General features: G+C 51.9%; 111 protein-coding genes, 5 tRNA genes and 2 pseudogenes (1 of these 118 cut by a window edge). 68 read left to right on the plus strand and 50 right to left on the minus strand.

Annotated features, from left to right (window positions below; genetic code table 11):
- Positions 1-1,501: the 5' portion of a bifunctional metallophosphatase/5'-nucleotidase gene (locus HV213_RS11140; RefSeq protein WP_228288624.1), read on the minus strand. The gene continues 14 nt to the left of window position 1, outside the view; the window shows 1,501 of its 1,515 coding nt (coding positions 1-1,501); the start codon lies at positions 1,499-1,501; its stop codon lies off the left edge, out of view.
- A 180-nt stretch (positions 1,502-1,681) separates the two neighbouring features.
- Here HV213_RS11140 and HV213_RS11145 point away from each other — a divergent pair, with 180 nt between their 5' ends.
- Positions 1,682-2,848, plus strand: a complete 1,167-nt coding sequence (locus HV213_RS11145) for a cytoplasmic protein (protein ID WP_181486389.1) — start codon at positions 1,682-1,684, stop codon at positions 2,846-2,848.
- Between the two features lie 353 nt (positions 2,849-3,201).
- Here the strand turns inward: HV213_RS11145 and HV213_RS11150 are convergent.
- Positions 3,202-3,277 (minus strand) — tRNA-Asn (locus HV213_RS11150).
- Positions 3,278-3,377: 100 nt separating this feature from the next.
- A complete protein-coding gene (mtfA, locus tag HV213_RS11155) occupies positions 3,378-4,178 on the minus strand; it encodes a DgsA anti-repressor MtfA (RefSeq protein ID WP_181485743.1) in 801 nt (266 codons plus the stop codon).
- Positions 4,179-4,268: 90 nt separating this feature from the next.
- On the opposite strand from mtfA, the gene HV213_RS11160 reads away from it, so the two are divergent.
- Positions 4,269-4,358, plus strand: a tRNA-Ser gene (locus HV213_RS11160).
- Positions 4,359-4,586: 228 nt separating this feature from the next.
- On the opposite strand, the gene HV213_RS11165 is transcribed toward HV213_RS11160, so the two are convergent.
- The gene (locus HV213_RS11165; protein WP_181485744.1) at positions 4,587-5,642 is read right to left on the minus strand and encodes a porin; all 1,056 of its coding nucleotides are present in this window, start codon (positions 5,640-5,642) and stop codon (positions 4,587-4,589) included.
- A gap of 640 nt (positions 5,643-6,282) precedes the next feature.
- Between HV213_RS11165 and drpB the strand changes: the two genes are divergently transcribed.
- The 4 genes from drpB to HV213_RS11185 are packed head-to-tail and all read left to right on the plus strand — an operon-like array spanning position 6,283 to position 9,268.
- Positions 6,283-6,564 carry a cell division protein DrpB gene (gene drpB, locus HV213_RS11170; RefSeq protein WP_181486390.1) on the plus strand — a complete coding sequence of 94 codons (282 nt, stop codon included), beginning with the start codon at positions 6,283-6,285 and terminating at the stop codon, positions 6,562-6,564.
- 42 nt (positions 6,565-6,606) lie between these two features.
- On the plus strand, positions 6,607-7,302 hold the full coding sequence (locus HV213_RS11175) for a phosphohydrolase (RefSeq protein ID WP_181485745.1): 696 nt from the start codon (positions 6,607-6,609) through the stop codon (positions 7,300-7,302).
- A 57-nt stretch (positions 7,303-7,359) separates the two neighbouring features.
- On the plus strand, positions 7,360-8,793 hold the full coding sequence (locus HV213_RS11180) for a DNA cytosine methyltransferase (protein ID WP_181485746.1): 1,434 nt from the start codon (positions 7,360-7,362) through the stop codon (positions 8,791-8,793).
- Complete coding sequence (locus tag HV213_RS11185) at positions 8,774-9,268, plus strand: very short patch repair endonuclease (RefSeq protein WP_181485747.1); 495 nt, start codon at positions 8,774-8,776, stop codon at positions 9,266-9,268. Before HV213_RS11180 ends, HV213_RS11185 begins: the two co-directional genes overlap by 20 nt.
- On the opposite strand, the gene yedA is transcribed toward HV213_RS11185, so the two are convergent.
- Positions 9,243-10,154 carry a drug/metabolite exporter YedA gene (gene yedA, locus HV213_RS11190; RefSeq protein ID WP_181485748.1) on the minus strand — a complete coding sequence of 304 codons (912 nt, stop codon included), beginning with the start codon at positions 10,152-10,154 and terminating at the stop codon, positions 9,243-9,245. The genes HV213_RS11185 and yedA overlap by 26 nt on opposite strands.
- A 377-nt stretch (positions 10,155-10,531) precedes the next feature.
- On the opposite strand from yedA, the gene HV213_RS11195 reads away from it, so the two are divergent.
- The 3 genes and pseudogenes from HV213_RS11195 (at position 10,532) to dgcQ (ending at position 13,475) form a co-directional block, all read left to right on the plus strand.
- Positions 10,532-11,443 (plus strand): DUF808 domain-containing protein, encoded by a 912-nt coding sequence (locus tag HV213_RS11195; protein ID WP_181485749.1) that lies wholly within the window; start codon positions 10,532-10,534, stop codon positions 11,441-11,443.
- 76 nt (positions 11,444-11,519) lie between these two features.
- Positions 11,520-11,699 carry a YodC family protein gene (locus HV213_RS11200; protein WP_110274359.1) on the plus strand — a complete coding sequence of 60 codons (180 nt, stop codon included), beginning with the start codon at positions 11,520-11,522 and terminating at the stop codon, positions 11,697-11,699.
- 107 nt (positions 11,700-11,806) lie between these two features.
- Positions 11,807-13,475: pseudogene (gene dgcQ, locus HV213_RS11205) on the plus strand (cellulose biosynthesis regulator diguanylate cyclase DgcQ).
- Positions 13,476-13,805: 330 nt separating this feature from the next.
- On the opposite strand, the gene yodD reads toward dgcQ, so the two are convergent.
- A complete protein-coding gene (yodD, locus tag HV213_RS11210; protein ID WP_112213244.1) occupies positions 13,806-14,021 on the minus strand; it encodes a YodD family peroxide/acid resistance protein in 216 nt (71 codons plus the stop codon).
- A gap of 131 nt (positions 14,022-14,152) precedes the next feature.
- On the opposite strand from yodD, the gene dsrB reads away from it, so the two are divergent.
- Complete coding sequence (dsrB, locus tag HV213_RS11215; protein ID WP_112213245.1) at positions 14,153-14,341, plus strand: protein DsrB; 189 nt, start codon at positions 14,153-14,155, stop codon at positions 14,339-14,341.
- 42 nt (positions 14,342-14,383) lie between these two features.
- Here dsrB and rcsA read toward each other — a convergent pair whose 3' ends face one another.
- Positions 14,384-15,007, minus strand: coding sequence for a transcriptional regulator RcsA (gene rcsA, locus HV213_RS11220; protein WP_181485750.1), 624 nt, complete (start codon positions 15,005-15,007; stop codon positions 14,384-14,386).
- 462 nt (positions 15,008-15,469) lie between these two features.
- Here rcsA and yedD point away from each other — a divergent pair, with 462 nt between their 5' ends.
- Positions 15,470-15,886, plus strand: a complete 417-nt coding sequence (yedD, locus tag HV213_RS11225) for a lipoprotein YedD (RefSeq protein WP_181485751.1) — start codon at positions 15,470-15,472, stop codon at positions 15,884-15,886.
- A 47-nt stretch (positions 15,887-15,933) separates the two neighbouring features.
- Here yedD and amyA read toward each other — a convergent pair whose 3' ends face one another.
- Positions 15,934-17,421 (minus strand): alpha-amylase, encoded by a 1,488-nt coding sequence (gene amyA, locus HV213_RS11230; protein WP_181485752.1) that lies wholly within the window; start codon positions 17,419-17,421, stop codon positions 15,934-15,936.
- A gap of 201 nt (positions 17,422-17,622) precedes the next feature.
- Between amyA and tcyJ the strand changes: the two genes are divergently transcribed.
- The 5 genes from tcyJ (at position 17,623) to sdiA (ending at position 21,973) form a co-directional block, all read left to right on the plus strand.
- Positions 17,623-18,423: a cystine ABC transporter substrate-binding protein gene (tcyJ, locus tag HV213_RS11235; protein WP_181485753.1), complete on the plus strand. Its 801-nt coding sequence runs from the start codon at positions 17,623-17,625 to the stop codon at positions 18,421-18,423.
- A gap of 95 nt (positions 18,424-18,518) precedes the next feature.
- A complete protein-coding gene (dcyD, locus tag HV213_RS11240; RefSeq protein WP_181485754.1) occupies positions 18,519-19,505 on the plus strand; it encodes a D-cysteine desulfhydrase in 987 nt (328 codons plus the stop codon).
- A 15-nt stretch (positions 19,506-19,520) separates the two neighbouring features.
- The gene (gene tcyL, locus HV213_RS11245) at positions 19,521-20,189 is read left to right on the plus strand and encodes a cystine ABC transporter permease (RefSeq protein WP_110274350.1); all 669 of its coding nucleotides are present in this window, start codon (positions 19,521-19,523) and stop codon (positions 20,187-20,189) included.
- Positions 20,186-20,938 (plus strand): L-cystine ABC transporter ATP-binding protein TcyN, encoded by a 753-nt coding sequence (gene tcyN, locus HV213_RS11250; RefSeq protein WP_110274349.1) that lies wholly within the window; start codon positions 20,186-20,188, stop codon positions 20,936-20,938. The genes tcyL and tcyN overlap by 4 nt, the downstream gene beginning before the upstream one ends.
- Positions 20,939-21,250: 312 nt before the next feature.
- Positions 21,251-21,973 carry a transcriptional regulator SdiA gene (gene sdiA / locus HV213_RS11255; RefSeq protein ID WP_181485755.1) on the plus strand — a complete coding sequence of 241 codons (723 nt, stop codon included), beginning with the start codon at positions 21,251-21,253 and terminating at the stop codon, positions 21,971-21,973.
- Positions 21,974-22,040: 67 nt separating this feature from the next.
- Here sdiA and HV213_RS11260 read toward each other — a convergent pair whose 3' ends face one another.
- On the minus strand, positions 22,041-22,265 hold the full coding sequence (locus HV213_RS11260) for a DUF2594 family protein (protein WP_110274347.1): 225 nt from the start codon (positions 22,263-22,265) through the stop codon (positions 22,041-22,043).
- 462 nt (positions 22,266-22,727) lie between these two features.
- Between HV213_RS11260 and uvrY the strand changes: the two genes are divergently transcribed.
- The 7 genes from uvrY to HV213_RS11295 all read left to right on the plus strand — a co-directional run bounded on the left by uvrY (position 22,728) and on the right by HV213_RS11295 (position 27,114).
- A complete protein-coding gene (gene uvrY, locus HV213_RS11265) occupies positions 22,728-23,384 on the plus strand; it encodes a UvrY/SirA/GacA family response regulator transcription factor (RefSeq protein ID WP_181485756.1) in 657 nt (218 codons plus the stop codon).
- The gene (gene uvrC, locus HV213_RS11270) at positions 23,381-25,213 is read left to right on the plus strand and encodes an excinuclease ABC subunit UvrC (protein WP_181485757.1); all 1,833 of its coding nucleotides are present in this window, start codon (positions 23,381-23,383) and stop codon (positions 25,211-25,213) included. The genes uvrY and uvrC overlap by 4 nt, the downstream gene beginning before the upstream one ends.
- 57 nt (positions 25,214-25,270) lie before the next feature.
- The gene (gene pgsA / locus HV213_RS11275) at positions 25,271-25,819 is read left to right on the plus strand and encodes a CDP-diacylglycerol--glycerol-3-phosphate 3-phosphatidyltransferase (RefSeq protein ID WP_112213254.1); all 549 of its coding nucleotides are present in this window, start codon (positions 25,271-25,273) and stop codon (positions 25,817-25,819) included.
- A 151-nt stretch (positions 25,820-25,970) separates the two neighbouring features.
- Positions 25,971-26,046, plus strand: a tRNA-Gly gene (locus HV213_RS11280).
- Positions 26,047-26,085: 39 nt separating this feature from the next.
- Positions 26,086-26,159, plus strand: a tRNA-Cys gene (locus tag HV213_RS11285).
- Positions 26,160-26,172: 13 nt separating this feature from the next.
- Positions 26,173-26,259 (plus strand) — tRNA-Leu (locus tag HV213_RS11290).
- Between the two features lie 186 nt (positions 26,260-26,445).
- Positions 26,446-27,114: a YecA/YgfB family protein gene (locus HV213_RS11295; protein ID WP_181485758.1), complete on the plus strand. Its 669-nt coding sequence runs from the start codon at positions 26,446-26,448 to the stop codon at positions 27,112-27,114.
- Positions 27,115-27,143: 29 nt separating this feature from the next.
- On the opposite strand, the gene tyrP is transcribed toward HV213_RS11295, so the two are convergent.
- The gene (gene tyrP / locus HV213_RS11300) at positions 27,144-28,355 is read right to left on the minus strand and encodes a tyrosine transporter TyrP (protein WP_181485759.1); all 1,212 of its coding nucleotides are present in this window, start codon (positions 28,353-28,355) and stop codon (positions 27,144-27,146) included.
- A gap of 194 nt (positions 28,356-28,549) precedes the next feature.
- Between tyrP and HV213_RS11305 the strand changes: the two genes are divergently transcribed.
- The gene (locus HV213_RS11305; protein ID WP_110274341.1) at positions 28,550-28,789 is read left to right on the plus strand and encodes a YecH family metal-binding protein; all 240 of its coding nucleotides are present in this window, start codon (positions 28,550-28,552) and stop codon (positions 28,787-28,789) included.
- Positions 28,790-28,825: 36 nt separating this feature from the next.
- On the opposite strand, the gene ftnA is transcribed toward HV213_RS11305, so the two are convergent.
- Entirely contained in the window at positions 28,826-29,323 is a 498-nt protein-coding gene (gene ftnA / locus HV213_RS11310; protein WP_110274389.1) for a non-heme ferritin, read from the minus strand.
- A 434-nt stretch (positions 29,324-29,757) separates the two neighbouring features.
- On the opposite strand from ftnA, the gene HV213_RS11315 reads away from it, so the two are divergent.
- Entirely contained in the window at positions 29,758-30,396 is a 639-nt protein-coding gene (locus HV213_RS11315; RefSeq protein WP_110274340.1) for an RpiB/LacA/LacB family sugar-phosphate isomerase, read from the plus strand.
- Positions 30,397-30,443: 47 nt separating this feature from the next.
- Here HV213_RS11315 and HV213_RS11320 read toward each other — a convergent pair whose 3' ends face one another.
- A complete protein-coding gene (locus HV213_RS11320) occupies positions 30,444-31,865 on the minus strand; it encodes an MFS transporter (RefSeq protein ID WP_181485760.1) in 1,422 nt (473 codons plus the stop codon).
- Positions 31,866-32,074: 209 nt separating this feature from the next.
- On the opposite strand from HV213_RS11320, the gene azuC reads away from it, so the two are divergent.
- A complete protein-coding gene (gene azuC, locus HV213_RS11325) occupies positions 32,075-32,158 on the plus strand; it encodes a stress response protein AzuC (RefSeq protein WP_004136622.1) in 84 nt (27 codons plus the stop codon).
- Positions 32,159-32,237: 79 nt separating this feature from the next.
- Positions 32,238-32,489: a DUF2766 family protein gene (locus HV213_RS11330; RefSeq protein ID WP_181485761.1), complete on the plus strand. Its 252-nt coding sequence runs from the start codon at positions 32,238-32,240 to the stop codon at positions 32,487-32,489.
- Between the two features lie 45 nt (positions 32,490-32,534).
- Here HV213_RS11330 and HV213_RS11335 read toward each other — a convergent pair whose 3' ends face one another.
- Positions 32,535-34,046 (minus strand): MFS transporter, encoded by a 1,512-nt coding sequence (locus HV213_RS11335; protein ID WP_181486391.1) that lies wholly within the window; start codon positions 34,044-34,046, stop codon positions 32,535-32,537.
- A 322-nt stretch (positions 34,047-34,368) separates the two neighbouring features.
- Entirely contained in the window at positions 34,369-34,872 is a 504-nt protein-coding gene (locus HV213_RS11340) for a non-heme ferritin-like protein (RefSeq protein WP_181485762.1), read from the minus strand.
- 546 nt (positions 34,873-35,418) lie between these two features.
- Between HV213_RS11340 and HV213_RS11345 the strand changes: the two genes are divergently transcribed.
- From HV213_RS11345 to otsA, 6 genes are all read left to right on the plus strand, one after another.
- Positions 35,419-35,976 carry a DJ-1/PfpI family protein gene (locus HV213_RS11345; protein ID WP_181485763.1) on the plus strand — a complete coding sequence of 186 codons (558 nt, stop codon included), beginning with the start codon at positions 35,419-35,421 and terminating at the stop codon, positions 35,974-35,976.
- Between the two features lie 308 nt (positions 35,977-36,284).
- Entirely contained in the window at positions 36,285-37,265 is a 981-nt protein-coding gene (locus HV213_RS11350; RefSeq protein ID WP_110274333.1) for an arabinose ABC transporter substrate-binding protein, read from the plus strand.
- 62 nt (positions 37,266-37,327) lie between these two features.
- The gene (araG, locus tag HV213_RS11355) at positions 37,328-38,842 is read left to right on the plus strand and encodes an L-arabinose ABC transporter ATP-binding protein AraG (protein WP_181485764.1); all 1,515 of its coding nucleotides are present in this window, start codon (positions 37,328-37,330) and stop codon (positions 38,840-38,842) included.
- Positions 38,843-38,856: 14 nt separating this feature from the next.
- The gene (araH, locus tag HV213_RS11360) at positions 38,857-39,837 is read left to right on the plus strand and encodes an L-arabinose ABC transporter permease AraH (protein ID WP_181486392.1); all 981 of its coding nucleotides are present in this window, start codon (positions 38,857-38,859) and stop codon (positions 39,835-39,837) included.
- A gap of 160 nt (positions 39,838-39,997) precedes the next feature.
- On the plus strand, positions 39,998-40,801 hold the full coding sequence (otsB, locus tag HV213_RS11365; protein WP_181485765.1) for a trehalose-phosphatase: 804 nt from the start codon (positions 39,998-40,000) through the stop codon (positions 40,799-40,801).
- Positions 40,776-42,200: an alpha,alpha-trehalose-phosphate synthase gene (gene otsA / locus HV213_RS11370; protein ID WP_181485766.1), complete on the plus strand. Its 1,425-nt coding sequence runs from the start codon at positions 40,776-40,778 to the stop codon at positions 42,198-42,200. Before otsB ends, otsA begins: the two co-directional genes overlap by 26 nt.
- Before the next feature lie 28 nt (positions 42,201-42,228).
- Here otsA and uspC read toward each other — a convergent pair whose 3' ends face one another.
- Positions 42,229-42,657, minus strand: a complete 429-nt coding sequence (gene uspC / locus HV213_RS11375) for a universal stress protein UspC (RefSeq protein ID WP_181485767.1) — start codon at positions 42,655-42,657, stop codon at positions 42,229-42,231.
- A gap of 352 nt (positions 42,658-43,009) precedes the next feature.
- Between uspC and HV213_RS11380 the strand changes: the two genes are divergently transcribed.
- Complete coding sequence (locus tag HV213_RS11380) at positions 43,010-44,593, plus strand: MFS transporter (protein WP_181485768.1); 1,584 nt, start codon at positions 43,010-43,012, stop codon at positions 44,591-44,593.
- A gap of 4 nt (positions 44,594-44,597) precedes the next feature.
- The gene (bglB, locus tag HV213_RS11385; protein WP_181485769.1) at positions 44,598-45,737 is read left to right on the plus strand and encodes a beta-galactosidase BglB; all 1,140 of its coding nucleotides are present in this window, start codon (positions 44,598-44,600) and stop codon (positions 45,735-45,737) included.
- An 81-nt stretch (positions 45,738-45,818) separates the two neighbouring features.
- Here bglB and argS read toward each other — a convergent pair whose 3' ends face one another.
- Positions 45,819-47,552 carry an arginine--tRNA ligase gene (gene argS, locus HV213_RS11390; protein ID WP_181485770.1) on the minus strand — a complete coding sequence of 578 codons (1,734 nt, stop codon included), beginning with the start codon at positions 47,550-47,552 and terminating at the stop codon, positions 45,819-45,821.
- Positions 47,553-47,782: 230 nt separating this feature from the next.
- On the opposite strand from argS, the gene HV213_RS11395 reads away from it, so the two are divergent.
- Entirely contained in the window at positions 47,783-48,352 is a 570-nt protein-coding gene (locus tag HV213_RS11395; RefSeq protein ID WP_181485771.1) for a VOC family protein, read from the plus strand.
- Between the two features lie 76 nt (positions 48,353-48,428).
- On the plus strand, positions 48,429-49,172 hold the full coding sequence (gene cutC / locus HV213_RS11400; protein WP_181485772.1) for a copper homeostasis protein CutC: 744 nt from the start codon (positions 48,429-48,431) through the stop codon (positions 49,170-49,172).
- 97 nt (positions 49,173-49,269) lie between these two features.
- Here cutC and cmoB read toward each other — a convergent pair whose 3' ends face one another.
- From cmoB to HV213_RS11425, 5 genes are read right to left on the minus strand one after another with little or no spacing between them, the layout of a single operon-like run.
- Complete coding sequence (cmoB, locus tag HV213_RS11405; protein WP_181485773.1) at positions 49,270-50,289, minus strand: tRNA 5-methoxyuridine(34)/uridine 5-oxyacetic acid(34) synthase CmoB; 1,020 nt, start codon at positions 50,287-50,289, stop codon at positions 49,270-49,272.
- On the minus strand, positions 50,286-51,029 hold the full coding sequence (cmoA, locus tag HV213_RS11410) for a carboxy-S-adenosyl-L-methionine synthase CmoA (protein WP_181485774.1): 744 nt from the start codon (positions 51,027-51,029) through the stop codon (positions 50,286-50,288). The genes cmoB and cmoA overlap by 4 nt, the downstream gene beginning before the upstream one ends.
- 39 nt (positions 51,030-51,068) lie before the next feature.
- Positions 51,069-51,464: an MAPEG family protein gene (locus tag HV213_RS11415; protein WP_110274320.1), complete on the minus strand. Its 396-nt coding sequence runs from the start codon at positions 51,462-51,464 to the stop codon at positions 51,069-51,071.
- Positions 51,465-51,517: 53 nt separating this feature from the next.
- Positions 51,518-52,336 (minus strand): DUF72 domain-containing protein, encoded by an 819-nt coding sequence (locus HV213_RS11420; protein WP_181485775.1) that lies wholly within the window; start codon positions 52,334-52,336, stop codon positions 51,518-51,520.
- Positions 52,333-52,899, minus strand: coding sequence for a hydrolase (locus HV213_RS11425; protein WP_181485776.1), 567 nt, complete (start codon positions 52,897-52,899; stop codon positions 52,333-52,335). Before HV213_RS11425 ends, HV213_RS11420 begins: the two co-directional genes overlap by 4 nt.
- A 268-nt stretch (positions 52,900-53,167) precedes the next feature.
- Between HV213_RS11425 and aspS the strand changes: the two genes are divergently transcribed.
- From aspS to ruvC, 4 genes are all read left to right on the plus strand, one after another.
- A complete protein-coding gene (gene aspS / locus HV213_RS11430) occupies positions 53,168-54,955 on the plus strand; it encodes an aspartate--tRNA ligase (protein WP_181485777.1) in 1,788 nt (595 codons plus the stop codon).
- 1 nt (position 54,956) lies between these two features.
- The gene (gene nudB / locus HV213_RS11435; protein WP_181485778.1) at positions 54,957-55,400 is read left to right on the plus strand and encodes a dihydroneopterin triphosphate diphosphatase; all 444 of its coding nucleotides are present in this window, start codon (positions 54,957-54,959) and stop codon (positions 55,398-55,400) included.
- A 149-nt stretch (positions 55,401-55,549) separates the two neighbouring features.
- Positions 55,550-56,290 (plus strand): YebC/PmpR family DNA-binding transcriptional regulator, encoded by a 741-nt coding sequence (locus HV213_RS11440; RefSeq protein WP_181485779.1) that lies wholly within the window; start codon positions 55,550-55,552, stop codon positions 56,288-56,290.
- A 37-nt stretch (positions 56,291-56,327) separates the two neighbouring features.
- On the plus strand, positions 56,328-56,849 hold the full coding sequence (ruvC, locus tag HV213_RS11445) for a crossover junction endodeoxyribonuclease RuvC (RefSeq protein ID WP_110274314.1): 522 nt from the start codon (positions 56,328-56,330) through the stop codon (positions 56,847-56,849).
- A 1-nt stretch (position 56,850) separates the two neighbouring features.
- On the opposite strand, the gene HV213_RS11450 is transcribed toward ruvC, so the two are convergent.
- A complete protein-coding gene (locus HV213_RS11450; RefSeq protein WP_181485781.1) occupies positions 56,851-57,453 on the minus strand; it encodes a YebB family permuted papain-like enzyme in 603 nt (200 codons plus the stop codon).
- A gap of 363 nt (positions 57,454-57,816) precedes the next feature.
- Between HV213_RS11450 and ruvA the strand changes: the two genes are divergently transcribed.
- Positions 57,817-58,428: a Holliday junction branch migration protein RuvA gene (gene ruvA / locus HV213_RS11455; protein ID WP_181485782.1), complete on the plus strand. Its 612-nt coding sequence runs from the start codon at positions 57,817-57,819 to the stop codon at positions 58,426-58,428.
- 8 nt (positions 58,429-58,436) lie between these two features.
- A complete protein-coding gene (gene ruvB, locus HV213_RS11460) occupies positions 58,437-59,447 on the plus strand; it encodes a Holliday junction branch migration DNA helicase RuvB (RefSeq protein WP_110274311.1) in 1,011 nt (336 codons plus the stop codon).
- Positions 59,448-59,594: 147 nt separating this feature from the next.
- On the opposite strand, the gene znuB is transcribed toward ruvB, so the two are convergent.
- Complete coding sequence (gene znuB, locus HV213_RS11465; RefSeq protein WP_110274310.1) at positions 59,595-60,380, minus strand: zinc ABC transporter permease subunit ZnuB; 786 nt, start codon at positions 60,378-60,380, stop codon at positions 59,595-59,597.
- Complete coding sequence (gene znuC / locus HV213_RS11470; protein WP_181485783.1) at positions 60,380-61,132, minus strand: zinc ABC transporter ATP-binding protein ZnuC; 753 nt, start codon at positions 61,130-61,132, stop codon at positions 60,380-60,382. Before znuC ends, znuB begins: the two co-directional genes overlap by 1 nt.
- Before the next feature lie 78 nt (positions 61,133-61,210).
- Between znuC and znuA the strand changes: the two genes are divergently transcribed.
- From znuA to lpxM, 3 genes are all read left to right on the plus strand, one after another.
- The gene (gene znuA, locus HV213_RS11475) at positions 61,211-62,155 is read left to right on the plus strand and encodes a zinc ABC transporter substrate-binding protein ZnuA (RefSeq protein WP_181485784.1); all 945 of its coding nucleotides are present in this window, start codon (positions 61,211-61,213) and stop codon (positions 62,153-62,155) included.
- 15 nt (positions 62,156-62,170) lie between these two features.
- On the plus strand, positions 62,171-63,493 hold the full coding sequence (mepM, locus tag HV213_RS11480) for a murein DD-endopeptidase MepM (RefSeq protein WP_181485785.1): 1,323 nt from the start codon (positions 62,171-62,173) through the stop codon (positions 63,491-63,493).
- Positions 63,494-63,610: 117 nt separating this feature from the next.
- Positions 63,611-64,585, plus strand: coding sequence for a lauroyl-Kdo(2)-lipid IV(A) myristoyltransferase (lpxM, locus tag HV213_RS11485; RefSeq protein ID WP_110274306.1), 975 nt, complete (start codon positions 63,611-63,613; stop codon positions 64,583-64,585).
- A gap of 73 nt (positions 64,586-64,658) precedes the next feature.
- On the opposite strand, the gene pyk is transcribed toward lpxM, so the two are convergent.
- A complete protein-coding gene (pyk, locus tag HV213_RS11490; protein ID WP_110274305.1) occupies positions 64,659-66,101 on the minus strand; it encodes a pyruvate kinase in 1,443 nt (480 codons plus the stop codon).
- Positions 66,102-66,226: 125 nt separating this feature from the next.
- The gene (locus HV213_RS11495; RefSeq protein WP_167492752.1) at positions 66,227-67,132 is read right to left on the minus strand and encodes a MurR/RpiR family transcriptional regulator; all 906 of its coding nucleotides are present in this window, start codon (positions 67,130-67,132) and stop codon (positions 66,227-66,229) included.
- Positions 67,133-67,451: 319 nt separating this feature from the next.
- Here HV213_RS11495 and zwf point away from each other — a divergent pair, with 319 nt between their 5' ends.
- The 3 genes from zwf to HV213_RS11510 all read left to right on the plus strand — a co-directional run bounded on the left by zwf (position 67,452) and on the right by HV213_RS11510 (position 71,639).
- The gene (gene zwf / locus HV213_RS11500) at positions 67,452-68,927 is read left to right on the plus strand and encodes a glucose-6-phosphate dehydrogenase (RefSeq protein ID WP_181485786.1); all 1,476 of its coding nucleotides are present in this window, start codon (positions 67,452-67,454) and stop codon (positions 68,925-68,927) included.
- A gap of 221 nt (positions 68,928-69,148) precedes the next feature.
- Positions 69,149-70,960, plus strand: coding sequence for a phosphogluconate dehydratase (gene edd, locus HV213_RS11505; protein ID WP_181485787.1), 1,812 nt, complete (start codon positions 69,149-69,151; stop codon positions 70,958-70,960).
- A 37-nt stretch (positions 70,961-70,997) separates the two neighbouring features.
- On the plus strand, positions 70,998-71,639 hold the full coding sequence (locus tag HV213_RS11510) for a bifunctional 4-hydroxy-2-oxoglutarate aldolase/2-dehydro-3-deoxy-phosphogluconate aldolase (protein ID WP_181485788.1): 642 nt from the start codon (positions 70,998-71,000) through the stop codon (positions 71,637-71,639).
- Positions 71,640-71,693: 54 nt separating this feature from the next.
- On the opposite strand, the gene purT is transcribed toward HV213_RS11510, so the two are convergent.
- Entirely contained in the window at positions 71,694-72,872 is a 1,179-nt protein-coding gene (gene purT / locus HV213_RS11515) for a formate-dependent phosphoribosylglycinamide formyltransferase (RefSeq protein WP_181485789.1), read from the minus strand.
- 135 nt (positions 72,873-73,007) lie between these two features.
- Between purT and HV213_RS11520 the strand changes: the two genes are divergently transcribed.
- From HV213_RS11520 to ptrB, 3 genes are all read left to right on the plus strand, one after another.
- Positions 73,008-73,364, plus strand: a complete 357-nt coding sequence (locus tag HV213_RS11520) for a YebG family protein (RefSeq protein ID WP_181485790.1) — start codon at positions 73,008-73,010, stop codon at positions 73,362-73,364.
- A gap of 164 nt (positions 73,365-73,528) precedes the next feature.
- Positions 73,529-74,221: a tellurite resistance TerB family protein gene (locus HV213_RS11525; protein ID WP_181485791.1), complete on the plus strand. Its 693-nt coding sequence runs from the start codon at positions 73,529-73,531 to the stop codon at positions 74,219-74,221.
- A gap of 119 nt (positions 74,222-74,340) precedes the next feature.
- Positions 74,341-76,401 (plus strand): oligopeptidase B, encoded by a 2,061-nt coding sequence (ptrB, locus tag HV213_RS11530; protein ID WP_181485792.1) that lies wholly within the window; start codon positions 74,341-74,343, stop codon positions 76,399-76,401.
- 6 nt (positions 76,402-76,407) lie between these two features.
- Here the strand turns inward: ptrB and exoX are convergent, their stop codons facing one another.
- Both exoX and HV213_RS11540 read right to left on the minus strand, forming a co-directional pair.
- On the minus strand, positions 76,408-77,067 hold the full coding sequence (gene exoX, locus HV213_RS11535; protein ID WP_110274296.1) for an exodeoxyribonuclease X: 660 nt from the start codon (positions 77,065-77,067) through the stop codon (positions 76,408-76,410).
- Between the two features lie 78 nt (positions 77,068-77,145).
- Positions 77,146-77,376 carry a DNA polymerase III subunit theta gene (locus HV213_RS11540; RefSeq protein WP_110274295.1) on the minus strand — a complete coding sequence of 77 codons (231 nt, stop codon included), beginning with the start codon at positions 77,374-77,376 and terminating at the stop codon, positions 77,146-77,148.
- A gap of 135 nt (positions 77,377-77,511) precedes the next feature.
- Here HV213_RS11540 and yobA point away from each other — a divergent pair, with 135 nt between their 5' ends.
- From yobA to HV213_RS11555, 3 genes are read left to right on the plus strand one after another with little or no spacing between them, the layout of a single operon-like run.
- The gene (gene yobA / locus HV213_RS11545; protein WP_181485793.1) at positions 77,512-77,886 is read left to right on the plus strand and encodes a CopC domain-containing protein YobA; all 375 of its coding nucleotides are present in this window, start codon (positions 77,512-77,514) and stop codon (positions 77,884-77,886) included.
- A gap of 4 nt (positions 77,887-77,890) precedes the next feature.
- Positions 77,891-78,760, plus strand: a complete 870-nt coding sequence (gene copD, locus HV213_RS11550; protein ID WP_181485794.1) for a copper homeostasis membrane protein CopD — start codon at positions 77,891-77,893, stop codon at positions 78,758-78,760.
- Positions 78,761-78,776: 16 nt separating this feature from the next.
- On the plus strand, positions 78,777-79,115 hold the full coding sequence (locus tag HV213_RS11555) for a YebY family protein (protein ID WP_181485795.1): 339 nt from the start codon (positions 78,777-78,779) through the stop codon (positions 79,113-79,115).
- A 385-nt stretch (positions 79,116-79,500) separates the two neighbouring features.
- Here HV213_RS11555 and HV213_RS11560 read toward each other — a convergent pair whose 3' ends face one another.
- From HV213_RS11560 to HV213_RS11590, 7 genes are all read right to left on the minus strand, one after another.
- The gene (locus HV213_RS11560; protein ID WP_228288604.1) at positions 79,501-80,454 is read right to left on the minus strand and encodes a Csu type fimbrial protein; all 954 of its coding nucleotides are present in this window, start codon (positions 80,452-80,454) and stop codon (positions 79,501-79,503) included.
- A 17-nt stretch (positions 80,455-80,471) separates the two neighbouring features.
- Positions 80,472-82,799, minus strand: coding sequence for a fimbria/pilus outer membrane usher protein (locus tag HV213_RS11565; RefSeq protein WP_181485797.1), 2,328 nt, complete (start codon positions 82,797-82,799; stop codon positions 80,472-80,474).
- A 2-nt stretch (positions 82,800-82,801) separates the two neighbouring features.
- Positions 82,802-83,566, minus strand: coding sequence for a fimbrial biogenesis chaperone (locus tag HV213_RS11570; protein ID WP_181485798.1), 765 nt, complete (start codon positions 83,564-83,566; stop codon positions 82,802-82,804).
- Positions 83,567-83,584: 18 nt separating this feature from the next.
- Positions 83,585-84,103, minus strand: a complete 519-nt coding sequence (locus HV213_RS11575) for a Csu type fimbrial protein (RefSeq protein WP_181485799.1) — start codon at positions 84,101-84,103, stop codon at positions 83,585-83,587.
- 22 nt (positions 84,104-84,125) lie between these two features.
- The gene (locus tag HV213_RS11580; RefSeq protein WP_181485800.1) at positions 84,126-84,674 is read right to left on the minus strand and encodes a Csu type fimbrial protein; all 549 of its coding nucleotides are present in this window, start codon (positions 84,672-84,674) and stop codon (positions 84,126-84,128) included.
- 758 nt (positions 84,675-85,432) lie between these two features.
- Positions 85,433-85,576, minus strand: coding sequence for an Ecr family regulatory small membrane protein (locus tag HV213_RS11585; RefSeq protein WP_142514101.1), 144 nt, complete (start codon positions 85,574-85,576; stop codon positions 85,433-85,435).
- Between the two features lie 119 nt (positions 85,577-85,695).
- A complete protein-coding gene (locus tag HV213_RS11590; RefSeq protein WP_181485801.1) occupies positions 85,696-86,640 on the minus strand; it encodes a VirK/YbjX family protein in 945 nt (314 codons plus the stop codon).
- A gap of 165 nt (positions 86,641-86,805) precedes the next feature.
- Here HV213_RS11590 and pphA point away from each other — a divergent pair, with 165 nt between their 5' ends.
- Positions 86,806-87,459 carry a protein-serine/threonine phosphatase gene (pphA, locus tag HV213_RS11595; protein WP_181485802.1) on the plus strand — a complete coding sequence of 218 codons (654 nt, stop codon included), beginning with the start codon at positions 86,806-86,808 and terminating at the stop codon, positions 87,457-87,459.
- Here the strand turns inward: pphA and HV213_RS11600 are convergent.
- The 5 genes from HV213_RS11600 to yebS form a co-directional block, all read right to left on the minus strand.
- Positions 87,456-87,647 carry a YdfD/YebW family protein gene (locus tag HV213_RS11600; RefSeq protein WP_110274283.1) on the minus strand — a complete coding sequence of 64 codons (192 nt, stop codon included), beginning with the start codon at positions 87,645-87,647 and terminating at the stop codon, positions 87,456-87,458. The two genes, pphA and HV213_RS11600, sit on opposite strands and share 4 nt — an antisense overlap.
- A gap of 99 nt (positions 87,648-87,746) precedes the next feature.
- On the minus strand, positions 87,747-87,986 hold the full coding sequence (locus tag HV213_RS11605; RefSeq protein ID WP_110274282.1) for a YebV family protein: 240 nt from the start codon (positions 87,984-87,986) through the stop codon (positions 87,747-87,749).
- A gap of 115 nt (positions 87,987-88,101) precedes the next feature.
- Positions 88,102-89,535, minus strand: a complete 1,434-nt coding sequence (gene rsmF, locus HV213_RS11610; RefSeq protein WP_181485803.1) for a 16S rRNA (cytosine(1407)-C(5))-methyltransferase RsmF — start codon at positions 89,533-89,535, stop codon at positions 88,102-88,104.
- A gap of 78 nt (positions 89,536-89,613) precedes the next feature.
- Positions 89,614-92,247: a PqiB family protein gene (locus tag HV213_RS11615; protein WP_181485804.1), complete on the minus strand. Its 2,634-nt coding sequence runs from the start codon at positions 92,245-92,247 to the stop codon at positions 89,614-89,616.
- Positions 92,216-93,499 carry a membrane integrity lipid transport subunit YebS gene (gene yebS / locus HV213_RS11620; RefSeq protein ID WP_181485805.1) on the minus strand — a complete coding sequence of 428 codons (1,284 nt, stop codon included), beginning with the start codon at positions 93,497-93,499 and terminating at the stop codon, positions 92,216-92,218. Before yebS ends, HV213_RS11615 begins: the two co-directional genes overlap by 32 nt.
- 132 nt (positions 93,500-93,631) lie before the next feature.
- Between yebS and HV213_RS11625 the strand changes: the two are divergent.
- The 4 genes and pseudogenes from HV213_RS11625 (at position 93,632) to htpX (ending at position 98,090) form a co-directional block, all read left to right on the plus strand.
- A pseudogene (locus HV213_RS11625) lies at positions 93,632-94,145 on the plus strand (GAF domain-containing protein).
- A gap of 81 nt (positions 94,146-94,226) precedes the next feature.
- Entirely contained in the window at positions 94,227-94,904 is a 678-nt protein-coding gene (gene proQ, locus HV213_RS11630) for an RNA chaperone ProQ (RefSeq protein WP_181485807.1), read from the plus strand.
- A 19-nt stretch (positions 94,905-94,923) separates the two neighbouring features.
- On the plus strand, positions 94,924-96,972 hold the full coding sequence (gene prc, locus HV213_RS11635; protein WP_181485808.1) for a carboxy terminal-processing peptidase: 2,049 nt from the start codon (positions 94,924-94,926) through the stop codon (positions 96,970-96,972).
- 236 nt (positions 96,973-97,208) lie between these two features.
- Positions 97,209-98,090 carry a protease HtpX gene (htpX, locus tag HV213_RS11640; protein WP_110274275.1) on the plus strand — a complete coding sequence of 294 codons (882 nt, stop codon included), beginning with the start codon at positions 97,209-97,211 and terminating at the stop codon, positions 98,088-98,090.
- Positions 98,091-98,166: 76 nt separating this feature from the next.
- On the opposite strand, the gene HV213_RS11645 is transcribed toward htpX, so the two are convergent.
- A complete protein-coding gene (locus tag HV213_RS11645) occupies positions 98,167-99,540 on the minus strand; it encodes an MFS transporter (RefSeq protein ID WP_181485809.1) in 1,374 nt (457 codons plus the stop codon).
- A gap of 177 nt (positions 99,541-99,717) precedes the next feature.
- Here HV213_RS11645 and kdgR point away from each other — a divergent pair, with 177 nt between their 5' ends.
- On the plus strand, positions 99,718-100,509 hold the full coding sequence (gene kdgR / locus HV213_RS11650) for a DNA-binding transcriptional regulator KdgR (RefSeq protein WP_181485810.1): 792 nt from the start codon (positions 99,718-99,720) through the stop codon (positions 100,507-100,509).
- Between the two features lie 53 nt (positions 100,510-100,562).
- Here kdgR and HV213_RS11655 read toward each other — a convergent pair whose 3' ends face one another.
- Positions 100,563-100,802, minus strand: coding sequence for a YobH family protein (locus HV213_RS11655; protein ID WP_181485811.1), 240 nt, complete (start codon positions 100,800-100,802; stop codon positions 100,563-100,565).
- A 159-nt stretch (positions 100,803-100,961) separates the two neighbouring features.
- Here HV213_RS11655 and mgrB point away from each other — a divergent pair, with 159 nt between their 5' ends.
- The 6 genes from mgrB to rlmA all read left to right on the plus strand — a co-directional run bounded on the left by mgrB (position 100,962) and on the right by rlmA (position 105,257).
- On the plus strand, positions 100,962-101,105 hold the full coding sequence (gene mgrB, locus HV213_RS11660; protein WP_002911375.1) for a PhoP/PhoQ regulatory lipoprotein MgrB: 144 nt from the start codon (positions 100,962-100,964) through the stop codon (positions 101,103-101,105).
- A gap of 74 nt (positions 101,106-101,179) precedes the next feature.
- Entirely contained in the window at positions 101,180-101,470 is a 291-nt protein-coding gene (locus HV213_RS11665; RefSeq protein ID WP_181485812.1) for a YebO family protein, read from the plus strand.
- Between the two features lie 622 nt (positions 101,471-102,092).
- Positions 102,093-102,209, plus strand: a complete 117-nt coding sequence (locus HV213_RS11670; RefSeq protein ID WP_071530300.1) for a DUF2627 domain-containing protein — start codon at positions 102,093-102,095, stop codon at positions 102,207-102,209.
- Between the two features lie 44 nt (positions 102,210-102,253).
- Positions 102,254-102,463 (plus strand): transcription antiterminator/RNA stability regulator CspE, encoded by a 210-nt coding sequence (gene cspE, locus HV213_RS11675; RefSeq protein ID WP_001062678.1) that lies wholly within the window; start codon positions 102,254-102,256, stop codon positions 102,461-102,463.
- 192 nt (positions 102,464-102,655) lie between these two features.
- The gene (ftsI, locus tag HV213_RS11680) at positions 102,656-104,401 is read left to right on the plus strand and encodes a peptidoglycan glycosyltransferase FtsI (RefSeq protein ID WP_181485813.1); all 1,746 of its coding nucleotides are present in this window, start codon (positions 102,656-102,658) and stop codon (positions 104,399-104,401) included.
- A gap of 61 nt (positions 104,402-104,462) precedes the next feature.
- Positions 104,463-105,257: a 23S rRNA (guanine(745)-N(1))-methyltransferase gene (rlmA, locus tag HV213_RS11685; protein ID WP_181485814.1), complete on the plus strand. Its 795-nt coding sequence runs from the start codon at positions 104,463-104,465 to the stop codon at positions 105,255-105,257.
- 3 nt (positions 105,258-105,260) lie between these two features.
- On the opposite strand, the gene mntP is transcribed toward rlmA, so the two are convergent.
- From mntP to manX, 5 genes are all read right to left on the minus strand, one after another.
- The gene (gene mntP / locus HV213_RS11690; protein ID WP_110274268.1) at positions 105,261-105,827 is read right to left on the minus strand and encodes a manganese efflux pump MntP; all 567 of its coding nucleotides are present in this window, start codon (positions 105,825-105,827) and stop codon (positions 105,261-105,263) included.
- A gap of 421 nt (positions 105,828-106,248) precedes the next feature.
- Positions 106,249-106,707 (minus strand): DUF986 family protein, encoded by a 459-nt coding sequence (locus tag HV213_RS11695; protein WP_181485815.1) that lies wholly within the window; start codon positions 106,705-106,707, stop codon positions 106,249-106,251.
- Between the two features lie 53 nt (positions 106,708-106,760).
- A complete protein-coding gene (locus HV213_RS11700) occupies positions 106,761-107,612 on the minus strand; it encodes a PTS mannose transporter subunit IID (RefSeq protein WP_110274266.1) in 852 nt (283 codons plus the stop codon).
- Positions 107,613-107,624: 12 nt separating this feature from the next.
- Positions 107,625-108,425, minus strand: coding sequence for a PTS mannose/fructose/sorbose transporter subunit IIC (locus tag HV213_RS11705; protein WP_110274265.1), 801 nt, complete (start codon positions 108,423-108,425; stop codon positions 107,625-107,627).
- Between the two features lie 56 nt (positions 108,426-108,481).
- The gene (manX, locus tag HV213_RS11710) at positions 108,482-109,453 is read right to left on the minus strand and encodes a PTS mannose transporter subunit IIAB (RefSeq protein WP_110274264.1); all 972 of its coding nucleotides are present in this window, start codon (positions 109,451-109,453) and stop codon (positions 108,482-108,484) included.
- A gap of 446 nt (positions 109,454-109,899) precedes the next feature.
- Here manX and yoaE point away from each other — a divergent pair, with 446 nt between their 5' ends.
- Positions 109,900-111,459, plus strand: coding sequence for a CNNM family cation transport protein YoaE (gene yoaE / locus HV213_RS11715; protein ID WP_181485816.1), 1,560 nt, complete (start codon positions 109,900-109,902; stop codon positions 111,457-111,459).
- A gap of 45 nt (positions 111,460-111,504) precedes the next feature.
- Here the strand turns inward: yoaE and HV213_RS11720 are convergent, their stop codons facing one another.
- Positions 111,505-113,070 carry an EAL domain-containing protein gene (locus HV213_RS11720; protein ID WP_181485817.1) on the minus strand — a complete coding sequence of 522 codons (1,566 nt, stop codon included), beginning with the start codon at positions 113,068-113,070 and terminating at the stop codon, positions 111,505-111,507.
- 119 nt (positions 113,071-113,189) lie between these two features.
- Entirely contained in the window at positions 113,190-114,554 is a 1,365-nt protein-coding gene (sdaA, locus tag HV213_RS11725; RefSeq protein ID WP_181485818.1) for an L-serine ammonia-lyase, read from the minus strand.
- Between the last annotated feature and the right edge of the window lie 17 nt (positions 114,555-114,571).

A 114,571-nucleotide genomic window follows, 5' to 3' on the forward strand; every position in this document is an offset into this window, starting at 1 on the left:
TTACATCAGTCACTCTCATTTCAAGATCGGGTTTTAATGGACTATGAGCCTTGATATAATCAATAATTGACTCTGCAGAGGTGGTACTTTTGATAGTTTTGACATTCATTCCTTTCAGGAACGCCTCAAATCCATCGCCACCAGTCGCACAAAATGAGTGTGTAACAACCCGATATGTTTTGGTTGGATCTACAGGTTGATTATTAATTGTGAATTTAATGATTCGCTCACCCAGAGGTTTTTTACTGTCATATTCAACATGAACGCTTTTTGATACTTGCAAAACCCCATTGGTGAGATTAGTTGCGTGAATCATTAAATCGGTAAGATCCTTTCCGGTAAGGTCCATTTCAACCAGTTCGTTATTAAACGGGAAGGTAGTAATTACATCACCATATTTTAAATGTCCTTGTGGAAAATCAGCACGCATTCCACCACTGTTCTGTAACCCCACTACCGCGTCTGGCACTTTAGCTATCATGGCGTCGATAATTAAATTACCAACAGGTGATGATTCACCATAAGCACGAGTGAATGGTGCCGTTGTTGATCCAATAACCTGGTCGGTGATACTTTTTAGCTTAGTATTCCACTCATCAATCTTGGCCTGAACTTTTGGATCTGGATTATATTCATCAGAAAATACAGTGATTAACTTATTGTTATAACTATCAATTTTTTTAGTCTGAGGGTTAAAATCCAATACTAATTTACCAATATCGGTACCATACGCATCCGTGGAAACAACGAGCGTGTCATTGACTTTAATTGGCTCAGGCGTACCGACATGAGCATGTCCTGTGATTAGAACATCAATACCCTTAAATTTCTTTGCGGTATCGATATCGGCTTGCAACATTCTGGCTACGTCTTTGTTCCCATAACTTGATTGACGCGCTGGTGTACCTTCATGGATAAGCAGCACGATGATATCAACTTTGCCTTTTAACGCATCAAGCCCTTTTTGAATATAAGGCACTTCATCACGAGCTTCTGAGCCAGCATATGCCTTTGCCGCAATAGTGTCATAAAACGCAAATTTTTGATGTACTCCAATTACGCCAATTTTTAGGCCATCTTTTTCGACAATCGTCCAGGGATTATTCCAAACGGGTTTATCACTGTTGGTATAAAAAACATTACCCAGCAATACGGGGAAGTTCGCTTTTGATAACTGCTTAACCATATTATCAACACCATGGTCAAATTCGTGGTTACCCACAGATACCGCATCAAAAGGCATTGTATTCATTATATCAATGATAGCTTCACCCTTGGTGAGGGTGCTTATATAGGGACCGGTAAAGTAATCTCCCGCATCAAAGAAAAAGACATCTTTACTTTTTTTCTTCGCATCATTAACGATGGTCGCTATGTTAGCAAAACCACCTACCAGACGTTCTTTGTCGACGGCTGGGATTTTACCTGGTGAGACATGAGCATGTAAATCATTGGTATAATAAATAGTCACATCCCTGGCATTAACGGGTGTAACTAACATTGCGGACAGACAAAATGTAATTAAACTAAGTTTTGTTTTTATTTTCATAATCAGTTCCTTTCAGTCATATAAAGATTCGTTACTTTACGTTCTGAAATGGTTTTTTATGCGTGTCTGCTCACACAATTAAGCAAGAGTTATGAGGCAAAATCAACGATCCATTGAAATCGTTGGTGACTTATATTGACTCTATTTACGATTAATACCTGCAAATCGTTTGGTTGCCGCAATTTAGGGCTGCCAATATCGGCATCTGCAGATTACAGTTGGCCAGACTACAGATTGGGGTATCCAGCATTGCACTGCCGGGCATGTGGGAGTTATCCCCCTTTATTTGATGAGCAACAATTTAATGAATGGCTGTCTGTTCACTTAACCGCATATGCCTCCGAAAGGGGTCTTTTTTGTCCTGTATGTTATGGCAAAGAAACTATTTGTTATGGCCATAACCCACAGGGAACACAGCGCATTCAGTGTCGCGCCTGCAAAAAAGTCTGGACACCCAAACAGCAGTTACACAGAGAAATAGCACAACCAGAACGGATTGAATCGGTTCCTCTGATTGTGCCGTTCCTGGGGAGAAGTGCAGAACAGAAACTGTATGTTCTACTCAGTTTCGATGCCGTCCGCGGTAATATTCTTCATCTCTCCACTAATTTTACTCAGCATCACATTGGGGAAACCTTACGTTATCACTGGAGGGGAAATATGGAGCCTGATTTGCATCATAGTGATATCGTAAAACGCGTTGATATGCGCGAGACACAGTTTCTACGTCGGAGCCAGTTCGATGAAATTCAGTATGGAAGCGCGGTTCTTAAACGTAACGCCAGAGGTGCGATTGTGCGTCCAGTTATCGCGGCTCACGGGCATTTTCGAGTACTAAATCTCCTTTTCCCTAAGGTAAAAACGCATGTTATTTCACATGAATGCTTTCTTCGAGGAGCCGTCATTACTGTTTGGGCAGACCTGTTTCGCCAACAACAAGGCGAGCTTTGGTTTATAGAAGAGGATATAAATGACAGTGATATTAATATCCCCTGGAATTTTCAGGGAATAACACAGCATGGCTGGTGGCAAAGTCAGTGGCAGCTTTGGGGGCAGGGAAAAAACCGTAAGATGGTTTGCCCATTAACAGGCGGTGATAGTAGTAACGCTAAAATGCTCTCTTTAACGGCCAGCAGGCACTTTATCCACTGGCTGTACAAACAAACGGCTTTTACCCACAGTACTCAGTTATCTGCAGGGCGCATAACGCAAATACTGCTTTCCCTGGCACAGGACTACAACTGTAAGCTTACAGCGGCTTCTGGCGAATTATATCCGGCTGAATTTCCTCTGCTATGAAGTCATGACCTATGCCCATTCCATTGATCGCCAGCGGCTTTCATATAGTACAAGGTGTTGTCATATGGCAACTGGGCTGATAGCAGATACTTCCTGCATATCGCTTCTATCGCAATACGTAGCTTGTTGTTGGTATCAAATAGACAGTGCGAATCAGGCAGTTTAATGGGTTTAGATATGGATTTTAAGTTGCGGATTTTTTGAATCATTAAGGGATATCGGGGGGCACTACTATATCGAACTAATCTCACCAGCGCGGAGAAAAACAGGATACGCATCGGAAAGGATTTTTACGCTAACCTGTTGAATCAAAAATAGATAAAGACTCACAGGGAAGCATAAGAATCGAAATTTGGCTCCTCTGACTGGACTCGAACCAGTGACATACGGATTAACAGTCCGCCGTTCTACCGACTGAACTACAGAGGAATCGTGTGAACGAAGCGAATACTACTGGCCTCGTATTTTTGTGTCAACACTAAATTTAACTTGCTGATTCAAATGGCTAAATTTAATGCAAACCGTTGTTTTAGTGTACTGCTGGGTTATCACCTTCATTCTGTGGGCTATTTTCACGTAATCTCTCCAGCGGATCCTGGCGATAGAAGTGGCAGAAACGTTGCCAAAGTGCAGGAAAACGCGGGGCAAAGAGCTCAGGGGCACTGAAGAAATATTCAGAGAGCACGGCAAAACATTCGGCAGGATCGGTAGCGGCATAGGCATCAACGCTCGCGGCACTTTCGCCGACCAGATCGATCTCATCCTGAATATTGTTCATTGCTGCGCGAAGATCGTGTTCCCAACCTGCGACTTCGCGGAGAGGAATGAACGGCACACCGCTTGCGCGATCGCCATTGCGGGTATCCAGCTTATGCGCAACTTCGTGGACGATAAGGTTAAAACCGGAGGCGTCGAAGGAGTCCTGGATGTCGAGCCAGTTAAGAACAATGGGGCCTTGCTGCCAGCTTTGACCGGATTGCACGATTCGTTGGTTATGCACCAGGCCGATATCATCTTCCCATTCATCATCGACGACAAACGGGGCAGGGTAGATGAGCACTTCGTGGAAGCCGTCTAACCATTCGATCCCAAGTTCGAGAACCGGCAGGCAAAACAGTACTGCGATACGGGCGCTATGAAGGGGGGTAAGCTCAAGTCCTTGTAACGCAACGAGACGCTTCTGCTGTAAAAAACGGTTTGCCATTTGTGCAAGTTGCCGCTGCTCCTGCTTGGAGAGATTGGCTAAAACTGGAATGGCAAGCGCCTGTTCCCAGGGGATTTCTGCGTTGCCAGACTCTTCATCTACTTTCCAGGGCCATTTAAACATCATATTGCTCGCAAAGTCGTCACTTGAACTGAATTAAAGAGACAGGAACTATTAAAATGCCAAAGAACCTGGCATTATAGCAACCTCAACAGCGGAGAGATGCCAGAGCGGCTGAATGGACCGGTCTCGAAAACCGGAGTAGGGGCAACTCTACCGGGGGTTCAAATCCCCCTCTCTCCGCCACTATTCAAACACTTACGTAACTTCCTTTCAACGACTCTCGTCACAAATGGTATCGTGCCTTTACTGGCTGGCAATCATCATCTTCCTGGTTTATTTCGTTAGCAAGAACATTATAAACGTACCTCGTCACGTTCTATACCCATGCGCTGAGATAGCGATGAGCAGGATAGCCCTGCAGGCAAAAACAAAAAAGCCCGCGCGAGGCGGGCTTGAGATTAATTGAGAATCTTAGAACTGGTAGGTGATACCTACAGCGAACTGGTCATCAGTAGACGCGCCAGTAATGCTTGCATCTTCATCATCCATCAGGTTGAATTTGTATGCAGTGTAAACGTTGAAGTTTTTGTTGAAGTAGTACCAGGTACCCAGTTCAACGTAGTTCATGATATCTGCATCACGCTTACCGTTCAGGTCTTTGCCTTTCGCATAGACATAGCCCAGAGACGGACGCAGACCGAAGTCGAACTGATACTGAACAACGGCTTCGATGTTCTGAGTCTTATCAGCAAATCCGCCTTTTTCCATCCAGCTCATGTTATGAGATTCACCATACATAACAGATGCGTAAACATTGTTTGCATCATATTTGGCAGCCAAATCCCAAACTTCTGCGGTTTCACCTTTGCGGTCTGCAGCTTGTTCGTCAGTACGATCGGAATTGCTATAAGCACCCACTAAACCGAAACCGTCGATGTTATAGTTAACGGAGAAGCCAAAACCGTCGCCATTAGCTTTTTTCGGGTCGGTGTCGTTGTTTTTACCCTGATACTGCAGGGCAAAGTTCAGGCCATCAACCATGCCGAAGAAGTCGTTGTTGCGGTAGGTTGCTACGCCGTTGGTACGACCGGTCATGAAGTTGTCGGTGTAGACCAGGCCGTCGCCGCCCCACTCAACCAGCATATCGGTGTAACCCGCTGCGTCGTAAACAACGCCGTAGTTACGACCGTAGTCGAATGAACCGTACTCAGCGAATTTCAGACCTGCAAACGCCAGACGGGTGTCATCAGCCTGCTGGCCTTCTGGTTTGTCCGCTTTGATGTTGTATTCAAACTGGCCGTAACCGGTCAGTTCGCTGCTGATCTGGGTTTCGCCTTTAACACCGAAACGTGCATAGGAGGTATCGTCAGAGTTGTTGTTGTCGCCATCGTGGGTCATGACGTGTTCGCCAACCATTTTGCCGTAGAAATCCAGTTTGTTGCCGTTCTTATTATAGATTTCTGCTGCGTTAGCGGCACCAGCGACTAATAAAGCTGGAACCAGAATTGCCAGTACTTTTCTTTTCATTATATATATTCCCTTTTAATCATAATTAATATGAATGTTGTCATTCCCTCCGGGGAGACTATTTGATACTAGCGATTAAGTTCATTTTTCTTTAAACGAAAGATGTAAGTAAATTATATCTAATATTACAAAATGTTTCTTAGTGATTCTTTATATTTAAAATCTATTGATTTGTTTTAATTTATTTCTTGTGTGTATGCATTTCAATATCATGGGCTTATGTGTTTTTGTAAGTAATTTGTGTTTTTGATGAAATTTACAGTTTGAATGTTTTTGTGATTTATATTTTTGTGAGTAATATCCACGAGTGAATTCGTTTTTTGCATGCGCCATTTCAAAAGGATGGGATGATGAGACTTTACGGGGAATAAACTTAGGGCATTAATATTGTTTAGGTGGGATCAGCAGAAAGTGCAGGAAATTCTCACCTGCTTTCATCAATTTGCATTATTTAAAATAAGATAGAATTCATTGAAAATATATGGCGACTGGCAGTAGGCCGAATTGAGCGAGACCCTAGCTCAAAGAGGATAGAGAGATCTGCTGTCTGGAAAGCATTTTTATTATATAATGTGATGAATGTCACTATTTTTGACTACCGTCGGCGGTATCTGTTGTTGAGTAAATGGAGAGTAAGCTAATGGAAGATAAAGCGAAACGGAGTCCTGGAGGTAAACTTGCGCTGTGGGCATTTTATGTCTTTTGCGGTTACTTCCTCTGGGCGATGGCGCGCTACTGGTGGGTTGTTGGGCAGATCCAGAGCATGCCTGGTGTGACGATTGACGGCGAGTTAGGTTCAACGGCAGGTAAATGGATCGGTGCGCTGCTGGGTTTTTTGGTGTTGGGTATCGTTGGCGTCGTTCTCGGTGCGATCGCCTGGTACACGCGACCTGATCCACAGATGTATGAACATCACGATTAAAGTTGCTATGCTCGTTTCTGGCCTTATCACAAAGGAACGCGCATGGAACTTGTTGACTGGCAGCAGCGGTTTGAATCCTGGTTAATCGGACATCACTCGCAAGAGGATTCTGCTCACGATATTTCACACTTTCGCCGGGTTTGGGCAACGGCTCAGCAGTTGGCCAAAGATACTGATGTTGATCGGCTGGTGATCCTGACCGCCTGCTATTTTCATGACATCATCAGCCTGGCGAAAAATCATCCTGAGCGAAGTCGCTCCTCGGCGATGGCGGCGGAAAAAACGCTGGCCATCCTGCAGTCATCTTTTCCTGACTTCCCGGCAGACCGCTATCCGGCGGTCTTGCATGCTATAGAAGCGCACAGTTTTAGCGCTGCAATTCCCCCGCAGAGTGAAGAAGCAAAGATTGTCCAGGATGCCGATCGACTCGAAGCATTGGGGGCGATTGGCCTGGCGCGCGTTTTTGCCGTGTCCGGCGCGCTCAACAATATTTTGTTTGATGCCGACGATCCCTTTGCCGACAGACGCGAATTAAATGACAAGAAGTACGCGCTGGATCATTTCCAGTGCAAGTTGTTGCGCTTACCTGAAACCATGCAAACCGAAAAGGGCAGAGCAATGGCGGTGCACAATGCGCGTTTTCTGGTGCAGTTTATGGCTAAGTTAAGTGCGGAGCTTTGCGGAGACCCTCTGGCCCTTGATGAGGCGGTTTTACAGCGCTTTGATCCACTGGCATAAAACGGCTTGCGCTATTATATGGTAACCTCTGCAAAAATAGTCGGGCTGGTTGAGGTTATGTCGCAAAATTTATCCAAGGAAAGTCCCCCATCTTTGAAGGCCGAGCATAACGGAGAGGATGCCCAGGCGTTGTTGCGTCAGATGATGGCGATATACGATGTAAAAACGCTGGTGGCACAGTTAATCTCTGTTGGTGAGCAGCACTGGAGCCCGGCCATCCTGAAGCGCGTAGCGACGGTGCCTCACGCAGCAAATCGTTTAAACGCACAAGAGAGAGCCCATCTGTTGACGCTCCTGCCGCAGCCGCCAGCGCATCATCCGCACTATGGATTCCGCTTTGTCGATCTGTTTGCCGGTATCGGCGGTATTCGTAATGGTTTCGAGGCGATTGGCGGGCAATGCGTTTTCACCAGCGAGTGGAATAAGCATGCGGTGCGTACCTATAAAGCCAACTGGTACTGCGACCCTGAGCAGCATAGTTTTAATGAGGATATTCGCGATATTACCCTAAGCCATCGTCAGGATGTGCGCGATGAGGAAGCGGCGCAGCATATTCGCGAGGCTATCCCGCAGCATGATGTTCTGCTGGCTGGTTTTCCTTGCCAGCCTTTTTCTTTGGCTGGTGTATCAAAGAAGAATGCTCTTGGCCGGGCGCATGGTTTTGCCTGCGAAACGCAAGGGACGCTGTTTTTTGACGTTGTCAGGATTATTGCCGCCAGGCAACCCGCTATTTTTGTGCTGGAAAACGTCAAAAACCTGAAGAGTCATGACAAAGGGCGGACGTTCCGTATCATTATGCAGACGCTGGACGAGCTGGGCTATGAAGTCGCCGATGCCGATCATACCGGAGCGGACGATCCGAAGGTCATCGACGGACGCCATTTTTTACCTCAGCACCGCGAGCGTATTGTGCTGGTTGGCTTCCGTCGAGATTTGCAACTGCATGAAGGGTTTACCCTACGTGACATCTCCACGCTCTATCCGGCTAAGCGCCTGACATTTGGCGAGCTGCTGGAACCCGCGGTGGATGCTAAATTTATTCTCACCCAGGTACTGTGGAAGTATCTCTATCGCTATGCGCGTAAGCACCAGGAGCGGGGTAACGGCTTTGGTTACGGGTTAGTTGACCCTATGAATCCGCACAGCGTGGCGCGTACGTTATCTGCCCGTTATTACAAAGATGGTGCGGAGATCCTCATCGATCGCGGCTGGGATCGTCCTTTGGGTGAAAAGCATTTTGATGACCCTGAAAACCAGCTTCGTCGTCCACGCAGGCTGACGCCCCGCGAGTGCGCGCGTCTGATGGGGTTTGAATCGCCGCAGGGGTACCATTTTCGCATTCCGGTATCGGATACCCAGGCCTATCGCCAGTTTGGCAATTCAGTAGTAGTGCCGGTGTTTGCTGCGGTGGCAAAGCTTCTGGAACCGCGGATAGCGAAGGCGGTGGCCTGGCGCGAGCGCGAGGATAACCATGGCCGATGTCCACGATAAAGCCACCCGCAGTAAGAATATGCGCGCTATCGGCACGCGCGATACCGCGATTGAAAAACGGCTGGCGGGGCTGCTGGCGAGCGCCGGGTTTTCCTTTACCGTCCAGGATGCCGCGCTGCCGGGGCGTCCGGATTTTGTGGTGACCGACTATCGATGCGTTATCTTTACCCACGGTTGCTTCTGGCATCATCATGACTGCTATCTGTTTAAAGTCCCCGCGACGCGCACCGAGTTCTGGCTGGATAAGATTGGCAAGAACGTGGCGCGCGATGGCCGTGATATCGGGCTGCTGGCAGAGCAGGGATGGCGGGTGCTGGTGGTTTGGGAGTGCGCGCTACGTGGGCGGAAGAAATTAAGCGACGAAGCGCTTGGTGAGCGTCTGGAAGAGTGGATCTGCGGCGGTGGCGACAGCGCGCAGATCGACACTCAAGGTATTGGCCTGCTGGAGATTACTTCTGTGCCTTACAGGACGTAACTTCGCTGCGCGCAGGGAATAGGTATTTCCCGAGCGTCACCAGCACCACCGCAAAGATAATCACCCCGAGCGCCAGCCACTCGACCGGCGATAGGCTCTCCCCGGCGAAGCTGGTGCCGAGCAGTACGGCGACTACTGGGTTAACGTAGGCATAACTGGTTGCAACGGCTGGCGTCACGTTACGAATCAGAAACATATAGGCATTAATGGCAATAAGAGAGCCAAATATAGCCAGGTAGGCGACGGCCAATATGCCGGACCAGGATGGCATTTGGGTTAATTTTTCGCCAGTCAGTACGGAGGCAACCATCAGAACAATTCCTGCCGCCAGCATCTCAATAGCACCCGCCATCATCCCCGTCGGCAGCTCGACTCGCGAACCGTAGACGGAACCAAAGGCCCAGCTCATCGAGCCGATAAGAATCAGCAGCGCACCCCATGGGTTGCCGTTAAGGTTGCCACCGCTGTTGAGCAGCACAATCCCCGCGAGGCCAATGGCGATACCTAACCACTCCAGCTTGCGAGTCGTAATACCAAAAAAGCGGCTAAAACACAGCGTGAATAGCGGTACCGTCGCGACCATCACCGCTGCAATCCCGGATGGTACGTGCTGGTGCTCGGCGAGGGTGACAAAACCGTTACCGACGGCCAGCAGTAAAATACCAATCAGCGCTGCGTTGAGCAGCGGTTTTCGCGCAGGAAGCTTATGCCCGGTTGCCAGCAGCCATGCGGTCAGCACCGCACCTGCGGAAAGAAAGCGCACACCAGCCATCATCAGCGGAGGCCAACTGGCCACGCCAATAGCAATGGCAAAATAGGTGGAACCCCAAATGATATACAGCGCAAACAACGCCCCGATGAGCGGTAACAGCTGACGAGTAGACATACTTCCTCACGACGGTACAGAGATATACCCGTCATACTTCAAGTTGCATGTGCGTTGGCCGCGTTCGTTCACCCCAGTCCCTTACCAAAGTAAGCTCCTGGGGATTAATGAGAGGCTCCTGCCTCTCACCAGAGGCCAGCCTTCGGCTGGTCAAATTCGTTCCCGACGAATTTGTCTCTCGCTTGCCGCCTTCCTGCAACTCGAATTATTTAGGGTATAGAAAGGGGACACATAGTAAACGTGAAAACTATCGTGCTGGCGAGCGCTTTAATTCGCCTGCTATGGTTAAATTTTTGTTGACTCTAGACTCCTGTGGGCGAAAAAGCGCTTTTGCTTCATACTTCAGGAGGAATAACCATAAATGAAGGAATGCAATTTTGGCGGGAAGTAGTCTTTTAACCTTATTGGATGATATAGCCACTTTACTTGATGATATTTCGGTCATGGGAAAACTGGCGGCGAAAAAAACGGCAGGCGTGCTGGGGGACGATTTATCGCTTAATGCTCAGCAAGTTACCGGCGTGCGGGCTAATCGTGAACTGCCAGTAGTTTGGGGAGTTGCCAAGGGTTCATTTATTAATAAAGTGATTCTGGTACCGCTGGCGTTATTAATCAGCGCGTTTATTCCCTGGGCCATTACGCCGTTACTCATGCTGGGCGGCGCGTTTCTATGCTTTGAAGGCGTTGAGAAGGTGCTGCATACCTTGCAGGCCCGTAAACATAAAGAAGATCCGCAGGTTCGCCAACAGCGGCTTGAGGCTCTGGCAAACCAGGACCCAATGGCCTTTGAGCGGGATAAAGTGAAGGGGGCAATTCGCACTGATTTTATCCTTTCAGCTGAAATTGTCGCCATCACCCTTGGGATCGTGGCTGAAGCGCCGTTGATAAACCAAATTCTGGTGCTGTCCGGTATCGCTCTGCTGGTGACTGTAGGCGTGTATGGTCTGGTGGCTGTCATCGTTAAGCTTGACGATATGGGCTACTGGCTGGTGGAAAAAACCAGTGCGCTGGCGCAGTGGTCGGGTAAAGCCTTGTTGGCTATTGCACCGCGCCTGATGAAAACGTTGTCCGTGGTAGGGACGCTGGCGATGTTTCTGGTTGGCGGCGGCATTGTGGTTCATGGAATTCACCCTTTGTACCAGGCTATCGAAAATCTGGCTCAGGGGCAGAATAGTATGATTGCTTCGCTGCTGCCGACGGTGGCGAACCTGGTACTGGGGTTCATCGTTGGTGCCGTGGTGCTGGCTGGCGTGAAAGCCATCGCCAGTTTGCGTCGCCCTGCGGAGTAAATTAGTTCCAGGTTATGCAAAGTGGCTCAGCTTCGTCTAAGGTAAGTTTGTTTCTTCCTGATACCGGAGGCAAAAAATGGTCTTGTTGGTCAGTGATGAAGTAAGGCGAAAAAATGGTGGCCCACGCATGGTCGTTACCGGTTTCGCCAGCGGTATGGTTGAGTGTCGTTGGTATGACGGTCATGGTGTTAAGCGCGAAGCATTTCGCGAGGATGAATTAATCCGCGGAGGGGGAGGGAAGCCGAATCATTCCTGAACCTGATAAGCGCCCGGCATGAGTCGGGCGTTTTTTATATGATTGAGTACCTGACTAATATGGGACGTTGATGACCTTTGCTTCTTTGACCGTGCTGCGAGAGAACGATGGATAAGCCGATGTGGGTGAACAAACTTCGCCATGTGTTAAGCCCAGGATATGTGGTTAATCTCTGCTTTTTCATCGTTTTCTGCTTTTCCACGCTGCTGATATGGCGTGAGGTCAAGATCCTGGAAGAAGCGTACGTTGCAAATCAGCGTAACAATCTTGAAAACGTCACCCATGAACTGGATGGCCTGCTGCAGTTCAATATCGACAGAATGATCTTTTTTCGCAACGGCATGCAGTCGGCGCTGGCAACACCGTTAGATTTTGCGGTGCTGCGAAAGGCCGAGCAGGATTATTTAGAAAAGCGGCATGAGCCAATATGGTCCGTCGAGATACATAACCGGCGGACGCTGCCCGTGTATGGTGTAGCCGATGCCTTTGTCGATAGTGACGATCTTCTTTCTCGCGATACCCCTTTTTCCGGTAATGAACTGATGGCGACCCTTGAGCTCGGGTATTTACTGCGCCTGGCCAATAACAACCGGGGCTTTACCGAGCGTATGCTGTACGTTTCGCGCAGCGGTTTTTTTATTACTACGCAACCGCCGAAGAATTCGACTCAGGCGCTGGGGCTGTATTCACGAGCAATTAGCGCTTCGTGGTTTATTCAACAAACGCAGCGTAATAACCCGGCTCGCGGTATTGTCTGGCAAACTTTTCCTGGTGATGAACCGCAGCGCGAAGCGCAGGTGGTGACGGCCTCTATCCCTCTTGATTATCAACGCTACTGGTTAGGCGTACTGGCGATGGATTTCTCCGTACGCGAAATGAGGACCTTTCTTGTTAACGCAGTAAAGAATGGCCAGGAAGGTGAATATCAACTTTATGATAATCGCCTCAACTTAATTGCGTCTTCCGCACCCTGATAACGTGCTAACGTTGTTATCACCGCAGGAACAAGCACAGCTGCGAAGTGCTTTTTCCCTTGGCAATCAGGGGGGGATTCGGTTATTAACCCGCTATATCAGCTGGGAAAAACTACGTAACTTTGACGGAGTGCTGCTGCGTATTCACTCGCTTAAAGAAGGTGTTCGCGATGATTTTGGTCGCATCACCATTGCTTTGATGCTGATGTGGCTAATGTTCACCCTGATGCTGATGATCTCCTGGCTGGTTATTCGCCGAATGGTGCGCAATATGAGCGTGTTGCAAACGTCTCTTGAGTGGCGTGCCTGGCATGATGCGCTGACGCGTTTGTTAAACCGCGGTGCTCTATTCGATCGTGCAAGTGAGGCGGCCACCTTAAGCGAGCGTCTGAAACGACCTATCGCTGTGATTCAGCTCGATCTGGACTATTTCAAAGGCGTTAACGATCGACACGGGCATCAGGCCGGCGATCGCGTATTGTCGCTGGTAGGCAGTACTATCGCGAGTCATATTCGCGAGGGCGACCTTGCCGGCCGGGTTGGCGGGGAAGAGTTTTGTATTGTGATGCCGAATACGACGCTACATGAAGCGACGGCCATTGCAGAACGGATTCGAGTTCGCATCAATGGCCGCGAGATTTTACTGCGAAACAGGACGAGTCTGCGTATTAGTGCCTCCTTTGGCGTAAGCAGTAGTGACGATTCAAATGAGTTCAACTTTGAAAACTTGCAGTCGATTGCCGATCATCGGTTGTATCTGGCTAAGCAAAATGGGCGTAATCAGGTCTGTGCTGAAGGATGATGTTACATTCGTGTAGTGGATGAATTGTTCGCCGAGTCATCTGTGATAGTTACATCGATGAGATTTATCTTAAAAAATATTTTCTTATGAATCGCCGTTCGTAGAAGAACGAACCGCACAAACCCTTGCCTGGTCAGCCTTGACAGCGGTGATGGTGATATTAGGGATATTTCTCAATAATTTACTTCATGAATGGCTATTGTCATGCAAAATAATTGAGGGTAATGTTTGAAACGCATCGGATTTCCTGGTGTAACGAATTTTCAAGTGCTTCTTGCATTAGCAAGTTTCATCCCGACTCCTGCGAGTCGGGATTTTTTTCGCCTGGAATTAGCGATTGATTTCAGTCACGCTGAAGTCATGAACATCAAGTTCAAAGGCTTCAGCCAGCTCGCGCCAGGTGTGATAATCACGACCATCAATGCTTACATGATGCGGATCGTCCCGCGCTCGCTGTACCTCACTTTCACTGATTTCATTAATCGCTGCCAGCAGGGCGTCAACATCGACACTTTCCCCGCCTTTGCTCTGTTTGGCGGTATTCATTCTGGCTACCTCGCTTAACCCGGATACGCTGTTTAAGTATAGATGGTTTACAAAAACATCAGTTATGGGGGGGAGCGCTGCGCGATCGTCCGTTTTGTTCTACACTGGCTCAAAAATAGAGGAGATGAGTTATGCAGGTAAACGATCGTGTCACGGTGAAGACCGATGGTGGCCCACGTCGGTCGGGAGTTGTGCTGGCAATAGAGTCGTTTAGCGAAGGGGTAATGTATCTGGTATCGCTGGAAGACTATCCCCTGGGGATCTGGTTTTTCAACGAGATAGGGCATTCGGACGGCGTTTTTGTTGAAAAAGAAGATTAACGCTCAATCAGGCACACTGGCGGCTTCTGCCGCCAGTACTCTTCAACGTATATTGACGTGGATCCCGGAAGTGATGTTCTCGGCCAGTCGCACAATGTGATAAATCACCTGCTTGTTGTGAGTCTGGATTTTCTTTTTAATATTGCCTTTGTGCGATGAAACTGTTTTAGCCTTAATGTTCATCTGTGCGGAGATGTGGGTGGTTCCATATCCGGCCATCCACATTTGTAACATATTTGATTCAGTCTGGCTTAAGGTCAGCGTTGGGATAGTAATCCGCGCAGTGCGATAATTCTCATACTTCAGGCGATTAGCCAGAATATCATCAAGGTCTTTTGCGGTCAGCGATTTTGAGCTAATAAGCAAGTTTTTGCGTACCAGAAGATAGTGTTCGAAATGAATATTCGCCAGCGACATAAAGATAAAAAATAGCGTACCTGGATTCTGATTGATGATTTGCCGGATAAGCTGGTTACTCTCTTGCTGGTGAATAAAGCAATCTTCATTGATAAAAACCACTGTCGGGCGGCACGCCTCGCAGGCAGCTCTCAGGCTTTCGGCGTTATATACCTCAGTGATATCGCACTTCTTTATCCCCCGGCTTGTCAGGTACCCGGTTAATCCCAACCGGGTAAAACTGCACAAATCCATGATAATCGTTGACATGACCCATCCTCAATCAACACGTAACGATAATTTGTCCCTCGCCGACAAGAAGCGATGAAGTCCATTTTAGTTAGTCATAAAAAAACAGCTGCTATGCTGGAACCATTAAGCAGTCTGAACTATTTCGAAATAATACCTATAATTTGCCAAGAATATTCTCAAAGTAAAGACTGTGAATCGCTATGTGGAAGATTTAAAAACAATAAATACCCGTGACATATAAGGTTGCCATTTTTGGCTTATTTTAAAATAGGATTATCCTTATATTGAGTGCTTAAATTATCACCTTGTAAATGATGGGTTGAAATTGATGGATAAGAATAATTTAACATATGCCTATGGAACGTTTATGCCACTTGCTTGTTATGTACGACGATCCAGCTTCATTCACCTCCTCCCCAGGAAGAGTGGCGGGCTTAACGCTTTAATGCCACAATGCTTTTTTATCGGTTTGTGGGATGAATGATGAAAAAGATTGTGTTTGCTGGCGCGTTGTTGGCTCTGACCGGATGCGTTCAGGTTGATAACTATAGCGATGTCGTTAAGGCGCCAGCGCCCGCAGGGCTGGAAGGATACTGGCAATCGGCGGGTCCGCAGAGTGAAATGATGAGCCCGGATGCAATTGCTAGCCTGATTGTGACCAAAGATGGCGATACCCTTGACTGTCGACAATGGCAGCGGGTGATTACCGTGCCGGGTAAATTAATGAAACGCGATGACGCGGTCTACAATGTGACCTCTGCTTTGGATGTTTATCCTGTCGAACGCGAAGGCAATACGTTACGTTACGATCGTATGACGCTAAAGCGGGTTGATCGCCTCACTCCTGAGTGCGAAGTGGCGTGGAAAAAGGCCGTGACGGATAAAAACGAACAATAGCTGATTAGCGGGCTGATTCCATTTTCAGCCCGCGATTTTCCTTTCTGCTAGAGCACTTCTTCAATTACCCAAACGCTAACGCTGCCGCCGTTACAGGTGAAAACTCCGTTGCCTTCATCATCTGTTTCAATCACTTCCTCGCGGTTGTTGAGAAAATCCCGCCAGCGCTTATTGCCGTAGTTTGCGCCGAGGGGGAGTGATTTCTCTCCATCATCACCATTTGAAAGTACGACTACGCAGCCCGGATCTTCTTCGGTGCCGCTGCGGCTGAAGGCGATACAGTTTGGATGATCGAACCATAGCGTCTGAACACCGTGAGCAAATTGCTGACGGGCATCGATCAGTTCGTGTAACTGCTCAATAACCGGCATTTCAATGGCGTAGGTCTGGCCGTCACCTCCGGTATCTTCATAGCTGGCACCGAAGAGGTCGGCATAAAAAACCGACGGTACCCCATTTTCGCGTAGCAGAATCAACGCGTACGCCAATGGTTTAAACCACGGTTCTACTGGCGCTTCAAGCGCCTGAAGCGGCTGCGTATCATGATTAGTCACCAGCGTTACGGCATGGAAAGGATCAGCTTCGACCAGTGTACCGCTAAAAATCTGGCTCATGTCATAGTCACGACCCTGGCGCGATGCCTCGTGGAATTTCATCTGCAGGGGCGCATCAAACAGCAATGTTTTACCGTCGACCAGCGCGATATATTGCTGAAGCTTATCCACCTCGTGGGACCAGTATTCTGCAACGATAAACAGCGGTTTTATCGCCACTTCCTGGACGTGGTCGATCCACTCTTTATAAAACCAGGCTGGAATGTGTTTAACTGCGTCAAGGCGGAAACCATCACACCCGGTCTGCTCCATGACCCAGCGCGCCCAGTACTTAATCTCCTCGGTTACTGCCCGATTGCGATAATCGATATTTTCGCCCATCAGGTAGTCGAAATTACCCATTTCATCATCGACCTGATCGCTCCAGCCTTCGCCGGTGTAGTCGTTGACGATTTTAAACACACCGTCTTCATCCGGATTTTCAATATGGTCGATTCCGCTAAAGCATTTGTAATCCCAAATAAACTCGGAGTATTGCCCTGCGCGAACGGGGAAGGTGTATCGCGTCCAGGCTTCGCACGCCACGACCTCCTCCGAGATTTGCGTGCGGTCTTGCTCATCGACACGTTGAATATGCACGGCCTCTTTTTCATCAGCCCCCATTTTGTGATTGACCACCACATCAAGCAGGATGGCGATATCGTGCTGGCGTAGCGCCGCAATGGCGGCCAGCAGTTGGGATTTATCGCCATACTTGGTCGCAACAGAGCCTTTTTGATCAAATTCGCCTAGGTCAAAAAGGTCGTAGCTGTCATATCCGACAGAGTAACCGCCGGAGGCTCCTTTGTAGGCAGGAGGCAACCAAATCATATTTATGCCGATTTCATTCAGGTTTGGCGCCAGGGCTTCGACTTCACGCCATAGTTCACCGCCGGTTGGGTAGTACCAGTGAAAACACTGCAATAACGTGGGGTTTTTCATCTTCCATGCTCCAGACGTCATCAAGCTGACCATTGCAGTATGAGAGATATCCAGCAAAATGGAGGAATTTACGCTTCGTTTTCACTATGTACTAAAAGGCATCATATATAATTATTTGGAATAAGATGTAGCTTATCGATTTTGGTAGCTGAGGCTAAACGCCTTACACTAGATCAAAATATCACTCTGTTAGGAGTCTCTATGAAATTAGCACTTCTGGGTCGCCAGGCGCTGATGGGCGCGATGGCCGTCGTTTTAATGGCTGGCGTCAGCACAAAAACGTTTGCTGCTGAAAATTTGCTCAATCAGGTTAAAGAGCGTGGCACCCTACGTGTAGGCCTGGAAGGCACTTATCCGCCATTCAGCTATCAGGGTGATGACGGGAAACTTACCGGTTTCGAAGTGGATTTTGCTAATGAGCTGGCGAAGCATCTTGGCGTGAAGGCCGATCTCAAGCCAACAAAATGGGACGGCATGCTGGCATCGCTGGATTCCAAACGTATTGATGTGGTGATTAATCAGGTCACCATTTCCGATCAGCGCAAGAAAAAATATGACTTCTCTACCCCTTACACGGTGTCCGGTATTCAGGCGCTGGTGAAAAAGGGTAACGAAGGCGTTATTAAAACCGCAGCCGACCTGAAAGGTAAGAAAGTTGGCGTTGGCCTGGGCACCAACTATGAAGAGTGGCTGCGCCAGAATGTACAGGGTGTCGATATCCGTACTTATGATGATGACCCGACGAAATACCAGGATCTGCGCGTAGGTCGTATCGACGCCATCCTGGTTGACCGTCTGGCGGCGCTTGATCTGGTGAAGAAAACCAACAATACCCTGGCAGTCACCGGTGAAGCTTTCTCCCGGCAGGAGTCTGGCGTTGCGCTGCGTAAAGGTAACGAAGACCTGCTGAAAGCGGTTGATGGTGCCATTGCGGATATGCAAAAAGACGGTAGCCTCAAAGCTTTGTCGGAAAAATGGTTTGGCGCTGACGTGACGAAATAACGACCAGCGGTGAAAAAAGGCGCTCTTGATAGCGCCTTTTTTTATTTCGCGCGTATCTGCGTGCATAATTAGGGATAACTCAGTCTGGAGGTCTTATGTCACTGCAAAATTTAACCCTTTTCCCGCGTCTGGAACTGATTGGTGCGCCAACGCCGCTGGAATACCTGCCGCGTTTGTCCGATCACCTGGGGCGTGAAATCTTTATCAAGCGCGATGATGTTACGCCACTGGCGATGGGCGGCAATAAGCTGCGTAAGCTTGAGTTTCTGGCGGCAGATGCGCTGCGAGAGGGCGCAGATACGCTGATTACCGCAGGGGCAATCCAGTCAAACCATGTTCGCCAGACGGCAGCGGTAGCGGCCAAACTAGGCCTGCACTGCGTAGCGCTGCTGGAAAATCCGATTGGGACCCGCGCTGAAAACTATCTGACGAACGGCAATCGCCTGCTGCTTGATCTGTTTAATACGCAGGTTGAGATGTGTGATGCGCTGACCGATCCTAATGCCCAGTTGGAAGAACTGGCGACCCGAATTGAAGCCCAGGGCTACCGCCCGTATGTGATCCCGGTTGGGGGTTCTAACGCCCTTGGCGCACTGGGCTATGTCGAAAGCGCGCTGGAAATTGCTCAGCAGTGTGAAGGGGCGGTTGAGCTGTCTTCTGTGGTTGTTGCATCCGGTAGCGCAGGCACTCATGCCGGCCTGGCTGTGGGTCTTGAACAACTGATGCCGAATGCTGAATTGATCGGTGTGACCGTCTCGCGCAAAGTTGTTGACCAACTGCCAAAAGTGATTGCGTTGCAACAAGCGGTGGCAAACAGCCTGGAGCTGGAAGCCAGGGCAGGGATCCAGCTGTGGGATGATTATTTTGCACCTGGCTACGGTACGCCAAACGATGAAGGGATGGACGCGGTAAGATTGCTGGCGCAGCTTGAAGGTATTTTGCTGGACCCGGTATATACCGGAAAGGCGATGGCCGGGCTGATTGATGGTATCAACCAAAACCGCTTTAAGGATGAAGGGCCGATTTTGTTTATTCATACTGGTGGTGCGCCCGCACTGTTCGCTTATCATCCTCATATCTAATGCAGAACAAATAGAATGCAAGAGAGTATCCAACTGGTTATTGATTCCGCACCTTTTCTGCTGAAAGGTGCGGTATTTACGCTACAGCTCAGTCTTGGCGGGATGTTTTTCGGCCTGGTACTGGGGTTTATTCTGGCGCTTATGCGCATGTCACCCGTCTGGCCAATCAAATGGCTGGCGCGGATGTACATCTCAATTTTTCGCGGCACGCCGTTGATTGCGCAGCTGTTTATGATCTATTACGGTCTGCCGCAATTTGGTATTGAACTGGATCCTATTCCAGCGGCGATGATTGGCTTGTCGCTCAATACTGCAGCTTACGCGGCAGAAACGCTGCGTGCGGCGATTGCCTCTATTGATAAAGGGCAGTGGGAAGCGGCGGCAAGTATCGGTATGACGCCCTGGCAGGCGATGCGTCGTGCCATTTTGCCGCAGGCTGCGCGCGTGGCGCTGCCGCCTCTCTCTAATAGTTTTATCAGCCTGGTGAAAGATACCTCGCTGGCGGCGACCATCCAGGTCCCTGAGCTATTCCGTCAGGCCCAGCTGATTACCTCGCGTACGCTGGAAGTTTTCACTATGTACCTGGCTGCTTCGCTGATCTACTGGGTGATGGCGACGGTGCTGTCGACGCTACAGAACTATTTTGAAAACCAGCTGAACCGCCAGGAGCGTGATCCGAAATGAGTGCCATCGAAGTTAAAAACCTGGTGAAACAGTTCCATGGTCAAACAGTGCTTCACGGTATCGATCTTGAAGTACAGGAAGGTGAAGTCGTGGCGATCATCGGTCCCAGCGGCTCGGGTAAAACCACGTTGCTGCGCAGCATTAATCTGCTGGAACAGCCGGAAAGCGGGACGATTCGTGTTGGCGATGTGACTATTGATACTGCGCGCAGCATCAGTCAGCAAAAAACGGCCATTCGCCGCCTGCGCCAGCATGTAGGCTTTGTGTTCCAGAGCTTTAATCTGTTTCCGCATCGCACGGTGATGGAAAACATTATTGAAGGGCCGGTTATCGTGAAAGGGGAGGATAAAAATGAATCCATCACCCGCGCACGTGAATTGCTGGCGAAAGTGGGCCTGACGGGGAAGGAAAACAGCTATCCGCGTCGTTTGTCCGGTGGTCAGCAGCAGCGTGTGGCGATTGCCAGAGCGCTGGCGATGCGGCCCGATGTGATTTTGTTTGATGAGCCGACATCGGCGTTAGATCCCGAGCTGGTGGGGGAGGTGTTGAGTACCATTCGTCAACTAGCGCAGGAGAAACGTACCATGGTTATCGTGACCCATGAGATGAGCTTTGCCCGCGATGTGGCTGATCGAGCCATCTTTATGGATCAGGGGCGTATCGTTGAACAGGGTGAGGCAAAATCGCTATTTTCCAACCCTCAACAGTCGCGTACCCGTCAGTTTCTTGAAAAATTCCTGATGCAGTAGCCCCGAATCCGCTGGCAGCGTTACGGCTGGTAAAAAAACGGTCGGGCGCTGACAGATTATCGACGTTTCTGCCCATTTTTCTTTTCATCAGAAAGTTGAATGCTTTCGCACCGCTGAGAAGTCAGACCTGTTATGCACATCAAAGATTCCAGTGGCATCAGTCGGCATACTTTCCGACAGAATCCTCCCGTCGCGACAACTGCAATCTAATAAGTGCGATGGCTACGATATTTTATACATATAAATAAGATTTATGTGTTAGCTTTATGTATTTATAATAATGATTATCAATCAGGAGTTATTTGGTCAGTTATGAGGGACAATGATTTTTTCAGCTGGCGGCGGGAAATGCTGCAACAATTCCAGTCAGTTGCTGCGGGAGAGGGAGTTTATAATCTTCTTCAACAGCAATCAGAAGAACTGGAATATGACTACTTCGCGCTCTGCGTACGGCATCCCGTGCCCTTTACTCGCCCCCGGGTGACCCTGAAGTCGACTTATCCGCAGGCCTGGATGTCGCACTATCAAGCCGAGAATTACTTTGCTATCGACCCGGTACTACGCAGCGAAAATTTCCTTCGTGGGCATCTGCCGTGGGACGATAAATTATTCCATGATACGCCCGAGTTATGGGACGGTGCTCGCGATCATGGGTTGCGAAAAGGCGTGACGCAGTGTTTGACGCTGCCCAATCATGCCCAGGGATTCTTATCCGTTTCGGGCGAAAGTCGCAGTCCAGGCCCCTTGGCGGAAGATGAACTGGAGATGCGCTTAAGAACGCTGATTGAGTTGAGTTTATTGACGCTATTACGGCTGGAAGATGAGATGGTCATGCCGCCGGAAATGAAATTTAGCCGACGCGAACTGGAGATTTTGAAATGGACAGCGGAAGGAAAAACCTCGGCTGAGGTCGCTATGATTCTGTCTATCTCAGAAAATACCGTCAATTTCCATCAAAAGAATATGCAACGGAAATTCAATGCGCCAAACAAAACGCAGATTGCCTGCTATGCCGTGGCAACGGGGTTAATTTGAGCTAATCCTTTGTTCTGCGTGCCAGACGTGATACCGGCTGTCAGTAATACTTTCAGCCGGTGAATAGTTACTGACGATATGCCTGCTTAATTTGCTTGACGGTGCTGGAGAATACGGCGGCCTGAGCCTCATCTTCCATCTGCGCAATTTGCCTTTCCATTTTAATCATCACACGACCTGCATCCGCCTGGCCCATGGCTTGAAGCATCAGCGTTAACAGCGCTTTCAGGCAGGAAACTTCCTGTGCCAGTTCTTGATTATTTTCTGCAGTGGAAAAATCTGGTGTGCTCATCGATATCCTCGTTTGCTCTCTGCGCAAATGCGCATTACTAAAAGTGAAGGCGGCGAAGTATAGCACAAGGATAGGGAAAAAAAGGAGTGCTTGGTTTCTGTTCTTTCATCTAAGCTGTGAATGATTTAATTCACTGAATAATACGTATTCATGAGGTCTAAGCGCGTTAATTTCCTACACCAGTACTCTATCGTTAATAATTGTTACATATCTTGTTTCGTATTTATCATCTGCGAGATGTGTTGTGTTCTTGCATAATCTGTATGATGAATGTTAAAAAATTTACATAATGCAAATCACTGTTATGTATGACTTTCCACTTAGTGTGCAGGCAGATTTCCATAAGTCAGTAAGAAATCTTTCATAGGACATTTTTTTGGCTTTTAAAGTTACGATAAAACCCGGTAATATGTATGCGATAAGCTATCAGTAGCGTTATCCCTAATTCTGGAGATTATTCCTTTGATCAACGTCCTTCTTGTTGATGATCACGAACTAGTGCGCGCAGGGATACGACGCATTCTGGAAGATATAAAAGGAATTAAAGTTGTCGGTGAAGCGTGCTGTGGTGAGGACGCTGTGAAATGGTGTCGCGCTAATCCCGTCGATGTCGTCCTGATGGATATGAATATGCCGGGTATCGGGGGGCTTGAGGCTACACGCAAAATTGCCCGTTCCGTGGCTGAAGCCAAAGTGATTATGCTCACTGTTCATACCGAAAACCCGCTTCCGGCGAAAGTGATGCAGGCCGGTGCGGCTGGTTACCTTAGTAAAGGTGCTGCACCGCAAGAGGTCGTGAATGCGATTCGCTGTGTGGCATCAGGCCAGCGCTATATAGCTTCAGATATCGCCCAGCAGATGGCGCTCAGCCAGATTGAGCCTGAAAAGGCAGAATCGCCGTTTGCCAGTTTGTCTGAGCGTGAATTGCAGATTATGCTGATGATCACTAAAGGTCAGAAGGTCAATGAGATCTCAGAACAGTTAAATCTGAGTCCTAAGACGGTGAACAGCTACCGTTACCGAATGTTCAGCAAACTGAATATTCATGGCGATGTGGAGCTGACGCACCTGGCAATCCGCCATGGCCTGTGTAATGCGGAGTCGTTAGCAAGTCAGTGAGTGATGTTTTTGACGCAAAAGCTTTCCTGAAGACAGTGACCAGCCAGCCGGGCGTCTATCGTATGTATGATGCTGGCGGTACTGTCATCTATGTGGGTAAAGCAAAAGATCTGAAAAAGCGGCTCAGTAGCTATTTTCGCAGCAACCTGGCTTCGCGTAAAACCGAAGCGTTGGTGGCGCTTATCGCGCAAATTGACGTGACCGTCACGCATACTGAAACGGAAGCGCTGCTGCTCGAGCATAATTACATTAAGCTGTATCAGCCGCGTTATAACGTGCTGCTGCGAGATGATAAATCCTACCCTTTCATTTTCCTTAGCGGTGATACCCATCCCCGGCTGGCCACGCATCGCGGTGCAAAGCACGCTAAAGGTGAGTATTTTGGCCCATTTCCGAACGGCTATGCGGTTCGTGAAACTTTAGCTCTGCTGCAAAAAATTTTCCCAATCCGTCAATGTGAGAACAGCGTATACCGCAACCGCTCGCGTCCATGCCTGCAGTACCAGATTGGTCGCTGTCTGGGGCCGTGTGTCGCCGGGTTGGTCAGCGAGGAAGAGTACGCTCAGCAGGTTGATTACGTGCGCTTGTTCCTTGCGGGTAAGGACGATCAGGTGTTAACGCAGTTGATCGCTCGCATGGAGAAAGCCAGCCAGTCGCTAGAGTTTGAAGAAGCAGCACGGATCCGTGACCAGATTCAGGCGGTACGCCGGGTCACGGAGAAGCAGTTTGTTTCTAACAACGGTGACGATCTTGATGTCATCGGCGTAGCTTTTGAGGCCGGAATGGCCTGTGTGCACGTGCTGTTTATTCGTCAGGGTAAGGTGCTGGGCAGCCGCAGCTATTTCCCGAAGGTACCCAGCGGAACCGAGCTTGGGGAAGTGGTGGAAACTTTTGTCGGTCAGTTCTATTTACAGGGTAGCCAGATGCGAACGCTACCGGGTGAGATCCTGCTGGATTTCAATCTGGGCGACAAAACCCTACTGGCAGATTCACTCTCAGAACTGGCCGGACGCCGTGTTAACGTACAGACGAAGCCTCGTGGCGATCGTGCACGCTATTTGAAACTGGCGCGAACCAATGCCGCCACGGCGTTAACGACCAAACTCTCTCAGCATTCGACTATTACCCAGCGCTTACAGGCACTGACGACGTTGCTTAAGCTCCCCGCCATCAATCGGATGGAGTGCTTTGATATCAGCCACACGATGGGGGAACAAACGGTTGCGTCGTGCGTCGTTTTTGACAGCAATGGGCCGCTGCGGGCGGAATATCGTCGCTATAATATTACCGGTATCACTCCGGGTGATGATTATGCCGCGATGAACCAGGTTCTGCGCCGTCGTTACGGCAAGGCAATCGAAGAGAGTAAAATTCCTGATGTTATCCTGATAGATGGTGGTAAAGGGCAGCTCGGACAGGCGAAAATGGTCTTTGCCGAGCTGGATGTGCCGTGGGATAAAAACCACCCTCTGCTATTGGGCGTAGCAAAAGGCAGCGATCGTAAAGCAGGGCTGGAGACGCTATTCTTCGAACCTGAAGGGGAGGGCTTTAGTCTTCCGCCGGATTCACCAGCGTTGCATGTTATCCAGCATATTCGCGATGAATCACACGATCATGCCATCACTGGTCACCGTAAAAAACGGGCGAAAGTGAAAAGTACCAGTACGCTGGAAACCATCGAAGGGGTGGGGCCAAAGCGCCGGCAAATGTTGTTGAAATATATGGGCGGTCTGCAGGGGCTACAGAAAGCCAGCGTTGAAGAAATTGCTAAAGTGCCGGGTATATCTCACGGTCTGGCAGAAAAGATCTTCTACTCGTTGAAACATTAGGGGCTCTGTAGCAACATAGGGCTAATTTTTACTTACAACAGATAGTTACCCGTTACTATGCGATTTAATATCCCTACGTTGCTTACTCTGTTTCGCGTCATTCTTATCCCTTTCTTTGTACTGGCATTTTACCTGCCGTTTGTTTGGGCTCCCTTTGCTTGCGCGCTGATTTTCTTTGTCGCTGCCGTAACCGACTGGTTTGATGGCTATCTGGCGCGTCGCTGGAATCAGAGCACGCGCTTTGGTGCCTTCCTGGATCCGGTTGCGGATAAAGTCATGGTTGCGATCGCGATGGTGCTGGTGGCTGAGCATTATCACACCTGGTGGGTGACACTACCGGCCGCAACGATGATTGCCCGTGAAATTATTATCTCCGCCTTGCGTGAGTGGATGGCTGAACTGGGTAAACGCAGCAGCGTGGCGGTTTCGTGGATCGGCAAAGTGAAAACAACGGCACAGATGGCGGCACTGGTGTGGATGCTGTGGCGGCCAAATATCTGGGTTGAATGGGCGGGTATTGGCCTGTTCCTCGTAGCTGCGGTGCTGACGCTGTGGTCAATGCTGCAATATTTGAACGCTGCACGCGGCGATTTGCTTGATCAGTGATCGTTTCGGCGCAATTTTCAGCAAACAACACAAGGTTTTAAAAAATAACGTTGACTCATTGCGCCAGGTAAGTAGAATGCAACGCATCGAACGGCAGCACTGTCTGCCAGACGATAACAAAATCAAGCGATTAGCAATTTAGCTTGGTGATGCGGGAATAGCTCAGTTGGTAGAGCACGACCTTGCCAAGGTCGGGGTCGCGAGTTCGAGTCTCGTTTCCCGCTCCAATATAAAAACATCGGCAATTGCGGGTGTTGCAGTATTAAGGCGCGTTAGCAAAGCGGTTATGTAGCGGATTGCAAATCCGTCTAGTCCGGTTCGACTCCGGAACGCGCCTCCAATTACTATCCCGAGCCCGGGTGGTGGAATCGGTAGACACAAGGGATTTAAAATCCCTCGGCGTTCGCGCTGTGCGGGTTCAAGTCCCGCTCCGGGTACCATTGGGATATAGCAGAATAATCAAAGCAATAAGCAGTGTCGTGAAACCACCTCCGGGTGGTTTTTTTGTTTTTGTCCCCTGTCTATTATTAAAAAGATTAACTCTCCTGAATGGGTGATGTCAGGTGGTTTTCTCTCGCTATTTCCGCTACTGTAAGCGCCATTTTTCTACGACCACGAGACTGTTTATGAAAACCGGACCCCTGAACGAAAGCGAAGTTGAATGGCTGGATGAGATCCTGTCGAAATATGCAGAAGAAGGCACCATCATGGATGTTGCCGAACTTGATGGATTGCTGACGGCAATTCTCTCCGGGCCGACGGAAATTGAACCTGCGCAGTGGTTGTTGGCTATCTGGGGCGGGGCGGATAAAGTGCCGCGTTGGGCCAACGATCGCGAACGCGATCGCTTTGTGAACCTGACGCTGCAACATATGAGCGATACTGCCGAGCGCTTAAGCGATTATCCTGAGCAGTTCGAACCCATGTTTGGCTGCCGTGAAGAGGAAGGACAGGAGTTAACCATCGTAGAAGAGTGGTGCTTCGGTTATATGCGCGGCGTCGGCCTCAGTGACTGGTCTACTTTACCAACTGAGCTACAAGCTGAACTGGATGCCATCGCTCTGCACGGCACCGAGGAGCGATTTGAAGCGCTTGATGAATTATCCGCTGAAGAGTTCATTGCCAGCGTAGAGCGTATTCGTCCGGCGGCCCTGGCGCTTTACAACTACTGGACTGAGCATGCTCAGCCGGCTGACGTCCAGCAGCCAATACGAAATGAGGCGAAAATTGGGCGTAACGATCCTTGCCCATGCGGTAGCGGTAAGAAATATAAGCAGTGCTGCTTAGCAAAATAAGTAAAGGGGCCAATTTGGCCCCTGATTTTTTATCCCACCGCAGGCAGCAATCCTGCGACGATAGCAAACTGAATGGCCACAATTCCGATTCCGCACAGCAGAACCAACCACAGCGCGGGTGACCCCCCTGCGACTCGCCAGGCGGCGTCAGGATGCTGTTTACGGCTTTTCATCACTAATACCGAAGGTAGCATTAGCGCCAATACCGCCAGCGCGACCCCTGCATAACCTAAGGCCATCACGAAACCGCGTGGATAGAATAGGGCGAACGCCAGAGGGGGTAAAAAGGTGATTACACCACTCTGTATACGCCCGGCCGGACCATTTTTACGTTGAAACAAATCGGCCAGGTAGTCAAACAGGCCAAGTGCGACGCCGAGAAATGAAGTCGCCAGCGCCAGGTCTGCAAAGAGATGAACCGCCAGCTCAACGTGCGACGAGGCAACGACTTCACGGATCGCTTCTAACAGCCCGTTGAGTCCGGCATTTTGTGCCAGCAGAGCGGTAAAAGTTGGAGAATCAATACTGCCCAGGGTTGCCAGTTGCCAGAAAATATAGGCAACCAGTGGAATAAAGCTTCCGATGACAAATACCCGACGCAGCTTGCGTATATCCCCGTTCAGATAGCTGACGACGCTGGGTATGCTGCCGTGAAAACCAAACGAGGTAAAAATTACTGGAATCGCCGACAGCGCCAGCCCTTGCTGTAGCGGCAGGGTCAACAAGTTTATCTGATGAATATGCGGTAGCAGAAGTGCCAGCATAATAGCGAGGAAAATGATTTTGGCACTGAACAGAAAGCGGTTAAAGAGATCAACCAGTGATGTACCGATACAAACCACCGTCCCGCCGATGCCTGTAAACAGCAGTACTCCAACCGCAGGTGGTAGCGTCCAGCCCAGCCATTGATTGAGACTTGAAGCCAGTAGTTCACCGGCACCGCTAATATAGGCCGCAGTAAGTGCGTACAGTAAGAACAGCATGCAAACACCGGTGGCCCACTGCCCGTAACGCCCCAGATAGCGCGCCGCCAGGGAACCCAGCCCCGTGTCAGCCGGAACGTGCTGATAAACTTCAAGCAACAATAACGCGGTGTAACACATCAGCGCCCACAGGGCGATCAGCAAAACTAACGTTACGCCGAAGCCTACGCCTGCTGATGCCAAAGGCATCGCCAACATCCCTGCGCCGATGGTGGTGCCAGCGACGATTAAAATACTACCAAGAGTGCGGTTCTTCACGCTTTTCTCTATCCATGACGGATTACACAATGAATTATGCCGCGCAGAGTATGTGAAATCAGTGATTTCGTCAAATGCGGGTTACAGTGGGTGTAATAATAAATTTACGATTTTGAGCGTTTACGCTAAGCCTGCGCTGGCGCAAGAATCGGAATAATAAGCAGGGTTATCCTGTGCGTTTTATGGGGGATATTATGCAATCAATTCATGGTCATGAAGTTCTACAGATGATGATCGCTTCAGGCGAACCTTACACCGTGGCCAGTCTGGAAGCGGCGATTACCAGCCGTTTCGGAACGGATGCACGATTCCATACCTGTTCGGCGGAAAACCTGAGTGCGGCGGAGTTAGTGGCATTCTTGCAGAAAAAGGGCAAATTTATTGCCGCAGAGGAAGGGTTTAATACGCACGAAAGTAAAATTTGTCGCCATTAATAGGGCGGCGATTGTTGAACATCGCCGCCATCTTCATTAATTTTGGGTATCGAGCGTTGCCAGCTCTTTATCAATAAAGTACAGACCTTCGCCGCTTTTGCCTGCGAGGGTCAGTTTATCAATAACGGATTTAAACAGTTTCTCTTCTTCATGTTGCTCAGCAACATACCATTGCAGGAAATTAAAGGTCGGATAATCCTGGCTGGACATTGCCGCATGAGCCAGTTCGTTAATTTTTTGCGTAATGAGTTGTTCGTGTTCGTAGGTGACACGAAACAGGTCGTCCAGTGAAGTATATTCGGCAAACGGTGAGGCGATGGCATTGATGCACGGCAGGCTACCAGTATCGGTCAGGTAGTCGAACAGACGCTGCATATGGGTCATCTCTTCTTGTGCGTGGCGGCGAAGAAACGCGGCGGCGCCTTCAAAGCTGTGGTAGCTGCACCATGCGCTCATTTGCTGATAAAGCAAAGAAGAATAAAGTTCAAGGTTCATCTGTGCATTAAGCTTGTCGATCATTTCAGTTTTCAGCATCTGGCTTGCTCCGCAAATAAAGTCAAAGGTGATTGTGGCGTCACTATAATTTGTTATTAATTTATTTGCAAAAAGTAAATTAATAAATTCATTTATTACTAATGCAAATGGGAATAACACGCATTGGCAATTTAATAAATAATGAGAATGGTTTTAATTTAATATTATCAATATTAATTATGGGTCCGACTTATTCTTGAAAAAGGGACGCGCGACTTTGAGTGGCTATGCGCGCTTGGGTTAGCCTGGTGAGAAAAGGGTGGGGGGAAGAAAGCAACGCCCGGATGCTGTGGGAGGTGAAAGTGTGAGGCGATATGCAATTTATAAAACAACTTTTCATAAAATTTGAAAGTATGTTCGTAAGGTAGTATTGTTCTTCACAACGTTAACGAACTATCGCGGGAAAACCCGCACAGCATTCAGGAGAGTAAAGCATGAAAATCGCACTGATGATGGAAAACAGCCAGGCGAACAAAAACGCCATCATCCTCAACGAGTTAAACGCTGTTGCAGACGAGAAAGGTTTTCCGGTTTACAACGTCGGCATGAGCGATGAAAACGATCACCACCTGACCTATATCCATCTGGGTATCATGGCCAGCATCCTGCTGAATTCTAAAGCGGTAGACTTCGTGATCACCGGCTGCGGTACCGGCCAGGGTGCAATGATGTCTCTGAACATCCATCCTGGCGTAGTTTGTGGCTACTGTATTGATCCTGCTGATGCGTTCCTGTTTGCGCAGATCAACAACGGTAACGCGCTTTCTCTGCCATTCGCGAAAGGTTTTGGCTGGGGCGCAGAGCTGAACGTACGCTTTATTTTCGAGAAAGCGTTCACAGGGCGTAACGGCGAAGGGTATCCGCCGGAGCGTAAAGAGCCTCAGGTACGTAACGCTGGCATCCTGAACACCGTTAAGGCCGCAGTAGTGAAAGATAACTATCTGGATACGCTGCGCGCTATCGACCCGGAGCTGGTGAAAACAGCCGTGTCTGGCCCGCGCTTCCAGCAGTGTTTCTTCGAAAATTGCCAGGATAAAGAGATCGAAGCGTTCGTTCGCCAGATCGTCGGTTAATCTCCTGCAAATATCCAGGGCCAGCGCTGCTGGCCTTTTCTTTTGGGCTATTTCTTTTTGTTCGACACGCTGCTACCGGCATCTTTTGCCAGGTGCAGGCTATCAATCATTCCCACCAGACAAATCAACGCAATAAAAATAAACGACAGACGGAAGCTGATCCCCGGCAGACTTGTGAGATTAAACCATTCACTGAACTTCTCCCCAATACGAATACCGATCGCCCCGAGCGTAATCCCAAGGCCAACGGCCAGCTGCGAAGCGGTGCTGAACAACGTATTGGCATAGCTCATTTGTACCGAAGGCACATCGGCAAAAGCAAGGGTGCTGACGCCGGTAAATTGAATAGAACGGAATACCCCGCCGAGATAGAGAATCACGAAAATCAGCCAGACTGGCGTTTGTGGTGTTAAAAAAGCGCAGGCCAGCAGCGAGAGCACATTCAGCGCACCGTTGATCAGCAGCAGGCGGCGAAAACCCAGCCAGCGAATTAACGGCGTTGTCGCGGGCTTGATGGTTAAATTACCAACGAAAACGGCCAGCACCAGCAACCCTGAGTGGAATGGGTCCATACCAAACCCGACCTGAAACAGCAGCGGCAGCAGGAAAGGGACGGCGCTAATTGAGGCACGAAACAGCGAGCCGCCGTACATAGTGACCTTGAAGGTCGGTATTTGCAGCGCATCGAGGCGCACCATCGGCCAGGCTGCGTGACGGAAATGGCGTAGTGAGAACAACATGCTGCCAAGACCTAATACCAGCAGCGCCGGGGTTTGCCAACTCAAAGGCTGACGATCGCCGAGAAATTCCATGGCGGTGACCAGGCTAATCATGGCGATTGACGTGGCAAGGAAGCCGGGAAGGTCAAAAGGTCGTGGTTCATCTTCTCGAATGTTTGGGATGATGCGCAAAGACAGGGCCATAGCGATGAGCCCAAGGGGCACGTTAATAAAGAAAATCCAGTGCCAACTGGCATAGCTGGTGATAAATCCACCCAGCGGCGGGCCGATAATGGGGGCCACTAATGCCGGCCAGGTCAGAGTGGCAATCGCCTTAATGAGCTGATGCTTCGGTGTCGTTCGCAAAACTGCCAGTCGGCCCACTGGGACCATCAGCGCGCCGCCTATTCCTTGTAGAATTCGCATCGCCACGAAGATGTCGACGTTGGTTGATAGCCCGCAAAAAACAGAAGCCAGTGTGAAAATCGCCAGCGCGAGAGTGAAGATTTTGCGTGCGCCGAAGCGATCGGCTATCCAGCCGCTGGCTGGTATCAGCACGGCCAGCGTAATGAGATAGGCGCTGATACCGATATTGAGATCGACCGCTGTGACGCCAAAGTCTTTCGCCATGTCCGGCAGGGCAGTGGCGATCACCGTGCCGTCGAGGAACTCCATAAAAAACGCGCCAGCCACCAGCAGTGCGGGTGCTGAAAAAGAACGATCGTCCCTGGAAGAGATGTTTGTGCTCATTGTCGTGTCGCTGCCATAGCAAAGAGGGGCCAAACTCGACGCAGAGCATGTTGCTCTAACCGCCCGATTTAGCTCATTTTTGTTTAATGTTTAAATTATTTTTGTAAAAATAGTGTGATTTGACGCATGTTTATATTGATTTTTGTGATGTAAGTCATATTATAGCCCTGTAGACATTAACACCTGCATAACAAAAACGGAGTCAATCCATGAAGCTGCGCAAAATCCTCAAAAGCATGTTTGAAAACTACTGCAAAACCTTCAAAGACGTACCCCCTGGCGGTATGTTCTGATAAAAAAACCTGCTGCGGCAGGTTTTTTTATCTCTTAAGATTTAGGTTACTATTACGCTCCTGAAAAAAGGAGTAAAAAATGTCTCAACATCTCACCGAAAATGACGAGCTGGTTTCCGACGTGGTTGCCTGCCAACTGGTCATCAAACAGATTCTCGACGTTATTGATATCATCGCCCCTGTCGAAGTGCGCGAGAAAATGACCGCTCAGTTAAAAGCCATCGATTTTGCCAGTCATCCTGCATCGGCCGATCCGGTTACGCTGCGGGCGGTACAAAAAGCCATTGCCTTAATTGAACTGAAGTTCACCCCGCAAGGCGAGGCACACTAAATACATAGCCCCACCATCACGTGATGGCGGGGCGTCGTTATGTGGTTAGTGGGAAACGGCGGTACGGGCCGGCGTCTCCTGAGTATTGTTAAATAACTTGCTGTTGCCCCAGCACTCTTCGTAGCGGTGACCGACTAAATCTTCAACGATGAGGCGCACATCCGGTGTGATGTCGGCAATTTTGCCGCCAGCTTTGATCCGCGCGACTTCCTGCAAGACCACCATATGCGCTTTGCGATCCAGCTTCATCTGCTTACTGAAGACGATCGCCGCCAAAGCCAGCAGGACCACGCCCACACAGAACACGACCGCAATAGCGGTTACCGCGCTTTCAGGTTGCGTATGCGCTTTTGACTGGAAGCCGTAGAAGCTGAGGATCGCGCCCATTGTGAAGACGATGATAGAGCGTAGGATTTTCCCGGAAAAGGTCATTGCGCCAGCATAGATACCTTCACGGCGACGGCCAGTATAGATTTCGTCAACGTCGGCTAAAAAGGTATATACGGTCCAGGGGATGTAGTACACGCCGCCCGTGCCCAGTCCGAACAGGACAGTGATACCAAACATCAGGATGGTTGCCAGATGTGCAGGCAAATGGAAGAACCACAGCGAGGTATAAAGCAGCACGGCAAAAATAACCACGCTTAGCGCCAGAATGTAGGGCTTACTAAACCCTTTTTTCACGCACAGGCCGATAAACAGCGCCGTAGAGACCAGTTGCAGGATGGAGTTCAGGCTATTTAGCCCGGCGACCATCGCCGGATCGTGCTGCAGGACGAAAATAACAAAGTAGGTAAAGATAGACGCAAACAGCCATTCTGCGCCGAAACCACAGAGGTACATGCCCAGATGTTTACGGAACACGCGCAGATAGAAGGTAGAACGCATATCCTTCGCCAGCATAAGCAGAGTATTGAGTAAGCCTTTTTTCTCATTATTGCTGACTTCCTCTTCGCGCGGACGCTCCCAGCTGCAGTACCACAAGCAGGAGATCGCAACGATGAGAATGACCCCATAGGTCAGGCCGGTCAGGAAAAATGGGGTAGCGGATTCTTTGCCGTAAAGCAGGATGAACTGACCTGGAATAAATGCTGCCAGGAAGTTAGCCAGTTTACCGAAGATCGCTTTGTAGCCAGTAAGCTTTGAGCGTAGTGAAAAATCGTCGGTCATTTCGGTCGCCAATGTTTCATAGGGGACCATGATCGAGGTATAAATGATTTCAAAGACTACATAAGTGCATAGGTAGTACCAGAACCCAAGACCTTCTACCCAAAGCAGTGGGTAGAACATCATGAGCGGAATACCGATTAATAAAAAGAAGCGGCGGCGTCCGAAGCGTTTGCCGAGACGCGTTTTACCAAAATTATCGGTGAGATAACCCATAAGAGGATTACTGATCGCGTCGATAATACTGGCGACGGAGAAAATGAGCGAAGCCTCGATCAGCGTCAGCCCACAAAATGTTGTATAAAAATAAAGCAGCCATGCGCCGCTGATTGCCAGCGCGCCGCTTCCCAGTAAATTTCCGCCGCCGTAGGCTAACTGATGGCGTAACAAAATCGGTCTTCCCTGCAGCCCCTGAGGGGCTGAAGCCGCGTATCTTGCCATTAAAATAAACTCCATGTTTTAAATTTTTGAAACACTGTTTTTATATTCTTAAGTGATGGGTTTGAACGTGATCTACATCACTAAAAACCGGCTAAATCCCATGCCTGAGCATTAATGAGATCCAGTTAAAAGTTTTTAATGCTTTTTAGGAATAAAAACGGCGCCGAAGCGCCGAAAAAGATGGGTTGGTGAGAATTGTCTATAAGTATATTGATGATATTAATATATGGTTTTTGGACATTTATCAGCGATACACCATTCGCTGTGAGCGTTAATTATGTTGGTTGCTGACCAGATCTAACAAACGAAGGTCGGTTTGTTGCACGCACGTTCCATCCTTATCCGCATTGCGCACTTCATCGAGAATGGTTTCCAGCAGGATGCCGTCCTGGCGCTGTTCTTTTTCCAGCAGTGTTAAAAAACGCCAGGTGGCATCGTCGCTTTGCGCTTTAGCTTCTTCCGTCAGGTCGTTCAATATGCTGCTGCGTTGCTGATAATCAGCAACGGTGGTAGCAAAAAGATCTTCGAGGGAAGCACACTCTGGTTGGCTGGAACCTTCAGATTTCACCACCGGCACGGCGCCGGTTTTTTTCATAAAATCAAAAACCCGCATCATCTGGGTTACCCTGGATTGTGCCCTGCTGCGCAAAAACGTTGCGGTACCGTTTAACCGCTGCTGAGTACACCACTCACTTAAATGTAGATATAAGTTTGAAGCATGGAATTCAAGATTCATTTGGTTATTCAGTTTCTTAACCATTCCTGGGACGATCATAAAAATATCCTTATTAACCTGTAAAGGAGTCCTGGCTACATCCTGAATCATCTTCCTTAGAGAGTCTTAATTCGGGACGCATGACGTGCGGGTAAAGTACCAGAATAATAATTATCTGTACTTCAAATATATGAGGGGTAATTAAATTGCGATTACCGATGAATCTAGAATAGCGCCACTTGATGATTAAGGAAACTCTCATGTGGTGTTATTTACGTTTCGTTACACCATTCGTAATTAACTTTATTTAAGTATGTTTATGTAATGGTAACTATTTTTATCAAATCGATTTTGTTTTTATCTGTATGATTTTAATTGATATTTTTTTGTTGTTGGTTTGCAGTAGTTCTAAGTAATGATGTGAAATTACATTTCATTTATATTGGATTGTGGTTTTGTTTATGTGTTAATCTGTTCTTCGTAAAAGATGTAAATTGCGTTAGATCATGTTTTTTGTGATTTTAGAAACAAGATATAACGATAATTTAAAAAAATATTGCTTTTGTAAACACACGATTGTTATTTGGCTATCTGAAGGAGTCAGAAATGAAAAAAGTCGCGGTGCTGTTGGCACCCGGTTTCGAGGAAGGTGAGGCGATTGTGATTATTGATATTCTCCGTCGCTTGCATATCAATGTAGAGCTGCTGTCCTGCGCCGAGTCGCGTGCGGTGGTGAGCTATCACGATATTCCGATGGTCGCGGACAGCACGTTAACGGAACGAGCGCAGACGCTTTATGACGCGGTAGTTCTGCCTGGCGGCCCGCAGGGAAGCGTGAATCTTGCCGCCAGCCAGGAAGTGGTGGCGTTTATTGCGGCTCACGACGCAGCCGGAAAGCTGATTTGCCCAATTTGCTCGGCGGCGGCGCGGGTATTGGGTGGCAATGGTTTGCTGAAGGGGCGTCGCTATGTCTGCTCCGGGGATCTCTGGCAGAACGTGAGCGGGGGAGAATACGTTGATGCGCCGGTAGTGGAAGACGGCAACCTGATCAGCGGTAAAGGCTTTGGTTACGTTTTTGATTTCTCTTTCACCATTGCGGCACGCTTGTTGGGCGATGAAGCACCCGTGCGCAATCATGCCGAGCATATTTATTGCCGCTGGTGATGGAGAATCTGAATCTATACCCTAAACAAGGATAAGTCTGCTGGTGATATAGATAATATTGCTAATGCGAGCGCTAATTGTCTGACAATTAGCGCTTTTTTTATGTCTTTTTTCGCTGTTTTTATGCACGCAATTACTGTAATTCCGCGATGTGATAGCGCTCTCGTATGGAGAAATAATTTCCGGTTAATACTATTTTAACAACGGCAGCAATGAATCAGGTTTTCCTAATGCCTTGTTTTACGTCTGATTAAAAATTTAAGTCTTATTTTTCCCTACATAAAAGCGAATTAAAGCTGGAGTTTACCATGCACAAATTTACTAAAGCGCTGGCGGCGATTGGTCTTGCCGCAGTTATGTCACAATCAGCTATGGCTGAGACGCTTAAGCTTGGCTTTCTGGTGAAACAGCCCGAAGAACCGTGGTTTCAAACTGAGTGGAAATTTGCCGATAAGGCCGGTAAAGATTTAGGTTTTGATGTGATTAAAATTGCCGTACCTGACGGCGAGAAAACCCTGAATGCTATTGATAGCCTGGCAGCCAGCGGAGCTAAAGGTTTCGTTATCTGCACTCCGGACCCGAAACTAGGGGCCGCTATTGTCGCCAAAGCGCGCGGCTATGATATGAAAGTGATCACCGTCGACGACCAGCTCGTTAACGCCAAAGGCAAACCAATGGACAGCGTTCCGCTGGTGATGATGGCTGCCAGCGAAATCGGTGCCCGTCAGGGGCAGGAGCTGTACAAAGAGATGCAGAAACGCGGGTGGGACGTGAAAGATACCGCGGTCATGGCGATCACCTCTGATGAACTGGACACTGCCCGTCGCCGCACCACCGGCTCGATGGATGCGCTGAAAGCCGCTGGCTTCCCGGAAAATCAGATCTATCGCGTGCCAACCAAATCTAACGATATCCCCGGCGCGTTCGATGCTGGTAACTCCATGTTGGTTCAACATCCGCAGGTTAAACATTGGTTAATTGTCGGCATGAACGACAACACTGTACTGGGTGGCGTGCGTGCGACCGAAGGCCAGAGTTTTAAAGCCGCTGACGTCATCGGTATCGGCATTAACGGCGTGGATGCAGTCAATGAACTCTCCAAAGCGCAGGCCACCGGTTTCTATGGTTCTCTGCTGCCGAGCCCGGACATTCACGGTTATAAAACCAGCGAAATGCTCTACAACTGGGTGACGAAGGACGTTGAACCGCCGAAATTCACTGCGGTTACCGACGTGGTGCTGATTACCCGCGACAACTTTAAAGAAGAGCTGGCGAAAAAAGGGCTGTAAGGCCTGGTTGACAGGGCCTCTCGTATTAAGCGGGAGGCTCAGTCCAGAAAAGCGGAGTCGTTATGCAACAGTCTACCCCTTATCTCTCATTCCACGGCATCACCATGACTTTCCCGGGCGTTAAAGCGCTGTCCGATATTAGCTTTGACTGCTATGCCGGACAGGTTCACGCCCTGATGGGAGAAAACGGCGCCGGGAAATCTACGCTGCTGAAAGTGCTCAGCGGCAACTACATACCGACGGCCGGCAGCCTGCAAATCAGCGGCCAGCAGATGGCGTTTAACCACACCACCGAAGCCTTGAATGCCGGAGTGGCAATTATTTATCAGGAACTGCATCTGATCCCGGAAATGACCGTGGCGGAAAATATCTACCTCGGACAGCTTCCACACAAGGGCGGGATCGTTAACCGCTCGCTACTTAATTATGAAGCCCGCTTACAGCTTGAGCATCTGGGACTCGATATCGATCCGGAAACACCACTCAAATATCTCTCTATCGGTCAGTGGCAAATGGTGGAGATTGCTAAAGCGCTGGCGCGTAACGCCAAAATCATCGCCTTTGATGAGCCAACCAGCTCCCTGTCTGCGCGGGAAATCGAAAACCTGTTCCGGGTTATTCGCGAACTGCGCGAGGAGGGGAGGGTCATTATTTATGTCTCTCACCGTATGGAAGAGATTTTTGCATTAAGTGATGCCATTACCGTGTTCAAAGATGGTCGCTACGTGCGCACATTTGACAATATGCAAGAGGTTAACCACGACGCGCTGGTGCAGGCGATGGTGGGCCGTGAGCTGGGCGATATTTACGGCTGGCAACCGCGTGAATACGGCAACGAACGCTTGCGTCTGGAGCAGGTGAAGGCACCGGGCGTGCGTCAACCTATCAGCCTGTCGGTGCGCAGCGGTGAAATCGTTGGCCTGTTCGGGCTGGTTGGGGCCGGGCGCAGCGAGCTGATGAAAGGCTTATTTGGCGGCAGCAGGATAACCAGTGGCCAGGTCTACATTGACGGCCACGCTATCGACATCCGCAAACCCGCGCAGGCGATTCAGGCTGGAATGATGCTCTGCCCGGAAGACCGCAAAGCCGAAGGGATTATTCCGGTTCACTCGGTGCGCGACAACATCAATATCAGCGCACGTCGTAAGCATATTCTGGCAGGCTGCGTGATTAACAACGCCTGGGAAGCGGAAAACGCTGACCAGCATATCAAATCGCTCAACATCAAAACGCCGGGCCCGGAGCAGCTGATTATGAATCTCTCTGGCGGCAATCAGCAGAAAGCCATTCTTGGCCGTTGGTTATCGGAAGAGATGAAAGTGATCCTGCTCGATGAGCCGACGCGCGGCATTGATGTCGGCGCTAAGCATGAAATTTACAACGTTATTTACGCATTAGCGGCATCAGGCGTCGCGGTGGTCTTTGCCTCCAGCGATTTACCCGAAGTTCTCGGCGTCGCGGACCGTATCGTGGTGATGCGTGAGGGCGAAATCGCCGGTGAATTGTTGCATGAACATGCGAATGAACAGCAGGCATTGAGCCTTGCGATGCCCAAAGTGAGCCAGGCGGTCGCCTGAGTAAGGAGTTTATGATGTCATCAGTTACCTCTTCAGGTACTTCCCGGTCGGCTTTCAGCTTCTCCCGCATCTGGGATCAGTTTGGCATGCTGGTTGTTTTCGCCGTGCTGTTTATCGGCTGCGTGATTTTTGTGCCCAATTTTGCCTCATTTATCAATATGAAAGGTCTGGGGCTGGCTATCTCGATGTCCGGGATGGTGGCCTGTGGGATGCTATTTTGCCTGGCATCCGGTGACTTTGACCTGTCGGTTGCTTCGGTTATCGCCTGTGCGGGGGTCACCACGGCGGTGGTGATTAACCTGACCGAAAGCATGTGGATTGGCATTACGGCTGGCCTGCTGCTGGGCGCGTTGAGCGGCCTGGTGAACGGTTTTGTCATTGCCCGCTTAAAGATCAACGCCCTGATCACCACGCTTGCGACGATGCAGATCGTCCGTGGGCTGGCCTATATTATTTCTGACGGTAAAGCGGTCGGGATTGAGGATGAGCGTTTCTTTGCTCTGGGCTATGCCAACTGGTTTGGTCTGCCAGCGCCAATCTGGCTAACGATTGGCTGCCTGATTATCTTTGGCCTGCTGTTGAATAAAACCACCTTTGGCCGTAATACCCTGGCGATTGGTGGTAACGAAGAAGCTGCGCGTCTGGCAGGCGTCCCGGTGGTGCGGACCAAGATTATCATTTTCGTCCTCTCCGGCCTGGTTTCCGCAGCGGCAGGGATTATTCTGGCCTCGCGTATGACCAGCGGTCAGCCGATGACCTCGATTGGCTATGAGCTGATTGTGATTTCGGCCTGCGTGCTGGGCGGCGTGTCGTTAAAAGGCGGGATTGGTAAGATTTCCTACGTGGTTGCCGGGATCCTGATCCTCGGGACCGTGGAAAATGCCATGAATCTGCTGAACATCTCGCCGTTCTCGCAATATGTGGTGCGCGGCGTGATTCTGCTGGCGGCGGTAATCTTTGACCGCTACAAACAAAAAGCGAAACGTACGGTTTGATTATCCCCAACCTTTCAGTTTAATCCTAAACCATTGCCAGCGCCCGCTGTGCTGGCAATGACTATCAAAAATGGCGAGGCTGGTCACACTGTCTATACTTACATGGCTAACATTTAGTTAACACCCAGCATTGTGCTGGCCATGATAAGGAGGAACCAGGGTGGCTGACCAGATTTCCGTACCGCCTGCGTTAACCGGAAACTACGCTTTTTTCTTTGACCTCGACGGCACGCTTGCCGGTATCAAACCCCATCCCGATCAGGTGGTTATTCCTGCTGATGTTCTACAAACGCTGCGCCAGCTTGTGCTGCAGCAAAATGGAGCGGTGGCATTGATTTCAGGGCGCTCAATGGCTGAGCTCGATGAGCTTACCCATCCTTTCCGACTGCCGCTTGCCGGCGTTCACGGGGCTGAGCGCCGTGACATCAATGGTGAAACACATATCGTCACTCTGCCAGACTCACTCATCAAGACCCTTTCAACACAGCTGACAGCGGCGATGGCTGCGCTACCAGGTTGCGAGCTGGAAAGTAAGGGGATGGCTTTCGCGCTGCACTATCGCCAGGCGCCGCAGCAGCAAAGCGCGGTGCTAGCGCTGGCGCAAGAAATCGTGCAGCGCCATCCTATTTTGGCGCTGCAGCCAGGTAAATGCGTGGTGGAGATCAAACCGCGCGGAGTGAATAAGGGCGAGGCGATTGCCGCTTTTATGCAGGAAGCGCCATTCAAGGGACGTAAACCGGTATTCGTCGGTGATGACTTAACCGATGAAGCGGGTTTTGGCGTCGTCAATCAATTGGGTGGCGTATCGGTCAAAGTGGCGGGTGGCGAAACGCAGGCGCGCTGGCGCTTGCCGGACGTGGCCGCAGTACATCTTTGGATAAATAACATCGCGAATAATGGGCAACAACCAGACGCGCTAACCGACAGGAGAGATGGCTATGGGTCGCTTAGTCGTAGTATCTAATCGTATTGCCCCGCCGGATGACAAAAAGGCCAGCGCCGGTGGCCTGGCCGTGGGGATTATGGGGGCGTTAAAAGCAGCTGGAGGATTGTGGTTCGGCTGGAGTGGGGAAATCGGTGACGACCAGCAGCCGCTGAAAAAGGTGACTCAGGGGAATATTACCTGGGCCTCTTTCAACCTTAGCGAGCAGGATCACGACGAATATTACAATCGTTTTTCCAATGCCGTATTGTGGCCCGCGTTTCACTATCGCCTTGATTTAGTGAATTTTCAGCGCGAGGCCTGGGAAGGGTATCAGCGGGTGAATTCCACGCTGGCTGATAAGCTGCTGCCGCTAATTGAACCTGACGACATTGTCTGGATCCATGATTATCACTTACTGCCATTGGCCAGTGAACTGCGTCAGCGCGGGGTAAATAATCGCATTGGCTTCTTTTTACATATCCCGTTTCCGACGCCCGAAATTTTTAATGCATTGCCGCCGCATGCTGAACTGCTTGAGGGACTTTGCGATTACGACCTGCTGGGATTCCAGACAGAGAGTGACCGGCTGGCGTTTCTCGACAGCGTATCAATGCAGACCCGCGTGACGACACGCGGTGGGAAAAAGCATCTCGCGTGGGGCAAGCCTTTCCACACAGAAGTTTATCCGATAGGCATCGATCCCGATGAAATTGCGCGCAGCGCAAAAGGGCCGTTACCGCCAAAACTGGCGCAACTGAAAAGCGAACTTAAGGGCGTACAAAATATCTTTTCCGTTGAACGGCTGGACTATTCGAAAGGTTTACCGGAACGTTTTCTGGCCTATGAGGCGCTGCTGGAGAACTATCCGCAGCATCACGGCAAGATTCGCTATACCCAAATTGCGCCGACTTCGCGCGGTGATGTTCAGGCCTATCAGGATATTCGTCATCAGTTGGAAACCGCAGCCGGACGGATTAACGGTCAGTATGGTCAGTTGGGCTGGACGCCGCTCTATTACCTGAACCAGCATTTTGAACGCAAGCTGTTGATGAAAATCTTCCGCTATTCAGACGTTGGCCTGGTCACGCCGCTGCGCGATGGCATGAATCTGGTGGCGAAAGAGTATGTGGCCGCCCAGGATCCGCAAAACCCGGGCGTGCTGGTGTTGTCGCAGTTTGCCGGCGCGGCGAATGAACTGCCTACAGCGTTAATCGTCAATCCTTACGATCGTGATGAGGTCGCTGCCGCGCTGGACCGGGCATTAACCATGCCGCTGGCAGAACGCATCACGCGCCATTCGGCTATGTTAGCGGTGATTAAAGAGAACGATATTCACCACTGGCAGGCGCGGTTTATTGCTGATCTAAAGCAGATTGAGCCAAGGAGCGAGGAGAGTCACTTAGAACGCAAGGTGGCGACCTTCCCCAAACTCGCCTAGAGGCTGAGCGGCTGGCGCTTCCCCGGCGCTAGCCCTTTTCAAGACAAACCAGCAGCACGTCAACGCCGCTGCTGCCGACGATATCCTTCGCTGAGCAGGTAGCGCGCGAAAACAGGCTTTGATTATGGTTACCGCAAATCACCAGGTCAACGCGATGCTGCTGGCAGAAATCCTTCACGTGATGACCTAACCCGCCGCTGGCGATAATCGTCTTCTCGATAGGATAATCGGCGTGGCGGACGAGTTCGGCCAGAAAACCGCGCGTCTCTTCCTGCATTATTTCCCGTAAGTTTTCCATCATCGGCGCTGCAAACTGGTTATACAGCTCCGGGTCCGTCGCCAGCGTGATCAGGCTAACTTTGGCATTGACCGGACGGGCGATAGAAACGGCTTTCTGAATTAGCACCCGGCTTTCCGGGGTCGGCGCAACGGCGACTAGCAGATGTGAGTAGGGCATCAAGCCTCCTTGAAATACGCAAAATAACCCTTTTCTATTGTCTTTACTCCGATTCCTTAGCTTTCGCAAGGTTTATCAGCAGCGGAAAAAAAGAGCTATGTTTCATCTGCAAAAGAACTATTTCTCATTAATGGTCCGATCTTTTGTATTAAAAGAAACATTGTTTTATAAATAGGTGAGGCATGTCCCTCTACTCTTTGTATTTTTGCCATCGAACGCTTTTGGCTGGCAAAAATGAAAAGGTAACGCCGTTTCCATGCTCTTACTGTAGTCCTATATCAACTCCATTTTTGGCTGAAGTCGCTAAAAGGATTGTCGGAGTTCTCTAAAAAAAGACACAGGATTTACGGCGATGAAAACACGTAAAATCGGTTTGGTTAACTACCTTGCCTACGGATCGGGCGATTTCCTCGGTGCGGGGACCACAGCACTGACTGCAGCATGGCTGCTCTACTTCTACACCACCTTTTGCGGCCTTTCCCCGATTGAGGCGACGCTTATCTTTGCCACTGCCAGGGTTCTGGATGCGGTGATCAGTCCGCTGATGGGCTTCCTGACGGATAACTTCGGTTCGACCTGGCTGGGTAAACGTTTTGGCAGACGTAAGTTCTTTATCCTGCTGGGTATCCCGCTCGTCTTTAGCTACTCCATTATGTGGGTAGGGGACATGGGCTTCTGGTACTACCTGCTGACTTATCTGCTGTTTGATATTGTCTACACCATGATTCTGGTGCCGTATGAAACGTTGGTGCCGGAGATGACCGATGACTTTAAACAGAAAACCAAATTCTCCGGCGCGCGTATTTCGATGGCGCAGATGTCGGCGATTCTGGCTTCCTTCCTGCCGGGCGTCCTGCTGACTATCTTCGGTAAGGATAATGCGGTCTCTTTCTTCTATGCGAGCCTGGTGTTCTCGGTACTGTGCGCAATGATGCTGACCTTTGTCTGGTTCTTTACCTGGGAGCGCCCGCGAGAAGAGTGGACGGAAGCGGCACTACGGGCAGAAGAGGAGAAGCAAAACCTGACCCTGTCCCAGAGCCTTAACCGCCTGTTTATTGAGTTAAGCTCCACCTTGCGGATTAAGATTTTCCGCCAGCATCTGGGCATGTATCTGGGGGGCTATATCGCTCAGGACGTGTTCAACGCGGTCTTTACCTACTATGTGGTGTTTGTGCTGATGCAGGAAGCCTCTATGGCCTCTAACCTGCTCGGCACCATGGCTATCTTCCAGTTTATCGCGGTTATCGCCATGATCCCGCTGTGCATCCGCTTCGGACCTGCCCCATCGTACCGGATGGTGGTGGTGCTGTTTGGTCTGAGCTCGCTCTCCTACGCGGTGCTGTATTACGCCGGGCTCAGCGATGTTTACTCGCTGCTGCTGCTCATTTCCGCAGTTGCAGGCCTGGGACGCGGCGGTATCAACTATGTACCATGGAATACCTACACCTATATTGCTGACGTGGATGAAGTGATTACCGGACAGCGCCGTGAAGGGATCTTTGCCGGGATCATGACGCTAACCCGTAAAGCCTCCCAGGCGGGCGCGGTGATGCTGGTGGGGATCATTATGCAGATGTCCGGTTTTGTCTCCGGACAGAAAACCCAGCCTTATGAAGTCAGCCACACAATCCTGATGATCCTCAGCGTGGGGACATTAGTGGTGCTGGCCTGCGGTTTTCTTGTCTCTCTGCGTTTTAAGCTCAACCTGCAAACCCACAGCGTTCTGCGTACTGAAACGCTCAAAATGCGCGAGTCCGGTCGTGCGCAGCCGGAAATGGCGACCGCTCAGGATCGTGAAGTGGTGGAGATGCTGGCCGGGATGCCGTACGAATCCCTGTGGGGCAACAACAATATCGGTTACCTGAACCGCAATAAACCTGCCGCGCCGCCGTTGAAGCAACGTTCAGAATTGAATTCGACATATAACAGAGGTTAAGGATATGAAGGTTTGGCCTGTCAAACATAGCCCATTACTGCGTCAGCCAGAGCGTTTTATCGCCCGCAATGAACTGCAAGCGCTGATTCAGAAAGTGACCCATAATCTGGTCAATATTCAGGATGAAAGCGGGCAATTTTTACTGCGGCTGGACGATGGGCGCATCATTGACACCAAAGGCTGGAACGGCTGGGAGTGGACCCACGGGGTTGGCCTGTACGGCATCTATCAGTATTACCAGCAGACCGGCGATACAGCGATGCGTGAGATTATCGATAGCTGGTTCACTGAGCGCTTTGCCGAAGGGGCGACCACCAAAAACGTCAATACCATGGCACCGTTTCTGACACTGGCTTATCGCTATGAAGAGACGGGCAATAGCGCATATCTGCCCTGGCTCGATAGCTGGGCGGAGTGGGCGATGCGCGACATGCCGCGTACCGAGTTTGGCGGCATGCAGCACATCACCCTGGCGGAAGAGAATCATCAGCAGATGTGGGACGACACGCTGATGATGACCGTCCTGCCGCTGGCTAAAATCGGCAAACTGCTCAATCGCCCGGAATATGTAGAGGAAGCGGTGTATCAATTCCTGCTGCACGTGCAGAACCTGATGGACCGCGAGACCGGCCTGTGGTTCCACGGCTGGAATTACGAGGGGCAGCATAATTTCGCCAGGGCTCGCTGGGCACGCGGCAATAGCTGGTTGACCATCGTGATCCCGGATTTTCTTGAGCTGGTGGATCTACCTGAAAGCAGCGCCGTTCGCCGTTTTCTGGTGCAGGTGCTGAATGCGCAGATCGCGGCGCTGGCTCGTTGCCAGGACGACAGCGGCCTGTGGCATACGCTGCTTGATGACCCAAACTCCTATCTGGAAGCATCGGCCACCGCCGGTTTTGCCTACGGGATCCTAAAAGCGGTACGCAAGCGCTATGTGAGCCAGGAATATGCAGAAGTGGGGGAGAAAGCGATTCGCGGTATCGTGCAGAATATCTCTCCTGAAGGGGAATTGCTGCAAACCTCATTCGGTACCGGAATGGGCTCGAATCTCGATTTTTATCGTGAAATTCCGCTCACGTCGATGCCGTATGGCCAGGCGATGGCGATCCTGTGTTTGACGGAGTATCTGCGGAAGTATTTTTGAGATGGGGAAAGTAAACGTAGGCCGGGTAAGGCGTTAGCCGCCACCCGGCAAACCCGGCGCTTGCCGGGTTTTTCCTGCAAATTACATACGCTCTACGGTCTCAATACCCAGCGTATCCAGACCCAGCTTCAGCGTTTTCGCGGTCAGCTGCGCCAGCTTCAGGCGGCTGTTGCGCGTCTCTTCGCTTTCGGCGCTCAGGATCGGGCAGTGCTCGTAGAAACCAGAGAACAGGCCCGCCAGATCGTACAGATAAGAACACATTACATGCGGAGTGCCTTCACGTGCGACAACGGTTAGCGTCTCTTCAAACTGCAGCAGGTGGGCAGCCAGTTGGGCTTCACGGTCTTCGGTGATAATAACCGGAGCCGCCACCAGCGCGCTTTCATCAATATCCGCTTTACGGAATACCGAGAGCACGCGGGTATAAGCATACTGCATGTAAGGCGCGGTGTTGCCCTCAAATGCCAGCATGTTGTCCCAGTCGAAGATATAGTCGGTGGTCCGGTTTTTCGACAGATCGGCGTATTTCACCGCGCCAATCCCGACCGCGTTCGCCAGTTTTTCCAGCTCTTCGGCAGGCATATCCGGGTTTTTCTCGGTCACCAGACGGCGGGCGCGTTCCAGCGCCTCATCCAGCAGGTCGGTGAGCTTCACGGTGCCGCCAGCGCGGGTTTTAAACGGTTTGCCGTCTTTGCCGAGCATCATGCCGAACATGTGGTGCTCCAGCGGCACGGAATCCGGCACATAGCCTGCTTTACGCACGATGGTCCACGCCTGCATCAGGTGCTGGTGCTGGCGTGAATCGATGTAATACAGCACGCGATCGGCATGCAGATTCTCGTAACGGTATTTTGCGCAGGCGATATCGGTGGTGGTGTAGAGGTAGCCGCCATCCTTCTTCTGGATGATGACGCCCATCGGTTCGCCTTCCTTGTTTTTGTACTCATCAAGGAACACCACGGTTGCGCCTTCGCTCTCTACAGCCAGACCTTTGGCTTTCAGGTCAGCAACGATACCCGGCAGCATCGGGTTATACAGGCTTTCACCCATCACGTCGTCACGGGTCAGCGTCACGTTCAGGCGGTTATAGGTTAACTGGTTTTGCGACATAGTAATGTCAACGAGCTTGCGCCACATTTCGCGGAAATACTCATCGCCGCCCTGTAGCTTAACCACGTAGCTACGCGCGCGTTCGGCGAAGGCTTCATCTTCGTCGTAGTGTTTTTTCGCTTCGCGATAGAAACCTTCGAGGTCCGCCAGCGCCATTTCACCGGCGTTTTCCTGCTGCTGTTTTTCCAGATAAGCGATCAGCATACCGAACTGGGTGCCCCAATCGCCAACGTGGTTAGCGCGGATCACTTTATGGCCGAGGAACTCCAGGGTTCGCACTGCGGCATCGCCAATAATGGTCGAGCGCAGGTGACCCACGTGCATCTCTTTCGCCACGTTCGGTGCGGAGTAGTCAACGACCACAGTTTGCGCCTGCGGCTGAGCTATGCCCAGACGCTCTGATTTCAGCGCATTGCTGACGTTTTCTGCCAGGAATAGCGGATCGAGGAAAATATTGATAAAGCCCGGACCGGCGATTTCGACCTTGTTGGCAATGCCGTTCAGGTCAAGATGAGACAGTACCTGCTCTGCAAGTTGTCGCGGCGCCATACCCAGTTTTTTAGCAACGGCCATCACGCCATTGGCCTGATAGTCACCGAACTGGACTTTTGCTGACTGGCGAACCTGAGGTTCGCAATCGGCGGGCGCACCTGCCGCGATCAGGGCGTGGCTGACTTTTTCTGAGAGAAGAGCCTGAATATTCACCGAAATACCTTACGTTTAACACGCCGTGACCCTGACGGGGCGGCGCTGGAATGTGGACAAATAAGAGCGGGAGTATACTGCATTTGCGCCCATGAGTCAGCACCGCGCATAGGTTGCTAAGCCACGCGCCTAATGAATAACTTTTCACGAGTTATTACTGAATATTGCGGGTTGGTCAGGTTGGGGAAACGCGCTAGATTAGCTCTTTTTAGCGAGTACCGAGGCTTACAATGGCAAACTGGCAGCAAATTGATGAACTGGACGATATTTCTGCGGACCTGCCGCGTTTCACCGAGGCGCTAAATGCGCTTGCTGGCCGGCTTGGTCTCGATATTGCGCCGCATGATGCCGACCATATTTCCCTGCGCTGCCACCAGAATACGACGGCAGAGCGCTGGAGGCGCGGCTTTGAACAATGCGCTACGCTGCTGTCGGAGAATATCATCAACGGTCGCCCGATCTGTTTATTTAAACTGGATGAGCCAATTTGCGTGGCACACTGGCGCTTTAGCATTGTTGAACTGCCGTGGCCGGGCGAAAAACGCTATCCGCATGAGGGCTGGGAGCATGTCGAAATTGTCCTGCCTGGTGAGCCTGAATCGCTGAATTCCCGTGCGCTGGCGCTGCTTTCTGATGAAGGGCTCAGCCAGCCAGGGATTTTTGTCAAAACCAGCTCACCGAAAGGGGAACGCGAGCGACTGCCGAACCCGACGCTGGCGGTGACGGATGGTAAGGTCACTATCAAATTCCATCCGTGGTCGATTGAGCAAATTGTCGCCAGCGAACAATCTGAACGGTGACAGTGTGAAGTGACGCGGCGTCTGAAGCAAAAAATCGTGACATTCTGTCGTGCCTGCGATGTCAACGGAGAGAAGAATGACTTTACTGGAAGTGTGCTGTTACAGCATGGAGTGCGCGCAAGAAGCGCAGCGTAGCGGTGCCGATCGCATTGAGCTTTGCGCCGCGCCGCAGGAAGGCGGCCTGACGCCTTCGCTGGGCGTTCTTAAATCGGTTCGTGATACGGTGACGATCCCCGTTCATCCGATTATTCGTCCGCGCGGCGGTGACTTTTGCTACACCGCAGGCGAGTTTGCGGCGATGCTTGATGATGTCATCGCTGTACGAGAATTAGGGTTTCCCGGGCTGGTGATCGGTATTCTGGATGCTGACGGCCAGATTGATACGACGCGAATGGAAAAAATTATGGCAGCAGCGGGAACCCTTGCAGTCACTTTTCATCGTGCCTTTGATATGTGCTCCGACCCGCGCCAGGCCTGCTCTGAGCTGTCAGATCTCGGCATTAAACGTATCCTGACATCAGGCCAACAGGCGTCTGCCGAAAAAGGAATTTCATTAATCAGGGAACTTATTTCCCGAAGCGATACTCCAATCATTATGGCTGGTGCGGGTGTCCGCGCTGCCAACCTGTCGGTGTTTTTGCAGGCGGGGGTGAAAGAGGTACACAGCTCGGCAGGCCAGTGGTTACCGTCGCCGATGCGCTTTCGCAACCCCGGATTGTCGATGTCTACGGATGCCGATGCTGATGAATACTTACGCTATGCCGTGAATGGCAAAGCGGTAGCGGAAATGAAGCAAATTATTTCCGCACGGAGAGATTAAACCGTTTTTAGCTGCACATCATGTCGCCCAATATGATGATTGCCCGTACCAGGCCCCTGCCCATTAAACAGGGGCCTTTTTTTATCCAAAATCCGCGTTAGCTTATCAGCCTGCTTTTTTCTTTCGCCGCTAACGACTGCTGCGTTTCTGGTTTGCTCGCAATAATCACCGCGCGCAGCGGGGCTGGGTAGCCTTCGAGGGTTTTGCTGCTGTCGTTCGGGTCGAGGAATTCGGCCAGCGATTCGGTGGTCATCCACTCGGTGCGGCGCTGTTCATCGGTTGAGGTCACGCATGCATCAACAATGCGCACGTCGATAAACCCGCACTTCTCCAGCCACATCTTCAGCGCGGCGGCAGACGGGATAAAGTAGACGTTACGCATCTGGGCATAGCGGTCACCCGGGACCAGAACGGTATTTTCGTCCCCTTCAACCACCAGCGTTTCAAGTACCAGCTCACCGCCGGGAACCAGCTGATCTTTTAGCTGCCACAGGTGATCGAGCGGGGAGCGGCGATGGTAGAGCACGCCCATTGAAAATACGGTATCAAAGGCGTTCAGCGCCGGAAGTTGCTCGATGCCCAGCGGCAGCAGATGCGCACGCTGGTCGTTGCCCAGCAGTTTACGTACCGCTTCAAACTGGCAGAGGAACAACTGCGTTGGATCGATGCCGACCGCCAGATGAGCTCCGGCGCCAATCATGCGCCACATGTGGTAGCCACTGCCGCAGCCGACATCAAGAATAGTGCGCCCGGTGAGGTCAGAAAGATGCGGCAACACGCGTTCCCATTTCCAGTCGGAACGCCATTCAGTATCGATGTTCACGCCGTAAAGCGAATAAGGCCCTTTACGCCACGGCATCAAATTCTTCAGCAGGTTTTCAATGCGCAGTCGGTGGCCCTCGCCGAGCGGTTTTTCGCTCTCAGCGGTCACGCTGTGCAGCAGATCCAGGCGGTACGGCGCAAATTCAGGCAGAAATTCAACGGCACGTTCCCACTCACGATATTTGCCGTGCAGCGCTTCGCGTTGCCAGGTCGCAACCTGCGCGGGCAGGGTCTCCAGCCAGTGCGATAGCGGGCTTTTGGCAATCAATTGATAAAAGTTACTGAAATCAATCATACCGCTTCCCCGGATTTTACGGCGATTAACGACCCGAAGTTAAAACACTGGAACCACAGTTCAGCATGTTCGAAACCCGCTTTACGCAGGCGCGCTTTGTGGGTCTCTACGGAATCGGTGAGCATGACGTTTTCCAGCATGCTGCGCTTTTGGCTGATTTCCAGCTCGCTATAGCCGTTGGCGCGTTTAAAGTCGTGATGCATGTTAAACAGCAGCTCGCCGACATTGTTGTCTTCAAAGCTGAATTTCTCCGACAGCACCAATGCGCCGCCCGGATTCAGCCCCTGATAGACCTTATCCAGAATGGCCTGCCGTTCGTTTGGCTCCAGAAACTGAATTGTGAAATTCAGCACCACCATCGAGGCGTTCTCAATAGTGACGTGGCGGATATCGCCTTCAATAACCTCGACTGGCGTCGGTGCTTTATAGGCCTCGATATGACGACGGCAGCGCTCGACCATCGCCGGGGAGTTATCGATAGCAACAATTTTGCATCCAGAATGTGCAATGTTGCGGCGTATAGACAGCGTCGCTGCGCCGAGCGAGCAGCCAAGATCGTAGACCTGGGTGTCTGGCTGAACGAAGCGCTCAGCCAGCATGCCGATCATCGAAATAATATTGGAATAGCCGGGAACAGAACGCTGGATCATATCCGGGAAGACTTCAGCAACCCGTTCATCAAAGGTCCAGTCGCCGAGACTGGCAATCGGCGCGGAAAAAAGCGTATCGCGGTGAGACATAACGTTAAACCCGAAAAATCGAAAACGGCGTATTGTGCGCTAACGGACGGAGAAAACCAACTCCCAGGGCATATACCAGAAGTTAGCCAGCACCATCAGCAACAATGAGCACCAGGTGGCGCTCATGCCGGAACGACGCCAGCGATACAGACGATGATGAAAACCGTAAGAGTGCATCAGGCGTCCGGCAATCAGTAAAATCCCGCAAACGTGAATCATCCAGATTTGCGCACCGTTCATTTCCATAAACAGTAGCAAAATCAGTCCGATGGGGACATATTCGACTGCGTTTCCATGTACGCGGATAGCAACCTGCAGCTCGCTGAAACCGCCGTCGCCGTAGCCGACGCGATATTGTGTTCGCAGGCGGACAACGTCGTAAGAAAACTTAATAAGCAATAACGCACCTAGAACCGCATACAGCGCGCTGACCATACTAAAAACTCCCTTTCATTCCGTCCGGTGGCTCCATTCAGGATAGCAGGATATCAGAAAAGAGTGCTTTGCTGCGGAATTGAAGGCGCATCACCTATTTCCGGTAGGGCGGTACGCAGATCGTTCCACAGAGTATCGACCAGCTCCGGAGCCTGGGCAATGTCTGGGGTGTGGAGGAATAAATACGGCGTTGTTGTTTGCGTCCACTGCGGTAATTTTTGCAACCAGACGCCAAAGAGATCACGATTTTGCGCCATATCGTCGCTGCCGATAAAACGCACCAGTGGGTGGTGGGCCGTCACCAGCGCATGGACCGGTACTTTAGGTTTCTTTTTTTGCGCATCGATCATCGCCGGGGTTCGGGCGATGGCGCTATGCACCGGGCGGCTATCGAGGATCACGCGATTGACGCTACGCTGATGTAGTCCGCGATTTAATTGCTGTTCCGCTTCACCTTTAGCGAAAAACTCCGGATGTCGTACCTCAACGCCGTAGCTGAACTCACGCGGAAGACCGTCGAGGAAGTTCCACAGGGCAGGGAGATCCCGTGGGCCGAAGGTGGCGGGCAGCTGTAGCCAGTATTGACCGATGCGCGATGCCAGCGGGGCCAGACGGGTGAAAAATTCATGACTTAAGTCGTCGCAGTTGCGCAGCGCCGCCTGGTGCGAAATGGTGGCCGGAAACTTAAAGCAAAAGCGAAAGTCATCGTGAGTTTGTTCATACCAGCGCCTGACGATCTCGGCTTTCGGTAAGGCGTACAGGGTGGTGTTGCCCTCCACGCAGTTAAAGTGGCGAGCATACTCTTCAAGACTGGTGATACCCAGGCGCACCCACTTCGGATGCGCCCACTGGGGAAGCCCAATATAGATCATAAAGCCGAAAGGACTTCCTCGGTGCTGCGCACGCGGGCGATACGCGGGAAAATATTCGTCATGCTGCCCTGGTGCTGGTCGGCGGAGGCTGCGCTACAGGCGTCTTCGACAATAATCAGATTAAAGCCCAGTTCCCAGGCGTTACGCGCTGTAGATTCGACGCCGATATTGGTCGAAATACCGCACAGAATAATGGTATCGATACCGCGACGGCGGAGCTGTAATTCAAGGTCGGTGCCGTAAAACGCGCCCCACTGGCGTTTAGTGACTTCAACATCGCTATCCTGCTTACCCAGCGCGAGCGGATAGGTCCACCAGTTTTCTGGCAATGCGTGCGCACCGGCCTGGGCGTCAACGGGTTGCTTCAGTGCTTCAGCGAAATCAGTCGACCAGCCAACGCGTACCATCACCACCGGGGAACCCTGCTGGCGGCATTTTTTGGCCAGCTTCGCGGCCCGCTCAACCACTTCATCCGCGCGGTGTGGCCCGCCGGCGAAGGGTAAAATACCTTCTTGCAGGTCGATGATCACCAGCGCGGTATTTTTTGCATTGAGTTCTAACATGATATCCCCGTATCTTCTTTTGTTGTCTGGCCGCTACAATACCGTTGCCGATCCTGCTCGAGGGTAACAAATTTTGTTAATTTTTGTGAGCACAGGCAATAAGCGCACGGCAAAGCAACGTAGCACGCTGTGCCGGGCTTATCGTACGGCATAATTTCCAGTATAATAGCCGCCTTTTTTCATTCAGTTGTGACATCAGCTAAAGCTGCGACCTCGTCGCCTGCAAGGCAGGCAACAATCCGCCTGCGGCTAAGTTAAGGGATATCTCATGCGTACAGAATATTGCGGACAGCTCCGTCTGTCCCACGTAGGGCAGCAAGTGACTCTGTGTGGTTGGGTCAACCGTCGTCGTGATCTTGGTAGCCTTATCTTTATCGATATGCGTGACCGCGAAGGCATCGTGCAGGTGTTTTTCGATCCGGATCGTGCGGATGCATTAAAGCTGGCCTCCGAACTGCGTAATGAGTTCTGCATCCAGATAACCGGCACCGTGCGTGCGCGTGACGAAAGAAACGTCAACAACGAGATGCCAACTGGCGCAATCGAAGTACTGGCGTCCGATCTGACAATTATCAACCGCTCCGAAGCGCTGCCGCTGGATTCCAACCACGTCAACACCGAAGAAGCGCGTCTGAAATATCGCTATCTGGACCTGCGTCGCCCGGAAATGGCTCAGCGCCTGAAAACCCGTGCCAAAATCACCAGCCTCGTACGCCGCTTTATGGACGACCACGGCTTCCTTGATATCGAAACGCCGATGCTGACCAAAGCCACGCCGGAAGGTGCGCGTGACTATCTGGTGCCTTCTCGCGTTCATAAAGGCAAATTCTACGCGCTGCCGCAGTCTCCACAGCTGTTCAAACAGCTGCTGATGATGTCAGGCTTCGACCGCTACTATCAGATTGTTAAATGCTTCCGTGACGAAGACCTGCGCGCTGACCGCCAGCCGGAATTCACCCAGATCGACGTCGAAACCTCTTTCATGACCGCCGAGCAGGTGCGTGAAGTGATGGAAGCGCTGGTGCGCAGCCTGTGGAACGACGTGAAAGGCGTGGAGCTGGGGGACTTCCCAATCATGACCTTCGCTGAAGCCGAACGCCGTTATGGTTCAGACAAACCAGACCTGCGTAACCCGATGGAGCTGGTGGACGTGGCCGATCTGGTCAAATCCGTTGAGTTCGCGGTCTTCGCGGGTCCAGCTAACGATGCCAAAGGCCGCGTTGCGGCACTGCGCGTTCCAGGCGGTTCCGCGCTGACGCGTAAGCAGATTGATGAATACGGCAAATTTGTGCAGATCTACGGCGCGAAAGGCCTGGCTTACATTAAAGTGACCGAGCGGGCGAAAGGCCTCGAAGGCATCAATAGCCCGGTAGCTAAATTCCTCAACGCCGAAATCGTTGAAGCCATTCTTGAGCGCACCGGTGCGCAGGATGGCGATATGATCTTCTTCGGCGCAGATAACAAAAAAGTGGTTGCCGATGCGCTGGGCGCGCTGCGTCTGAAGCTGGGTAAAGACCTGAATCTGACTGACGAAGCCAAGTGGGCCCCGCTGTGGGTTATCGACTTCCCGATGTTTGAAGACGACGGTGAAGGTGGCCTGACCGCGATGCACCATCCGTTCACCTCGCCGAAAGATATGTCTGCCGCCGAGCTGAAAGCGGCGCCGGAAGACGCTGTTGCTAACGCCTACGATATGGTCATTAACGGCTATGAAGTTGGCGGCGGTTCCGTGCGTATCCACAGTGGTGAAATGCAGCAGACCGTGTTCGGTATTCTGGGCATTAACGAACAAGAGCAGCGCGAGAAGTTTGGCTTCCTGCTGGACGCGTTGAAATACGGTACCCCGCCGCACGCCGGTCTGGCATTTGGTCTTGACCGTTTGACCATGCTGCTGACCGGTACCGATAATATCCGTGACGTTATCGCTTTCCCGAAAACGACCGCAGCTGCCTGCCTGATGACCGAAGCGCCAAGTTTCGCGAATCCGGCGTCCTTGGGCGAACTGGGTATTCAGGTTGTGGCGAAAGAGACAAAAGAGTCACTGGAGAATAAGTAAGATGTCATTCAAGCTGCCCGTTTCCGTTCTGGTGGTGATTTATGCCGAAGATACGAAGCGGGTGCTGATGTTGCAGCGTCGCGACGATCCTGCGTTCTGGCAGTCGGTTACCGGCAGCCTGGAAGAGGGTGAAACCGCGCCGCAGGCTGCCGCGCGTGAAGTAATGGAAGAGGTCGCCATTGACGTTGCTTGCGAGCAACTGGCTTTGGTTGACTGTCAGCGCACGGTAGAATTCGAGATATTTTCTCATTTACGTCATCGCTATGCGCCGGGCGTCGAGCGTAATACGGAATTTTGGTTCCGTCTTGCGCTCCCCCATGAACGCCAGATTGTCTTTACGGAACATCTGGATTACCGCTGGGTTGATGCGTCGGAAGCCGCCACGTTGACCAAGTCCTGGAGCAACCGGCAGGCGATTGAAGAATTTGTAATTAACGCCAACTAATTTTCCCCAGAATTTTAGTTATCAGGAAGGCGGCAAGTTGGGACTTCACCCTGAGCTTACTTGAGTAAGTGATGGGTGAGGGCCAATGTAGCCAACGCGCCTGAGGGCTAAAAGGCGACGGAAAAAGGCTTTTTTGGAGATATTATTTTATGGCAGGTCATAGTAAATGGGCCAACACCAAACACCGCAAAGCGGCACAGGATGCCAAGCGCGGTAAGATCTTTACTAAAATCATTCGCGAGCTGGTTACCGCAGCGCGTCTGGGCGGCGGCGATGCGGGTTCTAACCCACGTCTGCGTGCGGCAATCGATAAAGCGCTGGCTAACAACATGACGCGTGACACGCTGAACCGTGCTATCGCACGCGGCGTTGGCGGTGATGATGACGCGAACATGGAAACCATCATTTATGAAGGTTACGGCCCTGGCGGCACCGCGGTTATGGTGGAATGCCTGAGCGACAACCGTAACCGTACCGTTGCTGAAGTGCGTCATGCGTTCACCAAAACCGGTGGCAACCTCGGAACTGACGGTTCGGTCTCTTATCTGTTCAGCAAAAAAGGCGTTATCTCCTTCGAAGCTGGCGATGAAGACGCAGTGATGGACGCGGCGCTGGAAGCGGGTGCTGAAGACGTAGTGACCTATGATGACGGTGCGATTGACGTTTACACTGCCTGGGAAGAGATGGGTGCGGTACGCGATGCGCTGGAAGCTGCTGGCTTGAAAGCAGATGCTGCTGAAGTTTCTATGATCCCGTCAACCAAAGCGGACATGGATGCAGAAACCGCACCGAAACTGCTGCGTCTGATCGATATGCTTGAAGACTGCGACGACGTGCAGGAAGTTTATCATAATGGTGAGATCTCTGATGAGGTCGCCGCAACTCTCTAATGTTGCTGACCGTTAAACTATTAACCGGAGGCGCGTGATGGCAATTATTCTCGGTATTGACCCGGGGTCGCGCGTCACTGGTTATGGCGTTATTCGCCAGGTCGGGCGGCAGTTGAGCTATCTGGGCAGCGGATGCATTCGCACCAAAGTGGATGATTTACCGTCTCGCCTGAAGCTGATTTATGCGGGCGTCACGGAAATTATTACTCAGTTCCAGCCGGATTATTTCGCCATCGAACAAGTTTTTATGGCGAAGAATGCCGACTCGGCGTTAAAACTCGGGCAGGCTCGCGGAGTGGCAATTGTCGCCGCGACGAATCAGGATCTGCCGGTGTTTGAGTATGCTGCCAGGCAGGTGAAGCAAACCGTCGTCGGTATTGGCAGCGCAGAGAAGAGCCAGGTGCAGCACATGGTGCGCACGTTGCTCAAGCTTCCGGCCAACCCGCAGGCCGATGCGGCAGATGCTTTGGCTATCGCCATTACCCACTGCCACGTCAGCCAGAACGTCGCCCAGATAGGCGAAAGCCGTCTGAATCTGGCGCGTGGACGGTTACGCTAATCTATACCGCCTCGGCGACTGCTGGCTGAGGCGTTTCTACTCCATTCGATGAAATTAACTCTAAATTTGGATGCAGCCAGAGGCTGGCCGGAGTGACCGTTTTTCGTTCCCACGGAATAGAGCCTAAAAACCAAAACTTCCAGAATCGCAATTTTGCTTCCGGGTTACTGTGCAGCAGTTGTTCAAACGTTTCAACATTACCCACCGGAATACATAACGCATCTTTATAAATATCAAATACAAATTTTGAACAGAACTGACGCGATGAATCGTATTTAAACCCGGTGTGATAAAGCTTATGCAGACGTGAGGGAACTTGTTCCATGAGCGAGAGTTTTTGCTCAGTAGTTAAACCGCCGCGCAGACGGCGAACAGCGTAACTATGGTTGGCTGAACGGTGAATAAACTGGGTAAAGGTGGTCACTCCCGAAAGTGGGACCCGACTTTCCGCTACCAGGTAATCATCACCATTATGACCAATAATAATACCCACATGGTTACACCAGCACTGAGAGGCCGTTGATATCTGGCCAAATAATGCCGTGCCAATACAGGTGAAAACAATATCTCCGGTTTCATATTTGGCAGGGTAATTTGCTGGCATGATTAATTCCTTTTTAATATTCCTTGAGTGGAGTTTTGCTTGCTGGACTGAACGATTATTATCATATCCAGACGCTTATGTTCTTAACAGAAGAAACTGTAAGGATGCAGATTATCCAGGATGGCTAAGGATAGTCAGTTTAAATATGAAAATCCGGCTGGTGAATAAAGGAGCATGACTAACATCTGCACTTCGTTTTGTGGGCGCGAAGTTTGTCGCTCGGCGCAGTAAGCGCCCTGGGAAGCGGTAAGTCCGCTCATGGAGGGCAGATCTACGGGATAATGTGTTTTTCATCTGGATATCTATCCAGCCTTTTTTTATGATACTGCATTAGACTTTCAGCCCTTAATCCAGGAGCTCCATGTGATAGGCAGACTCAGAGGCATCATTCTCGAAAAACAACCCCCGCTGGTTTTACTCGAAACGGGAGGCGTAGGCTATGAGATTCACATGCCGATGACCTGCTTTTATGAGCTGCCGGATGTGGGCAACGAGGCGATAATTTTTACCCATTTTATCGTCCGTGAAGATGCTCAGTTGCTGTTTGGTTTCAATAACAAACAGGAGCGCACGCTGTTTAAAGAGCTGATTAAGACCAACGGCGTTGGTCCGAAACTGGCGCTGGCAATCCTCTCTGGCATGTCGGCACAGCAGTTTGTTAATGCCGTTGAGCGCGAAGAGCTGGCAGCGCTGGTGAAACTGCCGGGAATCGGTAAGAAAACTGCAGAACGACTGATCGTCGAAATGAAGGACCGCTTTAAAGGGTTACATGGCGATCTGTTCACTCCGGCGGCCGATCTGGTACTGATATCGCCCGCAGGTCCGGCTGACGATGATGCAGAACAGGAAGCGGTTGCTGCGCTGGTGGCGCTGGGCTATAAACCTCAAGAGGCCAGCCGAATGATAAGCAAAATCGTTCGTCCGGATGCTAATAGTGAAACGCTAATTCGCGAAGCGCTACGCGCTGCGCTGTGAGGTAAGGGATGATTGAAGCTGACAGGCTGGTATCGGCGGACAGCACTGGTTTTGAAGAAGCGGCTGACCGTGCAATCCGTCCTAAAATGCTGGCCGAATATGTGGGCCAGCCGCACGTTCGCTCGCAAATGGAGATTTTTATCCAGGCGGCGAAACTGCGCGGTGATGCGCTCGATCACCTGCTGATTTTTGGCCCTCCAGGGCTTGGGAAAACCACGCTGGCGAACATTGTTGCCAACGAAATGGGCGTAAATCTGCGCACCACTTCCGGCCCGGTACTGGAAAAGGCGGGCGATCTGGCGGCGATGCTGACCAACCTTGAACCGCACGATGTCTTGTTTATCGATGAGATCCACCGCCTTTCGCCGGTTGTTGAAGAAGTGCTATATCCGGCAATGGAAGATTATCAGCTGGATATCATGATTGGCGAAGGACCTGCGGCTCGTTCAATAAAAATCGATCTGCCACCGTTCACTCTGATCGGCGCTACCACCCGCGCCGGTTCATTGACCTCTCCGTTACGTGACCGTTTTGGTATTGTGCAACGTCTGGAGTTTTACCAGGTGCCTGACCTGCAATATATCGTCGGGCGCAGCGCTCGTTTTATGGGGCTGGAGATGAGCGAAGAGGGGGCGCTGGAAGTCGCGCGCCGCGCGCGCGGTACGCCGCGTATTGCCAACCGCCTGCTCAGGCGCGTACGCGATTATGCCGAAGTGAAGCATGACGGCACCATTTCGGTAGAGATTGCCGCGCAGGCGCTGGATATGCTTAACGTGGATGCTGAAGGCTTCGATTATATGGACCGTAAGCTGCTGCTAGCGGTAATCGACAAATTCTTCGGCGGGCCGGTGGGGCTGGATAACCTGGCAGCGGCGATAGGGGAGGAGCGGGAAACCATTGAAGATGTGCTGGAGCCGTATCTGATCCAGCAGGGCTTTTTACAGCGTACACCGCGCGGGCGGATGGCGACGGTGCGGGCCTGGAATCACTTTGGTATCACGCCGCCGGAAATGCCGTAGGTTAAAACCCCCGGTGGCGCTGCGCTTACCAGGGCTACGGGTTCACCGCCGTCTGGGATATGGTACCCGGGTAAGGCGTTTACGCCGCGACCCGGGATTTGTGAAGTGTGCAAGCCCCGCACAAAACGTTAGATCTGACTCGTCGAGTCAGGTTGCGGATTTCTTGCTCATGCTGATAATAAACAACAGCGCGGCGCACAGCACCACCGAAGGCCCAGCCGGGGTATCGTAGAACGCTGAGAAGGTCAATCCACCCGTTACCGCAATTATCCCCACGCCAACCGCCACGCCTGCCATTTGCTCCGGCGTGCGGGCAAAGCGACGAGCCGTCGCTGCGGGGATAATCAACAGCGAAGTGATAATCAGCGCCCCAACAAACTTCATCGCGACGCCAATGGTCAGCGCGGTGACCAGCATTAAAAGCAACTTCACCCGCTGTAGCTTCACGCCATCAACAAAAGCCAGGTCCGGGCTGATAGTCATCGACAGCAGGTTGCGCCATTGCCAGAGCAGAATCGCCAGCACGATAACGACGCCGATAGCGATGGAAATCAAATCTTCAGGCGTCACTGCCAGCAGATCGCCAAACAGGTAGGCCATCAGGTCAACGCGCACGTTCGACATCAGGCTGACGACCACCAGACCCAGCGACAGCGCGCTGTGCGCCATAATCCCCAACAGAGTATCTATTGCCAGGTGAGGGCGTTTCTCCAGCCATACCAGGCCGCCCGCCAGCAGTAACGTCACAACGATAACCGCATAGAAAGGGTTGACGTTCAGCAGTAAACCAAAAGCGACTCCGAGCAGAGAGGCGTGAGCAAGAGTATCGCCGAAGTAGGACATACGGCGCCACACGACGAACGAACCGAGCGGGCCTGCCGCACAGGCGAGCATAACGCCGGCCAGCCAACCGGGTAAGAGTAATTCAATCATCAGCGGTCATTTCCCCGACGCAGTACAATCCGCCCCTGCAGGTCGTGGCGGTGATTATGATTATGACGATAAATTCCCAGCTGTTCCGCGCCGCGCTGGCCGAACATTGAGATAAATTCCGGATGCATGGAGACCACTTCCGGCGCGCCGGAGCAGCAGATATGTTGGTTCAGACACAATACTTCATCGGTTTTCGCCATTACCAGATGCAGGTCGTGGGAAACCATCAGCACGGCGCAGTTAAGCTCCTGGCGCAGTTGGTTAATCAGATCATAGAGCGCCACCTGGCCGTTGACGTCCACGCCCTGGGTCGGCTCGTCGAGCACCAACAGTTGCGGTTGATTGAGTAAAGAGCGAGCCAACAAGACGCGCTGCGTTTCGCCGCCGGAGAGTTTTTGCATTGGAGCGTCAATCAGATGGCCTGCCTGAACACGTTTTAGCGCGGGCAGAATGTCCCGTTTATGGGTACCCGGACGCAGGCGCATAAAGCGGCTGACGGTCAGCGGCATGGTGGCATCAAGGTGCAGCTTTTGCGGGACATAGCCGATACGCAGGTGACCATCCTGTTTGATAACACCGTCAGTTGGTGCTACCAGTCCAAGAACAACTCGCACAAGGGTGGATTTGCCAGCACCATTAGGGCCCAGCAAGGTTAAAATTTTGCCTGGCTTTAAGGAGAGCGAAATGTCAGACAGCACGCGCCTTTGGCCGAAGACCACCGAGACGTTTTCCAGAGTTATTAGATTTGTCATGTCAAATTAAGGGTTGCACAAGCGAGTGAATGTTATAATATCACATCTTTCTCATTCATTACGATGATTAGACTCATTATGTTACATAAAAATACGCTTCTTTGCGCTGGACTTAGCGCCGCTTTTTTGTTCGCCCATTCACCGTTGGTAAATGCCGCTGTTGTCACCTCGCTTAAACCGCTGGGCTTTATCGCTTCAGCCATCGCCGATGGCGTAACGGATACCCAGGTTCTGTTGCCTGATGGGGCCTCTGAGCACGATTACTCACTGCGTCCATCAGATGCAAAACGCTTACAGAACGCAGACTTAGTTGTCTGGATTGGCCCTGAGATGGAAGCGTTTATGGATAAGTCAACGCAAAGCATTGCGTCGAATAAAAAGGTGACGATTGCCCAGCTTGACGGCGTGAAACCGTTGCTCATGAAAGGGGCAGACGATGACGACGACCATGATGGTCACGATCATGCTGCCGGTGAAAAAAGTGACGATGATCACCATCATGGCATCTATAACATGCATCTATGGCTTTCCCCAGAGATAGCGCGGCTATCGGCGGTTGCAATCCACGATAAATTATTGGAACTTATGCCGCAGAGTCGAGCCAAACTTGACGCCAACCTGAAGGATTTTGAGGCAAAATTAGCCGCTACCGACAAAAAGGTTGGGACCGAGCTGGCACCGCTGAAAGGGAAGGGATATTTCGTTTTTCATGATGCCTATGGCTACTTTGAAAAACACTACGGTTTGACCTCATTGGGCCACTTTACCGTTAACCCTGAAATACAGCCTGGTGCGCAGCGTTTACACGAAATCAGAACACAGCTGGTTGAGCAAAAAGCAACTTGCGTTTTTGCTGAGCCACAGTTCAGGCCAGCGGTTATAGAAGCTGTCGCCAGGGGAACATCCGTGCGCATGGGAACCCTGGATCCACTTGGAATCGGAATTAAGCTGGGTAAAGAAAGTTATCCGCAATTCCTGAGCCAAATGGCGAATCAGTATTCAAGCTGCCTGAAAGGAGAATAACGAGGAAGTGAATACGTGCAACAGATAGCCCGCGCTGTCACTCAGGCATTTAACAATCTGCCACGACCTCACCGCGTTATGTTGGGGTCACTTAGCGTTCTTACCTTAGCGGTCGCCGTCTGGCGACCCTATATCTATCACCATCCAGAATCCGCGCCTATTGCCAGAACTATCGAGCTCGAGAAAAGCGAAATACGCTCACTGCTGCCGGAAGCCTCTGAACCAATCGATCAGGCGGCGCAGGAAGAAGAAGCCATCCCACAAGATGAACTGGATGATAAAGCGGATAGCGATTCTGGCGGTCACGAGTACGTGGTATCCACAGGCGACACGCTCAGCAGCATTCTTAACCAGTACGGCATTGATATGGGCGATATCGCGCGGCTTTCCTCGGCAGATAAGGAACTGCGTAATCTGAAAATCGGCCAGCAACTCTCCTGGACTCTAACGGCGGATGGCGATTTGCAAAGCTTGACCTGGGAGATGTCGCGCCGTGAAACCCGAACCTACGACCGGGTGGCCAACGCTTTCAAAATGAGCAGCGAACTGCAAAAAGGCGATTGGGTCAACAATGTACTGAAAGGTACCGTTGGCGGCAGCTTCGTCTCCAGCGCACGCGATGCTGGCCTCACCAGCACCGAAATCAGCGCGGTCATCAAAGCCATGCAGTGGCAGATGGATTTCCGTAAACTGAAAAAAGGCGATGAATTTTCGGTCCTGATGTCGCGTGAAATGCTTGATGGCAAACGTGAGCAGAGCCAACTGCTTGGCGTACGTTTGCGTTCCGACGGCAAAGATTACTTCGCGATTCGCGCCGAAGATGGCAAATTCTATGACCGCAACGGTACCGGGCTGGCTAAAGGCTTTATGCGCTTCCCGACCGCGCGTCAGTTCCGCGTTTCATCGAACTTTAACCCGCGTCGTCTTAACCCGGTTACCGGCCGTGTCGCCCCGCACCGCGGCGTTGATTTTGCGATGCCGCAGGGGACGCCGGTGCTGTCAGTGGGGGATGGTGAAGTGGTAGTGGCTAAACGCAGCGGCGCAGCAGGTTACTATGTTGCCGTTCGTCACGGTCGGACCTATACCACGCGCTATATGCACTTGCGTAAGCTGCTGGTGAAACCCGGTCAGAAGGTGAAACGCGGCGACCGCATTGCGCTGTCGGGCAATACCGGGCGTTCTACCGGCCCGCATCTGCACTATGAAGTGTGGATTAACCAGCAGGCGGTTAACCCGTTGACGGCGAAACTGCCGCGTACAGAAGGGCTTAGCGGTTCCGACCGTAAGGATTATCTGGCGCAGGCAAAAGAGGTTATCCCACAGCTTCGCTTTGACTAACAACCCGCCAGTTAAAGCCGGTGCCCATAGCGCGCCGGCTTTTTCTTTTGTACGTTACCCAACGTATCGCTAAACTAAGCCATTATCTCTATTGAGCGGAACTTCTGCGGATTGGGCATGGAAACGAAAAAAAATAATAGTGAGTTTATTCCAACGTTTGAAAAATCCTTTTTACTGCCGCGCTATTGGGGTGCCTGGCTGGGGGTTTTCGCATTCGCCGGTATTGCCCTGACGCCAGCCTCGTTTCGCGACCCGATTCTGGGCAAGCTGGGCCGCTTTGTCGGTCGCCTCGCAAAGAGTTCACGCCGCCGGGCACAGATCAATCTGCTGTACTGTTTCCCGGAAAAGAGCGAGCAGGAACGCGAAGAAATTATCGATGAGATGTATGCGTCTGCGCCGCAGGCGATGGTGATGATGGCTGAACTGGGCCTGCGTGACCCGCAGCGTATTCTTTCCCGCGTCGACTGGCAGGGCAAAGAGATCATCGACGAGATGCAGCGCAATAACGAGAAAGTGATCTTTCTGGTACCTCATGCCTGGGGTGTCGATATTCCAGCGATGCTGATGGCTTCCGGTGGGCAAAAAATGGCGGCGATGTTCCATAATCAGGGCAACCCGGTATTTGACTACGTCTGGAACACCGTACGCCGTCGTTTTGGCGGACGAATGCATGCGCGCAATGATGGCATAAAGCCGTTTATTCAGTCGGTGCGTCAGGGCTACTGGGGCTACTATCTGCCGGATCAGGATCACGGTGCTGAGCATAGCGAGTTTGTCGATTTCTTTGCCACTTATAAAGCGACGCTACCGGCGATTGGGCGTTTAATGAAAGTGTGCCGTGCCCGCGTTGTGCCACTGTTTCCGGTTTATGATGGCAAAACGCATCGCCTGACGGTGCTGGTGCGCCCGCCAATGGACGACCTGCTGGAGGCGGACGATAACACTATCGCCCGTCGGATGAACGAAGAAGTCGAAATTTTCGTCAAGCCCAATACCGAGCAATACACCTGGATCCTTAAGCTGTTGAAAACCCGTAAGCCGGGCGAAATTGAGCCATATAAGCGCAAAGAGCTGTATCCGAAAAAGAAGTAATTCGCGTTTACGCGTTGCGGACGAAAAAAAACCTGCCGGCGAACGCTGGCAGGTTTTTTTATGGCAGAGAAAATTACTCGACGGTCAGGATACGGGTGGTGTTGGTGGTACCGATGGTGCTCATTACATCACCCTGGGTCACGATAACCAGGTCGCCGGTGACCAGATAGCCTTTATCGCGCAGCAGATTCACTGCGTCGTGGGCTGCGGCAACACCATCACTTTCGCTGTCGAAATGAACCGGGGTCACGCCGCGGTACAGTGCCGTCAGGTTCAAGGTGCGTTCATGACGAGACAGCGCAAAAATCGGCAGGCCGGAGCTGATGCGCGAGGTCATCAGTGCGGTACGGCCAGATTCGGTCATGGTGATAATGGCGGTGACGCCTTTCAGGTGGTTGGCCGCATACATTGCTGACATCGCAATGGCTTCTTCCACATTGTCGAACTGGATGTCCAGACGGTGTTTAGAAACGTTGAGGCTAGGGATTTTTTCCGCACCGACGCAGACGCGGGCCATCGCGGCAACGGTCTCCGACGGGTACTGGCCTGCGGCGGTTTCCGCTGACAGCATTACGGCGTCGGTCCCATCCAGCACGGCGTTCGCCACGTCCATAACTTCAGCGCGGGTTGGCATCGGGTTGGTGATCATCGACTCCATCATCTGAGTCGCGGTAATGACTGAACGGTTCAACTGACGAGCGCGGCGGATCAATGCTTTCTGAATGCCGACCAGCTCCGGATCGCCAATTTCTACGCCGAGATCGCCACGGGCGACCATCACGACGTCGGATGCCAGAATCACATCATCCATTGCGTCCTGGCTGCAAACCGCTTCCGCACGCTCTACTTTGGCAACGATTTTAGCATCGCAGCCGGCATCGCGCGCCAGGCGGCGTGCGTAGTTCAGGTCTTCGCCGCAGCGCGGGAAGGAGACGGCCAGGTAATCAACGCCAATTTTTGCGGCGGTAATAATATCGGCTTTGTCTTTATCAGTCAGCGCTTCTGCTGAGAGGCCACCGCCGAGTTTGTTGATGCCTTTGTTGTTGGACAGCGGTCCGCCAACGGTGACTTCGGTGAACACTTTCAGACCCTGCACTTCAAGCACTTTCAGCTGTACGCGACCATCATCCAGCAGCAAGATATCGCCCGGAACCACATCAGCCGGCAGGCCTTTATAATCGATACCGACTTTCTCTTTGTCGCCTTCACCTTTACCCAGGTTAGCGTCAAGCAGGAATTTATCGCCGATATTGAGGAAGATTTTGCCTTCTTTGAAGGTAGATACGCGGATTTTCGGACCCTGCAGGTCTCCGAGAATCGCAACATGACGACCCAGTTTTGCCGCAATCTCACGAACCTTATCCGCACGGATTTGGTGATCTTCCGCGGTACCGTGAGAGAAGTTCATACGTACCACGTTAGCGCCAGCGGCGATAACCTTCTCAAGGTTGTTGTCGCGATCGGTTGCCGGGCCTAAGGTGGTAACGATTTTGGTTCTGCGAAGCCTTCTGGACATGTAATACTCCGTTGACTGAAACAACTTTGGTGTTGCGTGAACATGAATTCGGTAGTGCCAGCGAGCAAAGTTGCTATGCCAGAACATTACCGACGGTGTAATAGGTTACTGCTTCGTTTCTACTTTTATTGGTCATTGCTGTGTACACTGAGCTCTTTATCAAAGCGCGATTCCTTGAGCGCTTCCTTGACCCTCTTCAAGTTATCTCTGAATTTTGCGCCCCGACGCAGGGTAAAGCCGGTTGCCAGCACGTCAATCACCGTCAACTGCGCCAGCCGGGAGACCATCGGCATATAGATATCGGTATCTTCCGGGACATCCAGCGTAATGGCTAACGTTGACTCGCGAGAGAGCGGCGTGCCGGGTGAGGTAATAGCAATTACCATAGCATCGTTTTCACGGGCTAGCTGCGCCAGCTCCACCAGGCTTTTGGTCCGACCTGTGTGCGAGATAATCACCACGACGTCGTCGTCATTACAGTTCATACAGCTCATGCGTTGCAGAACAATGTCGTCGGAATAAATGACCGGTACGTTGAAGCGAAAAAATTTGTTCATCGCATCGTGAGCGACGGCAGCTGAAGAGCCGAGACCAAAAAAGGCGATTTTTTTGGCCTGTGTTAACAGGTCGACCGCACGATTGATGGCCGACATGTCGAGAGAATGGTGGACCTGATCTAAACTGGCCATTGCCGATTCAAAAATCTTCCCCGTGTAGGCCTCTACGCTGTCGTCTTCATCGACGTTGCGGTTAACATAGAGTGTCCCGTGTGCCAGGCTTTGGGCCAGATGCAGTTTGAAATCCGGGAAACCACGGGTTTCCAGACTGCGGCAAAAACGGTTAACAGTCGGCTCACTAACGCCAGCTTCAAGGGCCAGGGCCGCGATGCTCGAATGAATGGCCTGCGCGGGGGTTGCAAGGATGACTTCCGCCACTTTGCGTTCAGATTTGCTAAGGTGTTCCAGTCGGGACTGGATTTTTTCCAGCATGTTCATTATTAACAAGGCGCTCATCAATGGAAACGATTTCATTAATGGGTGAAATCATCAGGCGTTTTAGCAAGAATATACCTCTCCGTAGTCGGAAACGGTGAGGAATGACCTTAAAAAATGTTGTTTTTTTTCATTACATGATCAGAGTCGTATTTTAGTAACTGAGAATCGGTCGGAACAACGAACAATATTAGCCGTATGCCCAAAATGTCGCCCTGTATTTTTCCCCCTGTGCGATTTAGCCGCGGGAACCGGGGCAGAGGGTTTCGGGAAATTCGTAAACACAGTACGATGCAGTGAAAGAAAATTACAAATATAGCCTGGCACAAGCACCAGTCTATCAACTAAGGAGAATGACATGGCGGTAACGCAAACGGCCCAGGCATGCGATCTGGTCATTTTCGGCGCGAAGGGTGACCTGGCGCGACGTAAATTGCTGCCTTCCCTGTATCAGCTTGAGAAAGCTGGCCAGCTTCACCCTGACACTCGCATCATCGGTGTTGGGCGTGCCGACTGGGATAAAGACGCTTACATCAAGGTAGTACGTGAAGCGATGGAAACCTTCATGAAGGAAAAAATTGATGAAGGTTTGTGGGATACCCTGAGCGGGCGTCTGGACTTTTGTAACCTTGATGTCAACGACACCAAAGCATTTACCCGCCTGGGTAAAATGCTCGACCAGAAAGAGCGGGTCACCATCAACTACTTCGCCATGCCGCCAAGCACGTTTGGCGCGATTTGCAAAGGACTGGGCGAAGCGAAACTGAACGCCAAACCGGCGCGGGTAGTGATGGAGAAACCGCTGGGTACCTCCCTTGAAACCTCCCGCGAGATCAACGATCAGGTCGGTGAGTTTTTCGAAGAGTGTCAGGTCTACCGTATCGACCACTATCTGGGCAAAGAGACGGTACTGAATCTGTTGGCCCTGCGTTTCGCCAACTCGCTGTTCGTCAATAACTGGGATAGCCGCACTATCGATCACGTCGAGATCACCGTGGCGGAAGAGGTCGGTATTGAAGGTCGCTGGGGTTACTTCGATCAGGCCGGGCAGATGCGCGATATGATCCAGAACCACCTGCTGCAAATTCTGTGCATGATTGCGATGTCGCCGCCATCGGACCTGAGCGCTGACAGCATCCGCGATGAGAAAGTAAAAGTGCTGAAGTCTCTGCGCCGTATCGACCGCACCAATGTGCGTGAAAAAACGGTACGCGGCCAGTACTCTGCCGGTTTTGCGCAAGGCAAAAAAGTGCCGGGCTACCTTGAAGAAGAGGGTGCGAATAAAGCCAGCCATACCGAGACCTTTGTGGCTATCCGCGTGGATATCGACAACTGGCGGTGGGCGGGCGTGCCGTTCTACCTGCGTACCGGCAAGCGTCTGCCGACCAAGTGCTCTGAAGTCGTGGTTTACTTCAAAACGCCGGAACTGAACCTGTTTAAAGAAACCTGGCAGGAGCTGCCACAGAACAAATTGACCATTCGTCTGCAGCCTGACGAAGGGGTCGATATTCAGGTACTGAACAAGGTTCCTGGGCTTGATCACAAGCACAACCTACAGATCACCAAGCTGGATCTGAGCTACTCAGAAACCTTTAATCAAACGCATCTGGCGGATGCTTATGAGCGTTTGCTGCTGGAAACCATGCGCGGTATTCAGGCGTTGTTCGTGCGTCGTGATGAAGTGGAAGAGGCGTGGAAGTGGGTTGACTCCATTACCGAAGCCTGGGCTGCCGATCGTGATGCGCCGAAGCCTTATCAGGCGGGTACCTGGGGGCCGGTCGCCTCCGTGGCGATGATCACCCGCGATGGCCGTTCATGGAACGAGTTTGAGTAACCGACAGGCTAATCCGGTTGAGTTATTTTACCGGTAACATGATCTGACGCAGAAAGTCGCGTAATTTTTAATCTTTTAAGCTCCGGGAGGATTCACCCCCGGAGCTTTTTTTATTACACTGCACTCAGTATTTTGCCCCTGAGCCCCGGTGCTGGTGCCTTAAGCATCAAGAGACATCGTCAGAACGCTGTGGCCGGACAGATGAAATTTGAGGAGCCTTTATGAATTCTGAAATGTTACGGGTAACAAATCGCATTATCGAACGGTCACGCGACACCCGCAGCGCCTACCTCGCACGGATTAACCAGGCCAAAACCGACACCGTCCATCGTGCCCAGCTGGCCTGCGGTAACCTGGCACACGGCTTCGCCGCCTGTCAGGCGGATGATAAAGCTTCGCTGAAAAGCATGCTGCGCAATAACATCGCCATTATCACCTCTTATAACGACATGCTGTCCGCCCACCAACCCTATGAATATTATCCGGATATCATCCGTAAAGCGTTGCACTCAGCTAATGCGGTTGGCCAGGTGGCGGGTGGCGTTCCGGCGATGTGCGATGGCGTGACGCAGGGGCAGGACGGGATGGAGCTGTCGCTGCTAAGCCGCGAGGTTATCGCCATGTCTGCCGCGATCGGCCTGTCGCATAATATGTTTGACGGCGCGCTGTACCTGGGGGTTTGCGACAAAATCGTTCCTGGCCTGACCATGGCAGCGCTTGCATTTGGTCATTTGCCGTCCATCTTTATTCCGTCCGGCCCGATGGCCAGCGGTCTGGCAAACAAAGAAAAAGTACGCATCCGCCAGCTGTACGCGGAAGGGAAAGTCGACCGCATGGCGCTGCTGGAGTCTGAAGCTGCCTCTTACCATGCGCCGGGCACTTGCACCTTCTACGGCACCGCCAATACCAACCAGATGGTGGTTGAGTTTATGGGGATGCAATTGCCGGGATCATCATTCGTACATCCGGATGCGCCGCTGCGTGAAGTATTAACCGCTGCTGCTGCCCGCCAGGTAACCCGCCTGACCGGTAACGGTAATGAGTGGATGCCGCTGGGCAAATTGTTTGACGAAAAAGTGGTGGTCAATGGGATTGTGGCGCTACTGGCAACCGGTGGTTCCACCAACCATACCATGCACCTGGTGGCGATGGCGCGTGCGGCGGGGATCATCATCAACTGGGATGATTTCTCTGACCTCTCAGACGTGGTACCGCTGCTGGCGCGTCTTTACCCGAACGGCCCGGCGGATATCAACCACTTCCAGGCGGCGGGCGGCGTACCTGTATTGGTACGCGAGCTGATGAAAGGTGGCCTGTTGCACGAAGACGTTAACACCGTGGCCGGCTTTGGTCTCTCTCGCTACACCATGGAACCGTGGCTGAATAATGGCGAGCTTGACTGGCGTGAAGGGGCGACCGCGCCGCTGGACGACCAGGTTATTGCCACCTTTGACAAACCGTTCTCTCGCCATGGTGGCACTAAAGTGCTGAGCGGCAATCTTGGTCGCGCGGTGATGAAAACTTCCGCTGTACCGGTAGAAAACCAGATTATTGAAGCGCCGGCGATTGTGTTTGAGAGTCAGCACGACGTGCTGCCAGCCTTTGAAGCTGGGCTGCTGGACAAAGATTGCGTGGTAGTGGTTCGTCATCAAGGGCCAAAAGCGAACGGCATGCCAGAATTACATAAACTTATGCCGCCACTTGGTGTATTATTGGACCGCCGTTTCAAAATTGCGCTGGTGACCGATGGTCGACTTTCCGGCGCATCAGGTAAAGTTCCATCAGCAATCCACGTGACGCCTGAAGCGTACGATGGTGGTCTGCTGGCGAAGGTGCGTGATGGCGATCTCATCCGCGTCAATGGCCAGACCGGCGAACTTGCGCTGCTGGTGGATGAGGCTGAACTGGCTGCGCGTCAGCCGCATATTCCTGACCTGAGCGGTTCGCGTGTGGGAACCGGCCGGGAAATGTTTGCTGCGCTGCGTGAGAAACTCTCCGGAGCGGAACAGGGCGCAACCTGCATCAATTTTTAAGACGATTCGATTTATAGATCTGGCGAGAGAAAATCTGATGAAAAACTGGAAAACAACTGCAGAAGCAATCCTCACCTCCGGCCCGGTTGTACCGGTAATCGTGGTGAAAAAGCTGGAACACGCTGTGCCGATGGCGAAAGCGCTGGTTGCAGGCGGCGTACGCGTACTGGAAGTGACTCTGCGTACCGACTGCGCAATGGACGCTATCCGCGCGATCGCTAAAGAAGTCCCGGAAGCGATTGTGGGTGCGGGTACCGTCACTAACGTTGAGCAACTTAAAGAAGTCACCGAAGCTGGCGCGCAGTTTGCCATCAGCCCGGGTCTGACCGACTCCCTGCTGAAAGCAGCGACCGGCGAAGGCACCATCCCACTGATCCCGGGGATCAGCTCCGTCTCCGAGCTGATGCTGGGTATGCAGTATGGCCTGAAAGAGTTCAAATTCTTCCCGGCTGAAGCTAACGGTGGCGTGAAAGCGCTGCAGGCGATTGGCGGCCCGTTCGCGCACATTCGTTTCTGCCCGACTGGCGGCATTTCTCCGGCTAACTATCGTGATTATCTGGCGCTGAACAGCGTGCTGTGCATCGGCGGCTCCTGGCTGGTGCCGGCGGATGCGCTGGAAGCCGGTGATTATGACCGTATTACCAAACTGGCTCGTGAAGCGGTAGAAGGCGCGAAGTAATTTTCGCGCTCTAAACTGAGGCCCGGTCTGTGTTAACACAACCGGGCTATTTTTTTATCCCGCGACCACGACCGCCGCTGCCGCCGTTTTGGCGCGCGCAACCGCTTCATCAACGCTATCTGCTACCGCCAGCGTCACGCCCAGTCGACGCGAACCGTCAATTTCCGGCTTGCCAAACAGACGAAGTTGCAGACCTGCGCCAACCGCCGCCTGGATATTACTGAAGGTGACGTTCTGGCTACTTAACTGCGGCAGGATCACCGCCGAGGCCGCCGGGCCGTACTGGCGGATTGCGCCAATCGGCAGGCCAAGGAAGGCGCGAACGTGCAGGGCGAACTCTGATAAATCCTGCGAAATCAGCGTGACCATGCCGGTGTCGTGCGGGCGTGGTGAGACTTCGCTAAAAATCACATCATCACCGCAGACGAACAGCTCAACGCCGAACAGGCCGTGACCGCCCAGAGCCAGCACCACTTCGCGGGCTATTTCCTGCGCACGCTCCAGCGCCAAATCGCTCATCTGCTGTGGCTGCCAGGATTCACGATAGTCGCCATCTTCCTGACGATGACCGACCGGTGCGCAGAAATGTACGCCATCCACGGCGCTCACGGTCAGCAGGGTAATTTCAAAATCAAAATTCACCACGCCTTCAACGATAACGCGACCGGCTCCGGCGCGTCCGCCTTGCTGTGCATACTGCCAGGCTTCAGCCAGCTGTTCACTGGAGCGAATAAAGCTCTGACCTTTGCCGGAAGAACTCATCACCGGCTTGACGATGCACGGCAGGCCGATCCCTGCGACAGCTTCACGAAACGCCGCTTCGCTATCGGCAAAACGATAGGCTGAGGTCGGTAGCTTCAGCTCTTCGGCAGCCAGGCGACGGATTCCCTCGCGGTTCATGGTGAGCTTCGCCGCTCGCGCAGTTGGAACGACCTTTTGCCCGGCCTTCTCCAGCGCCACCAGGGTATCGGTGGCGATAGCTTCAATTTCCGGTACGATGAAGTCAGGTTTTTCCTGTTCGATTAGCGCCTGCAAGGTTTCGCCGTGCAGCATATTGATGACATGTGAACGGTGCGCTACCTGCATCGCTGGCGCGTCCGGGTAACGGTCGACGGCGATGGTTTCAATCCCCAGGCGCTGGCATTCGATAGCCACTTCTTTACCCAGTTCGCCGGACCCCAACAGCATTACCTTTGTTGCCGCAGGGCGCAGCGCCGTGCCTAATACAGTCATAACTCTCTTCCGCAGTAAAAAAACATGCGCCGTATTATAAACGAAAACGTTTGCGTCTGTCTTTATATGCGTAATTTGAGTTCAGCGTGAAAATTTGCTATACTGTATAAAAATACAGTATAAAGAGGCTGCATCATGGCGGTTGAAATTAAATATGTGGTGATTCGCGAAGGTGAGGAAAAAATGTCTTTTGCCAGCAAAAAAGAGGCCGATGCTTACGACAAAATGCTCGATCTGGCTGAAGTGCTCAACGACTGGTTAGTTGACTGCCCGCTGACGCTTGATGAAACCCAGCGCGATAGCATGTCAATGTGGCTGGCCGAGCGCAAAGAGACCTTAAATCATATTCTGCGCTCCGGGAAACTGCCGGAAGCCGAAAGCAGCGATGATGAACAACATGCCCAGGCAGAAGTCGTCGATGATAATACCGACGCCGTTGCTGAAGCAGCAGCTGAAGTTCCGGCTAAACCGCGTAAAGTAAAAGCCGCCTGAGTGTGTTCCTGGCCGCCGGGTTTTCTGGCGGCAAAACTTCTTCAGACTATGCCTATTTTTGGCTATTTTGCTGCTAAATTTGCGCTTCTTTAGTTGCCCATAACATTTCCTGACATCTCGTCGTTTAGGCTGGTGATATCGCTTATCGCACAATGAGGGAAAGTATGGCTAACTGGCTTAATCAATTGCAGTCTCTGCTGGGCCAGCAGGGACGATCTTCTTCATCAGACGATCAATCAAGCAGTAAAAATCTGCTGCTGCCGGGTGCGCTTGGCGGGCTGGCAGGACTACTGGTTGCCAGCAAATCATCGCGTAAACTGTTGGCCAAATACGGCACTGGCGCGCTGCTGGTCGGCGGTGGGGCGATAGCAGGTAGCGTGTTGTGGAATAAATATCAGCAAAAAATGCGTGCAGGCTCGCCACAGGAACCGGCTTACTCACCTTCAGCCTCCGCGCCCCTTCAGGCGCAATCTTCAACGCAAGTCGAGCTCGACGCCCGCAGTGAACGGCTGATTATGGCGCTGGTCTTCGCCGCCAAAAGCGACGGGCATATTGACGAACGCGAACGGGCCAGCATTGAAGAGCAGCTACGCGCAGCAAACATTGACGTGCAGGGGCGGGTGTTAATCGACAGGGCACTGTCTCAACCTCTCGACCCTCAGCGCCTGGCGCAGGGCATCAGCAACGAGCAAGAGGCGCTCGAAGTGTATTACATCAGCTGTGCGGTCATTGATATTGACCACTTTATGGAGCGCAGCTATCTGAATGCGCTCGGCGAAGCGCTAAACCTGCCGCAGGACGTTCGCAAAGATATCGAACAGGATATTCAGGCGCAAAAACAGGCAATAGCGCCTTAAATCCTCACGTTTCGCTTGCATCGCTGGCGACTTTTGCCACCCTTATATACCTGACATCCTTCAGCACGCTTTGGGGCATGCTGAAGGATAAATAATATAAGCCGCAGAAGACGAAGCAGATGCCACCAAAAGCAAAACGAATCCCTCATGCCACGACCTTACATGGCGATACCCGAATTGATAATTACTACTGGCTGCGTGATGACGAGCGCTCTCAGCCGGAAGTGCTTGATTATCTGCGCCAGGAAAACGAGTACGGGAAAAAAGTCATGTCTTCGCAAAGTAGCCTGCAGGACAGGGTACTGAAGGAAATTATTGATCGTATTCCGCCGCGCGAAGTATCGGCACCTTACAGCAAGAATGGCTATCGTTACCGCCAGGTCTATGAGCCGGGCTGCGAATACGCTATTTATCAACGCCAGTCGGTGCTAAAAGAAGAGTGGGATGAGTGGAACGTTCTGCTCGACGGTAACAAACGGGCGGCCGGTAGCGAGTTCTATACCCTCGGCGGCTTAGGGATCTCACCGGACAACCACATCATGGCGGTCGCGGAAGATTATCTTTCACGGCGGCAATATAGCCTGCGTTTGTATTCTCTGCACAACGATAACGAATACCCAGAGGTGCTGGAAAACGTCTCGCCTGATTTTGCCTGGAGTAACGATTCACAGACCCTGTGGTATGTGCGTAAACACCCGGCCACGCTGCTGCCGTATCAGGTCTGGCGCCATCGTCTTGGTACCCCAGACAGTTCAGATATCCTGGTATATGAAGAGCAGGACGATACCTTCTACGTCAGCGTTCACAAAACTACCTCCCAGCAGTTTGTGGTGATTTATCTGGCCAGCGCGACCACCAGCGAAGTACTGCTGCTGAATGCAGAGATGACCGATGCCGAACCGATCTGCTTTCTGCCGCGTCGTAAAGATCATGAATACAGTCTCGATCACTATCAGCATGCCTTTTATCTGCGATCTAACCGTGAAGGTAAGAATTTTGGCCTTTATCGCAGCACGCTGCGCGATGAGCAGCGGTGGGAAACCTTAATTCCTGCCCGCCACGAGGTGATGCTAGAAGGCTTTACCCTGTTTACCGACTGGTTGGTGGTCGAAGAACGTCAGCATGGGCTGACCAGCTTGCGGCAGATCAATCGCAAAACGCGTGAGCCACAGGGCATTGCGTTTGACGATCCGGCCTATGTGACCTGGCTCTCTTATAACCCGGAGCCAGAAACTTCCCGTCTGCGTTACGGCTACTCCTCCATGACCACGCCGGATACGCTATTTGAACTGGATATGAATAGCGGTGAGCGCCGGGTACTCAAACAGCAGGAAGTAAAAGGTTTTGATGCCAGCCATTACCGCAGCGAGCACCTGTGGATCAAAGCTCGTGACGGCGTTGAGGTTCCGGTGTCTCTGGTCTACCGGCATGAACATTTCCGCAAAGGAGCTAGCCCGCTGCTGGTATACGGCTATGGTTCCTATGGCGCCAGCATGGATGCGGATTTCAGCGCCAGCCGCCTGAGCCTGCTCGACCGCGGTTTTGTTTTTGCTATCGCTCATATTCGCGGCGGCGGCGAACTGGGCCAGCAGTGGTATGAAGACGGCAAGTTTCTATGCAAGAAAAATACCTTCAACGATTACCTCGACGTCTGCGATGCGCTGCTGGCGCAGGGCTACGGCGCGCCCCATTTATGCTACGGTATGGGCGGCAGCGCGGGCGGTATGCTGATGGGCGTGGCGATTAACCAGCGACCGGAACTGTTTCACGGCGTGGTCGCTCAGGTTCCTTTTGTTGATGTCGTGACGACGATGCTTGATGAGTCGATCCCGCTGACCACTGGTGAGTTTGAAGAGTGGGGTAACCCGCAGGATGCAGAGTATTACCACTATATGAAGAGCTACAGTCCTTACGACGGCATCCTGGCGCAGGCGTATCCGCACATGCTGGTGACTACGGGGTTGCATGACTCGCAGGTGCAATACTGGGAACCGGCAAAATGGGTGGCAAAACTGCGCGAGCTGAAAACCGACGACAACTTGCTGTTGCTGTGTACCGATATGGATTCCGGTCACGGTGGTAAATCCGGACGCTTTAAAAGCTACGAGGGCGTGGCGCTGGAGTTTGCGTTTCTGATTGGCCTGGCGCAGGGGACGCTGCCAGGCCGGGCACAAGCGTAGGGCTGGTTACTCCCCAAGATAGTGTTTAAGCGTCAAGCGCAGCTCGGGGCTCATACGATCCAGGTTATTGAATAACCAACGCAAATAGCCGGGGTCGTTTTCCGCAATTTCAGAGACTGCCTGGCCGCGATATTTGCCGAAGGTGAAGGTGGATAGCAGCGCCGGGCGGCCAGTAATCGTGGCCATATCATCCGGCGACCAGCCGGAGGTTTTGATGATGTCGAGCAGCAGGGCGGCGGTGATATAGCAATCGTACAGCGCCCGGTGATGATGCAGCCCCGGTGGCGTGGTAACGCTGAGCTTGCGCGATTTATACAACCCCATGTTGCTGTACTTAATTCCCGGCCACAGGCGGCGCGCCAGCTTCATGGTGCAAATCCACTCGCCCTGCATTTCCGGCAGCATCCGACGGTCAAAGCTTGCGTTGTGGGCGACGTACCACGGGCTGCCCATGTACAGCGGCACAATCTCCTCAATCCACGGCTTATCGGCGACCATCTCTTCGGTAATATGATGAATTGCCATCGCCTGCGGGCTGATGGGGCGGTCGGGGCGAACCAGATGGCTCATCGGATTGGTAATTTGTCCGTCCACTATATCTACCGAGGCAATTTCAACAATGCCCCCCTGCAATCCGCAGGTTTCTGTATCGATTACGCGCAGCATGGCTTGCTCCAGGCCAAAGAAACCAGCGTAATAGAATGCGCAGGTCTTGCCAACTCAGATGTCCGCAGGGGACAGGAATTATTTCTGTTTCGGTTCATACGGCAGGCGGGAAAGAGAAACTGATGCCAGACGATGGGCTATCAGCCGCTCGCGAAACCAGTCGCGCAGGTGCGCTGGCTGCTCTCTTTCGACTAAATCGGCGACTACCGGCATATTGTAGCGCTCTTTAAAGGCGACGCCGGCCGCAGCAAGATCGACATTCACTTTGTCCATCTCCTCCTGGGAAATTTTAGCCAGGTTCTTTTCCATCGGTTTCTCCTTTGATAATGCCGCAAAAAGTACTAAGCATACGGCAAAAAGGCAAGTCTCAGACGCTTAGCTCGACTGTGTCATTATACAGGGTTATTCTCTGTGCTACATACATAACAAAAAGGAATGACGACTATGCCAATCATCGCCGGACGCGCGCTGCGTCTGTCTCTATTTCTCGCCTGCAGCCTGACTGCAGCAGGTGCATTTGCCCACGCACACCTGCAACAGCAGCTTCCGGCAGCTAACGCTGAGGTGAATGCGTCGCCGCAGGCGCTGACGCTGAGCTTCTCCGAAGGAATCGAAACGCAATTTAGCGGCGTGACCCTGACCGGGCCGCAGCAGAAAACTGTTGCCCTCGGCAAACCCACCCGTGATGAGAGCAACAAATCCCAACTGACGGTGCCCGTCGAGCAGGCGTTAACGCCGGGCGAATATACCGTTGACTGGCATGTGGTCTCCGTAGATGGCCATAAGACCAAAGGGCAATACACCTTTACCGTGAAGTAAGCCGATGCTTAGCGGAGTCTATGTCAGCTTACGTTTTATCCATTTCATCTCGCTGATGATCGCCTTCGGCTGCGTGCTTTACGGCGCGTGGTGGGCGCCGGTGACCTTGCGTCGTTTGCTGATGCAGCGCTTCTATCCGCTGATGCGCCATTTATTGTTGGCGAGCGCGCTGTCGGCGCTGTTGATGCTGATGGCGCAGGGTGGGTTAATGGGCAACGGTTGGCCGGATGTCTGGCAGCCCGCCATCTGGCAGGCGGTTGCCGGGACGCAGTTCGGCAGCGCGTGGGTGTGGCAAATTTTGTTGGCCCTGGTCGCGCTGGTGGTGGTATGGCTGAAACCACGGCGTCCGGCCCGCTTGCTGCTGATCCTCCTTTGCGCACAATTATTGCTGCTGGCAGGTGTTGGTCATGCCGCGATGAATGAAGGCTGGCAGGGGATACTGCAACGGACAAACCATGCCGTGCATCTGTTTTGTGTCGCCAGCTGGTTTGGCGGTTTGTTGCCGTTTGTTTACTGTTTACGCCTGGCGCATGGGCGCTGGCGGCAGGCCGCTATTTACACCATGATGCGTTTTTCGCGTTACGGGCATCTGGCGGTGGCCGGAGCCATCGCCAGCGGCATAGTGAATGCGCTGTTTATCCAGGGAGGACTCATCAGCGACTCGCCCTGGGGGCGGATGCTGTTGTTCAAATGTGCCCTGGTGGCCGCAATGGTGGCAATTGCGCTGGTGAACCGGTATGTTTTGGTGCCACGCATCTCGGCAAGCGGAACGCGGGCGGAACAGCTCATCGTGCGAACTACGCAGATGGAAATAGTATTGGGCGCGCTGGCACTGTTTGCCGTCAGCCTGTTTGCGACCTGGGAACCTTACTGAATTAACTGGTTAAATCATGAAAAAAATCGTTTTGGCACTGTTGTTATTGGCAAGTTCTGGCGCTGCGCTGGCGGCACCAAAGGTGATTACCGTGAGCCGCTTTGAAGTGGGTAAGGAGAGCTGGGCGTTTAATCGTGAAGAGGTGATGCTGACCTGCCGTCCCGGCAATGCGCTGTTTGCCATTAATCCCAGTACCCTGGTGCAGTACCCGCTAAATGAAGTCGCCGAGCAGCAGATGAAAGACGGCAAGACCAACGCCCAGCCGATTTCTGTGATCCAGGTCGATGATCCGCAGCAGCCAGGACAAAAAATGAGCCTGACGCCATTTATTGAGCGTGCGCAGAAACTTTGCTGATCGGTACTAGTATCCAACTGTATTTGCATGAAAAAAACCGCCATTGTCCCTTGCCAGGAGTGGCGGTTTTTTGTTGGCATTCGCAATTTTGACAGGAATTATTCGTCCACTTTTGTCGCGGACTGGAAAACCTGACACGGTAAACTATTCTTATAAGGCAAGGCGACTTAGCCTGCATTAATGCCAACTTTTAGCGCACGGCTCTCTCCCAAGAGCCATTTCCCTGGACCGAATACAGGAATCGTGTTCGGTCTTTTTTTATCTATTATTCAGAACGTCGCAGATTCCATTGCAAAATCCCGGATGGTTTTTTCGGGACTTTTTTCTTATACCACAACAATAATTTCCCAAACATTTCTTTTACAAAAAAATTGCCTGCTGGACTTCAATAAGTGACGGTCACCAGAATAGTGTCGCTATAGGTACCTGCAGGCTGGTTACTCTGCGTCGGGTTAATCTTTAGCGTGTAGTTCGCAGATTGCGCCGTGCCGGAACCGGCGACGCTGAGATTATTACTCTCCGTCCATGCGCTGCCGTTGGCCTGGTAAAACTGATACTGCAGATAAGCCGTCTGTTGCGGCAGGCTCATCCGCCGCCAGTCGCCGACGCTGGTGTTGGTGATGCTGGTGAGGTTTACGGTATAGGCCGCATTTTTAGTGCAGCGGATGGCGAGTTGGCCGCTGTAGTCGCTAAAACTGGACGGCAGGGCGGCAGAGGTAAATACGACGTCCGGCGCGCTGTCGATATAACAAAAGTTGGTTACCCGCAACGACACATTCACCGTGGATACCAAGGTTCCATTATTCGGAATACATATCTTAATGCCCAGCAGATCGAGTCCGACGTAGCAAAACCTGTAGACCCACGTGATCGTTAATACATCGGTATAGGTCCCGGCGGGCACGTTTGCCCCCGGCGTGGTTCTGAAGTAGAGCGGCATGGTGCCATCGCTTGAGTTAAATAAACCCAGTAGATCCAGCAGCGTTGTTTTAGACCAGTTAATCACGCCGCCATCCTGCAAGGCCGGTGAGCATGATGAGTCAGCACAGATGCTATAAGGGATGGCATCACCGGTAGCATTAAGCAGTCGCGGGATTTTGTTGCTCTGGTTTGCTGACGCCAGGGTGGCGCTTAACGTGTTAGTTGAGTTAAGTGCCACCAGTTCTGGAGAGCAGTAAAAACCTGCGCCTGCCAGGACTCCCTGAGGGGTGCTGTTGAGCGTAAATGAATCGACCGGGCCGAACGTTGGCGCACTGGTTTTGATGCTGCAGGCGGCCAGTGCGCTGACCGATTGTGTCAGCAAAAATAGCGCAACACATAAAAATAGAAGGTGTTTCAACGTTGTCTCCGTTGTCATCAGTTGCAGCTAACCGGGCCGATCCGCTGCGGGACCGGCGTTGATTCCGGGAGTTCGAACTGCACGTGGCATTGCAGTCCCCCGGCGTTAATGGTGACCTCATTTTTGCGGGTGAGATGCGAGAACCAAACCACCCCGTCGTAGCCCACCAGACCTTGCTGTTTACTGTTTTTCTCCTCAACCGGCGTACCTACCGGCAGCGGCTGCCCTTGGGCATCGACGAAGACAATCGTCGCCGAGCGCACGCGATTCACCGGAAAATCAACCAGCGCGCCGCTGCCTTCACGTACGGCAATACGCTTCTCCACCGTGGCGGCTTCGGTATCCGTTGGCAGAGGGAGCGTATCAAGGGTGACTTTTCCCGGGTACCAGGCCGCAGCCCAGGGGATCAGCAGATGACCGTTCTTATCCGTCACGCCGACCTTACGGTTTTCATAATTAACCGCAATATTCGGGTAGTTGTCGGTGGAAACAACGATAAAGGCGTCGTTAATTTGCCGGGCAAAGAACAGACTGTTATCCATCAGCACCACCGAACCAGTGGCTTCAAACCAGCTGTGATGATCGTCACGTGAGCCGTAGTAACCCCCGCTCAGCGTTGACACGCGATTGATCCAGGTGAGATCCGCCTGGCTATAATTATCGCCGCCAACCGAGTGGGCGAGATTCCAGCCCAATCCGCCTTCTGCCGGGGCAGAGCGACTCACACTGATATTTTCTCCCCATTGACCGGAGCTGGAGCGCTGGCCGCTTAACTGCACTGAACTTTGCGAATCGAAGGGGATGATGACCTGCAGCATGCTGGCGTAGCTGTTTTCTTGCAGATCGCGGTTCACGCTCAAGTTGAAGCTGCTGCTTTTCCACAGGCTGCGGCTCCAGGAGAGGTTCATCAGGCGCGTTCGTGAATTATCCCCGGCCTTGATATCGAAGTAGCCAATGCTAAAAGAGCCCAATACGCGCCCCCATGGGCTCAGGCTCAGCGTGGCCTGGTCTGACTGGCGGCTTAGCATGCTGGACGAGCCATAGGTGCTGAGGTTGTCATAGTTAGCGCTGCGCTGAATATGCTGGTAATTAATCCCCCAGCTATTGCCGTAGTAAGAGTAACCCGCAGTGAGCTGGTTGCCATTTCCTTCACCGCGGCTGGCGCTGGTCGACAGGCTGAGGGTCCCCAGATTACCCACACCGATATCGCCGCCAACCCCGGCATTGGTTAATCCTTTGCGGTCTTCGCTATGTGCTGAGAGGGTTAGCCAATTGTTTAACCCATAGCGGTAAATCGCGCTTACCGCACCGGTGCCATAATCGGCATTTTTAATGCCGTAATTGTTGCGCAGGGCGCCGACGGTGAAATCAAAATCGCTTAGACCCTCCCGCAGGAGGGTATTTGAGACGTAAAAGGGAATATTGGTGGAAACCTGGCGGCCAAGGGCGTCGGTCGTTACCACGGTAGCTTCACCCGCGCCGCTGATATAGGGCACATTGGTCAGCGTATAGGGGCCGCCATTAATCTGCGAAGAGCTGGTTTTAAAACCATTAATAAACAGGTCGACACTTGAAGGGACCGCCGCGCTGCCGGATAAGTTGAGCAGCGGATAAGTCACCAGATCCGGGCGAACGCTGAAGTTGCGGCTCACGCGTAGTCCACCCATACGCACGGAGCTGCTCCAGGTGAGCGCGTTGCTCACCACATCACCTGCCTGGTAGCTTATCATCCGCTCGCTATCGCTGTACTTCCACAAGGTGTCGTAGCGCATATAGCCTTGCTGCTCATAACCTGTTGAAGACCAGTTTTGTCGGAACACCGCATTATTGGAGAGGATACCTGCCGGGCCAAAAAGACGCGTTTCGCTGTAGGTGCTGGTGGTTTGCGTGCCGTCGGATGAAAAAAGGTTGTAGGCATCGTAGTTAAATAAAATCCCTGGACTGCTAATCGCGGCCTGGTAATTTTGCCCTGATGCCTCGCCGATTTTCTGCTCAGGAAGCCAGTTGTCCGGGACCTGCAGTTTGAGCATTTGCCCGGTCTGGTCATATTCCACCTTCACTGAAGGGAGGGTGGTGATATCCACCAGCGTGTCGCTGGTCTTCAATGGGATATGCGACTGCTGCAAAACGCTGGCTGAGACCCAATAATGACCATTGATGACCTTGACCGGAACAGTACCCGCAGGGGTATTGCCGTTGACCGATAAACCGAGGTACAGCTCATATTCCTGCTTTTCGCTGTACGATGCCGCTGGCGCAGGCAACGAATCGTAGGTCGCGGCGTAAGCTGTTACCGACGCAATCGCCAGCAGCCCCCCATAGGTCGCCCTTTTCAGGTCTCTCATGGTTAACGGTTCGCCGGAATTTCCACCGCCTGACCGTTATCGGTTAATTTAGCAAACAGATGCATCCCTGATGGAACAGCAGATTTGCCTGCGGTCGGAAAACAGTTTTTTTTCTGCGCCAGTACGTAGCCAAGAAGGCCGTTAGCCTGAGAAATTTGACTCTTACCGCTGGCGTTTGCCCAGTAAACCGAACTAAGTCGGGCGTGTTGATTGCCGGTATTGTCGATGCAAAGTGCCTGACGGCTATTCTGCTGGGAAAGTGACCAGCGCAGCGTTGTCCTGACCGCTTCGACTGAGCCATCGTTCTTCAGCGGCGTGATGCCTTGCCCATAGGTGAATAGCGGCAGAACGTAGCGCATGCGCATTCTCAGTCCTGCGGAGTTTTTATCCGTTTGCACTGCCGGTTGCGCAGGAGGGATCTCATCAATAACGATGCGGTAGGATTTTTCTTTTCCATTCGCGATGGGAGCAACGCGCATCAGTCGTACCAACTGACGCTGTCCCGGCGCGACCGTGGTAAAGGGCGGACTGGCGACCACATCGCTTTGATCGGCATAGGCATCGGATGACGCCTTTTGATCCCAGGAAAAAACGCGCAACTGTAAATTCACCGGAGAATCGCCGCGATTCTCCAGCCACAGCTCAGAACCTTTTTCATGGCTTTCGATAGTTTGAAATATCGGCCAGACCAGAACGGAACTGGCGGCCAGAACGGAAGCAGGGGCGGATAAAGCGAATAAAAACAGCGCAAATCTACAGCGAGTCATAATTACCCTGTGCATTATCTAATAGGTCAGCGTGACGGTGACCGTGTCGGTATAAGAGCCCACCGCCGGGAAGCCATTCGTGGCAAAAAGGCGGCCATAAACCGTGTAGGTTTGCGTGGTGCTCGGAAATGATGCGATGCTCAATGCCTGTGCGCTGTTACCCCATACGGTGGCACGGTTGCTATCCTGATAAAGCTGATACGCCAGAGTATTGCCGCCGCCGTTCGACATATAGCGCTGGGCTGCTGAGCCGCCGTTAACGCCATAGTCGAGAGCGAGTGAAATAGCGGTGCCTGGCGTGCAGGTCACGATAATTGACCCCGCGCCTGGCGTACTGGCGACATCAACATTGCTGTAGAGCGATGACATGGTGCCGAAACTTAAGGTGCCGAAATCGGTCGTTTGGGTGCCGTCCCCAGCGCCAAGCGCGCAGCCTGCGGTTATCTGCGCTGTGACTTTAAACGTCTTCTGGGCATTGGCTGCATGGGCGCCTGAGGCAAAAAGCAGAAAAAATGTAAGCCACATTGGTCGAAGCATGACGCCCATTTCCCTTATGTCGTTACCAGGTTAACGTCGCGGTGACGATGTCGCTGTAGTTGCCTGCGGTAGGCGTATCCTGGTCTTCAGGGCGGATACGCGCAAAAATAGGAATTTCTTGCGGGCTGCCGGTTCCAGTAATAGCGATACTGCCATCCGGCAGGATTTCGCTATTACGACCCACATCGGAGTACAGGCGATAGGCGATCAGCTCACTATCCGCGGTATTTTTCATATAACGAAGAGTTGACGATCCTTGCTGGCCGCCATCCAGCGTCAGCGTTGATTGCAGCGCCGCGGTACAGGCGATGGAGACCGCGGTGGCTCCACCGCTGCCGACCATTCCGGCATCAATGGAGTTGGCTAAATCGCCGTAGGCGCCAAAACTGATGTTCCCCCATTTGTTAAGTTCTCCCTCTCTGGAACCATTCGACACCCGGCATCCGCTACCAAGCGTAAGCTGAACGCCAATCTGACCGCTTAGCGTGCCCGCGGCAAAAGATGGCTGAATGATGACGATTGCGCTTAATAAGCCGCCTAAGACACTGCGCGATATCGTTTTGACGTTCATGGAGAACCTCTTGATGGAAAGCCGCGGAAGAAAAACAACAATGGAGCTTTATGCTTTTATCACCGAACATGCGCTCCGGTTTAGTTGATTAACATATAACTACTTCTGCGAGATAAGTGTAATGTTGTATTATTAGCTGGATTTTTTTATTTTAATGGTTTTTAAATCTATTTAATTTTAAAATATTGGACGTAAATACCTTGTGTTAATTTATTGTTGGTATTTTGTTTTTTCTTTGTGTGGTAATGTTGGGGGGGAGAATAAAAATTTTTTCTAAAATCACTATCAGGCGCAAATTTTGAAACAAAAAATATGGACAAAAAAGCAGGTATATACCCTAAATAATTCGAGTTGCAGGACAAGGCACTTGTGCCTTGAACAGCGCTTGCGCTGGCCCCGAAGGGGCGAGGCCATAGACCGAGTAACGCGGCAAGGAAGAGAATCCCCAGGAGCTTACTGAAGTAAGTGACTGGGGTGAGCTGACGCAGTCAACATACCTGCAACTTGAAGTATGACGGGTATAGACAATGAAAGCATCGCTTTAGCGTAGGTAAGAGAGAAGACACCTGCACGAAATCAGGCCCATGGTGCAGGTGAAGTGTACGGGCCTACATCGGAAGTGGTTAAGTATATACATTTGTATGACAAATTAAATAATGAGCAAAAATTTATTTGCTTTTATTTGTTATGGATTGTGTCTGCTTATTGATTGAAGGGGTGGGAAGAAGATTTTTAGTCCAAAAATAACAATAAAATATTTATTCTGGTGCCACAAAGGAAGGGTACAGCCAGGTCTCGATAGTGCTTACTAAAACCCAGATTTCATCGCTGAAAATAAACCAAACGGCAACAGCTAAAATAATCAACAGCATAGCCAGCAGGAAAATTTCTGTTTTACTCATAACTTCAATAGCCGTCCATAAGGAGTGCAACGAAGTCGTGATAGTAACGAAAACACTGTAGAAGTTGCAAACGCCGCTATGCCAAACGGCGTTAATTTTGTAGATAAAAAGCGTGAAAATTAACTCATGAGCGTCGTCACCTGGAAGGCCATGTCATCCAGCAACTGGAAACGACGGCGGTATTCGGCGCGCTTCTTGCTGGCAATGTTCTCCAGACTTTTTCGTTCCAGCCGTAGTGGCAAGCGCCAGCGCCAGGCTCCGTCGGCGACGCCCTCAATGGACTGCCAGAACTCATCATAGCTGGCGTGAAAGTGGCGTCCTTTGCTCAGACGATAGCGCAGTGCGCGGAATACGTGGCCGTTATCGCTCACGCCATATATGTCGTGAATATGACAACGTGCCGCCAGCAGCCAAATAAACTCCAGCAACAGGCGTTTGGGAAACAAGCCATGGCAGGCGCGAGTCGCGCGTTTGATCACCTCATGAGAGATGTTACTGCGCGGCCCTTGCAGACCGCCGATGGTGAGTTGCCATTGCTCCTGCTGCCGGGTGACGCTAAAGGTCGCGCTGGCAAGCACGTTATTATCGCTGTCACGTAACCATAGGGTCGTTTCGCCTTCACGCTCGGCTTTGCCCGCAGAGGAAGCGAAAAGCGTAAACAGGGCATCGTCTTTGCCTGTAAGCGCCAGCAGCGGGATCTCTTTTGCTGAAGTCATAGCGGCGGCAAGGCGCGAGCCGGGCAGCGAGTCGATAAATTGATAATGGTTGATAATCGCCTGCGCACGCTGGCTGGCGTTCAAGCCGCGCGTCAGATACTGACGATGGACTTTACCCGGCAGCGTTACCTGCGCGGCCAGTAGCTGATTGAAATCCGCACGCGCTGAAAGGCTCTCCAGCATGTCGCGCGTTGGTGTATAAAATAGGGCCGTGCGCAGTAAAAACTTAAGCCGGTAATTGCGTTTTTGCCAAATTGGCGCAGGAGTGATTCGGCCCATCACCAGATCGGCAATAAGATTTGAACGTTGCTCAAGTACGCTGACTGAATGCAGGCTGTTATCCGTCACGATGAATACCTCGTTATTATCTGGCCTCTATTCTATGGATATATCGTAGAGAGCTTAATGCCCCCGCGGACTATATTTGGCTTTCGTTTAAAATTGATTGAGGTATAAATTCACGAGCGCAACAGTGGCGGAATTTTCCTATAATTGTGTCAGGAGGACGATATTATGTATCAGCGTATTGAGGGTTCCGCCTGGCGTAATATCTGGCTAGTTGGCGACCTGCACGGCTGCTTTGCGCGGCTAATGGCAGCGCTTCGGGAGCGCAAATTTGACCCTTATCAGGATCTGCTTCTTTCGGTGGGTGACCTGATCGATCGCGGGCCGCAAAGCGCGGAGTGTCTGGATTTACTGCGCTGTCGGTGGTTTTACGCGGTGCGTGGAAATCATGAACAGATGGCGCTGGAGGTACTCGAGGGTAGCGACATGATGTTGTGGGGGATGAACGGCGGCAACTGGTATACGCAAAGCTCAGTGAATCAGCGGCGACACCTCGCGGAACTTATTGCCCGCTGCCGATACCTGCCGCTGATTATTGAACTCCACAGCGCAGAGCAGGTACATGTGATTGCTCATGCTGATTATCCCGCCAGGGTTTATCGTTGGCAGCAGTCGGTGGATGAGCATCAGGTGTTATGGAGTCGACAGCGCCTCACCGATCACTTTGCTAGCCGTCATGGTGCTATCGACGGGGCGGATCATTTCTGGTTTGGCCATACGCCGCTCAAACGGCGTTATGACAGCGATAACCAGCACTATATTGATACCGGCGCGGTGTTTGGCGGGGAGCTAACGCTGGTAGCGCTACAGTTAACTCATTAAAAGTCGCTGTATTCGCGGGCAGGAAGCCAGAAGCTATCTATAAAATCTTCTACCGGAAAGCAGCCCCCATGGCGTATCCGCTGGTCGTCCATCGCTCTCGTGCACTGTCGCTCGTTATCGTAAATATCCACCACGATATCCTCGCAACCTCCATCCAGGTAACAAATAAATAGCACTAAGGCAAACATCCTGGCCTCATGTCTGGAAAAACATATTGATAAGTGTAGGAGATGTCAGGGGCGTGGGGGGGAATAAATAACCCGTCTCAGGCGACGGGTTCATTTGAGTCAGGCGAGGCGCATGACCCAGGCATCGGATTGGCGGTCGTAGTGCTTACGGTAGAGGACGGAATGTTCACCATCAAGAATGGCTGGCACGCTGGTGTCAGCATCCCATGCGTCAAGTTGCATACATAAATCCGGATCGGATTTACAGGGAATGCTTAACGTTCGCTCTCCCTGCTGTTCGCCGTGTAGCACGGCGTCGTCTATTTCAAACGCGCCAATACGTACATTGGTTTTACTCATAAATTCACCCCGTTTGTCTTCTGAGTTGTGGTACGACCAGTTAAGGCCGACATTTTTCAGCGTAGACAACAGGGCGTAAACCGCCAGTTAAAAAATGCTGTTTTTTTGCACTCTGTCACGACTTGCCAGCAAAAAGCTTTCCGTCACGCACCAGCTCGCGGGGATAGCTGTTTTTTAAACGCGATCCGATTTTTTTCACCAGACCTAACGGCGCGCCCTGGAAAGTGATGATGGCATCATCCTGTTGCGGGAGCGTTTCAGGATAAACATCGCGCCCGCGATACCACTCTTGTGCTTCGGCCGGGGTCAGTTCGAAAGGCTTGGCTGGTGCGGCCAGAGCAATAACCGCCTCGTGCTGCCAGCGATATCCTTTGTTGTAGGTTTCAGCCAGACGAACTCCGATGCGTGAAAAGCGAACTTTACCGAATAAACCTTCGAGTGCCTGGGGAAACAGCCAGATCTCTTTATCACGCTGCCACAGGGTATGGCTTGCATCCCATTGCAAGCCAACGGCGGCCGCGGCGGCAATGATGGCGGCGGACTCACGAGTTTTCAGCGGCATAAAGGGGAATTTGCCGACTTTATAACCCGGTGCCGGTAAAGACTCAATGGCCGCGGTTTTACGCAGGCGGGCGACGAAGAAGCCTTCGCAGTCAAAAATCTGTGGGAAGACGTGCAGGAATCCCTCTTCGGTTAACGCCTCACCGGCTTGCGGGAACAGCGAACCGAGCGGTAACACCTCTACTGCCTGCGGATAGCGCGCTAACAGCCCGTTGACGACCTCTTCGTTTTCCTGGCGATTCAGGGTGCAGGTGGAGTACACCAGCGTGCCGCCGGGGCGAAGGGCGTGGAAGGCGCTGTCGATAAGCTCACGTTGAGTGACGGCGATCTCCTGGTTACTTTCAGGCGACCAGTTTTTCAGCGCATCGGGGTCTTTACGCACCACCCCTTCGCCGGAGCAGGGGGCGTCGAGCAGGATAGCGTCAAAACACTCTGGTAGCGCGGCACCGAAGACTCGACCATCGAAATGGGTCAGGGCGACGTTGCTTATCCCGCAGCGGCTGATGTTGGCGTGCAGGACTTTGACCCGGCTGGCGGAGTATTCATTCGCCAGGATCCCCCCCTCGTTACCCATGCGAGCGGCGATTTGGGTGGTTTTTGAACCCGGTGCGGCGGCGACATCCATCACCCGTTGCGGCATCTCTCCGTCGGCAAACAGCGCGGCAACCGGCAGCATGGAGCTGGCTTCCTGGATATAAAACAATCCGCTGAGATGTTCAGCGGTGCTGCCCAGCGGCAGGGCGTCTTCATCTTCGCGCTCGATCCAAAAACCTTCCTCGCACCACGGAATCGGTGTCAGCTGCCAGCTGTGGGGAGCCGCCAGCTGTAAAAAGTCAGCGACGGTGATTTTCAGCGTATTGACGCGGATACTTCGGCGCAGCGGGCGTTGGCAGGCGGCAATAAAGTCATCGAAAGAGAGATGCATCGGCATGGCCGCACGCATTTGAGCGAGGAATTCTTCAGGAAGATAGACAGCGTTTTGAGCCACGGGGAGCGCACCACAACAAAAAAGGGTGCGCAGTTTACCATAAACGCTCCGGCGTCGGACACCGGAGCGTTTTTACGCTTAACGCGGCAGGGCAGTGCCCCATTCACGCCACTCTTTTGGTTCGCTTTCCAGCAGCAGGAAGTGTTTACCATCCTGCGCTTTCGGCGCCAGCGGCGTGCCCGGCGGCGTGGCAAAGGCGATACCGCCGCGAATGAACTGATTAAAGGTCCCGGTTTTCACCAGACCGCCAATCAGGCCAAAATCGAGGCTATAGCCGGAAGCCAGCCAGAACACGGAGTTATTACGCACCAGATATTGATAACGTTTACTGATGCGCAACTGCACCATCACGCGGTCTGACATTGAGCCGAGCATCAGACCTGTTACCGTACCCACTTCGAGCCCGCGGAACAGCACCGGCGTACCAATACCCAGTGAACCGGCCTCTGGCACTTCGACGATAATGCTCAGGCCATCGATATAACGAGAATCGCTAATCGTGGTTTCCTGAATTTCGAAATCACGACGCGGCGAGCCACGGCCCGGTTCCACGTTGATGTAGGCCTGGAAGAGGGTATCCAGGTGTTCGACGCCGGCTGCGGAAATCTGCGGCGTGATCACCGAGAAACGCGTCCCGGCACGGGCGAATGTATTGACGTATTCCGGATACAACACCGCTTTTGCCTGCACTTCGTTATTGGCGGTAATCAAATTCAGTGACTGAATCTGACCAATGTCGATACCCAGATAACGAATTGGCATCCCTTCGGCCATTTTCCCCGCATCAAACGCATGTAGGGTTATCTGCCCGCCCACCGCGCGGGCGGTGGTTTCGGACGCATACAGCACGCGTTTGTTGTCGATACGTGCGCTGGCGCTGGCCCCGCTCAGGTTATCGAAGCTGATTGCGCCTTTCAGCGCCCGGGAAAGCGGAGAGGCCTGGACCGTCAAACCGCTGCCGTTAAGCTGTACTTTCGCACCGCCCTCGGCCCAGAACACGCTGTTGCTGGTTAGCAAATGGCGATATTCCGGTTTGATGTGGATGTTGATCTCAAAGGCGTTTTTGCGCGGCTGAACGGTGATGATTTCACCCACCGCAAATTTACGATACAACACCACGGAACCGGCTTGTACGTCCGGCAGCGTCTCGGCGGAGAGGCTGAGCGTAGTGGTTGGCAAGTCGCTCATGCTGTTTTCCAGCGCCTTTTCCAGGTTAGCGTAAAGTGGGTAGCGGCTTTGCATCGCCCCCTTTTCGCCTGGAATAATGCGGATCCCGCCGTTGACCCACTCGCTGGCGCTGGCCCCGAGGAACTGCACGCCGTCGAGGCCGACTTTGACATCGATACGACTATTGACCACGAATTTGCTATCGCCATGAACCAGCGAACGGTACTCGGGCATGACCGCCACCTGGAAGGTGACGCCATCGGCATTCAGCTTGCGCTCCAGGACCTGGCCAATCTGGACGCCGTGCAGGATCAGCGGCTGTCCGGCATCGACACCGTAGCTTTCCGGCGCACTCAGCGTCACCGTGGCGACATCCGGTTCTTCGAGCAGCGATTTATCGGCAGGCAGCACCGCAAACTGGTTGCGCGGTTCGCCTTCTCCGGGCACCAGTTCAAAGGTTGTACCGGTCAGCAGGGCGCTGACGCTAGGATTATCCAGAGAAATCCTGGGTTTCTTCATCTGGATCAGCGTTTTCTCGCGCAGCAGGCTGACGACGCTTGGGTCGACGGTCATTTCGCCAGTCACTTTGCCATCGGGATTGAGATTCAACTTGCTGAGCTGACCAACCTCCAGGCCCTGATACATCAGCGGTGTGGAACCCGCTTTTAAGCCGGCGCCGTCGGGAAGATCCAGTTTAACGACCACGCCGCGCTGGCTGTGGGCCAGATCTTCATACAGGTGATAATCGGTGTTTTGCTGAGCTTCTGGCGAATTATCAGGGGAATCAAAGGCAATTGCACCGTTCACCAGCGCCGAGAGGCTATCGAGCTGGACTTTTGCTCCGCTCAAGCTGACGTCTGCTTTCATGCCGGAAACATTCCAGAAGCGGCTCTCCTTTTTGACCAGATTCGTGAATCGGCGCTCAATCAGTACATCGATAGTGACGCCCTGATTGTTCGGATTAAGCGCGAAGTCATAAACCCGGCCGACCGGAATCTTACGGAAATAGACTAATGAGCCGCTGGTTAACGAGCCTAAATCCGCTGACTGGAGGTGAATCATCAGCTCGCCATTATTAATGTGGTACTTCGGCTGAGTATCGAGGGCGACAAAGTGATCCTCTGGCTCGCCCTGGCCGGGCATCATGCCGATATAGTTCCCCCCAACCAGAGCATCAAGGCCGGAAACGCCGGCCAGGGAAGCTTTCGGCGTCACCAGCCAGAACTGCGTATCCTTGCGCAGCGCATCTTTCATATCGCCTTTGACGCTGGCAGAAACCTCAATTTTACTCAGGTCTTTGCTTAGCGAGATATTTTCTACGGTGCCGACTTCTACCCCTTGATAGCGGATAGGCGTGCGCCCCGGCACGATACCATTGGCCGACTGGAAATCGATGGTAATCGTCGTACCGCGATCCTGATAGCTGGTCCAAATCAGCCAGCTGGCAATCATCAGCGCAATGACCGGCAGCAGCCAGAATGGCGAGATGCGGCGTTTGGTTTTAATTTTGGCCTCAGTCGGCGAAGCGGGCGTTTCCTGACTCATGTGCGTCCCAAAGTAAGCGGCTGTCCAGCCATTCAACAGCAAGGATAGTTAATATTACCGCGGCACCAAAATAGACCGCGGCGGGCCCCATCGTAAACGCGAGGAGCTGATCGCGGTTGATCAGCGACATGGTTAATGCGATGACAAAAAGATCCAACATAGACCAGCGGCCAATCCAGGTAATCAGCCGCAGTAACAGGATGCGGGTACGTAGCCCCTGTTCACACTTGAATTGTATGCTGACCAGCAGCGTAAACAATACAATAACTTTAGTGAATGGAACCAGAATACTGGCGATGAACACCACCCCGGCGATGGCAACGTTGCTGCTGGCCAGCGACATAATGCCGGAAAGGATTGTGTCATCCTGACGGGCGCCGTTGACGTAAATAATCGATATCGGTAACAGATTGGCGGGAATCAAAAAAATCATCGACGCAATCAGCGCTGCCCAGCTTTTTTGCAGACTTTGACGGCGTCGGTGGCGCAGGGGAGTGTGGCAGCGGCGGCAGCGCCCGCGTGAATCGCGGTGTCCGGTATAGTGACAGCCTAGGCAAACCTGTAAATTGTTATCCGGCCTCAGCGCCGGGCGCTCGGGATAAAAACGCTCCCATAGCTCCTCAACGTTCAAATGGATAAGCGTCAGGATGCTGAGCAGGGTGAGCGCGATAAACGCAATCAACCCAATGCCGGGTTGCAGGAATGCATAATCCTGAACTTTGATAGAGGCAACACCGATGCCGACCAGGTAAATATCCAGCATCACCCACTCTTTGAGCCGCTCCAGCATCAGCAACACCGGTCGCAGATTCATCCCCAGCACGTTACCAAGCCACAGATAGGCGATAGAGACGACCAGGAGAGTCGGTGCGCCAACGGCGCAAAACAACACCATCGCCGCGGTCAACGGATCGCCCTGACCGGTCATTTGCCAGATGCCAACAAGGACGTTAGCGTCAATTCGCACGCCCAGCAGGTGCAAACGCAGAAGCGGTTCGGTCCAGGCAAAAGGCATCAACAGCAGCATCGTGATCGCCATACTGCCCAGCCGGGTAAGCGACCAATCGCGACCATCGCGCACTTTAGCGTTGCAGCGAGGACACCAGGCACTTTGATTCTTTTTGAGGATCGGTAAGCGAAATAGCAGGTCACACTGCGGGCAGCGTTGATAGTGGGCGTGCGCAATAGGGACGCTGACCGAATGTACGATCATTTTTTTCGCTGGCGTAATCCGGGGTGTTTTTAGTGGCATTGATAGCGTACGGAAATGAATGTATCTCTCTATCTTAACCCAGGAATGAATTCATCTTGAGCATGAATGCATTTAAAGCTTATTTTAATAGGCTGTAAGTGTAAGGTAGTAAGACAACTAAGTGATTATAAAATGAACAAACAAGAATTCTACGCGGATCTGAACCGCGATTTTCAGGCGTTAATGGCAGGCGAAACCAGTTTTCTGGCCATGATCTCTAATACCAGCGCGTTGCTATTTGAGCGCCTGGAGGAAGTGAATTGGGCTGGCTTCTATTTGCTGGAAGGCGATACGCTGGTCCTTGGCCCGTTCCAGGGCAAGCTGGCCTGCGTGCGTATTCCGGTTGGACGTGGCGTATGTGGTACTGCTGTTGCAGAGAATCGCCTACAGCGAGTGGAAGATGTCCACGCGTTTGACGGACACATTGCCTGTGATGCCGCCAGCAATTCGGAAATCGTCTTTCCATTGCGGGTGAACAATCAGGTTATCGGCGTTCTGGACATCGACAGTACGGCATACTCTCGCTTCACTATTGAAGATGAGAAAGGGTTGACTGAGCTGGTCGTGCATTTGGAAAAACTCATTGCTGCGACTGATTATCAAAAAATATTCACCCACGTCGCAGGATAATCAACGGATAACGTAGCATTTAGCGATGACGTCATTATAATGACGCCTGTTCATGCCTGCGGCTTGTTGGCTACGTCCGTTGTAATCAGGAAATTTCATGGAAAATCAACCTAAGTTGAATAGCAGTAAAGAAGTAATCGCGTTTCTGGCCGAACGTTTCCCTCAGTGTTTCAGCGCTGAAGGCGAAGCGCGCCCCCTGAAAATTGGTATTTTTCAGGATCTTGTTGAGCGAGTTGGTGGAGAGATGAATCTCAGTAAAACCCAACTTCGAGCCGCTCTACGTCTTTATACTTCGAGCTGGCGTTATCTGTATGGCGTTAAGCCTGGCGCTATCCGCGTTGACCTCGACGGTAACCCGTGCGGCGAACTGGAAGAACAGCACGTCACTCATGCCCGTCAGCAGCTTGAAGAAGCAAAAGCTCGCGTTCAGGTACAGCGTGCAGCCCAGCAAGCGAAGAAACGCGAAGCCGCTGCCGCAGCGGGTCATCCGGAAGGGGAGATTCGTCGCGAGCGTAAGCCGCGTCCTCAGGTGCGTCGTAAAGAAGGCTCTGAGCAGCGTAAACCGCGTCCGGCAGCAGTTGCCAAAGCGCCGCGTGAAGAGCGTCATACCCCGGTATCGGATGTGTCTGTACTGAGCGTGGGCCAGGCACTGAAGGTGAAAGCGGGCAATAATGCAATGGACGCCACCGTCCTGGAAATCACCAAAGATGGCGTTCGTGTACAGCTGACTTCTGGTATGTCAATGATTGTACGCGCAGAACACCTGGTGTTCTGAAACGGAGGCCGGGCCAGGCATGAACAAATTCTTTAAGCTCACCGCGCTTGCGGGCCTGCTGGCAATAGCTGGTCAGGCCTTCGCCGTGGACGATATTACCCGGATTGATCAAATCCCTGTGCTGAAAGAAGAGCCGCAGCACGCAACGGTAAGTGAGCGCGTGACATCGCGCTTTACCCGCTCTCATTACCGTCAGTTTGATCTCGACAACGCCTTTTCGGCAAAAATTTTCGACCGCTATCTGAATCTGCTGGACTATAGCCATAATGTGCTACTGGCCAGCGATGTGGCACAGTTTGCTAGTAAAAAGAATCAAATTGGCGATGAGCTGCGCAGTGGGAAACTGGACGTTTTTTACGACCTGTATAACCTGGCGCAGAAACGTCGTTTCGAACGCTATCAATACGCGTTGAAAGTGCTTGAACGTCCGATGGACTTTACCGGCAATGACAACTTCAACCTTGATCGCAGCAAATCCCCCTGGCCGAAAGATGAGGCCGAGCTGAACGCGCTGTGGGATGCCAAGGTAAAATTTGACCAGCTCAGCCTGAAGCTGACGGGTAAAGATGACAAAGAGATCCGCGAGACCTTAACGCGTCGCTACAAATTTGCGATTCGTCGTCTGGCACAAACTAACAGCGAAGACGTTTTCTCCCTGGCGATGACCTCCTTTGCGCGCGAGATCGACCCGCATACCAACTACCTCTCCCCGCGAAATACCGAACAGTTTAATACCGAAATGAGTCTGTCTCTGGAAGGTATTGGCGCGGTATTGCAGATGGATGACGACTATACGGTGATTAATTCACTGGTCGCGGGTGGTCCTGCGGCGAAGAGCAAGGCTATCAGCGTCGGCGACCGCATTGTTGGCGTTGGTCAGCCGGGTAAAGGCATGGTCGATGTGATTGGCTGGCGTCTTGATGACGTGGTGGCGCTGATTAAAGGGCCGAAGGGCAGCAAAGTTCGCCTGGAAGTTCTACCTGCTGGCAAAGGTGCAAAAACGCGCATTGTTACTCTGACCCGCGAGCGTATTCGTCTTGAAGACCGCGCGGTTAAAATGTCAGTGAAAACCGTCGGCAAAGAAAAAATCGGCGTGCTGGATATTCCTGGCTTCTATGTTGGCCTGACGGATGACGTTAAGGTACAGCTGCAGAAACTGGAAAAACAGAACGTCAGCAGCATTATTATTGACCTGCGTACTAACGGTGGCGGGGCGTTAACCGAAGCTGTTTCGCTTTCTGGCCTATTTATCCCATCCGGCCCGGTTGTTCAGGTACGTGATAACAACGGCAAGGTACGTGAAGACAGCGATACCGATGGCGTGGTGTATTACAAAGGCCCGCTGGTAGTGCTGGTCGATCGTTTCAGTGCCTCGGCGTCTGAAATTTTCGCTGCCGCCATGCAGGATTACGGTCGTGCACTGATTGTTGGTGAACCGACCTTCGGTAAAGGCACCGTCCAGCAGTATCGTTCGCTGAACCGCATTTACGATCAGATGCTGCGTCCGGACTGGCCAGCGCTGGGTTCCGTGCAGTACACCATCCAGAAGTTCTATCGTATTAACGGCGGTAGTACTCAGCGTAAAGGTGTCACGCCGGAAATCATGATGCCGACCGGTACCGAAGAGCGTGAAACCGGCGAGCAGTATGAAGATAACGCGCTGCCGTGGGATAGCGTTAACGCCGCGACCTTCGTGAAATATGGTGATTTGACGCCATTTGAAGCGGAAATTCTGAAACGTCACGATGAGCGTATCGTTAAAGATCCGGAATTCCAGTACATCATGAAGGATATTGCCCGTTACAACGCGATGAAAGACAAACGCAACATCGTTTCCCTGAACTACGCGCAGCGTGAGAAAGAGAATGAGGAAGATGATGCGATTCGCCTGTCTCGTGTGAACGATCGCCTGAAACGCGAAGGTAAACCTCTGCTGAAGAAACTGGAAGATCTGCCGAAGGATTACCAGGAGCCGGACCCGTATCTTGATGAAACGGTTCATATCGCGCTCGACCTGGCCCATCTGGAGAAAGACAGGCCAGCGGTGGCACCGCCAGCTAGCAAATAAGCACCCAACGGGCACAAGTGATTGTGCCCGTTTTCATTTATGACACCCGCCGACTTTTTTGCTCAAACATAACAAAATGTCAACGCTTTTAATGAGCGTCAGTAACATGCTACAAAATGTAAAGTTGTGTCTTTCTCGTGACTTAGCGGGGCCTGATGGTTGAAAATTGGCGTCCTGCCCATACCATGTGGGTAATCGCATAGTGCGTTTTGTTAAATCGAGGTTAAAAGAAAATTATGATGCGAATCGCGCTTTTCCTGCTAACCAACCTGGCAGTGATGGTGGTATTCGGTCTGGTGCTCAGCCTGACGGGAATTCAGTCAAGCAGTATGACCGGGCTGCTGATCATGGCGCTGTTGTTTGGTTTTGGTGGTTCTATCATTTCGCTGTTGATGTCGAAATGGATGGCGCTGAAATCAGTGGGTGGGGAAGTCATCGAGCAACCGCGTAATGAAACGGAACGCTGGTTAGTCAATACCGTCGCGCAGCAGGCGCGGCAGGCCGGTATTGGGATGCCTCAGGTGGCAATCTACCATGCGCCGGATATCAACGCGTTTGCAACCGGTGCACGTCGTGATGCTTCTCTGGTTGCCGTCAGCACCGGGCTGCTGCAAAACATGAGCCGTGATGAAGCGGAAGCGGTTATTGCCCACGAGATCAGCCACATTGCCAATGGTGATATGGTCACCATGACGCTGATTCAGGGGGTTGTGAACACCTTCGTTATTTTCATCTCTCGCGTTATCGCACAGATTGCAGCCGGTTTCCTCGGCGGCAACCGCGATGAGGGGGAGAACAGCAACGGCAACCCATTGATCTACTTTGCCGTCGCAACCGTACTGGAGCTGGTATTTGGTATTCTGGCCAGCATCATTACCATGTGGTTCTCTCGTTATCGTGAGTTCCATGCGGATGCCGGTTCGGCAAAACTGGTTGGGCGTGAGAAAATGATTGCTGCCCTGCAACGTTTGAAAACCAGCTATGAGCCGCAGGAAGCCAGCAGCATGATGGCTTTCTGTATCAACGGCAAAGCAAAATCCATGAGCGAGCTGTTTATGACGCACCCGCCGCTGGATAAACGTATTGAAGCCCTGCGTAGCGGGGAATATCTGAAGTAATTTCCCGCTCTCCGGGTCGCAGAAATAAAAAATCCGCAGTCTTCGGGCTGCGGATTTTTTTATGTCGGTTTTTTGATTACAGTCTGGCACGCGGCTGTGTGACACGAAGGCCGCTGACGGCGGCAGCGACAACGGCAAGCGTGCCGGCCAACAGAAGTGCGGTGTGGGTTCCGCTATTCCCCAGCAGATTAAACAGCAATGCGACCAGCGCCGCGCCGGTGCTCTGACCCAGCAGGCGTGCAGTACCTAACATCCCACTCGCGCCACCGCTGCGATGGGCAGGGGCTGACGACACAATCGTATGGTTGTTTGGTGACTGGAACAGACCAAAACCTGCGCCACAGAGCGCCATTCGCCAGATGATATCCAGGTCCGAAGGGGAAGAGGGCAGTAAAGCGAGGCCGAACAGACCACAGGCCATCACAATCAGGCCAATTGCGCCCAACAGGCCGGCATGGACTCTCTCAATCAAATACCCTGCCAGCGGTGCCATCACCATCGTGGCCAGCGGCCACGGCGTCAGGAGCAGACCGGTTTCGACCTCACTGCGCCCCATCACGGATTGCAGGAAGAACGGTAGCGAAACCATCGCCAGCATCTGGGCACAGAAGGAGCAGATTGAGGTACAAATCGAAAGCGAAAACAGCGGAATGCGCAGCAGATCAACGGGTAGCAAGGGGACCGGCATCTGGAGTTGACGACGAACAAAAAAGAATCCAACGACCAGCATCGCCACGACCTCTGCCAGAACCAGTTGTGTAGACTGGCCCTGGGCAAAACCGCCGAGGGCAGTAATCAGCAGGCCAAAAGTCAGCGCATTCATAATTGCACTGGGCAGATCGAAGCGGGTAATTTTACTCCGCCCGGCGTTGACTGGCAGATAGCGCATTGCGAGGACCAGCGAAATGATGCCCAGCGGGATGTTAATCAGGAATAGCCATTGCCAGGAGGCAACGGAGAGAATCGCTGCGGCAATTGTCGGCCCTGCCGCGGATGATACCGCCACGACAAAAGAGTTGATCCCCATTCCGCGACCGAGAAACCGCTGAGGGTAAATCAGGCGTATCAGTGCGGTATTGACGCTCATCAGCGCAGCACCGCCAAGACCCTGCGCGACGCGTGCCAGAGTCAACATTTCCAGACTACTGGAGAGCGCGCAGGTGAGTGAGGTGAAGGTAAATACTACCAGTCCAATCTTATAAATGCGTCGGTAGCCGACCATATCGCCGAGAAAAGAGAGCGGTAGTAACGCGATAACGATGGCAATTTGATAGGCATTAACTATCCAAATAGACGATGCCGGAGAAGCATTTAAATCGCTGGCGATGGTCGGCAGCGCCACGTTGGCGATAGCACCATCCAGTACCGCCATCGTCAAACCTAATACAATGGTCAGAATTGCGCCGTAACGCTGCGGTAACGGCAGCCCATCGGAAGTGTTTTTATCCATGTGAAATCTATGTCTTAGTGAAAACTATTTACTGGACAATAATTTTAGCATTGATTATTCAGCGGTATGTCGCAGATTTGTAACTAAGAGGCAGAAGAACGATTGCGGGTATCGGCATGCGAATTTATAATAAAAACCGGTTCTAGTTTTTATAAAACAGTTGCGATGAGGTGATAAATGGCAGTTGCAGATTTGGATAAACAGCCAGATTCTGTCTCTTCGGTGTTGAAGGTTTTTGGCATTTTGCAGGCGCTTGGCGAAGAGCGTGAAATTGGCATTACCGAACTGTCCCAGCGCGTCATGATGTCAAAAAGCACCGTTTATCGCTTTTTGCAGACCATGAAATCGTTGGGATATGTGGCACAAGAAGGCGAGTCTGAGAAATATTCCCTGACCCTGAAGCTGTTCGAACTGGGCGCGCGGGCATTGCAGAATGTTGATCTGGTACGTAGTGCGGATATTCAGATGCGCGAACTTTCTCGCCTGACGAAAGAGACGGTCCACCTGGGCGCTCTGGACGAAGACAGTATTGTCTACATCCATAAAATCGACTCAATGTACAACTTGCGCATGTATTCGCGCATTGGTCGCCGCAACCCGCTGTACAGTACCGCTATCGGTAAAGTGCTGCTGGCGTGGCGCGATCGCGCAGAAGTTGAGCAGATTCTTGAAGGCGTAGAGTACAAGCGCAGCACTGACCGTACCATCACCAGTACTGAAGAGTTGTTATCGGTTCTGGATAAGGTCCGCCAACAGGGTTATGGCGAAGATAACGAAGAGCAGGAAGAAGGGTTGCGCTGTATTGGCGTGCCGGTTTTCGACCGCTTTGGCGTGGTTATTGCTGGCCTGAGTATCTCTTTCCCGACGCTGCGTTTTTCTGAAGAGCGTTTGAACGAGTATGTTGAGATGCTGCACACGGCAGCACGTAAGATTTCTGAGCAGATGGGTTACAACGATTATCCGTTCTGACAGGTCTTAATCGTTGTGAATTCGGGCTACTGACATTGTAGCCCGAATCATAACTAGCCGTTATCAACAACGGTGACGCTTTTTCGCAGAATAGGGCAATCGGTAATGCCGATAATACCGCTACTGGAATGAACATATTGTGCGGTGCTGATGCCGCGAGCCGTAAGATATTTACATTGCAATCCTAGTCCTCCGGCATTCTCACTGCTGCCCATTAATACGCCGTAACCGCTTAATAATACGCCGATCCACAAGATAGCCAGCACCACAATGGTACGTATGATCAATCGCATTGTTGCCTCAATATTTGTATTATCCTTGCGTTTATTCTGACATGAACACGAGTTGATACAAGTCTATGATTCCTAAACTTGCCTTTCGTATTACAGTTAGCCGCGGTTTAAGAAGGTCATGTTATCCTGGCGACATCTGATACTGATGCGGAGAGTGGAGTGAAAAAATTACGGTGGGTTTTGCTGATAGTTATCATAGCGGGTTGTTTACTGCTATGGACTCAGATGCTTAACGTAATGTGCGATCAGGATGTACAGTTCTTCAGCGGCATCTGCACTATCAACAAGTTTATACCCTGGTAAGACATTTTTAATATGACCGATTTTCTTCTGCTGCGTGGGTGGTAGAATGAACGCCTTCTCTTTGAGGTGGTGAAATGAGTGAGTTATTAAATCCTGGGATCGTAAATCTGGCGTCAGTAGCATTGTCGGTTGTGCTGTTGCTTGTCGGCCTGTTGTTGTGGTTTTTTGTTAATCGCGCCAGCTCGCGCGCCAATGAGCAGATTGCTCTGCTGCAAGCCTTGCTGGATCAGCAAAAGCGGCAGAATGCGCTGCTCCGCCGTCTGTGTGAAGCCAATGAGCCTGAGAAAGAGGACGTTGCCGGGCCTTCTGCAATCGAGAAGGGAAAAGGCGATGACGACTTCATCCGCCTTGTCGCAGAACGGTAATCCGACTGACAGGTGTGCACCGCTGCGGTGTGCGCCTGCATATCAGCTGACTATAACTAATCCTTATCTATTTACCCGCTTTCAGCGCCAGTCTGAACTGTTAAGATATGATTTCCTCCGCATGCTTCTGTGATTTGTTTAGACACGCAAATAAAAGAATTATGATGTGGGTCAATTGCAGAACAAACATCATGTCATCAATACTTCATTATTATCGTGCAATGTAGACAATATTTTGAGCACTTCAATTAACGCGTTTCATTATTATGGAATGCGCATAGTTTACGCGAATTTTCAACTATCGATATGAACTTTTATGTGCATCATTATGCAGTTTTCTTTGTATACCACTAAAATTGGCAGTTCGTATGCGAACCGACGACAACACTCTGAAGTCGTTGAGCTATGTTGAAAAAGTTGCAGTTATGGGGGATGTGTTATTGCTGGAACCGCATGACAGTGAAGGATTCGACTGTGGGAGCTAAGACGCATAAATGTGCAGATGATCAAATGATTATCTTATAATCTGTGCGAGCGATCGAGACCCGTCTAAAAATGGCTTGCCATTATTTACGTTGTATGTGATAACACCGTTCGGGTTAAACGAGGTACAGTTCTGTTTATGTGTGGCATTTTCAGTAAAGAAGTCCTGAGTAAACACGTTGTCGTTGAATACCGCTTCTCTGCCGAACCTTATATTAGTGCCTCATGCAGTTATGTGTCAGTTTTATCTATGTAAGCGCCTAAGGGCGAAGAAAGAAAACAGTCTAAGGAATTTTGCAAATGGCAAAGATTAAAGGTCAAGTTAAGTGGTTCAACGAGTCTAAAGGTTTTGGTTTCATTACTCCTGCTGATGGCAGCAAAGATGTGTTCGTACACTTCTCTGCAATCCAGGGTAACGGCTTCAAAACTCTGGCTGAAGGCCAGAACGTTGAGTTCGAAATTCAGGACGGCCAGAAAGGTCCAGCAGCAGTTAACGTAACTGCTATCTGATTCAAGACTACTGAATCTTGTAAGAAAGCCTCGCCTGTGCGGGGCTTTTTAGTCTCTATTGCAAAACGTTTCTATTTTCCCCCCTCCGTTGTGCTTTGTTGCAAAACAACACCCTTATTCGCATTGTTTAGCAGTCTTTTTTTGCCTATTTTCTGTTAAATCAGAGGGTTGCAAAATAATGATGGAGCTAAGGTGCAAAAGAACAAAATTAAGTCAGCCGCCAATTTTACCCCGATCCGTTTTGGGTTGCTGTGCGTGGCGATACTCAGTTGTCTTGGGCTGCTATTGGCTCGAGTGGGCTGGCTACAAATTGTCTCCCCAGACAAGCTGGTTAAACAAGAAGATATGCGCTCCTTGCGCGAGGAGCCTGTTGACGTTCAACGTGGGATGATTAGCGATCGCGAAGGCCGCCCGCTGGCGGTTAGCGTACCGGTAAGCGCGATTTGGGTCGATCCGCAAACGACCATCGAAAAGGGTGGGGTGGGATACGGTCCCCGCTGGCAGGCTATGGCCGAGGCTTTACACCTCAATCTCAACGACCTGGCCCACCGTGTTGAAGCGCATCCTCATGCGCGGTTTCTCTATCTGGCTCGCCAGATAAACCCGGAGCAGGCGGAATGGATCGATAAACTTCATCTACCGGGCATTAATCTGCGCGATGAGTCGCGCCGCTTCTATCCGGCTGGTCACGTCGCCGCTAACTTGCTTGGTTTTACCAATATCGACAACCAGGGTATTGAAGGGGTTGAGAAAAGTTTTAATGCCCAGCTAACCGGTAAGCCGGGGCGTCGGCTGGTACGTAAAGACCGTCATGGCAACGTTATTGAAAATATTACCGAAATGGCGGCGGTTCCTGCCCATAATTTGCAGTTGAGCATTGACGAGCGGCTGCAAACGGTGACTGAAGATGCGCTGGACAATGCCGTGCGCTGGAATAAAGCGGAGTCGGGAGCGGCAGTGTTGATTAAAATCGACACCGGAGAAATTTTGTCGATGGCCAGCTATCCGGATTTCAACCCTAATAATCGCGATGATGCGAAGCTGAATGACTTCCGCAACCGTGCGATCAGCGACACCTTTGAGCCCGGTTCAACGGTCAAACCTCTGGTGCTGATGACTGCGCTTCAACAAGGTATCGTACAACCAGATAGCGTGGTGGATACCCACCCCTTTGTGCTGGATGGTCACCGCATTCGCGACGTGGGTTACTATCCGGAATTGACCCTCACCGGCATCCTGCAAAAATCCAGCGATACCGGGGTTTCGCATTTGTCGCTGGCGATGCCGGTCCAGCATCTTATTGATACCTATAAGGCATTCGGTTTTGGCGACTCTACCGGATTGGGGTTGACCGGCGAGAGCGCGGGGCTGATGCCGCAGCGTCGCTATTGGGGGCAACTGGATCGGGCGACTTTCGCCTTCGGTTATGGTCTGATGGTGACGCCGCTTCAGCTAGCACATGTTTATGCCACAATTGGCGGCTATGGCATTGAGCGGCCGCTGTCGATCACGCGCATCGACCCGCCGGTCATTGGCACTCGCGTGATGCCGGAGCAAATCGTACATGAAGTTGAGCACATGATGGAGAGCGTGGCCTTACCGGGCGGCGGCGGGACTAAAGCGGCGGTGCGCGACTATCGGGTGGCGGTGAAAACCGGCACCGCTAAAAAAATCGGTCCGGATGGTAAATACATTGATAAGTACGTTGCCTATACCGCTGGTGTTGCGCCGGCCAGCAACCCGAAATTTGCGCTGGTGGTGGTGATGAACGACCCCAGCAACGGGTCGTATTACGGCGGGGCGGTTTCTGCGCCGGTATTCAGCCAGATCATGGGCGATGTCCTGTGCCTGGAGAACGTTATGCCGGATGGAATGCCGCAGGATTCAGAAAACCTCATCGTAATGCACAACGGCGAGGCCTTTTCCCCCGCGCTGTAACAGTGGTCTGAAAGGGCGAATAGCGCTACACTTTCGCCCTTTCAGCGACACCGGAGTTGTCATGTCTTACAGTTGCCCACTTTGCCACGCGCCGCTTGAGCGCCGCGACAATAGCTATATTTGCCCACAGCGGCATCAGTTCGATCTGGCGAAGGAGGGCTACGTTAATTTGCTGCCGGTACAGTTTAAGCGGTCTCGCGATCCTGGCGACAGCGCGGAGATGATGCAGGCCCGTCGGGCGTTTCTCGATGCGGGTCATTATCAACCTCTGCGAGATGCTATTAGTGCTTATCTGCAAACCTTCGCTCCGATTGATTTACTGGATATCGGCTGTGGGGAAGGGTATTACACTCATGCTTTTGCTGCCATAGCCGCCCATAGCTGGGGGCTGGATGTTTCTAAATCCGCTATTCGCGCCGCGGCTAAACGTTATCCGCAAGTCAATTTTTGCGTCGCATCCAGCCAGCGCTTGCCGTTTGACGATGCCAGCCTTGATGCGGTCGTGCGAATTTATGCCCCGTGTAATGCTCAAGAATTGGCGCGTGTTGTCAGGCCCGGCGGCTGGGTGATCACCGCGACGCCTGGTCCGCGTCATTTATTGGAACTCAAAGGATTAATTTACGACGACGTGCGCCTGCATGAGCAGAACACGGAAGAGATGACGGGATTCACGTTATGCCACCAGCAGCAGCTGGCCTATCCGATGCAGCTAAATGGAAGTGAGGCAGAAGCGTTACTACAGATGACGCCGTTTGCGTGGCGGGCAAAACCGGCAGTTCGAGAAGCCTTACGTCAGCAGGAACTATTTGGCTGCCAGACCGATTTTGCTATTCACTGCTGGCAGCGCGATGCCTGATGGCTAGCCGGCAAAATGGCTCCAGAGTATTTGGGCGCCAATGCCAATCAGAACGATACCACCCAGTATTTCGGCCCGTTTGCCCAGCAGCGGGCCGATAAAGCGTCCTACCATAATGCCCAGCGTCGACATCATCAACGTGGCACAACCGATGGCCAGCGCGGTGGCGATAATATTGACCTGCAAGAACGCCAGACCAACGCCGACAGCCATGGCATCAAGACTGGTGGCGAAAGCGGTGGTGACCAGCAGCCAGAAACCGTGACGGCGGGGAGCTTCACACTCTTCGTCGTCGCTGCCGCGAAATCCTTCAATAACCATACGACCGCCGAGAAACACCAGCAGTATGAAGGCAATCCAGTGATTCCATTCAAGAACAAACTGGCTGGCCAGCATCCCCATGCCCCAACCGACGAGCGGGGTGAGCGTTTCGATAGCGCCAAAGATAAGGCCCGTGCGCAAGGCTTCGGAAAATTTAGGTTTATGGAGGGTCGCGCCCTTACCGATAGAAGCCGCGAAGGCGTCCATGGACATGCCGAAGGCAAGAAGAATGGTAGCGGAAATATTCATTAGAGCGTCCTGACCGGGGATAATCCATATGACACATCGCTACCCCCAGTAAGCATACGCAGCTCATCCTGATGATGAAGTGCTGCGTACAGCAGTGATGTGTCTATGGTCTCGCCTGATTGAATACTTTCTTCAACCCGTACGTGCCACGTTTTGCAACGAGTATGTTGACACGTACATTTCCTGACTGGCAGGAAATCGGCTACTCCCCAACGACGGGCGCAACCTTAACATAATTTTAGAATATAAAACAATAACAGAGTTAGGTTATTTTGATAACTAAATGATAACGATTTTCATTTTAATTTAGGAGTGAATGATTCGTTAATAAATATGAGGATATTAGACGGATGAAATATAGCACTGGCTATACATCATCCGTTGGGAAATTGTGAGATATAGCGTGAACTATATTTCTAAATCATTGAGTTGAAACGAGAAGTTTGTATATCTTCTCCAGATCGTCGATATTGCGCACACGAATAAGTAAACGGCGTTGCTCTAATTGCATCACCAGCACGCCATCTTCCGATAAATTCATCTCTTTAATTCGCTTATATTCAATCCAGATATTGGCGAAGAAAAAACCACTCTTTTTGAAGATGATCTTCGGAGTGCGGATCCAGAACAAATATAGCCCCATTAGTGCCAGGGCAGATAATAACCAGGTGGTGATAAGTTCGCCCTGGTTGGCCATATTGTTGTAAATCAGTATCCCGATAAGGCCGACGAAGATAATGCCATCAACACGACTGCGGCGGAGCAGGGGGATAGCCAGCAGACTTGGGCCGTTAAGACGCGGCATAATGAACTGGTCGTAAACCGCAAAGGCGAGCAGAACGAGAATAAACAGGATTAACACCAGGTCCGTGATTGTCATCCATCCTCCAAATAAAAAAGCCGGGGGCAAGCCCCCGGCGCACAACACAATAATTACAGGCCCAGCAGGCCGACAGCGTAGCCCGCGATACCGATGACGAAGAAGCCAACGATGATCCACAGGGCGTTTACTTTCTTACGCAGCAGCCACATACAAGCGAAGGTCAGCAGCAGCGGCACCAGGCCCGGCATCAACTGGTCAAGGATGGTCTGCACGGTAGTGACGCGAGTCTGACCATCCTGACCAGTGATGGTAGAAACCACCAGCGGGATGTTCACGTGCGTCCACTTGTTAACCAGCGCTCCCATAACAAACAGGCCGAGGATTGACGCCCCCTCTGTCAGTTTCTGCAGGAAGCCGCCGCCCATATCTTTAACGATGTCGATACCTTTACGGTAACCGTACGCTACGCCGTAATAACGGGTCAGCAGGCGTACTGCGTTAAACAGGATAAAGAACAGCAGAGGACCAAGCAGGCTGCCGCTCATCGCGATACCTGCACCCAGCGCGGCGAATACCGGACGAACGGTACCCCAGAAGATTGGGTCGCCTACGCCCGCCAGCGGACCCATCAGACCGACTTTGATACCGTTGATGGCACCATCGTCGATTTCTGCGCCGTTAGCACGTTGCTCTTCCATCGCCAGCGTTACGCCAAGAACCGGCGCCGCTACGTATGGGTGAGTGTTAAAGAACTCAAGGTGACGTTTAATCGCCTGTTTACGCGCATCGTTGTTCTCAGGATACAGGCGACGAATTGCCGGTACCATAGAGAAGCAGAAGCCCAGCGCCTGCATACGTTCGAAGTTCCATGAACCCTGGAACAGGTTAGAACGAATGAACACGCCACGAATATCACTCTGAGTGAGTTTTTTCTCGGTGGTATTTTTAGTCATATCAACCATTTCGCTCACCTGTTAGTCCAGTTCGTTATCGAGATCGTTATTACCAGCTGCCTGCGCTGGCGCACCCGCTACGCGGTTATATTTCGGGCTCAGCTGGATGTAGAGGACAGCCATTACTGTACCAATCACGCCCAGAGCAACCAGGTTGAAATCAGTGAATGCAGCGGTAACGAAGCCCAGGTAGAAGAACGGCATCAGGTAGCCTGCGCGCATCATGTTGATGACCATCGCGTAACCGACTACCACGATCATGCCACCTGCGATGTTCAGACCGCCGGTTACCACTTCAGGAATGGCGTTCAGCAGACCCTGTACTTCGCTGGTGCCGACGGAGATCGCCACGATAACCGCCGGGATAGCGATACGCATGGCCTGCAGGAACAGAGACGAAACGTGAAGCCAGGAAATGGCCGTCAGGTTTCCGCTCTCTGCGGCTTTATCCGCAGCGTGCTGGAAAGCAACTGTGATGGTACGAACGATAATGGTCAGAACCTGGCCTGCTGCCGCCAGTGGGATGGCCAACGCGATACCAGCGCCAATGCTCTGGTGGCCTGCGATAACCAGAACGGTTGAGATGATTGACGCTAAAGCGGCATCAGGCGCAACGGCGGCACCGATGTTCATCCAGCCCAAAGCGATCATTTCCAGGGTACCACCGATGATGATACCGGTTTTCATATCACCGAGAACGGCGCCAATCAGCGTACAGGCCACCAGCGGACGGTGGAACTGAAATTCATCAAGTACCGACTCCATACCCGCAATACACGCGACGATGAACACCAGCACAATCTGAAGAAGGGTAATCTCCATTGTACTTCTCCTGTTGATTAAGTCTTAAGTTGAAAATTGGGTTGCGACCCGCGAGGCTACTTATTCACCTTGCCGATCAGATCCATCATTTTCAGTTTCTGGTCTGTGGAAACTTTGCGGGCTTCCAGTTCGATACCGCGAGCATTCAGTTTTTTGAACGCTTCAATATCTTTCTCATCGACCGAAATAGCGTTGTTCACCTGCGTTTTTCCCTGACGGAAAGCCATACCGCCGATGTTGACAGTGGTGATGTTCACCCCACCTTCAACAACGCGCTCAACGTCAGTTGGGTTAGTAAACAGCAGCATGATGCGCTCGCCTGCGTATTTCGGGTTGTTATAGACGCGAATCATCTTCGCGACGTCTACAACGTGGGCGGTAACGCCCGGAGGAGCAACCTGAGTTAGCAGCGTTTTACGCACGGTGTCTGCCGCCACTTCGTCGCTAACGACGATAATGCGGGTAACGTTAGTTTCTTTGGTCCAGCGGGTAGCGACCTGACCATGGATCAGACGGTCATCGATGCGTGCCAGCCCGATGACCATATAATCTTTCGGCCCCATTGGTTTCAATGGTGCTGCCGCTTTCGGTGCTGCTGCCTGAACCGGTGCTGGGGCGGCCTTTTCCACCAGCTTCGCTTTCAGTGCTTTCACGCCTTCACGGCCGGTTTCCACCGCCAGCGCGACCAGTTCATCGAACGACGGGTTATCGTCGCGCGCCATCAGTGTTTCCACCAGCATCGGGATGTTGACACCCGCGATGACTTCATAATGTTCTTTATCGACGACAATGCGGCTAGCTGCGTTAAACGGGCTGCCTCCCCATGTATCGACGAGAAATAACACGCCTTTTGCTGTATCCAGCTTCGCTAGCTGAGCGTTGTACTTCTCAATCAACGTTTCTGCGTTTTCGCCAGGAACGAAATCGATCCAGCCAACGTTTTCTTGTTCGCCCAACAGCATTTCTGCCGTTTTCAACAGCTGTTCTGCAGCCCAACCATGTGTGCCTATTACAATAGCAATCGTCACTTGCTACCTCCTTTATAATCGTGAATGCATCATCTGTTGTGATACATACTGAATCACTCTTGCGAACAAAATCGATTCAGTAAGGGTGTAAGATATAAAGTAATTACTACAGCGAATTATTTTAGACAGTGAAAAAATAATTAATGTGATGAAGCTCCGCTAATGATGTATAAGTTTGGGATTATTTTGCAGCGCAAAAAATAGTCTTAGCTATTGCAAAGACAGGTAAATTTTTTCCAATCTAGCTCTATATTTTGATATGTTTACGTTCCGTTTAATTACTCAGGAGTATAGGGCATAGCCCGCTATATGGATCGTCACCGACGTCTTTTCACCTTCAGGCACTCGTCTGCCGCCATCATCTGCTACGTTTTTTTACCAGCAACAAGTGTCTCGTCTGTGCATGACACAGCGATGACTATGTCTGTCGTTAACTGGAGCTGCTCATGGAATTCTTAATGGATCCCTCTATTTGGGTTGGCTTGCTGACGCTGGTCGTCCTCGAAATCGTGTTGGGTATCGACAACCTGGTGTTTATTGCCATCCTTGCTGACAAGCTGCCGCCAAAACAGCGCGATAAAGCGCGTTTGATCGGCCTCTCTCTGGCGCTGTTTATGCGTCTGGGTCTGCTGTCGGTCATCTCCTGGATGGTGACGTTAACCAAACCGCTTTTCAGCGTTGCCGATTACGCGTTTTCCGGGCGCGACCTCATCATGCTGCTCGGGGGGATATTCTTGCTGTTTAAGGCGACCACCGAACTGCACGAACGGCTGGAAAACCGCCAGCATGATTCCGGTCATGGTAAGGGCTACGCCAGTTTTTGGGTGGTAGTGGCGCAAATCGTGGTGCTTGATGCCGTGTTCTCGCTGGATGCCGTTATTACGGCGGTCGGGATGGTTAACCATCTGCCGGTGATGATGGCAGCGGTAGTGATTGCAATGGCGGTGATGCTATTGGCTTCGAAGCCGTTGACGAATTTCGTCAACCAGCATCCGACGGTCGTCGTGCTGTGTCTGAGCTTCCTGCTGATGATCGGCCTGAGCCTGGTGGCTGAAGGTTTTGGTTTCCATATACCGAAGGGTTACCTGTACGCCGCAATTGGTTTCTCGATAACCATTGAATTCTTCAACCAGGTGGCGCGTCGTAACTTTATCCGCCACCAGTCGATGCTGCCGCTGCGTGCGCGAACCGCCGATGCGATTCTGCGTCTGATGGGCAGTCGTAAACAGAACTCCGTGGTACAGGATGGCGATCGTCCGTCAGTGGTGCCGGTATCGGATGGTGCTTTTGCCGAAGAAGAACGCTATATGATTAACGGCGTCCTGACTCTTGCCCAGCGTTCATTGCGCAGCATTATGACGCCGCGCGGGGAAATTAGCTGGGTGAACGCCGAGCAGAGCGAAGAGGAAATTCGTCGCCAGCTTCTGTCTTCACCGCATAGCTTGTTCCCGGTATGCCGGGGCGAGCTGGATGAAATCATCGGTATCGTCCGTGCGAAAGAGATGCTGGTGGCGCTGGAAGCAGGGGATAACGTTGCTGCGCTGGCTTCGGCTTCTCCGGCGATCGTGGTTCCGGAAACTTTGGATCCGATCAACCTGTTGGGCGTGCTGCGCCGTGCTCGTGGCAGCTTTGTTATCGTGACCAACGAGTTTGGCGTGGTGCAGGGGCTGGTCACGCCGCTGGACGTGCTGGAGGCGATTGCCGGCGAATTCCCTGACGCTGACGAAACCCCGGAAATAGTCATTGATGGTGATGGTTGGCTGGTGAAAGGCTCAACCGATGTGCATGCGTTGCAGCAGGCGCTGGGGCTGGATCACCTGGTTGATGAAGATGAAGATATCGCGACGGTTGCCGGGCTGGTGATTGCGGTTAACGGCCACATCCCTCGTGCGGGTGATGTGCTTGATTTGCCGCCTTTGCAGTTCACGATTGTCGAAGCCAACGACTACCGTGTTGACCTGGTGCGGGTCGTGAAAGTACGCCAGGATAACGACGAAGAAGAGTAATGGTTGAACCCTGTTGGCTTTATCATGAAGCCGGCAGGGTATTCTCTACGTAAATACCCCTTTGTGTTTTTCAGATGCCAGCCACTGTGGAAAGTCGTCTATCGGCATCGGGCGGGCATAATAAAAACCCTGCAATAAATCCACACCATTTCTGCGCAGGTACTCCTCCTGCTCCCGGGTCTCGACACCCTCAGCAATCGTGACAATTTTTAGCCGACGCGCAAGGGCGATGATCATATCGGTCACCGTGGCGTTGACGCTATCGATACCAATAGCGCTGGTGAAAGATTTATCAATCTTCAACACATCAGGACGCAGTTTTTCCAGCCACGAAAGGGAACTGTTGCCAGTGCCAAAATCATCAATCGCTAGCTGTACCCCCTTGAAATGCAGGTGTTCAGCCATATGATGATCGCCATCCTGTAGCACGTCACGTTCAGTGAGTTCGACAACCAATTGTTGGACCGGATGCGCGCTAAACCAGTAGTGGTGCAGGTCGCGCAGCAGTTCGCCATTGGCGAAGTGGCGGGCGGCGACGTTAATCCCGATGTGAAAATCTTTGTCCTGAGGAAACAGCGCTAATTTATGTGCGGTTTGTGAAATCACATAGCGGGTGAGGGGGATAATCAGATTATAACCTTCAGCAATGGGTATAAAAACATCCGGTGAAATAGCCCCTCGTCGAGGATTATTCCATCGCAGCAGTATCTCAACTCCACAGCACTTTCGGGTATGCAGGTTTTGTAAAGGTTGACACCAAAGCTCGAACTCGTGCGCAGTAATGCCGAGATTAATTTCGCGAGAGAAACTCATTCGTCCCGCAGTCGCCAGCCAGGCGATGCCGGTCATTAACATGCTAAGGATCAGCGCCAGCGGCAATTCATTGGGAAGATCGCTAAGGGCGACCGCCGATGCTCCGGGACCGCTGACGTTGATAGTAAAAGGAAATTCTGTGGAACGCTGGCGGTAGATAATCTGCTCTCCCGGCAACATCTCCTGGCTTACCAGACCTGAACCGCTGATAAAACTTTTCTCGCCAACCTGCAGGCCAATCCCGGTAATTAACGATGATTTTGCATTGAAAATTAACCCACCTAACAGCTCAATATTGATGAGCAGTAGCACGCCGTCAGCACCGCTAAGCGAGGCGGGATACCACTGAATAAGTACCGGGGTTCCTTTAAGCAGCGAAGCGTCGTAGCTGAAGACTAACAGGGGATGATTTGTCGGTAATGCAGGCTGTAGTTGATGAACAGGAGTATGGCGCTCGCCAAAAATGCTGGAGCAGTAGAGTATATTCGACTGGACCAGCGCAATGGAACGTACTGTTTGCAACGATGAGGCCAGCTTGCGAAGCGCAAGGTGGGCATCCTGACAGGGTTGGTTCACCAGATGAAGCAGTGTAGTGTGCTGAGCGGCCAGGGGGCGTAAAATGTTATCCATCGCCCCCACCATTTTATTGGTGCTCGTCTGGACGCGCTGCTGATTTAAACTACGCTGCGAAATAAATCGAATCACTAACGTTGTTGTTAGCGTTAATAGCGCCACGAGCAAACATACCAGGATACGTTTCCTGCGGTATGTTGTGATGACTTTTTGTGCAGTCTGCATGCGCGACGCCCTGTCGGCTAAAAAGTGTTAATGAGAGTAACAGCCGCCATAGGGCAAGTGTAGTGGGGACAGATAAAAAAGAAGAATGCGTCCGATGGACGCATTCGTTTAAGTAATTATTAATCGCACTGAACTTTGATAGCCAGGCCGCCGCGCGACGTTTCCCGGTATTTGGCGTTCATATCTTTACCGGTCTCATACATGGTCTCTATGACTTTATCGAGAGAGACGCGCGGTTCGCTGGTTCGGCGCATTGCCATTCGGGTGGCGTTGATCGCTTTAACCGAGGCAATCGCATTACGCTCGATGCAGGGAACCTGCACCTGCCCGGCTACCGGGTCGCAGGTAAGACCGAGGTTATGCTCCATCCCGATTTCCGCCGCCACGCAAACCTGCTCCGGGCTGGCTCCGAGGATTTCAGCCAGGCCCGCCGCCGCCATTGAGCAGGCCACTCCTACTTCACCCTGACAGCCAACTTCCGCACCGGAAATTGAAGCATTCATCTTATACAACGCGCCGATAGCGCCAGAGGCCAGGAAGTAGCGAATATAAATATCCGGGCTGACGGACTCGATAAAGTGGTCGTAGTAGGCCAGCACCGCCGGAACAATACCGCAGGCACCGTTGGTGGGCGCAGTCACTACGCGGCCACCGGCGGCGTTCTCTTCATTGACCGCCAGGGCGAACATGTTGACCCAATCCACCACGTTCATCGGATCGTTAGAGAGTTTATCGCTGGCGACCAGCAGACGCCGCAGCGCCGAGGCGCGACGAGGAACGCGCAGCGGCCCTGGCAGCACGCCTTCGGTATTAATCCCGCGATCGATACAGGCGCTCATGGTGTGCCAGATGTTAGCAAAGTAATCTTCAATCTCTTTTTTGCTGTGCAGCGCCAGCTCGTTCTGCATCACCATGCCGGAAAGCGACATGCCGGTTTCTTTGCAGTAGCCCAGCATCTCCTGCGCGGATTTAAATGGGTATGGGACGCTGACTTCACCAACATTTTCTTTGCCGAAATGCTCTTCATCGACGATAAAGCCCCCGCCGATGGAATAATACGTTTTGCTGTAGATTTCTTTATCGCCAGCCCAGGCGTGAATGGTCATGCCGTTCTCGTGCAGCGGCAGGTTATCGCTACGAAAACGCATACCGTCATCCTGCGGGAAATCGACCTCATGCTGCCCTTGCGCCAGCAGCAGGCGACCGCGCGCTTCAACGTCGCGGATAAATGCCGGAATTGCGTCAATGTCGACCGTATCAGGCTGATTGCCTGCCAGTCCCATAATAATCGCAATATCTGTGTGGTGGCCTTTGCCGGTTAATGACAGTGAACCGTAGACGTCAACCGCCACGCGAGTCACTTCATTAAGCAATCCCTTTTCGACCAGGTCATCGACGAACTGTTTACCGGCCTTCATCGGGCCTACAGTATGGGAAGATGAGGGACCGATCCCCACCTTGAACATGTCGAATATACTAATCACGATAACACTCCTGACAG

It is taken from the genome of Klebsiella sp. RHBSTW-00484 (genome assembly GCF_013705725.1).
Classification (GTDB): domain Bacteria; phylum Pseudomonadota; class Gammaproteobacteria; order Enterobacterales; family Enterobacteriaceae; genus Klebsiella.

What these genes read in the sequence shown, in the direction of transcription:
- HV213_RS11180 (WP_181485746.1), top strand. Translation starts at nt 7,360, where the DNA reads ATGTCGCAAAATTTATCCAAGGAAAGTCCCCCATCTTTGAAGGCCGAG.
- uspC (WP_181485767.1), bottom strand. Translation starts at nt 42,657, where the DNA reads ATGCCCTACTCACATCTGCTAGTCGCCGTTGCGCCGACCCCGGAAAGC.
- HV213_RS11295 (WP_181485758.1), top strand. Translation starts at nt 26,446, where the DNA reads ATGAAAACCGGACCCCTGAACGAAAGCGAAGTTGAATGGCTGGATGAG.
- ftnA (WP_110274389.1), bottom strand. Translation starts at nt 29,323, where the DNA reads ATGCTGAAAACTGAAATGATCGACAAGCTTAATGCACAGATGAACCTT.
- pyk (WP_110274305.1), bottom strand. Translation starts at nt 66,101, where the DNA reads ATGTCCAGAAGGCTTCGCAGAACCAAAATCGTTACCACCTTAGGCCCG.
- HV213_RS11315 (WP_110274340.1), top strand. Translation starts at nt 29,758, where the DNA reads ATGAAAATCGCACTGATGATGGAAAACAGCCAGGCGAACAAAAACGCC.
- HV213_RS11175 (WP_181485745.1), top strand. Translation starts at nt 6,607, where the DNA reads ATGGAACTTGTTGACTGGCAGCAGCGGTTTGAATCCTGGTTAATCGGA.
- yodD (WP_112213244.1), bottom strand. Translation starts at nt 14,021, where the DNA reads ATGAATACCGCCAAACAGAGCAAAGGCGGGGAAAGTGTCGATGTTGAC.
- HV213_RS11705 (WP_110274265.1), bottom strand. Translation starts at nt 108,425, where the DNA reads ATGGAGATTACCCTTCTTCAGATTGTGCTGGTGTTCATCGTCGCGTGT.
- HV213_RS11540 (WP_110274295.1), bottom strand. Translation starts at nt 77,376, where the DNA reads ATGGAAAAGAACCTGGCTAAAATTTCCCAGGAGGAGATGGACAAAGTG.
- cmoB (WP_181485773.1), bottom strand. Translation starts at nt 50,289, where the DNA reads ATGATTGATTTCAGTAACTTTTATCAATTGATTGCCAAAAGCCCGCTA.
- HV213_RS11305 (WP_110274341.1), top strand. Translation starts at nt 28,550, where the DNA reads ATGCAATCAATTCATGGTCATGAAGTTCTACAGATGATGATCGCTTCA.
- proQ (WP_181485807.1), top strand. Translation starts at nt 94,227, where the DNA reads ATGGAAAATCAACCTAAGTTGAATAGCAGTAAAGAAGTAATCGCGTTT.
- rcsA (WP_181485750.1), bottom strand. Translation starts at nt 15,007, where the DNA reads ATGTCAACGATTATCATGGATTTGTGCAGTTTTACCCGGTTGGGATTA.
- dsrB (WP_112213245.1), top strand. Translation starts at nt 14,153, where the DNA reads ATGCAGGTAAACGATCGTGTCACGGTGAAGACCGATGGTGGCCCACGT.
- HV213_RS11340 (WP_181485762.1), bottom strand. Translation starts at nt 34,872, where the DNA reads ATGATCGTCCCAGGAATGGTTAAGAAACTGAATAACCAAATGAATCTT.
- HV213_RS11345 (WP_181485763.1), top strand. Translation starts at nt 35,419, where the DNA reads ATGAAAAAAGTCGCGGTGCTGTTGGCACCCGGTTTCGAGGAAGGTGAG.
- HV213_RS11165 (WP_181485744.1), bottom strand. Translation starts at nt 5,642, where the DNA reads ATGAAAAGAAAAGTACTGGCAATTCTGGTTCCAGCTTTATTAGTCGCT.
- ruvB (WP_110274311.1), top strand. Translation starts at nt 58,437, where the DNA reads ATGATTGAAGCTGACAGGCTGGTATCGGCGGACAGCACTGGTTTTGAA.
- sdiA (WP_181485755.1), top strand. Translation starts at nt 21,251, where the DNA reads ATGAGGGACAATGATTTTTTCAGCTGGCGGCGGGAAATGCTGCAACAA.
- HV213_RS11450 (WP_181485781.1), bottom strand. Translation starts at nt 57,453, where the DNA reads ATGCCAGCAAATTACCCTGCCAAATATGAAACCGGAGATATTGTTTTC.
- HV213_RS11720 (WP_181485817.1), bottom strand. Translation starts at nt 113,070, where the DNA reads ATGCAGACTGCACAAAAAGTCATCACAACATACCGCAGGAAACGTATC.
- yebS (WP_181485805.1), bottom strand. Translation starts at nt 93,499, where the DNA reads ATGCCACTAAAAACACCCCGGATTACGCCAGCGAAAAAAATGATCGTA.
- HV213_RS11670 (WP_071530300.1), top strand. Translation starts at nt 102,093, where the DNA reads ATGTGTGGCATTTTCAGTAAAGAAGTCCTGAGTAAACACGTTGTCGTT.
- yoaE (WP_181485816.1), top strand. Translation starts at nt 109,900, where the DNA reads ATGGAATTCTTAATGGATCCCTCTATTTGGGTTGGCTTGCTGACGCTG.
- HV213_RS11695 (WP_181485815.1), bottom strand. Translation starts at nt 106,707, where the DNA reads ATGACAATCACGGACCTGGTGTTAATCCTGTTTATTCTCGTTCTGCTC.
- bglB (WP_181485769.1), top strand. Translation starts at nt 44,598, where the DNA reads ATGAAGGTTTGGCCTGTCAAACATAGCCCATTACTGCGTCAGCCAGAG.
- mtfA (WP_181485743.1), bottom strand. Translation starts at nt 4,178, where the DNA reads ATGATGTTTAAATGGCCCTGGAAAGTAGATGAAGAGTCTGGCAACGCA.
- HV213_RS11555 (WP_181485795.1), top strand. Translation starts at nt 78,777, where the DNA reads ATGAAAAAAATCGTTTTGGCACTGTTGTTATTGGCAAGTTCTGGCGCT.
- HV213_RS11330 (WP_181485761.1), top strand. Translation starts at nt 32,238, where the DNA reads ATGTCTCAACATCTCACCGAAAATGACGAGCTGGTTTCCGACGTGGTT.
- yedA (WP_181485748.1), bottom strand. Translation starts at nt 10,154, where the DNA reads ATGTCTACTCGTCAGCTGTTACCGCTCATCGGGGCGTTGTTTGCGCTG.
- tcyJ (WP_181485753.1), top strand. Translation starts at nt 17,623, where the DNA reads ATGAAATTAGCACTTCTGGGTCGCCAGGCGCTGATGGGCGCGATGGCC.
- HV213_RS11655 (WP_181485811.1), bottom strand. Translation starts at nt 100,802, where the DNA reads ATGCGATTGATCATACGTACCATTGTGGTGCTGGCTATCTTGTGGATC.
- HV213_RS11420 (WP_181485775.1), bottom strand. Translation starts at nt 52,336, where the DNA reads ATGATCTATATTGGGCTTCCCCAGTGGGCGCATCCGAAGTGGGTGCGC.
- HV213_RS11585 (WP_142514101.1), bottom strand. Translation starts at nt 85,576, where the DNA reads ATGAGTAAAACAGAAATTTTCCTGCTGGCTATGCTGTTGATTATTTTA.
- araH (WP_181486392.1), top strand. Translation starts at nt 38,857, where the DNA reads ATGTCATCAGTTACCTCTTCAGGTACTTCCCGGTCGGCTTTCAGCTTC.
- HV213_RS11570 (WP_181485798.1), bottom strand. Translation starts at nt 83,566, where the DNA reads ATGACTCGCTGTAGATTTGCGCTGTTTTTATTCGCTTTATCCGCCCCT.
- tcyL (WP_110274350.1), top strand. Translation starts at nt 19,521, where the DNA reads ATGCAAGAGAGTATCCAACTGGTTATTGATTCCGCACCTTTTCTGCTG.
- cutC (WP_181485772.1), top strand. Translation starts at nt 48,429, where the DNA reads ATGACTTTACTGGAAGTGTGCTGTTACAGCATGGAGTGCGCGCAAGAA.
- znuA (WP_181485784.1), top strand. Translation starts at nt 61,211, where the DNA reads ATGTTACATAAAAATACGCTTCTTTGCGCTGGACTTAGCGCCGCTTTT.
- htpX (WP_110274275.1), top strand. Translation starts at nt 97,209, where the DNA reads ATGATGCGAATCGCGCTTTTCCTGCTAACCAACCTGGCAGTGATGGTG.
- HV213_RS11320 (WP_181485760.1), bottom strand. Translation starts at nt 31,865, where the DNA reads ATGAGCACAAACATCTCTTCCAGGGACGATCGTTCTTTTTCAGCACCC.
- HV213_RS11440 (WP_181485779.1), top strand. Translation starts at nt 55,550, where the DNA reads ATGGCAGGTCATAGTAAATGGGCCAACACCAAACACCGCAAAGCGGCA.
- HV213_RS11605 (WP_110274282.1), bottom strand. Translation starts at nt 87,986, where the DNA reads ATGAGTAAAACCAATGTACGTATTGGCGCGTTTGAAATAGACGACGCC.
- HV213_RS11600 (WP_110274283.1), bottom strand. Translation starts at nt 87,647, where the DNA reads ATGTTTGCCTTAGTGCTATTTATTTGTTACCTGGATGGAGGTTGCGAG.
- HV213_RS11415 (WP_110274320.1), bottom strand. Translation starts at nt 51,464, where the DNA reads ATGGTCAGCGCGCTGTATGCGGTTCTAGGTGCGTTATTGCTTATTAAG.
- HV213_RS11700 (WP_110274266.1), bottom strand. Translation starts at nt 107,612, where the DNA reads ATGGTTGATATGACTAAAAATACCACCGAGAAAAAACTCACTCAGAGT.
- cmoA (WP_181485774.1), bottom strand. Translation starts at nt 51,029, where the DNA reads ATGTCTCACCGCGATACGCTTTTTTCCGCGCCGATTGCCAGTCTCGGC.
- znuB (WP_110274310.1), bottom strand. Translation starts at nt 60,380, where the DNA reads ATGATTGAATTACTCTTACCCGGTTGGCTGGCCGGCGTTATGCTCGCC.
- prc (WP_181485808.1), top strand. Translation starts at nt 94,924, where the DNA reads ATGAACAAATTCTTTAAGCTCACCGCGCTTGCGGGCCTGCTGGCAATA.
- HV213_RS11395 (WP_181485771.1), top strand. Translation starts at nt 47,783, where the DNA reads ATGGCAAACTGGCAGCAAATTGATGAACTGGACGATATTTCTGCGGAC.
- yedD (WP_181485751.1), top strand. Translation starts at nt 15,470, where the DNA reads ATGATGAAAAAGATTGTGTTTGCTGGCGCGTTGTTGGCTCTGACCGGA.
- HV213_RS11260 (WP_110274347.1), bottom strand. Translation starts at nt 22,265, where the DNA reads ATGAGCACACCAGATTTTTCCACTGCAGAAAATAATCAAGAACTGGCA.
- dcyD (WP_181485754.1), top strand. Translation starts at nt 18,519, where the DNA reads ATGTCACTGCAAAATTTAACCCTTTTCCCGCGTCTGGAACTGATTGGT.
- cspE (WP_001062678.1), top strand. Translation starts at nt 102,254, where the DNA reads ATGGCAAAGATTAAAGGTCAAGTTAAGTGGTTCAACGAGTCTAAAGGT.
- HV213_RS11200 (WP_110274359.1), top strand. Translation starts at nt 11,520, where the DNA reads ATGGTCTTGTTGGTCAGTGATGAAGTAAGGCGAAAAAATGGTGGCCCA.
- araG (WP_181485764.1), top strand. Translation starts at nt 37,328, where the DNA reads ATGCAACAGTCTACCCCTTATCTCTCATTCCACGGCATCACCATGACT.
- tcyN (WP_110274349.1), top strand. Translation starts at nt 20,186, where the DNA reads ATGAGTGCCATCGAAGTTAAAAACCTGGTGAAACAGTTCCATGGTCAA.
- amyA (WP_181485752.1), bottom strand. Translation starts at nt 17,421, where the DNA reads ATGAAAAACCCCACGTTATTGCAGTGTTTTCACTGGTACTACCCAACC.
- HV213_RS11425 (WP_181485776.1), bottom strand. Translation starts at nt 52,899, where the DNA reads ATGTTAGAACTCAATGCAAAAAATACCGCGCTGGTGATCATCGACCTG.
- znuC (WP_181485783.1), bottom strand. Translation starts at nt 61,132, where the DNA reads ATGACAAATCTAATAACTCTGGAAAACGTCTCGGTGGTCTTCGGCCAA.
- HV213_RS11580 (WP_181485800.1), bottom strand. Translation starts at nt 84,674, where the DNA reads ATGAACGTCAAAACGATATCGCGCAGTGTCTTAGGCGGCTTATTAAGC.
- HV213_RS11525 (WP_181485791.1), top strand. Translation starts at nt 73,529, where the DNA reads ATGGCTAACTGGCTTAATCAATTGCAGTCTCTGCTGGGCCAGCAGGGA.
- HV213_RS11665 (WP_181485812.1), top strand. Translation starts at nt 101,180, where the DNA reads ATGAGTGAGTTATTAAATCCTGGGATCGTAAATCTGGCGTCAGTAGCA.
- kdgR (WP_181485810.1), top strand. Translation starts at nt 99,718, where the DNA reads ATGGCAGTTGCAGATTTGGATAAACAGCCAGATTCTGTCTCTTCGGTG.
- HV213_RS11575 (WP_181485799.1), bottom strand. Translation starts at nt 84,103, where the DNA reads ATGCTTCGACCAATGTGGCTTACATTTTTTCTGCTTTTTGCCTCAGGC.
- HV213_RS11645 (WP_181485809.1), bottom strand. Translation starts at nt 99,540, where the DNA reads ATGGATAAAAACACTTCCGATGGGCTGCCGTTACCGCAGCGTTACGGC.
- rlmA (WP_181485814.1), top strand. Translation starts at nt 104,463, where the DNA reads ATGTCTTACAGTTGCCCACTTTGCCACGCGCCGCTTGAGCGCCGCGAC.
- zwf (WP_181485786.1), top strand. Translation starts at nt 67,452, where the DNA reads ATGGCGGTAACGCAAACGGCCCAGGCATGCGATCTGGTCATTTTCGGC.
- HV213_RS11565 (WP_181485797.1), bottom strand. Translation starts at nt 82,799, where the DNA reads ATGAGAGACCTGAAAAGGGCGACCTATGGGGGGCTGCTGGCGATTGCG.
- copD (WP_181485794.1), top strand. Translation starts at nt 77,891, where the DNA reads ATGCTTAGCGGAGTCTATGTCAGCTTACGTTTTATCCATTTCATCTCG.
- HV213_RS11185 (WP_181485747.1), top strand. Translation starts at nt 8,774, where the DNA reads ATGGCCGATGTCCACGATAAAGCCACCCGCAGTAAGAATATGCGCGCT.
- drpB (WP_181486390.1), top strand. Translation starts at nt 6,283, where the DNA reads ATGGAAGATAAAGCGAAACGGAGTCCTGGAGGTAAACTTGCGCTGTGG.
- HV213_RS11380 (WP_181485768.1), top strand. Translation starts at nt 43,010, where the DNA reads ATGAAAACACGTAAAATCGGTTTGGTTAACTACCTTGCCTACGGATCG.
- pphA (WP_181485802.1), top strand. Translation starts at nt 86,806, where the DNA reads ATGTATCAGCGTATTGAGGGTTCCGCCTGGCGTAATATCTGGCTAGTT.
- lpxM (WP_110274306.1), top strand. Translation starts at nt 63,611, where the DNA reads ATGGAAACGAAAAAAAATAATAGTGAGTTTATTCCAACGTTTGAAAAA.
- HV213_RS11615 (WP_181485804.1), bottom strand. Translation starts at nt 92,247, where the DNA reads ATGAGTCAGGAAACGCCCGCTTCGCCGACTGAGGCCAAAATTAAAACC.
- aspS (WP_181485777.1), top strand. Translation starts at nt 53,168, where the DNA reads ATGCGTACAGAATATTGCGGACAGCTCCGTCTGTCCCACGTAGGGCAG.
- yobA (WP_181485793.1), top strand. Translation starts at nt 77,512, where the DNA reads ATGCCAATCATCGCCGGACGCGCGCTGCGTCTGTCTCTATTTCTCGCC.
- HV213_RS11520 (WP_181485790.1), top strand. Translation starts at nt 73,008, where the DNA reads ATGGCGGTTGAAATTAAATATGTGGTGATTCGCGAAGGTGAGGAAAAA.
- ruvC (WP_110274314.1), top strand. Translation starts at nt 56,328, where the DNA reads ATGGCAATTATTCTCGGTATTGACCCGGGGTCGCGCGTCACTGGTTAT.
- HV213_RS11350 (WP_110274333.1), top strand. Translation starts at nt 36,285, where the DNA reads ATGCACAAATTTACTAAAGCGCTGGCGGCGATTGGTCTTGCCGCAGTT.
- HV213_RS11495 (WP_167492752.1), bottom strand. Translation starts at nt 67,132, where the DNA reads ATGAAATCGTTTCCATTGATGAGCGCCTTGTTAATAATGAACATGCTG.
- azuC (WP_004136622.1), top strand. Translation starts at nt 32,075, where the DNA reads ATGAAGCTGCGCAAAATCCTCAAAAGCATGTTTGAAAACTACTGCAAA.
- exoX (WP_110274296.1), bottom strand. Translation starts at nt 77,067, where the DNA reads ATGCTGCGCGTAATCGATACAGAAACCTGCGGATTGCAGGGGGGCATT.
- HV213_RS11510 (WP_181485788.1), top strand. Translation starts at nt 70,998, where the DNA reads ATGAAAAACTGGAAAACAACTGCAGAAGCAATCCTCACCTCCGGCCCG.
- edd (WP_181485787.1), top strand. Translation starts at nt 69,149, where the DNA reads ATGAATTCTGAAATGTTACGGGTAACAAATCGCATTATCGAACGGTCA.
- pgsA (WP_112213254.1), top strand. Translation starts at nt 25,271, where the DNA reads ATGCGATTTAATATCCCTACGTTGCTTACTCTGTTTCGCGTCATTCTT.
- nudB (WP_181485778.1), top strand. Translation starts at nt 54,957, where the DNA reads ATGTCATTCAAGCTGCCCGTTTCCGTTCTGGTGGTGATTTATGCCGAA.
- otsA (WP_181485766.1), top strand. Translation starts at nt 40,776, where the DNA reads ATGGGTCGCTTAGTCGTAGTATCTAATCGTATTGCCCCGCCGGATGAC.
- ptrB (WP_181485792.1), top strand. Translation starts at nt 74,341, where the DNA reads ATGCCACCAAAAGCAAAACGAATCCCTCATGCCACGACCTTACATGGC.
- purT (WP_181485789.1), bottom strand. Translation starts at nt 72,872, where the DNA reads ATGACTGTATTAGGCACGGCGCTGCGCCCTGCGGCAACAAAGGTAATG.
- mntP (WP_110274268.1), bottom strand. Translation starts at nt 105,827, where the DNA reads ATGAATATTTCCGCTACCATTCTTCTTGCCTTCGGCATGTCCATGGAC.